The following is a 115,343-nucleotide window of genomic DNA, read 5'->3' on the forward strand; positions in this document are numbered from 1 at the left end:
TGATCGTTTTAAATTTAAAGCGATATATTACTGATCCTTTCACAGTCCTGAATCTATTATTTTTTATTTGGAATATAATGATGATTCAGTCTCTACTTACTCAATTCGGCGAAAGCCATATCCGCGTACAAAGCGCAATTACTGCACTACAGCAAGGGCAAGGCGTACTTGTTGTTGATGATGAAAACCGTGAAAATGAAGGCGACTTTGTATTTTCAGCTGAGCATTTAACGACTTCTCAAATGGCCGAAATGATCCGCGAAGGCAGCGGTATTGTTTGCTTATGCATGGGGGAGGAGCGCATTAAACAGCTCGACTTACCGCAAATGGTAGCTAACAATACGAGTCAAAATAACACCGCTTATACAGTCACTATTGAAGCTAAGCATGGCGTTACAACAGGCGTGTCTGCTGCTGATAGAGTAACTACTATAAAAGCAGCGACAGACGATAACGCCAAACCAAGTGATTTATCGCGCCCAGGGCATGTATTTGGTTTAAAAGCACAAACGGGCGGAGTATTAGTTCGTCGTGGTCATACCGAAGCATCCGTTGATTTAATGCAGCTTGCCGGCTTAAAACCATTTGGCGTAATATGCGAACTAACAAATCCCGATGGTTCAATGGCGCGCTTACCTGAGGTGAGTGATTATGCTAATAAACATAATATGACCGTGGTTTCTATTGAAGATTTAGTGCAATACATTCAGGCTGCGCAGCTTCAAGTAAGTTAAACTGCTTTAAAGCAAAAAACCACTTATTTAAATAAGTGGTTTTTTAATATTGTTATCATTTAAGTTTATAACGTATTACTTATAAAACCTGAATAACTTGCTCTTTTGCCAAGCGAGATTTAGGTAATTTAGCATTATAATCTTCTGCGCTATCGTGATAGCCAAGTACTAATGCTACGTCGCACACGTAACCATCGAGTTCTTTTTCAAAAACTTCGCCAATCAGCTCGGCATCTACGCCTTCCATTGGAGTAGAGTCAATGCCTAAACGTGCAGCTGCATGCATAGTGTTACCCAGTGCAATGTAAGTTTGTGCTTTAGTCCACTCTTCATTATTGCCTTGCTCATCAGTATTCATATCAACAAACGCGTAAGCACCAAAAGCTTGTTCGCGATTTTCTGCTTTAGTACGACCATTTTTAATATCTGCATCAATGATTTGTGCGTAATCATCGCGGGTATATTTAGGGTTGTGAGCAAATAATATTATATGCGAAGCTGTTTTAATGTGTGGCTGGTTAAACGCAAATTTATTAGCAAATGTACTATGCATACGCTCTTTAGCCTCATCTGATTCAATTACGATGAATTTCCAAGGCTGCGAGTTAATAGATGAAGGAGACAGGCGCATAGCTTCGTAAATAACGGCTAAATCGTCTTGAGATACACGTTTCGTTGCATCATAACGTTTTGCTGTGTAGCGCTTTTCTAAGTCATTAATAATAGGGTGAGTCATTAGTTTTTCCATTGAGTAGGTGTTTTACCAGTATTTACTATGTTGAGTCAGTTTTAGTAAAAACAAACCCTTTTAAAAATTTATTACAAAAATAATATCGTGCTTTTAAATCACTCTACTTACTTAATACAATCGATATATCTACGTAACGTAAGGCTTATCAATATAGCTATGTGCGGATAGTAGAGGATTATTACAATATGATAAACAGGTATATGGTTGAATCATTATCAAATATTATTAGGTAATAGTTTCTTTAATAAATATAAATACAGCAAAAGCCACCCCGAAATATTGGCTGGAGACGCCAATTGCATTGGCGCCTTTAATCAATTCAGGTATAAATAAGGCGTGTAATATTTATAGAATTAAAAACCTTCCAACACTATTTTGCCAATAGAGCGACCTTCTTCAAGTTCTGTGTGTGCAATACGCAGGTTAGCCGCATTTATAGTGCCTAAGTTTTTACCAATCGTGGTTTGAATGTAGCCTTGGTCAATCAAATCGGCAACATGATTTAATAACTTACTTTGCTCAATTAAATCTTTGGCATTAAACATTGAGCGGGCAAACATAAATTCCCAATGTAGAGATAAACTCTTCATTTTTAATTTGCTAACATCTAATGACTCAGGATCGTCAATCATTGCAATTTTACCAAATGGTGCAAGTACCTCTGTATACGCTTCAAAGTAAGTATCAGTACTATGCAGGCTTGCTACATGTGTTACCGAGCCAATGTTTAACGCGTCAATTTGAGCAGGTAATGGTTTTGTATGGTCAACGACATAATCTGGGCCTAGTTTTTTAACCCATGCTTGAGAGCTTTCGCGCGATGCAGTGGCAATCACCGTTGCGCCAGTAATCGCTTTAGCAAGTTGAATAAAAATAGAGCCAACGCCGCCTGCGGCACCTGTTACTAAAATAACCTCGTCTGATTTTGTTGTTGTATCAGCAGCTTGTTTTACAATGTTTAAATGCTCAAATAATAATTCGTACGCTGTTATTGCAGTGAGGGGTAATGCAGCCGCTTCAGCATCGGTTAAGCTTTGCGGTTTAAAACCTACAATGCGCTCATCCACTAATTGAAATTCTGCATTACTACCTGGGCGGGTAATATCACCAGCGTAATAAACCGCATCACCGAGTTTAAATGCCGTTACAGCATCGCCGATTGCAACAACTTCACCAACTGCATCCCAACCAATAACTTTTACTTCACCCTCAGCAGGGGGCATAGATGCACGCACTTTGTAATCTGCTGGGTTAACTGCAATTGCTTTAACTTTAATTAATAAGTCGCGACCTGTTGCAACTGGCTGTGGTAATTCAACATCAATTAACGATTCAGGATTAGTAACAGGAAGAGATTTTTTATAACCAATAGCTTTCATAATAAATGTCCTAATTTGTTTACATATAAGGTGCAAGCCATGTTTTAGCTAGCTGATAGATATATAGTAGACCTTGCTTTAATGTAGATAAACCGCATAATCGTTGAATCATTATCAAATATAAATAGATAATATGAACATAGAAGATTTAAAACTTATTTTAAAAGTCGCTGAGTTTAGAAGTATTACGCTAGCAGCTGCTAAGTTAGATATGCGTACAGCCACAGCAAGCGCCGCTATTAAACGCGTGGAGTCAGCGCTTGGTAGCGAGCTGTTTGTTCGTACCACACGTCATTTGAGGTTGTCGGCTGCAGGGGAGCGCTACATACCACAATGTGAACAGGCTTTAGCAGTGCTTGAGCTCGCAAAACAAAACCTTAAAGGTGAACACGACGAAATAGAAGGCGAATTGCGTGTTGCACTTTCATCTGACTTAGGGCGTAACTTGGTGATCCCATGGATTGATGAACTCATGGACACTTATCCAAAGCTAAGTTTAAGAACCCATATAAGTGATAGTAATATCGACTTTTATCGTGACTCAGTTGATATAGCACTTCGTTATGGCTCGCCTAATGATGCTAGCGTTTATGGTTTTAAAATTTGTAACGTACCGCGCTTATTATGTGCAACTCACGAATACCTCTTACAAAACGGGACTCCCGTGCATCCTGATGATTTAGCGTCGCATCAAGGTTTGTTTTATCAGTTGCAGGATATTATAAATAATACGTGGGAATTCAGTGATGGTGAATCAAAATATAAAGTTAAAATGGATGGCAGGCGCGCCTCAAACGATGGCGATTTAGTCAGGCGCTGGTGCGTTGCGGGTAAGGGCTTAGCTGTAAAGTCGGCACTTGATATAGCCGACGATTTACTCAATGACAGGGTAGTTACTGTTATGCCAAATTATCAACATGTTAATGGTGAACTTTGGCTTATTTGCCCAAGTAGGCAGTCAATAACCCCTGCGGTGCGTTTACTACGTGATGCATGCAGAGCAAAATCCCAAGCTATTCTGCAGCAGTTGGTAAATAAAGGAATTATTGATAAAAGCGTATTAAAGGATTAATACGCAATCAGATCAACTTAGCTTTTTATTAAAAAACTCAACGGTACGTTGCCATGCAAGCTCGGCATTGTCTTTATCATAACGACCTGTAGAGTCGTTATGAAATCCATGATTTGCCCCTTTATACATATGCATAGTGTATTCAACATTATTGGCTTTTAAGTCTTGTTCGTACTGTGGCCAAGACGCGTTTACACGTTTATCTAGCTCGCCCAATTGAATCATTAAAGGTGCTTTAATATTTTTACGTAAACTTTCGCTGGCTGGAGTACCGTAAAAAGGCACTCCGGCGCTGATTAAGTTGCTATCTACTGCCGCTAAATAATTAACAATGTAGCCGCCAAAACAAAAACCGACAGCGCCTAACTTACCGTTACTGTTAGCATGCGATTTTAAAAAGTGCGCTGCGGCAACAAAATCGTTTTGAATTTTAGCGCGATCCATGTTTTTTTGCATAGCGCGTCCTTCATCATCATTACCAGGGTAGCCACCCAGTGGAAATAGCGCATCGGGTGCAAATGCAATAAAGCCTACCTTCGCTAAGCGTCTTGCTACATCCTTTACGTATGGGTTTAATCCACGGTTTTCGTGTATCACAAGAACAACAGGAAGCTTACCTTCTATGTTTTTAGGGGTTGCTAAGTAACCTTTGCCTTTACCGTGCCCGTCTGGCGAATCGAATTCTTCGTATGTTGCTTTAATATCATCGTCATTAAACGATACTTGTTCAGCAAGTGCATAGTTAGGTAATAATGCTGATGTAAGTACAGCCATCGAAAAGCCAAGAGCAGCAAGGCCACCGAGTTTTTTCATAAAAGTACGTCGGTCCATTAAACCGTGGGCGTATTCGTCATACCAATCAAAGGCTTCTTGAGGAATGTGATCAGAGGGAGATGTATTCATGGCTGTTCCTTAACTTTATTATGTCTATTTATTATTTAAATACCATAACGTATTAGGGATAAAAAACGAGCAATATTTCTCTCAATTATTAGGGGGGTTAATAAATCCTGCTTGTTAAACAATGGGTAGTAAAGGCAGTATTAGCAAATAGGTGAATATCATTTTTAAGCTAAAAATAAAAAGCTCGGCATAATATGCCGAGCTTTTTTGGTTGGGATATTACTTAATTTAGCTATTTGTAGGCGCTGGTTGGGCATCTACTAGTGATGGCTTACCACGCATTTTACGTACTAATCGTTTAGCATCTTCTAGTGCAACGTACTGGCACGGTATAAGTATCAGTGTGATTACTGTGGCGAATAACACACCAAAAGCAAGTGATACAGCCATTGGGATAACAATTTTAGCTTGTAAACTCGTTTCAAAAATAATTGGCATTACACCAATAAAGGTAGTGATTGAGGTAAGTAATATCGCTCTAAAGCGACGAGCACCGGCTTGCATTACAGCATCCTTAATCGCAACACCTTCAGCGCGTGCTTTATTTACAAAATCAACCATAACGAGGGAATCATTTACGACCACACCCGCTACAGCAATAATGCCAAACATCGATAAGCTACTCATGGTCATGCCTAAAATCATATGCCCAAACATCGCGCCAACTACACCAAACGGAATAACCGACATTATAATAAGTGGCTGCGAGTAAGAGCGAAGCGGAATGGCTAACAAGGCAAATATAATCATCATTGATATACCAAAATCACGAAGCTGCTCTGAAGCGCTATCCATCTCTTCTTGAATGCGCCCAGCTACATCACTTGTAACGCCAGGGTAGCTTTTAAGTAATGTTGGTAAGTATTCATCACGAATTTCTTCTGCAATTGCAAATGGTTCGGCTTGGTCGGTATTTACCGCAGCCCATACGTTTACAGTACGTTTAGAGTTTTCGCGGCGAATACGGTTTACACCGTCAACCAACTTAACTTCGGCTATTTCACTTAGCGGTACTTCAGCGCCTGTAGGCGTAATAATACGCACACTTGCGATGTCACTTATTGAGTTACGTTCGTCTTCTGGATAGCGAATCATGACTTTAATTTCTTCGCCTTCACGCAATATTCGCTGCGCTTCTAAGCCGTAGTAACTAAAGCTAACTTGCGACGCTACATCAGCAAGCGTTAAACCCATGCTGTAAGCGAGTGGTTTTAAATCAAGTTGCACTTCGTCGGTAGCGCTTTGCATTGAATCGTTTACGTCGCCAACGCCTTCCATTGTTTGTAATTTGGCTTTTAATTTACCAGCCACTTCTTTTAGCTCGTCAGCATTTTTGCCTTCAAGTTTAAAGCTAACGTCGCCATCATCTCGACCGCCATTCATTATACTGTCTTGAATGGTCATGGTTTTAATGCCGGGTAAAGCGGGCATTTGCTCGCGCCATAACGCACTTAGGGCAAAGGTGTCGATAGGGCGTAAATCAGGCTCTACCAAAATGGCCATAATATTTGCTTGCGTTCGTCCGCGCAGGCTTACCGATAAATCGCGGATCATCGGTTTACCGTATTGCTCTTGTAGTTGCTGATCGACCTTTAACAACACGCTTTCTATTTTACGTGCGGTTTCAAGCGTTGCTTGCTCAGATGAAGCAAGGTTCATCTCTATATCAATACGCGGAAAGTCGTGCGGTATTTTAGGGTTTGGTACAAACTTAACTAAACCACCTGCAAACATACCTGCGCTTACAATAAGCAAACACATAAAGCCAACAATTACGGTATAGCGGTAGTGAATACAGCGGCTAACAAAAGGAAGGTAGTAGTTGTTCACAAAGCCTTTTAAACCACTATCAATTACCATACGTAAGCGATGTAATAGGTTTTTAGGATTTGGTTTACGCGGATTCATTGCTGCAATATGCGCAGGTAAAATAAGTTTTGATTCAATGAGTGAAAAAATCAAACATAAAATAATCACGCCACCAATTGCCTTAGAAAAAGCAGCACCAGGGCCGGTTGCGAGTGTTTGTGGTAAAAATGCCGCAATAGTTGTTAGTACACCAAAGGTTGCTGGCATCGCAACACGTTTAACACCGCGCACTACGTTATCAAGTGTATGGCCGTATTTTTCTATTTCGGCACTGGCTGACTCGCCCACAACAATGGCGTCATCAACAACAATTCCGAGCACAAGTATAAAGGCAAAAAGAGAGGCTAAATTAATTGTTACGTCTAAAAAGCCAATGGGCATAAACAAAAAGGCACCCAGAAAAGACACCGGTAAACCCATCATTACCCAAAATGCCAAGCGTAACGGTAAAAATAGTGCCAGCACTATCATTACTAACAAGCCACCCCAAATCATGTTATCGACCATCATATCGAGTCGACCTTCAAGGTAGTAAGTTAAATCAACAATAGGAGATAGCTTAACACCTGCAGGTAAAAGTGGCTCTTTAGCCGCCATGTAGCTTTTAAGGACTTTTGCTACATCGGTAATATCTTGATCTTTTGATGCGTTAACTTCAAACGAGAGTGAATTTTTACCATTGTATTTTGAATACTGCAGACCTTCTTCAAAGCCATCATTAATAGTTGCAACATCGCCTAAATAAATTTGTGCGCCATCAGCAAGGGTAATAAGGGGGAGTTTTTCAAACTCAAAACCACGGTAGGCTTGTTTTTCAACACGCATCGAAATATAACCGTTTTCAGAGCGTATTTGCCCCGCCGACATATTGGCCGAAAAGTTTTGCACAGCGCCTGCAATATCTCTAAATGTTAAGCCGTACTCGCGCAGTTTATCAGGGCTGACTTCTATACCAATTTCGTATTCTAAGCCGCCGTTAAAATTAACAAGATTCACGTGAGGCAGTGCTTGTAACTCGTCTTTTATATCGTTGCCAAGCTCTTTTAACTGGTAGTTACTCATGTCGCCATAAAGCGCGAGTATCATTACTTCTTGCTCAAACTTATCGCGGCGAACAACAGGGCGCTCCATTCCCGCAGGAAAGGTGTTTATTGAATCAACTTGTACTTTAATTTCATCAAGTACTTCTTGTGGATTGTATTGTTCTTCTATTTCAATCCACGCTTGTGAAAAACCACGGTTAGAGTAAGTAATTAGGCGTTTAATGCCTTCAATACCTTCGAGGTTTTCCTCAACTTTTATGGTTATGCCTTCTTCAACTTCTTGCGGGGCTGCACCTGGGTAAACCGCTTGTACGCTTATCCAGTTACTTTCAAACTGTGGGAACATTTGTTTGCGAATGGTCATCGCCATTAAAATACCGCCCACTAATATAAATATCATTAGTAGGTTGGCAGCAACGGGATTTCGGGCAAACCATGCTATTAACCCTGTTTCACGAGTGTTCATGATTATTCCTCTTTCAGCGCAAGTTGAGTTACATCAGTTTTATCAGGCGCAATATCTTCAACTTTTACTGCCATACCTTCAGTTGGATACTCAAGCGCTGAGGTAATAATTTGCTCGCCATTTTTTAGCCCTTGGCTGGCTATAATCATGCCGTTTTGTTCGCGTATAATATTGAGAGTTTTAAACGACAATGTTAAATCGTCATTTAAAATGACAATTTTATTATCTTTAACTAAATGGTGCGCAACAATAATTGCGTTATCAAGCGGGCGACCTTCAATGGTAGCGTTAATATATGAACCAAAACGAAGAGGGCGTGTTTTATCGCCATAAGGTGTTGCAAGTTGTGCAACCAAGTAGCTCATACGGCTTGTTTGATCAACCACACCTTCGGTGCGAATTACTTTGGCTTGCCACATTGTTTGCTTACCCGCGTATTCTGCGTTAAATGTAACATTTGAGCCTACGCCGCCATTTTTTAAATATTGCAGTTCTTGGTCGGCAACGGGTAAACGGACCTCTGCAACTGAGGTTGCACTCAATGCACCAAAACTATTACCTGGGTTTACTACTGAACCCAAGCTAATTGTGCGTTCATTAATAATGGCATCGTATGGGGCTTTAATATAAGTACGTTCAAGATTGCGGCTAGCACGTTTAACACTTGCTTGAGCAGAGCGGTAACGCGCTAATTTTTCGGCCAGTTGTGGTTTACGTAAATAAAGTTCTGAGGCAATAGCTTCGCTTGAGTCCGATTTAATACGCTCCCATTCAGCTTTTGCTACATGTGCTTGTGCGCGTTCTATTTCAAGTGCTGAGCTTGCTTGAGCTAAACCTGCTTGCGCTTCAATAAAGTCTGCCTCGTAATCATTTGCATCAATTCGTGCTAAAATATCGCCTTGCTTTACAAACGCGCCTTCAACAAATTGATCTGATACCGAAATAACTTGCCCACTAACTTGTGCTATCAGCTCGGTACGGTCCTTTGGTTTAACAATGCCGTACGATTTAACATCGAGCGTTATAGAATCTAAAAGTATGCTTTGTGTTGCAACTAAAGGGCGTAAATCTTGCTCAGGCTTTTCTTCGGGTGGTTTTTTCATTGCCATAAAGGCGAAAGCTAAAGCAATACCGCCTGCTAAAACAGCAATTGGGAGTATTATTTGTTTTGTAGTAGCCACAAGGCATTCCTTCATAATTGGTGGTGACAGAGCAATAATACGCAATAAAGTGTTTACAAGGCGTTTTAAGATGTAACAAGGCATTACATATGTACATTACAACTCAACATGCGGCTAATTACGTTCCTAAAAAGGAATTAAAGTAAGTGTGTTTTATTCAGAGGATATTATGAAAACCGAATCGATGAGTTGCAGGCTAGGCTGCGGCGCATGTTGTATTGCGCCAAGTATTAGTTCGCCTATTCCAGGTATGCCAAATGGTAAAAAGGCCGGAGAGCGCTGTATTCAGCTGGACGAACGTAATTTATGTAAGTTATTTGGTGATTCAAGCCGACCTAAAGTATGTAGTGATTTTAGCGCCACATTTGATGTGTGCGGGTCAACAAATGCACAAGCTTTAGCACTTATTACAGAACTTGAAGAGCTAACTTAATCCTCGTTTTTAATACACATCTATTTACAATATATTATTAATAAAAATCTTCATAAGGTTAATAAAAGCAGTCGTTAATTTATTTAATGGCGAAATATTAGACATATTTAACTTTGTTGCTAATATAGGAAATTGTAAGATACTTTTTATAAATCTCATTTATAGGTGATTTCGTTCAATCTTAATTTTTAAAAGGAAAGAAAAATGAAAAATTTACTTACAGCATTTACATTAGGTGTGACTTTATTAGGTTGTTCAAACTTACCAATTAAAACCGATATTAAAGAAGACCACTTTAGACTCGAAAACTTTAAAAGAGAGCAGGGAGTAGATCTAGAATATGTCCACTTGATGTGCTTTAACAAAAAACCTACACAATGGGCTGAACCAAAGCAGTATATCAGTGGTGAGCATGATTTATGGGTAAAGGCGAGTGTTTCAAACCCTGATGTTTTAAATAGTCAAAAAGAAGCTTTTGTTAATTTTAACGTTAATTTAGATTCTGATAAAAGCTACATGCTAAATAGAAAAAGGGAAGGGGATAAAATATCAATCTGGATACAAGAAGTTGAAACCGGTACGGTTGTTTCGCCGGTTCTTACAGATGAGCTTAGTCGCCCTTTACAAATTGATAATGAGCTAAGAAAAAGACAATGTCGTTCTGGTTCAATATAAGCTGAGTAATCAAAGCTCTTAATATTTAGTATGCCGTTTATTTTTTGCTAAATATTTATTCAAAGACCTGTTTTAAATAAACAGGTCTTTGAATGTGATAGCTCAATTCTACCAACTATACGTTGCGCTTAACGTATATTGCTCACCTCGCCCTGGTGTACCAGGTATCTCTTCAAACGATTCACCCCATAGGTTATCTGCTGCTAAAGTAATAAATAAGTTTTTTAGCATTGGCGGCGTAATTTTTAACGTTAAATGAGTAAATAAAGCATCGTCGTCACTACCGCGCAGCGCATTTTCGTGCTGTTTGCGCCACTCGTTATCTATTCTAAACTGCAATATATCAGTAGGATTCCAAATTGCGCCGAGTGTTAGGCGGTGATCAGGAAAGTTTAATGCGTAAAAACTAGCATCAATATCTGCCGCACCGTAATTTTCTGATTTATGAAGGTAGGTGTAACTCGCTACAATTTCGGTTGTTTCAAAGTGTTTAGTTGCTAAGAACTCAATGCCCGTCGTATTTATATCTACAGGGTTTGCAAAGCGCGCTGAGCTTGAATCAAAATTAAACGTCCAATCGGTTAAGTTGTCATCTTTGCGATAAAAAATAGCCGAATTAAGTTGCCAAGTTTGCTCATCAACTAATAAACCTAGCTCTAGGCTTTTAGTCGTTTCGCGCTCAAGGGTGTAATTACTTCTAAATAACCCGCCTGAATCACTTCCACCAATCGCGGTATAGCCTGCTACTTGGCTTGCCTCTGCGTACGATAAATAAAACGTGCGCTCAAAACCTTTGCTGTTTTGTGTATTAAGCGTTACATCACCAATAAGTGACAGTTCTGAGTCGTCTCTATTTGTATCGTCAAACGCAGCACCTAAACGAAATGTAAGTTGTTTATTATCCTCAAGCGCCATTTTGTATTCAGGCAATACGCTTAATTTATAATACTTACGAGAGGTAAAGTTGTTTTCAAGCGTGGTAGATTCAATTGAGTCGTCAATAAACTGCGCTGAATAATTTACAGCAAATACATCGCTTTGAGCATGATGCCCCGATAGCGCTAACGACTTAACTTCACTTTTGTGAAACGCTTCAAAAGCGCTTGGATTTTCGCGAGAGTAAATATAATGATCGTCGTGTGTGCGGTAATAAGCCGACACTTCAAAGTTACTATCCTGCGCATAATTTTGCTTATGGTTTAGCATTAATAAGCGGGTTTCTAGCTCTTCTGTTTCGTTAACGCCAAATGGTGTGTACAAATTTGGCCAGCCAAAAAACTTATCTTGTGAGCCAAAAAATAAATCGGTTTGAGAATCAGCGCCAGCTAATTGAACGCGACCCGATGCACGCGTAAAGTCGTGATCGCCGTTATCAATAGTGCCATCGCTTTGTGAGTGAGAAATCTCACCTTCAAAACCAAGCTTCCAATCCTTTGCGCCTTCAAGGGGCATACTTACACCCGCATGTAAGCTTTGTAAGTTAAAATCATTTGTGCCAGTACCTACCGATACACTGCCGCCCGTGCTAATTGGTTTCCAGCCAAACGATACAGTGCCTACAGAGCTATTAGCACCATTAAGCGCATTGTCTGCGCCTGTTAAAATATAAGGGCCGGTAAGCATTTGCGGTGCAATAGGAATTTCAGCAAAGTAATGCCCAGACTGTGGGTCAAGTAAAGTAGCACTACCAACTCTAAAGCCGGTATTTTCAAAAATACCGCCACGTATAGTTACATCGGCTTGCGCTTCAGCCATATTACGTGATTGTAAATCAACACGTGGGTCATACTCTAAATTAGATACTGGAGAGTCAAATGTACCTACAGGTAATGTGTTTGCAGTGGGCGATGCCTCAACCGTTATTTTTTCGATTGCCGGTGATGCTTCAGTTTTATCAGTTACAGCTTCGCCGTAGGCAAAACTGCTCGCGCTGCATAGCAGTGCAGGGAGTATAAAGTGCGGTGACCATTTCATGTTGTGTGTCTCATTTTTTATATGCAATTACGGTAACAATTAAATTCAGAACACACTTTTAAGGCGTGATAAAATAATTCAATTAAACAACTGCGATTTTGGCGCGATTGTACATTAATTCATTAAAAACTGCATTTGATTATCATTTGCAACGTTAATGCATCTAACAAACTTGGTCACATTTATTATGAATATAAAACAGCAAGATACTATTTACTTTGCAGGTGGCTGCCTGTGGGGCGTGCAAGAGTTTTTAAAGCACTTACCTGGTGTAATAAGTACTGAAGCAGGGCGGGCTAATGGAAAAAATGATAACACACAAGGCGAATACGACGGTTATGCTGAGTGTGTAAAAGTAATATTTAGTACAAAAGAGGTTAGCTTAAACGAGCTGTTTGGCTTCTTTTTTGAGATTATTGATCCGTATAGCGTTAACAAACAAGGGGATGACGTAGGCCCTAAATATCGCACTGCCATTTATAGCAAAAGCCAAGATCATTTAAAGGTTGCTAGCAATTATATAAGCCAGCGAAGTGATGCCGATAAAATTGTGGTAGGGGTAGAGCTGCTAACTAACTACGTGCCAAGCGATCCTGAGCATCAAGACCGCTTAACTAATCACCCTGATGATTACTGTCATATACCGCTTGAGTTACTGCATAAGTATAAATCGTAAATTTGAGTAGTGTAAGCGCACAAAGATAAGTAATTAGAAGCTATCGCTTCTCGCGCAAGCAAGCTTAGCGCCTACAGGTAAAGTTTAATCCGGTGTTTGTTTTGTAGACGTGCAGCTTGCTGACGTGACGAGCGCAGCTCGTAATTTAAGGTNTGTAGACGTGCAGCTTGCTGACGTGACGAGCGCAGCTCGTAATTTAAGATGGAATATAGCGCTATAAAGTAATTAGAAGCTATCGCTTCTCGCGTAAGCAAGCTTAGCGCCTACGGGTAAAGTTTGACGCGGTGTTTTTTGTAGACGTGCAGCTTGCTGACGTGACGAGCGCAGCTCGTAATTTAAGGTTGAATATAGCGTTAGGTAAAGGTAAGTGATTAGAAGCTATCGCTTCTCGCGCAAGCAAGCTTAGCGCCTACAGGTAAAGTTTAATCCGGTGTTTGTTTTGTAGACGTGCAGCTTGCTGACGTGACGAGCGCAGCTCGTAATTTAAGGTTGAATATAGCGTTAGGTAAAGGTAAGTGATTAGAAGCTATCGCTTCTCGCGCAAGCAAGCTTAGCGCCTACAGGTAAAGTTTGACGCGGTGTTTTTTGTAGACGTGCAGCTTGCTGACGTGACGGGCGCAGCTCGTAATTACTTTATTTTAAAAGTTCCAAAAATACACACCTACAAAAAAGCTCACATACTGTGAGCTTTTTCAAAACTAACTTATAGCTAATTTTAACTTACTGCTGCTTTTGCGGCGGGAAGTTACTTAAAATTTCGCTCACTGTTTTATTAATTGATGCTTCACGTTGTTCTGGCGATTGATTTTTCTTTAATCGACCTTCTTTTGCGCCGCGCCATACTAGCTGGTTAGATTCACGATCCACAATATCAATAATCAGTGTACCCACTTCGTATTCACGCGCAGTTGTATCGCGTTGAAAACCAGTACCCCAATAACCCCAGTGCGGGCGGTAGTTTATATTGAAGTTGTCTACTTCAAGCTCTTTGTCTACCGATGCATGATAGTTAACAAGTACATCAGCTTGCGCTGCATCAACTAAGCTCATACCTAGTGTTTGGCTCAGCTCTGCGTTAACGGCAGTGCGAACACGCTTTTCCATTAGGCCATTAATTTGATAGTTATTTGTGTCTTTAGTTAGGCTGGCGTTTTCTACCCAAGCAAATGTTTTAAAATTACTAAAGTTAGCTGATTTATCGTAATCCCAATCTGGGGTTTGTGTACAGGCTGTAAGAAGTGCTAGCGCTGCAACAATAAGTATATTTTTCATTACGTTTGCTCCAATAAAATGAATTAATTTAAAATAACACACATAGTTTAAATGTGTATTATTTAAACGTCCTAAATATTAGTCTAATCACTTTGGCTAATGTTCAACTTCAATCCAATCTTTTTCATCTACCCAGTTTTGTGCACCGTCTTTTACCGAGCGAATAGGCACAATGTAGTCACAACTTATTTGTGGCTTAACTGAGGCAAATATAGGCACAAAACCAAAGCTTAGTGCGGTTTCTATGATTGCTTTTTGATTTTGTGGGTCAATGTCGGCCGCTTCATCTATATAAATAGGTATACGGTATAGGTTTTGTTCTTGGTCACTCAATAAGTAGCGAATAAACAACATGCCACACAATAACTTAATAGTAATTCGTGTGCCGTTTGAACCCGCTGAGTCTATTTTTTCAAAGTGCTCTGTTTCACCTGCACGGTTAACCACTTCAAATCGAATATCAAATAAATCGGTAAGTGTTAAACCCGCTTTATCTGAGGCGAGTTTAATTAAGTGATCTTTCGCTTCGTTTACCGCATTTTCGCTGTACGGTTCTTGGCTCAGTAAATCAAGCGTGTCACCTTGCTCAAACTGATGCGACGTGCTGATAATGGTATCTATACTATCAACCAGCATTTTGCGCGGTATTACGTTAATTTTAAACGCTTGCAGATTTGAAATACGGTGCTGGCTTATGCCTTTATTAAAGCTGTTCATTTCGCGGCGAAGTCGGTCTAAATCTTCTCGTAAGCCTTTAATGGTCGCAGCCACTTCGGTAAGCGCAACGCGTGCTTGGCGTTCAACCGCATCGCGTTCGTTATCAATATTATGAAAGGCGCTTATTAGCTTTTGGTACTTAGTATATTCGTCGTTTTCGTTGTCGAATTTAGTTATACCTGCGTTATATACATGCAAATAGGTATTACGTACGTTTATGTCAAAATTACGCAGCTCTTGGCAGTCTTTATTAAAGTGATGAACAAGATCGCTTAAGTTATCAAAGTCGACCGTAATATCAATCATGTACGGGGTCACTTTGCCGCTGTATAAATCAAGCGTGTGGTCAATTCGCTCGCTTTTAACTTGGCGCAGACGCTCAGTTTGGCGATTAATTTGCTCTTGTTTTGATTTAATTAACGAGCGACGATCGGCAATTGAGCCACTATTTTTTTGAATGTCTTGCAGGTAGTCGTCAACTTGTTCGCGCTCAGCTAATAACTGCTCTTTTAGCATGGCTTGCGCTTCAACCGACTGTTGCATTATATCAAACTGCTCTAAGCGTTTTAGGGCGCTCTCTGCGCTCATAAGCTCATCGTATAACGCGTCTTTTTCTTTTTGCTTGTCGGCAACGTTTGCTGCAACATCGCGTTGTTGTTTAAACTCTTTAAGTGAATGCTCAAGTGCACTGAGCTGAGCGGTTAATTGCTCTTTGTTTTCGCCGCTTTGCATTTGCACAGGCGAGAGCTTTTTAAGCTTAATGCTCGCACCTGGCAGCGTTAGTACGCCGCCTTTAACGTTTTCACTTAATAGCGATAAAAATTCCCCAAACGCATCTTCGTCATCAATGGTTATATCGCCATTAGTGGTGGTTGCAAACGAGAGAATATCTGGGTTTAAAATCCGCGATATTTCTTCTACTTCTTTTAACGAGAGGTCTTCGCGCATGCGGGTAAACAAATTAAACTCAAGGTTTTTAAGTTGCAGCTTTAAGCTCTTAATTTGTTTTTGTGTTTCGCTAATCCGGTAGTCAAGCGTATGTAGGCTTTGTCCTTGTGCGCTGGTTATAGAGTGTGAAAGCGACTCGTAATCTTGCTTTAACTGAGTCAGGCTGGTTTTAAGCGTGGCTTTATTTACCAGTTCAAATTCGCTTTTAAGCGCATCGTAATCTAAAAACCACTGCTCAATTTGAGTTTGTCTGCGCTCTATATCACGCGATTGCTGTACGTATAGGCTTTGCTTTTGCTCAAACTCGTGTTTTTCGTGCTCTATATCTTCAAGCGCTATACCCAGCTCATTAAGTTGCGATTCTTGATAGGTATCAAAATCAATCAGTGCTTGGTCAATTTTAGGCGCATACGCGGCTAATTTACCTTTAAGCACGGTTTGGTTTTCAAGCATTGATTCAAGCGCGGCTATTGGCTCTTGCATTGACTCAAGGGCTTTTAATTCGCGTTTTGAGCGATTTACTTTATCAAACGAGCGACGCCATACTTCATAAAAATCGACCTTAGAGTTCGACATATGGCGTTCAAACACGCGTAGCATAAAGCGTTTTACGTCGCTTGCGCCTAATTTGTGTAAATTAAGAATACGTCTAAATATTTCTTTATAAATAGAGGAGTCTTGCACATTATTGAGCGGGATCATTTTTAAGTTAATGTCGCCGTCAAAAGGCGTTGCGCCGCCAGTAAGTAGTGCGTTTAGCTCTTGTGCTTTAAGCTCAATAGGGTTGTAGTTAAGCGATTTTAAATGGTTGAACAGCTTGGTAAATTTAATAATAGTTTTACCTTGCGTGTACTGCTCTAAATCAAGCTTTCCTTGGTAACAAAAGTACTGATGCGCGTAACCGGCAATTTTACCAAGTCCCGCAACGCCTATTACTACCGAGCCATGAGGCAAGTTAGCTTCTAGTAAAATGTACGACTGATCGGATGAAAAATAAAACTTACGGGTTTCATCTAAATCGTGTCCGTCCCATTCTGTTAAGCGTAAATCGTTAATAAGCGGGAACTGCAGGGCGTTAATAACCGAGCTTTTACCGGTGTTATTGGGCGCGCAAATAGAGCTACTTTTATCAAGCGGGATCACACATTTTGCATAGCCTGCGGTGTTAAGTAGGGCGAGTTTACTTAGTCCGTATAGATTTTTCATTCCTCGTCCTCTGTAATGTAGGTTTCTTCGTTTACTTCCATCAATGCATCTATGTAGCGGTGAATTGGCGCTTGTAGCATAAAGCCGCCTTCTACTTCACGGGCTAAACCTAAGCGCACCATGCGCAGGTAAACGTCTTTGCGCAGGTCCGATCCCGAAAATATCTCAAGCTGATCAAACAAATGTTTGTTAATTTGCACCAGCGTTTGCATAAGCTCTAAGTCGTTTACGTCGTCAAACAATGCGCGCATTGGGTCTTTACCCGTATTGGCGTAGTGCTCAATTAAAATGTAAATGGTGAGTGCGATAGCGCGAGATATTTTGCCCATATTGGGTGTGCTTTCGTCGCTACCAAAGTAATAAAAGCCACGGCTGTCGCGTTTTAAATCGTTACCTAAAGCGGTAAATAGGGCGGTGTAGTCTTCTATGTGTTGGTCAAGCTCTTGCCACATTACGTTGTCTTGCTCGCAAATGTGATAACCCGCTACTAATTTTTTATTAATGGCTTGTAGGTGGGTTAGCTCGTCTAAGTTTATGTGTGTCATGGTTTATTTACCTGCCTTTGAATCTGGCTGAGGCTCTGAATTAAATGGATATAAATAAAAGTGCTGACCGGCAATTTTTACGCGGGCTTTTTCATCGCTTTGAATTATTTTAATATCGCTGTCGCTGACTAATTTTTGATACAAAAATAGCATTTCGTCGGCATCGAGATTTGGGTAGCTTTCGTCTAAAAATTGCAGCAAGGGCTGCGGCTTTTTGCGTTTTTTATTAAAGCGCTTAGCAAAGCTGATTTTAACATCGTTGTAGTCAGGAATATTAGGCGTAACAAATGCAGGCACGTCTTGTTGATCTGGCAATTGGTATTCTTCGTGTTCAAATTCAACCAAGCTTGCCATGTAAGCCACAATATGGCGCTGCTGACCAAGCGAATATCGCTGCGCGTCGCTCACAAAATGTGGCTGTACAGCACTTAGCATGTTGTCTACGCCATTTTTGCGCACAAGCCCAAGTACTTTGGCTGCTTGGCGAGTAATTAAGTTATTACGGCGTAACTCTTCGCGCAGCGGCATAAGCATGTCGGCACTTTTACGTAAGCTTTCTCTACCCACTAAATGCATTTCGAGTATACGGGTACGTAATTGCTCCAGCATGCGTTTGTCGGTATACGCTTTACCTGAGCGCTCAATGTGCAGTATTTGCTTACTTACTTGCTCTTCAATGAGGGTAAAACACGCATGAAATTCACCACGAATATCAACCATTTCAAGCATTGGCTCTATGTATTCGTCAAACGCTTCTATTACCGCTTTATAACGCTTTTGCAGCGATTGCACCGCATTATTAGATTTAGCTTGTTCAACAATATTTAAAATAGCGTTTTCGTTGTGCGTATAGAGCTTCATTATTTTACGCACCCGATCATCCATAATACGGCTGTAGCGGCGTAAGTCGTCAAAGTCTTCTATTTCGCCAGCGTTATCTAGGCGATTTCCTAAACGTGCCAGGTCGTCGACTAATACGCTAATTTCTTGCGCTAAGCCTAAATGCTCTTCTTGCAGTAAAAACGTAGCAAAGTCGGCAATGGCACGATTTATTTCAAGCTGTGAGGATTTAGCCAGTGGAATTAAAATATCTTGGTTTAACAAACGATTTGTTTCTTTATAAATGCGTTCGTTTGACCACGTAGGCTGCTTTTGCTTAATCGTGTTTTGTACGTCTTTTAGGCTAAAGTCAGCCATTTTAAAACGTTTAAATAATAGCTCTAATACACCCCAATGTTCGGTTATGGTGTTTAGCAGCTTTTTAGCTGGGATCATAAGAGGTTACAACATCCTAGTATTTTATTATTGAGTTCTTTTAGAAGACTCATTATTACGTATTTTTAATTAACCTTGTCTGTATATAGTATTCGTTTTTAAGACCATTTAATAATAGTTTTTGCATAGAGGCAGTGCTAAAATTCGCGCCGAAAATAGGCACATGAAATGGAATGTTATTTGTGTGTTCTTTAAAACTATATCAAAGGTTGTTTAACTACCATGGTTTCCTCGATTATTCTAACCCTGATAGCGATTGCATTTTTACTGATCGTTATAGAAGATATAATCCATGTCAATAAAGCTAAAACCACGCTGTTTTTTGGTACGCTTTGCTGGATTCTTCTTTTTATATACCCTCTACACGGGCAAAGCCCCGATACGATTCAACACCTTTTAAATGAAAATATTTTAGAAATTGCCTCTCTATGGCTATTTTTAATGGCTGCAATGACCTTTGTAGCGTATTTAAATTCAAAGGGGTTTATAGAAAATATTGTTCACCGTGTTATGCCAAAAAGTATTAGCGAAAAAAAGCTCATGTTTTTGGTGGGTGGTTTTGCATTTTTGTTTTCGTCGATTTCAGACAACGTAACAGCGACGCTTATATCGCTCGCGGTTGTTATGTCGTTAAAACTTGAACCTAAAAAGCTCATTAAATACGCCACGCTTATTGTGTTTGGTGTTAACTCAGGTGGGGTCTCGCTAATAACCGGTGACGTAACCACACTGATGATATTTTTAGATGGCAAAGTAACCATTGCTCATTTATTACTACTTATAGCGCCAGCACTTGCAAGCGTTATGCTGCTAGCCGCGTTACTGTCTATCGGTATGAAAGGGCGTGTTGAGTTTGCTGGTGCAGGTAAAACCCGCATTGAAAAAACCGACATTACCATTGCTGTTATATTCTTATCTACCGTAGTGAGCACACTTATGCTGAGTGTAGTTTACAGCGTACCGCCTTTATTAACTTTCTTGTTTGGTTTATCAGTGATGTTTTTAGTAGCGCAATTTTTAATGCGCAAAAAAGACATAAACAAAGACATAATCGATTTTGTTCGCGATATAGAATACGACACATTATTGTTTTTTGTAGGTGTACTTTTACTTGTAGGCGCGCTTAAAGAAATTGGTATGTTGAGTAAATTTACCGACCTATACACGGTAATGGCACCTGAGTACGCAAACTACTTAATGGGCATATTATCAGCAGGGGTCGATAACGTACCGCTTACTGCTGCTTTATTAAAAGCCGATATAGTAATGAGCCAACAACACTGGTTGTCGTTTACGTATGCAACGGGCGTGGGCGGTTCAATGCTTATTATTGGTTCGGCTGCGGGCATTATTGCCATGAGCAAAGTTAAAGCGCTTACCTTTATGAGCTACTTGCGTTTATCGCTGCATTTATTAATTTGTTACACCGTAGGATATGCGGGCTCGTATTACATGGGCAGTTTTATTTAACTCATAGATTATTAAATGCTTGACAGCTAGACGTCTAAACGATAACTTTCAAAGCCCCGCTACTTAGTGGGGTTTTGTTTTATTAGCTACTGGTTAATAAAGCATTCAGAAGAGGTGCGATACTTAGGTACTTAATGTTAGGCGACGAAAGCCGATGATCATTAAGGAGGGAAGTACTCGCCGAGGAAAATAATGGTACGTCGTCATTGTTTTTCGGTTTATGGGGCTGAATCCTCAAAACTGTCACCAATATAGGTGGAGAGCTTCTGGCAGTGGACTTATCTTCAAGCATTCCTTTGCCAAGTTCTTCTTGTTTTATTGCGATTTGGATATCGCGAAAGGAGACTAAATGACTACCCAATCAGCGCCACAAACAGTACCTCAAACAGAGTTAAGCGCAAAATCAGATTACATCGTTGCCAAGTTTGGCGGAACAAGTGTTGCAAACTTTGAAGCAATGAGTCGCTGTAGCGAAATTATTGTTGCAGATAAAAGCGTACGTATTGTTGCCGTGAGCGCCAGTGCCGGCGTAACTAACCACTTAGTTGCACTGTGCAAACCAAGTATTACCTCAAGTGAGCGCCAAGAACACATAAACGGCGTGCTTGCTATTCAACAAACTATTTTAGATGAGTTATCGCTAGATGCCGATTTAGCGGTTGGCTTTAACGAAACCCTAAAAGCATTTCAAACATTGGCTCAAGAGTCACTAACAACCGATCAGCAACACGACGAGCTACTTAGCTTTGGTGAGCGTTTGTCGTCTTATTTATTTGCTCAGGTGCTGCGTTTACAAGGTTTAAACGCCGATCGCTTTGATGTGCGTAAAGTGCTTAAAACCGATAGCCAATTTGGTAAAGCAACGCCTAATGTTGCAGCCACAGCGCAAGCTGCTAAAGAGCATTTAATCCCGTTATTAGACGCTCAAGTAATTGTAACTCAGGGATTTATTGGCAGTGACGAATACGGTCAAACAACAACGCTTGGACGTGGTGGTTCTGACTACAGTGCTGCATTATTAGCTGAAGCAATTAACGCTAAAAGCGTGCATATTTGGACCGACGTAGTGGGCATTTTTAGCACCGACCCGCGTTTGTGTGCAAAAGCGACGCCTATTGCACGCTTAAGTTTTGACGAAGCCGCTGAAATGGCAACCTTTGGCGCAAAAGTATTGCACCCAGCGACTATTTTACCAGCGAGCCGTAGCCACATTAATGTGTTTGTTGGCTCTAGCCGCGAGCCTGAGCGTGGCGGTACATGGATTGAGCGCGAAAAATCGCAGCAACCAGGTATACGCGCAGTAACGCAACGTAAAAACCAAATTTTGCTTACGCTTAAAAGCCCAGAAATGCTCCTAGCAAGCGGCTTTTTAGCACGCGTATTTACACTATTAAGTGAATACAATATATCGGTAGATTTGGTAACCACATCAGAAATCAGCGTAGCTATAACCCTTGATAACGCGCAAAACGCATCGCGCCCAGAGCTTGATCAAGAATGCCTAGATAAGCTTGCAGAGTTTTGCCATGTTTCGGTAGAAAACAACCTAACATTGGTGGCACTTATTGGCTCTGAGATTCAATTACGCCAACACGAAATGAACTTAATGAGTGTACTAAAAGACTTTAACATTCGATTAATTTGTCACGGTGCTAGTAAGCATAACCTGTGCTTTTTAGTAGAGCAAACTGAGTCAGATAACGTAGTACAGTCTATTCATAGCCGTTTATTAGAAAATGATTTTGCTGCATAAGTAACTGTTATTCAGGAAAATCACCTAGTAAAATCAGTTAATAAAGTTACTTAACAAAATTAATTAATAAAGTCATTTAATAAAAAGCATCGCCAGTCGGTGCTTTTTTTATGCACCACACTCACATCAAAACAAACATTGCGGTCACTGCTATCAGCTACAGTAATGCTATTACTGCAAGCACTCAGCTTTGCACTATGTAATTCGTCAAACACATTGGGGCTAAGTAATTTTGCAATAGGGCGGCTGGTGGCTTTAGCAAGTGACTCTTTTAATGTCCAAATTCTAAAAAATGTATCTGCTTGGGCTTGGGTATTAGTAGGCTCAGTGATAAGTGTAATTTCATCATTATGGTAAAAATGCTTAGCGAGCTTTTCAAACGGGCGCTTTAGGCTTACTTTTTCAATATCAAACCCAAACTCACTTTTATCAAGATTTAGCGCAACGCCAACCAAACCATGCGAGTGCGAAATACAGGTATTAATAACATCACCACTCACATGTATTTGCAGTTTTGAGCTTGCTTCGTCAAATTCTGTACTCATTTTATTAAGGGGTACGTGCGTATGTTGCGGCTGCGTTACTTTAATAAGATGTTTTAACAATAACCGCGTAGCTAAATACTCTTGCTTAGCTTGTGGGCTTTTACGGCGGTTTATAATGGTTAACTCAAATGGGCTTAAGCAGTCGGGCAAATTAAAGTCACTAAGCTCAAGTGTTTTAGCATTAAATAATAAAATACTGTTACTCGCTAAAGACAAATTTATCAATTGAGTTGAAGTAATACTCAAGGCGTTTTTAAAATAGTGTTCAGTCATAAAAGCCCTAAAGCAAAAGAAGTCGCTGATATTGTGAGCGGTTAACGCCACTAATAAAGGCTGGGTACAATTTTATTACTCAGCTGGCATGAAATATGGTTTAATTCACAATAATCAAAATAATAACAGATTTGTAGATGTATGGCACAAGTGCGTGATGGGTTTCAAAGCCGACTTGGTTTTGTTTTAGCCGCTGCTGGCGCAGCAGTGGGTTTGGGTAATATTTGGGGTTTTCCTACGCAAGCGGCCAACCATGGTGGCGGTGCATTTTTACTGGTTTACTTTATTGTTATATTTTTACTTGCGCTTCCTGCGCTGTATACCGAACTTTATTTAGGTCACAAAGCACAAGCTAACCCGGTAAAAGCATTGGGCGATGCATGGCAAAACACTAACCGTAAAGTAGGTGCAGCAGCAGGTTATATAGGCCTTGCGGGCGCAGTTGTTATGCTAAGTTTTTACTCAATAGTGGCAGGGTGGATGCTCTCCTACGCTATTGAACCCATAACGACCTTTTTAGGTTTCACAGGCGCAAGCGAATTTTTACATAGCGACTCAGTGCTTCGTAATTTTGTATTTACGCCGCTTATGCTTATTTTAACTGCCAGTATTATTTTAAAAGGTGTTAAATCGGGAATCGAAACCTGGTCGCGCCGTTTAATGCCACTGTTACTTGTATTGCTTGTTGGTTTAATTGCCTACATTGCAACACTCGATGGCGCAAGTGAAGGCTTTGCCGCGTATTTAATTCCTGATTTTAGCCAAATACTCGATCCTAATTTAATTATTGCCGCAATGGGGCAAGCGTTCTTTTCGCTCTCGTTAGGTGTAGGCTGTATGATGATTTACGGATCGTACTTACAACCTGGTGCGAGCTTGCCAAAGCTTACCGCAAGTGTTGCCTTACTCGATACCAGTGTCGCGTTTTTAGCTGGCTTACTTATTATACCCGCGATTTATGTAGCGCAGCACAACGGTGTTGAGGTATTTAGTGGTGGTAAACTGATTGGCGAAGGGCAACTTATTTTTGCTATTTTACCTGAACTATTTAGCACCATGGGCGAAATTGGCTTATTAGTTGGTTTATTGTTTTTTGTATTAATGTCTATCGCATCGGTTACGTCAACTATATCGACCACCGAAATTCCGGTGGCGTTTTTAGTCGAAAATCATAAAGTTAGCCGCACCAAAGCAACATGGGCAGTAAGCGCTGTTGTACTTGTGTGTGCAAGCGCCATTATATTAAATTTTGATTGGTTATTTGGCTTAGTCATTATGCTATTTACCCAATACCAATTACCGCTTATGGGTTTGTTTTACTTTATTACAGTAGGGTGGATGTGGCAGCGTGGTAATAAATTACACCAAGCAACAACAGGCGTACATTACTGGTTTGCTCAGTATATTCGTTTTGTTTGCCCAATATTAATGACCTTGGTATTTGCAAACGTCGCGTTTGGTTAAGCTCTATTTAAAGTGAATTTTTAAACAAAAAAAGCGAATAGGGCTCACCTTATTCGCTTTTTTTGTGCCTGTTATTTAGGTATAGCTTAGGTCTTTATAAAACCTCATTAGTTAGAGGCCTACCTTCATTTACTTCAAGCGCGTTAAATACGGTTGTGTTTGCTATTTCGGTAAGTGCTTCTTGCGTAAAAAATCCCTGATGCCCCGTTACTAATACGTTTTTAAAGCTCACTAAGCGCGAGAATATATCGTCTTGATTTATTTCGTCGCTGTGGTTTTTAAAAAATAGCTCCGACTCTTGCTCGTAAACGTCGAGCCCCAAGTACCCTAATTTTTTAGTTTTAAGCGCATTAATGCACGCTTTGCTGTTAAGCAGTGCGCCTCGTGAGGTGTTAATAAGCATAACGCCGGTTTTCATTTTACTAAACGCCTCGTCATTTATTAAATGATGAGTTTGCTCCGTTAAAGGGCAATGCAAAGAAATCACATCGCTTTGGCTAAGTAAGGTGTCTATATCGGTAATTGTATAATTGCCAGGTTGTGCGTAGGGGTCGCACACTAATACTTTAGCGCCAAAGCCATTTAAAATGTTGCACAGCGCAAGGCCAATTTTACCGCAACCTACAATACCCACGGTTTTATTGTGCAAGTTAAAACCAAGTAGCCCGTTTAAATCAAAGTTACCTTCGCGTACGCGGTTGTATGCTTTATGAGTTTTACGGCTAAGCGTTAGCATAAGTGCAATACAGTGTTCAGCTACGGCTTCAGGGCTGTAAGCAGGGACGCGTAATACTTTAATTTTGTGTGCTTTTGCTGCAGGTAAATCAACGTTATTAAATCCTGCACAACGCAGCAAAATAGTATTTATGCCTTGGCGAGCTAGTTGTTCAATAACCGTGGCGTTTACGGTGTCGTTAACAAATACGCATATGGCATCAAACCCGTTTGCTAAAATAGCCGTTTGTTCGCTCAGGGCTTGTTCAAAATACGTTATTTTTATATCACGGTTACCGCGTGTACTTTGTTCAAAAAAAGGCAGTTCGTACTTTTGAGTACTAAAAAAAGCAATGTTCATGGTAATAGCCTCGATGCTTAAGTATTTGTAGGGTAGTTAACCTTTAATACAATAAACTACTTTATAAACCTGTGCTTTAGTAACACGCATTTTATTGATTTAAATTAAGCCTTAAGCGGAGCCTTACTTGAGGTAAACAAAGGTATTTTAGACGGTACCTTTTTACCACCTCTGGCAGCGCTTAACTTTGCGGCTTGCAGTAAGTTACTTTCTATTACTTGTTTAAGTGTTTCGGGCTTAGTACGCGGTGCATAGCGTGCAACAAGTTGCCCTTGCGAGTTAATTAAAAACTTAGTGAAATTCCACTTAATTGCACGATTTTGCGAAATACCCCGCGTATGCGACTTTAAATAATTAAACAACGGATGTGTTTCTGGCCCATTTACCATTACCTTGCCAAATATCTCAAATGAGACATTAAATTGCTCTTGGTAAAAGTCTTTAATGGCTAAATTATCAAGCGGCTCATTTTGGCCAAACTGGTTGCACGGAAACGCAAGTACAGTAAAACCATTGCTTTTGTATTGCTGATAGAGCTTTTCGAGCGCGTTTAATTGCACCGAAAAATTACACTTACTCGCTGTATTAACAATAAGAACGGTTTTGCCCTGTAATTGGCTAAGAGAAAAAGTTTCGCTGTTAAAAAGTGGTGCATTAAATTGATAAATACTATCCATAGGTTACCTACTTACCTTTCCCGCTAAGGAAATTTTATAAAGACTTTCATTCGCTTTTTTATCGACCGGTTGACATAATCGAGGTCTAGTTTCTAAGTTATCAGTTTAATAGGTCATTTTTATGTCAATGAAAGTCGCATTTATAGGTTTAGGCGTAATGGGTTACCCAATGGCGGGGCATTTAGCAAAAGAAGGGCACAGCGTATGCGTTTTTAACCGCACTCAAGCTAAAGCACAAGCGTGGACTGCAGAACATTCAGGAAGCTTTGCACCAACCCCACGCGAAGCTGCCAACAATGCCGACATCGTATTTATGTGTGTTGGTAACGATGACGATTTACGCTCAGTAGTGTATGGCGACGACGGCGTGTTAGCGGGCATGTTGCCGCACACTATTTTGGTTGATCACACCACAACCTCTGCCGAAGTAGCACGCGAAGTGGCTGCAAAAGCGGCTCTGCAAAATATCGACTTTATAGATGCGCCTGTATCGGGCGGACAAGCTGGCGCCGAAAACGGCGTATTAACGGTTATGGCGGGTGGCAGTGAAGCCGTATTTGCTAAAGTGCAGCCAGTTATGGCGGCATTTAGTCGTTTTAGCCAATTACTAGGCGGCGTTGGCTCGGGACAACTTTGTAAAATGGTTAATCAAATTTGTATTGCTGGCGCAGTGCAAGGTTTAGCCGAAGGCTTACATTTTGCCAAACAAGCAGGGCTTGATGGTGAAAAAGTTATAGAAACCATTTCTAAAGGTGCAGCCGGTTCGTGGCAAATGGAAAATCGCTACAAAACAATGTGGGCGGGGGAATACGAGTTTGGTTTTGCCGTAGATTGGATGCGTAAAGATTTAGGCATTGCACTCGATGAAGCTAAAAACAACGGCGCTACTTTACCAATGACCGCAACGGTCGATCAATACTACGCCGACGTACAAGCACTTGGCGGTGGCAGATACGACACCTCAAGCTTACTAGCACGCATTGAAGCGCTGCATAAAAAGTAACGTTTACGTTGAGTATGTCGATGTAGACGCGAAGCTTGCTGGCGTGACGGGCAAAGCCCGTAAAGTAATTTATTCACAAAGAGGTTATGAGGCGCTGCGCTTTTAGAGGAAGTAATAGATCTAAAAAACTATTGTTTTTATGTTTCTCATTTACTCCTCATTCGCTTCTCTTTGTGAAATAAATTTTGCTTTCTTTGTAGTGATACAGATATTAATAAACAAAAACGCGACGCTTTATTGCTAAAGCGTCGCGTTTTTAATGCGTTATACAAACAAAATTACATGCTTTGAGCGTAGTTATATAGCGCCTTTAAAATTGTAAGATTTTTTTCGCTGTCGTCATGCTCATGCGCTAGGTTCTCAAGGGTGATCATAAAATCTTGCGCGTTAATCGATGGTTGATCTTCCCCGTGCATTAACTTGTTTTGGCAATACTGGCGCCATTGGTCAAGCTCTTGCTGGTTTAGCGTTTCAGGCCAGTTACGGGCGCGGTATCTAAACAACAAGGTATTAAACTTTTTATCTTCAAAGTCTAATTTCAACCCTGCTAATTCATCTGGTTTTGCATCACGAATAATCGCAAACTTAGCTTTATCAGCATGGCTTGTAAACCCATCGTAAAGTAAGTAGTCAACGTTAGTGGTTGCGCTGTAATCGCCTTGCTCGTTAAACACCTCCGTTACTTTATCGCGAAGGTCGGTATTGGCTTTTAAAATAGCTAAGTTAGCTAAGCACTGCTCGCGATCAATCCCAAGGCGGGCGGCGTTTTCAGGCAATAATGTTTTAGCTGGGGCTAAAATAGGGCACTTGTTTAAATGCACTAGTTTTAAGCCAACAGGTAAATCGTCTTCGGCTAAATCTACACGTTTGGTGTATAAACGTTTGCGTAACTCTTCTACGTTTAAATCAATGAGTACTTGCGGGTTTTGAGTTAAATCAAAACAAATAACCGCATTTTTATTTACCGGATGAAAGCTCATTGGTGCAACCCAGCTTGTGCAGCCTTGTGTTGCAGGTATGCGCGACGTGGTATGCACCAGCGGCGTCATGTTAAATACATCAACCAATTCAGCGAGTGCTTTTTTGCCACGCAAACCAAAAAAGAAGTTATACAGCTTTGGCTGTTTTTCTTTTATTAGTTTAGCCAGTGCAATAGTGGCGGTTACATCGCTTAGCGCATCGTGCGCAGCGGCGTGTTCAATACCATTAGCTACCGTTAAATGTTCTAGCTTAAAGCTTGGGCTGCCGTCTTCTTTTAACGGCCATTCAATGCCTTCAGGGCGCAGCGCGTAACAAGCGCGTACTAAATCAATAATATCCCAGCGACTATTATTATTTTTGTATTCGCGCTCGTATGGGTCGTAAAAATTACGGTAAAAGCTATAACGACTCACTTCGTCATCAAACCGAATACTGTTATAACCGGCAACACAGGTATTTGGCACGCTAAATTCGGCATGAATTTTTGCTATAAACTCAGCTTCAACTAAGCCTTTTTTCATCGCTACTTGTGGCGTAATACCCGTAATTAAACACGCCTCAGGGTGAGGTAAGTAATCCGCTTGCGGCTTACAATATTCAATAAGCGGCTCGCCAATAATATTTAAATCAAGATCGGTACGAATACCCGCAAATTGGCTCGGCTTATCCTTTTGAGGGCTCGCCCCCCAAGTCTCGTAGTCGTGCCAATAGATTGTTGCTTGATTTCCTTGATAACTTTCATTATTCATTCTATGTCTTAGCCCTTTATATTTACGGGTTATTAGCGCTACTCAGTTTATTTTTGTATTTTCGAGTTTCTTGTAATTGGCGCGTTGTGTGTATAGTTTCGTGTATAAATTTTTTGCTAACTGTGTATAAAAAATTAAATGGCGATAAGGGATGCCAAATTAAGAAAGCTGCTAGGTAAAAATCAAACACCTTGTGTATTATCGCATAGAGATAGTTTAAGTGTAAGGGTATCAGCTAAGGGGACTATCACTTGGCAATACCGCTTTTGTTACATGGTTCACCAAGCGTTACCGTGTATCGTGAATTGCGCAGTATACCGAAGGGCAAAGCAATAAGTGACAAAACCATAGAACCTATTCGTCACGCTGCAGACACCGCCAATTGGAAAGACTACGCCGAAGTAGGTCGCCGCATAAAAGGCATTGTTACCAATGTAAGTATCGAATCAAAGCTTCACCGGATGATTAACAATGTTTATAACGTTACAACCGAAACGAGTCTTAAAACTCGCCTAGTAGAATGTACAAGGCAACCCAAAGGCACAGCCGAAAACTCAATACTAAGGATAACACCAACGTCGGCGCAGCCGACGTATCTTGGACTAGTGGTAATAACTGTACGCCCATAGCCGCAGGGTCTAGGGCTGAGTTGTTACTCGATATGATATGCACCTCAAAAAATGACGTTGATGAAGTAATAAAGGATCTAAATAGCGGAAAAAGGATCGCCCGAAACTGCCAAATTTATCAAATACGAGACGGCCAACTTCAAGTTTTAAATATTGATGAGCAAATAAAGCATGATCAGCGCTTAGCTATTGAGTCATTGGCTAAAACATATTCACAAAAAGCAGGTAGCTGGCACATAACTGAAGCCCATTGGTAACAAGCCCGCGAGTATGTAGAGCTTGCTTATAAATACGCGCAGCTTGACGGGCGCAACACACCAAATAACACCCATATACAAAACGATCTAGTCACTATTTGCGATTGGGACCTAGTTACTTTAGTAAAACAAGGCAGCGCATCAGCAATCAGCGATAACGATTGGTGGGCACTGGATTTAATAGTATGAAAAAAATAATTACCATCCCTTTACTTTTTATTAATACTTTGCCAACATCAATACCTTAAATGGAAACTAAATTAAGGAATAAAATGAGAGCTCTAATATTTTTAATGGTATCACTTCTATCTTTTTCTAGTTATGGAGGGATAGTTAAGGAAAATACATATGGAACATTATCGAGTGATAGTAACAGCGAAATACTTAAATTTAATAGTGCAGCAGGAAGTATAGAAATAAAAATTGATACAGAGGGTCAAAAGCTAACATACCCAGACGGTAGCTATATTTTTATCAAACCAAAACAGAGCAGTGTGACACGCTTTAGTGCAATGACTGGCCGATCAGAGACTGCTTTGTTGAAAGATTTGTATAGCTCTGTATGGCAAGTTACTAATCAAGTAAAAAATATTGGAGTTTATTTTGAAAACTTTAATAACACTCCTGATATGCCATTGACTCCTGGAGTATGTTTTGATGGTCAAATTCAAGTACCTTGTGGCTTGGGAATGAATCAGAGTAGTAAATTTGATATTTCAGAACTTTTAAATAATGTGCAAACTAACTCTTCATCTTCAGCATGTAGTTATGAAAGAGCTCGCTATACTAACACACCATATAACGGCCATAGCTCATTGTTCAGATGTAGTTTAGGCTCGGGTGTGATTCTTGTTAGCACAGGTATAGGTACTATCGCTTCGTGCATTATAGATCCATCAAAACTCATTTGTGCAGCTGCTGCTAGTGCGTATGTAGGATCAATAGTTTTATATGAAGATAATAAGTTAGCTTGTAATGCTAGTTATGTTGACTCTCGTAGAGCTTTAGAAGCATGTGAAGAGGCTAACCCAGATGCTGGCGGTAGTACTGGCGGCGGCAGTGGCAGCGGTGGCAGCGGTGGCACAGGCGGCGGCAGCGGCGGCAGCGGCGGTTTTTGTACAAGTACAACAGTGTATTCTGTCTGCACATCGGGAGGATGTAATAGTTGGACTGAGATGGCAGTTGTAGGCTGTTAATTAACCTAATTATTTAGGCTCCTTTAATTAGGGGCCTTTTCTATATATGATGAAAGGTTACTGATATCATGACTTTCAGCAAAGCTACTTACCTTGTGCTAAATATCAAATCTATAAAGGTTTTTTTTCTTTTTTTACTTCTATGTATAAGTCCATTTAGCAAATCCTACTTTATTACTTTCACTATATATTTAATGATAACTTTGTTTATCTGCATAGACTTTGAAAGTTTCATTCAAGATAAAAATATACACTTTAATCTTAAGAAAAACATTTTACATCACAAATTAGTTTATACAGTATTATTTACATGTGTGCTTATTATATATCTTGGCATATATCTTGATGTCGAAGAGTTTACTGCAGCTATATATTTCATACCTTTACTATTAGCGCTAGAGTTTCGTCTTTCGTTAAATAAAAATGAAATAAATAAATTTTTAAAATTAAATTTTTTTCATGAAATGCCTAATATAAAAAAATTGTATGCTTAGTTTATTTTGCTTTTATGCCAATAGGTATTTTATTATCTAATAACATTAATAGTTTAGTTATACATTGTATGATTTCATGTGTACTACTATTAATGTTTTTAGATTGTTACGATATTTACTCTGAAAAATTTAAATAAATACGTGACTTATTTCCTCCGTACTAAATCCCAATTAACTCTAATTGTTCTCCACGTGGTAGGTTTTTAATAAGTGACGCTGCTAATTGCGCAGTGGTTTTACACGGTGGATTTAAGAAGTGATCAAACGATTGGGTAATACGGAACGTAGCCCCGCATTCTTTTGTGTTAGTACATGAGCAATATAAATTAACAACATGGGTGCTTAGCTTTTCGCGTGATGTAATTGTTGCTTTAGCTTCGCAATTTGGGCAAGTAACTCGCGCCATAATATTCACCAATCGTTAATAAAATAAACTGTAATTATATAAAGTGTTGATAAGCTTTCCAAAAAGAGTTTTACTATTTAATAAGTAAACATTCAATGTAATAAAAATTAGATAAATGGAGTTAGTATGAGTATCAGTTATGGTTGGGAGAAGCTGTATTTAGCAATTGATTGTCTTACGAGCGAGGGAGATCAGATTAGCAGATTGGTTGATGCTGTTTCATTTAACTTAGCACAAATAACATCAGAAAATGATTTACCTGAAGCTTTAAAGCAACGGTTTGATGATTTAATGGAATCATTTAGAACAGTTCAGCCTTTAGAGGATGAAGGTCTGTTCAGGGCAACAATAAATTCGTTTACAGGAATGGAAAGAAAAGCTGCTATTGAGGAAATAATAAGCCTGTACTCAGAAATATGTAAACATAAAGAATTAGATTGAGTTTAACTTCAAGGCGCAAATTCTTGCGCCTTTTATCTTTAAGCACTTGGCTCTAAATCAAAATTTAGCTGTAACTTACTGCCAATTTCTGAATCCCTTGCTACTTCATCACTCATTAACTTAATTGGCGGTTTAGTTTCGTTTTTAAAATACATGGCATCGTATTTAGTCGAGATGCGAACGCCTGCGATTAAGTATAGCTGAGAACTAAAAAGCCGAAAAATTCACTCCTCCTCGCCTTCCTAGCAAGAAACGTGTCAAATTGACAACCCTAGTGACACGCCATTAATCGTCAGCTAGCCCAGTAAAAGGATCTGTCGTAGGTTTTAAAAAGATCGAACTGTCAAAAAGTGACAATGTTTGACTTGAAGTGACAGCAAAAAGATAAAATTGCTGGTGATTTACCTAATATTTAAATGTCCTTAATTTATTATCAGTTAAGTGATAAACAAATTATGAAATATTTACATAAAGGTTCACAAAGCCAAGAGCGGTTAGATGCACTTTTATCGTTTGGTAAAAGTACCAGTGGAGATATAAAAGCGGCACTCAGTGATTAGTTGGTTCGTGACATTATCAAAACCAATGCAGCAACACTTAATTTTTTACCAGCACCAAATTTAACAAGAGCGCTTAAGCGCGTTGAAGTTGTGGCTGGAAAAATTGAGAAGATTAAAGAGCTAGGTTGGTAAACAATAACATTTGAGGTGAGTAGGTAATTTGGCTGAACACTATTGCCTAGATATTCTCGTTAATTTGATGTAATTTGCTATCGACTATTTAAATAAAATCATAAGGAACTTGATTATGCATACTCCAATTCAATTTTATGTCACTTTACCATTTGACCTTTTTCGACTTGGCCGTAAAACAAAAGCTAAGTTTGACTATATCCGAACTACACCACCAAGAGAGGAAGAACAAACTTGGGATGTAAGAGTTTACAAAAAGAATGATATTGACTTTGTTGACAGTAAATCGGGTGGCTTATCACTATTTAATTACAGAAACCCTAAATTCGGTACGCTGTGGTGGAAGTTACCAGCTAAGTCTAAAATGCCGCAAGGCCTACATGTTTCACTAGATGATGGGGGATCGCTAGGTAAAAACCATTTTACTATTCGCCCTCTATACGATATGCCTGTGACTCTGTACTTAGATAAATTAAATCAGTTAGACTCAATGGCTATCCCTTGTTTTATCGGTATACCAAATAAAGATGTAGGATAATTATGTTTTCACAATTAGAGCTTAGATTAATTAAAAGTACTCTTAAAAGCAGGGTTGAAAAAGAAACAGTAGAGCTTAAACAGCTTGATGAAGATAGCGATGAATATATGGAAAAGGCTAATGATTTAATGGTGCTTGATACATTAATTTCTAAAATTGATAAATCGCAAAATTAAAGCTTGAGGCGCTAGCTCCTAACTAGCGCTTTACTTCCTTTCCCGACCCCCAAAAAGCTCTAAACAATCGCATTAATCCAAGTGTTGAAACCGCAATACCCAGAATCACAAATTCAAAGTACCAGGGCGCGCCTTTATAGCACATTGCTTGCCAACCTTTGTGCATATACGGTTGCATAGCGGGGATAAAGTGACACACAAACAACCCCAAGAAGAATAAAGTAATCACTTCATCCATAATGGCTTTGTCGCGTTTTTTTTAAAACCAGCAAGTCGTAATCGGCGTCGTTTTGCTCGGCTTGCATACAGCGCCTTGCTTTGGCTTCAAACTGGGAAATTTTAAAGCTGTTTTCAGCGCGTGCTACATCAGCGGCCATTTCTGCCGCTATGCGTTTACGCTCAACATAGCTGCCGGTTGAATCGGCTATTGGGTCAGCAATAAATGAAACCAGTGTTTTTAACCATCCTATTATTTAATCCCTCGTATAAATTTAAGAAAGCTTTTAGAGTCTTTGCTAAACGCTTGGTGCCTTAACAGCTGGTTTGGTGGATAAATGAGGTTGTAGTCAAAGGCTTTAAGTCTAAAGTTGTAAGTCAAGTAGTTAAGTCACTGAAACGAAATCGATAAGTTTAAGTTTCGTTGGTTGTTTTTATAAATATCAATTGTCGTAAATTAGTAATTTGGCATTAGACTAAAGTCTATAGGTTAGATTTATTCACTTATTAGGTTTGTTTTAATCGTTTGTCGGTTTTGTGTTAATTCTCTAAAGTTCAGTTGTCGGCAACAAGCACGGCTTAACCAACAGGACTACGACCATGAAACTTACTCTTATCAAAACTATCGCTCTTAGCTCACTACTTACATGTTCAGCTGCTGCAATGGCTGAGCAAAGTGATTACAAATTAATGGTTATTGAAACTGCAACAGCGCCACAGCCACTTGAGCAATCATTTAATAGCTGTGCACTGAATGTTAAGTCAAAAAATTACGCTGAGGCTGAAGCAATTTGTACTAAAGCAATTGCGCTTTTAAAAGACGCAGATGGCCCTAAATTTAAAGTACGCCAACTTACATCGTTTGCATTAAGTAACCGTGGTGTTGCACGTTTAAAAGCGAACAACGACACTGCTGGCCTTGCTGATTTATACGAAGCAAACCAAATGTCTACAAGTACAATGGTATCGCACAACTTAACTCGCGCTAAAGAAGAGCTTTCTTTATAAAGTGCTTACCAAAAGCATGTTATAAAATAGCGAGAGTAAAAAAGCCCATGTTAGGTTAATTCCTAACATGGGCTTTTTTGTTTTATTTAATGCGTAAGTTAATACCTTAAATACGTTAATAGAGTAGGGTGTGTATTTATAATTAATATTTTGGGTATGCTTGTTTAGGCTACGCGAATATAATGCGAGATAACCGTATAAAAAATAATACCCCTTCTGCTTTGCTTATTTTGAGCAAGGCATCATTAAATAAATATTGAGATTTAAACCATGGCACCAGGAACCAGCCTAAGCGTACTTGAAATAAGTGCGATATTTTTATCAATTACCGCGTTACTCACCTATGTAAACCATCGCTTTATTGGCTTGCCAACAACCATTGGCGTTATGGTTATTTCGATGCTTTTATCTATCGGCGCTATATTTTTGGGCTTTTTAGGGTTTGATGATCTTATAGATTACGAAGTGAGCTTGCTCGATCAGTTAGATTTTACTGAAGTTTTGCTTGATGGCATGCTCTCTATGCTGCTGTTTGCTGGGGCGCTGCACGTAAATGTTAGCGATTTAAGGCGCTATAAATTGCCAATCGGTATTTTGGCCTGTGTTGGTACGTTGCTATCTACGGTTATTATTGCTGGCGCGCTTTATTTAGTACTTCCATTGCTTGGTTTTGATTTAGCGTTTATTTGGTGTTTACTGTTTGGCGCATTAATTTCGCCAACCGATCCGATTGCGGTAATGGGAATTTTACAATCTGCGGGTGCGCCTAAAAGTATTGAAACCGTGATTGCGGGTGAATCGTTGTTTAACGATGGTATAGGCGTGGTTATTTTTGTGCTTTTATTGGGTGTTTTATCAAGTGGTGATATTCCTACAACTTATTATGTAGCGCACACGCTGGCGGTAGAAGCCGGTGGCGGTATTGTTTTTGGTTTGGTATTAGGTGGTATTTTATATTACTTACTTAAAAGTATTGATAGTTACCAAGAAGAAGTACTCCTTACTTTAGCGGGCGTTATTGGTGGTTATGCACTTGCAAGCCATTGGCATTTGTCGGGCCCACTTGCAATGGTAATGATGGGGTTAATGGTGGGTAATCATGGTCGCAGTATGGCTATGAGCGACAAAACACGTCATTACGTTGATTTGTTTTGGGAGCTAATTGACGAAATTTTAAATGCCATTTTATTTGTACTCATAGGGCTTGAAGTCGTCATGATTGCATTTTCGAGTAATTTATTTATTGCTGGTGGCTTAACTATTTTTATAGCGTTAATGGCACGTTTAATTGTTGTGGGTATAACAACCACTACATTTAATAAGCAATTAGAGTTGCCATCTGGCGCATGGAAAGTTTTAACCTGGGGTGGCTTGCGTGGTGGTATTTCGGTTGCTCTGGTATTGCAATTACCTGATGGGAACGAGCGCGATATTTTGTTGGCTCTGACTTATGCGGTTGTGGTGTTTTCTATTTTAATTCAGGGTTTGAGTATTGGTAAAGTAGCCAAAACTATCCGTTAAATATAAATTGGTTAGACTAAACCTGTTAAATGTAATTTTTAAAAAAGCGTGTGAAATAGCTGTATTTCACACGCTTTTTATTTTTTTATAAAACAAAAGGGGAGTTAAAACGTAAAGCTGAGCTGCACACCGCTGTAAATATGTTCTTGTGCTTCCCAGTAGTCGCCATCTATTTGGCGTGCTCGGGTAAATACTTCTATTTTAAATGGCTTAAAGTGATAACCCGCACCTATACCTGCGTAACCGTCAATGTCGTTGTTCGATTTTTCTATTTGGTAGGTGTTATCGCCTCTATCGTTTTTAAAGGCGAGTTCGAACAGATCTAAGCCAAGCTCGGCGTATATAAAAAAGTCATTGAAATAACCAAGTTTCATTCCGTTGTCCCACGTTATAAATTCTTCTTGCTCGCCTTGTTTATTATCGATTACTGCCGCGCCAATTGCGCTTGTAAAAACAACACCAAAGTTACTGTAATTTTGCTTAACCATCATTTCTACACCCGCAGATGTAATGCTGCTATCGCCATTAAATTCTGATTTTATAAACATACCGGTGTTAGGCATGTTGTTACCGAGCAAAAGCCTTGCGTTTGCATTTTGGCTAAATGATAAAAGCGTGCTTAATAAAATAAAAAGAGAAAGTGTGTGTTTCAAAAAAGTTAACCCGTTAATGATGAGAAGTTAGTAGAGCTACAATTATAAATACATAACTTAGTATTGCATGTAATTAAATGTATAAATTTGTTTGAATGTTACTCAGCTATGCTTAAGGAAGTTGCTCAAAATAAAATCGACTAAATAAAAGCATAAATAATTATATACATTTTAAAACGTAAAGTAGCGATTTTAGGCACGTACGATGATGCGTAAGCTATTTGAATATATAGAAAAAGTTTAAACGTATTAGACTAAGGTCTATAGGTTAATTTTCTTCACTTATTAGGTTTGTTTTAATCGTTTGTCGGGCTTGTGTTAATTCTCTAAAGTTCAGTTGTCGGCAACAAGCACGGCTTAACTAATCAGGAATATGACCATGAAAACACTTATCAAAACTATCGCTCTTAGCTCACTATTAACATGTTCAGCTGCTGCAGTAGCTGATGCAAGTGATTACAAATTAATGGTTATTGAAACTGCAACAGCGCCACAGCCACTTGAGCAATCATTTAATAGCTGCGCACTGAATGTTAAGTCAAAAAATTATGCGCAAGCGGAAGAAATTTGTACTAAAGCAATCGCACTTTTAAAAGACGCAGATGGCCCTAAATTTAAAGTACGTCAACTTACGTCATTCGCATTAAGCAACCGTGGTGTTGCACGTTTAAAAGCCCATAACGACACTGCTGCACTTGCTGATTTATACGAAGCATCAAAATTGTCTAACAGCACGATGGTATCGCACAACTTAACTCGCGCTAAAGAAGAATTATCGTTATAAAAAACCTTTATAACGTGTTTTATAAAGTGCTTACTAAAGCATAATATAAAATAGCGAGAGTAAAAAAGCCGATGTTGGGTTAAACCCCAACATCGGCTTTTTCGTGCTTATTAACTTTGTATTGTGTTATACCAATCCGCAATAATACTTAATCATTTTGCGGGGCTAAACGTGTCGCTACCTGCGTTAAAAAATTCTCATTTAGAACAACCAAATAGCGAATTTTTTGCCTAGCTATCAACACGTTTTTTCATCCTCAAAATAGATCACTTAATTAAGCGAATTGGTATTATTAAAAAATAATAAAACTGTATTCTGTTATTTATTGTTTAGTGATTTTGTAGTTTTTAACTGATTGTAATTAATAAGTATTTTTACAAGTGTTAGACTAAAGTCTATAGGTTAGGTTTATTCACTTATTAGGTTTGTTTTTATCGTTTGTGGTAATTGAGCTAACACTCTAAAGTTAAGTTGTCGGCAACAAGTACGACTTAACTAATTAGGAATATAATCATGAAATTTACACTCTTAAAAACCATCGCTCTTGGCTCATTATTAACTTGCTCAGCTGCTGCAATGGCTAAACAAGGTGACTATAAATTAATGGTTATTGAAGACTCTGTAACTGCAGCACCCGCATTTGAAAAATCATTTAATAGCTGTGCTTTAAATGTTGAATCAAGAAACTACGAAGAAGCAGAAGCTATTTGTACACAAGCAATTGCATTACTTAAGCAAAGCCATGGTCCGCGTTTAAAAGTACGTGAACTTACATCGTTTGCATTAAGTAACCGTGGTGTAGCGCGTATTAAGGCTCAAAAAGACACTGCTGGTATTTCTGATTTATATGAAGCGGTTCAAATTTCTAAAAACTCACTTGTAACGCATAACTTAACTCGCGCTAAAAAAGAGTTATCTTTATAAGAATGCTTGCATAAAGCGCTTATAATTTAGCGAGAGTATAAAAGCCCATATTAGGTAGCACCTAATATGGGCTTTTTTTGTATGTTTGAATAACCGTAGTTACCTATTAAATACACTTTTTTAATAAAGCAGCTTTACTGAATAATAGTGCTTTTAAGAGTGATTTTTAGAGCCTTACGTTACTAATTTATATTGGTAAGTACTTGTTACCTAAAGCATAGGCCTATAAATATAGAAACATAGGTAAAAATATTATTTTTTGACGTGACTAAACTATCCAGTAAAGCGGAATTGTTTTATTTAAGTGGTTGTTTTTAATTGATAATAAAACCTAATACCTTTGACTTTAGTCTGTTTTTATTTAAAAATCGAAATGATATATATTTTATAGTATTAACGAGATGTGAATGCTAATCACTGTTTTGTGATAAATAGCTAGATATTACCTTTGTTTTAATTTTTAGTCCCACCTCCATATTACTAATAATTAAACACGGAATAGAGTAGTTATTAACTTGCGCAATAAAAATAAAAAGCGCAAATAAAGGGATTTAAAAATGCAATTCAAACTAAAAAAAATAGCTGCCTTGTTATTCGGGGTGGGTATTAGCCTTTCTGTATTTGCCGAAGATATAGAACTATACGTAAACCATAATGTTGAAACCGACGAAAACCCTCGCGTGCTTATTGTGTTTGATACATCAGGAAGTATGAAGACTAAGCTGCCTAATGGGGGCCCTAAAAAAATCGATGCTGGTATAAGCGCGATGACCCAATTAGTAAATGATAACAGCTCGATTGATTTTGGTTTAATGCGTTTTAATGGCAATGATGGTGGTTATGTTATGGCTGGCCTAGGCTCCTCACATGATAAAATATTGGATCAAATAAAAAAGCTGCCTGCTAGCGGGAATACACCTATCACTGAGACCTTATGGGAAGCTTACCTATATATGACGGGGCAGACGGTTTGGTATGGGCAAAATACGGACAAACGAGATACTACGATTGAGAGAGAGCAAAGTGGTAGTGATATACCTCGTTATGTTTCTCCATTTCAACAGGCTGTTGGTGCAGATGAGCGTTGTGATAACTCAATTAGCTTAATATTAATGACTGATGGTGATCCGACACAAGATATTACCCGAAATGATGATATAAGAGCTTTATACAAATCTACTTTTGGTTCATATCCTAGTACTACAAGTAATAGCTATTTGGCTGCTTTAGCTCAAATAATACATGGTACAAGAGATGTTGAGGTGGACTTGTACGACACCACGCCAGAGGTTGCTGATACTGGGCGAGTTTTTACTATCGGTTTTGGTAGTGGCATGAGTACAAATGGTAAAAAGTTATTAGAAAAAACCGCTTTATTGGGAGGAGGCGAGTACTTACATGCAGATACATCAACTGAACTTTCTGAAGCACTTAATAATACAATATCGAAAATACGCGAAGTTAACGATAGTTTTTCATCTCCTACGGTAGCAAGTAACAATGTTGACCAAACTCGTAGCCGAGAGTCAATTTATTTTGCGATGTTTTACCCAGAAACAGGCGCACGCTGGAACGGGAATTTAAAAAAGCTTAAAGTGTCTGGTGCAAATATTGTAGATTCAACTGATAAAATAGCTTTAGATAATAATGGGTTGATTGATGAAAAAGCACGAACATTTTGGCTGCCAACTAATAAGCCTGCAGACGGTAATTTAGTGGCTCAGGGGGGCGTAAATTTACTTTTATCAACCCTAGACCCTGATAGCCGTAAAATTTACATAGATAAAACGGGCAGTATTATTGATTTTACTTTTGATAAAGTACAAACCATTTTAAATTTAGCGACAAGTACCGTTACCGATCTTGCCCCTGATTTGATTCCTAATATTGGGTTAACTTTAGAGGAAGATGATATTAGCTGGGCACGAGGGGCTGATGTTGATAATGAAGATGGAGATGATTCATCAGTCGATCAGCGAATCAATATTTTTGGCGACCCTTTGCATTCAAAACCGGTATCTATAGATTACGGCGATGGAAGTATTCATATACTTGTTGGTACCAATGCCGGCTTTTTACATATGTTTGAAGACAAAGGCGATACTGTTGAAGAAAGGTGGGCTTTTACACCTGCAGCCTTATTAAAAAACATTCCGGCTTTGCGGAGTAATCTCGCAAATACAAAAGTGTATGGTATGGATGGCCCTATAAGTGTGTTCTTTAATAATAAAAGTTTAAACACTGATGGTTTAAATGATGGCGTTGTTAAAGCAAGTGAGGGCGATGAAGTTTGGGCATTTACAGGCATGCGCCGAGGCGGTAAAAATTACTACGGCCTGGATATAAGTGACCCAGATAAACCTAAAAAATTATGGAATAAGCCAATTGTTGGTGGTTCTGAAGAATTTAAATATTTAGCACAAACATGGTCTAAGCCCCAAATTGCGTATATTAAAGCGTTTGGTGAGGATCCATTGCTGATATTTGGCGCAGGCTACGATACAAACAAAGATAATGCGATTAGAACAACAGATGAAACCGGGCTAGGTATTTACATTGTTAATGCTAAAACTGGCGAAAAGGTATGGGCGCTCACTCCAGATGAACATGGTTTTACCGGTGAGCACAGTATTGCAGCGGATGTAACTACGCTTGACTCAGATTACGATGGGTATATTGACCGAATTTATGCAACCGATACTGGCGGTAATATTTGGCGTGTAGATATTCCCACCGATGATGAAGATGAGATTACTCACTTTAAACTTGCGGAGCTTGGCAGTACATTAGCGTCACAAGACAGACGTTTTTTTTATAAACCGTTAGTTGCTAGAACGCTGTTTAGTAAAGTTACTAAGACCAATTATGATGGTGAAATGATCACGACTCGTTTAGACACCCCGTACGACGCAATTGTGATAGGCAGCGGAAACCGCTCAAACCCACTTGCTACTAATGAGCAAGATCAGCTTTATATGATCCGTGATGAAAACACCTTAACAAAAATATTTACTGAATTTCCAGATCCAATAGTGCCAGATGATTTAATGAAAATGAATGAAGACCCATTTGGTAACGCACTTGATGACGTTGATAAGTTTGTTAACCTTGAAGTTAAGTTAGCTGAATTTAAAGGGTGGCGATATGAATTAGGGACAGGTGAGAAGTCCCTTGCTGCAGCTACAGTCGTTGGTGGGGTTGCTTACTTTACTTCCTTTACGCCCGCATCTTCCTCATCAACTCAAAACCAATGCTCGTTAACAGGTGGCGGTGGGTCGCTTTATGTCTTTCATTTGCATTACGGAACGAAGGTTTATGACGATGTGAAATTTGCAACAAGTAATGATGTACCAGATACACCACAACTATTTTTTGGAGAAGGACCTTCGTGTGAAGATAGTGATGCCAATGGTAAGTGCGATTGGGATGATGAAACGGATGTAACGCAAATTAGTCAGTTTTATTTAATAGGCCCTGGGATTGAGGGTTCTGATAAGCCAATAAAAGCTATTGAAATACTTGGACCAAATTTAAATATTGAAGATGGAAAAGTTAAGCTAGTAAATGGCGCTGAACCAATTGGTTTTGGCTTCAAAACTCAACAAACGTATATTTATAAACGCGAAGAAAACGATAGTCAGGCAAATTAAAAATACGATACTATAAGCTTTAGCCACCTTATTTAGGTGGCTTTTTGCTTTTAGAAGCTAATCAAAAATGCAGATGGTTTGCTTATATAATTGTTTTATAGTCATCGCAGCGCTCTAAACCAACCCATGTGTAATATACATTCGTTTACAAAACTCGGTCATCACTTGAGCCCTTTACTCTAGGCACTTGCAGTCCATATTAGACAATAATAACTGGTATTAGTTATATTTAATTAACAAATGTAAAAGCTAAACTTAACATGGCGTGTCACTATATAGGTACAGGGCATGTTAACTTGTTGCCATCCCCCCATAAAAATTCAATAAATTTCTGTTGTTTAAATCTATTTATTTAATTTATAACAATATGATTTTTAATAATAATTAAAGTGCAAAAAAGGAAGTCTTTGTATGTTTTTTAAAAAAAGTCAGTTAGCTATTTCATTAGCGTTTACGCTAGGCCTTGTTGGATGTGGCGGCGGTGGCGATGATAAAGTGGTCGTTGTAGAGCCAGTTGTAGCTAAGCCTGATCCTATAAAAGTAGATCCCGTAGAAGTTAACACTACCTCTCTTACTGGAAAGGTTATTGATGGCTATGTATCTGGTGCAATAGTATGGCTAGATATTGATGGCGATGGTACTTTTGACGAGCAAATAGAACCTTCTGTAGTCTCTGAAGAATCGGGTAATTATAGTTTTAATTTTACAGAAGAGCAGGCGCTGTGTGTGCCGTATTCAACTATGTATGTTGATGTACCGGTTGGTGCAATTGACGAGGACTTAGGAGAGGTAACACAAGCGTATCAAATGTCATTTCCGCCCTCAATTGAGGCTTTAACTGATGAAGACATTCGAAATATATCACCTTTAACAACCGTTATTTGGGAGCAATTGAGCCTTCAATTACAAAAAGTTGGTAGCAATAATTTAAGTTGTGATGCACTCAAAGAAAATACTGAGTTACTTGCAAGTCTTCAGAGCGAAATAACAAATGTTATGCAAAACTTGGTAGCGCATTATAATTTGTCGACTGAACAAATGTACTCAGATTTTATTGCCAATAGTGACAGTGATGCTTACGACAGAGCACAGGCGATTGTTAAAGGACTAAAAGCTGCCTATAAATTCAAGCAAGAGCTAGATGCTCAGTTTCCTGATGCAGAAGAAGTAAGAGCAGTTATTTATCAAGACACAGCAAAAGATGCAGAGTATGGGTTTGAAAATGCATGGTACCGCGACAAAGTTATATTTGCAGGCGCTGAGCTTATTTATGAGCAAGTAAAGCTTCATAATACAGACGAACTCGACACAATTGACGTTATTTTGTCTCGATTGGATTCAGCAGATACGCCTTGGGGTGAAGAGTTGTTAAATGGAAAACTAACAGTTAGAGACGATGTTTACATTAACGCCGATCGTACTTACCGATGCTCTAGCATTGAGAACGTTAGTTTTGAGCAAAGCAATGTGCTTTATGGCGTTGATAATACAAGCCCATCGGTTAACTTTCCTACAGCAGATGAATGCGTTAGTGCTAATTTAGATACACCGTTCGAGCGAGGTTTTAGCATTAGCTATACTGAGTCAGGATCGTTTTACCAAACTGACTTTGCCTTTAGAGAGGAAAATGCCGACTTTCAGACATTATTTAATTGGGTAAATGTTAAAGACAAAGCTGTAGATTTAGAAACTCAAGATTTAGTTACTGTACTCGCTGCTATGCCCTATAAGTTTGATGACGAAACATCTATTGATGCTAGCTTTTGGCGTAAATACAAAACCACAGATAACGTACGTATTACGAAAACAATTGAAGGGCAATGGTTTAGAGATACCCGCCAAGAAGATGGAACAATGCTGCATGAGTGCGGTGAAAATGGTGTTGATTGGGTGCAATGCGAATAATTTAAAAAGCACTTTAATAAATATTAGTTTAATGCCTTTCAGTTATTAACTGGCAGGCATTTTTTTGTTCAAAAAAGCTTACTTTTACGTGCGGTTTTTATTATATACCTGCTGAACTTTATTTTTAATCTGTTTTTTACTCGGGTTTACTGTAAAATTACTGGGTTAACATTTGTTAAGCAGTGCTTACAATTGTTATTGCTCGTTAAGTATTTAAACTAATTTAAGTAGAGCTTATGATTTTTTATATTATTGGGTTAAGTTTACTGGTTATTATTTTATGCGTTGCACTTTATGTAATTTACAGCAATGTACATAAAAGTCGGGTAAGAAAATCCAAGGAATACAACGTACTGTTTGATAAAGACACGATAGTGGATGATTTAATCACTCAACTAACAGAAAAAAATCAAACACAAGAAAACCAAGATAAAACAGCAAAAGGTAAAGAAGAAATCCTAGCAACATTTGTTGAGTTACATCGCTCTGGTAGCTTTTGCGCACATTTGAGTGAACAGGAAATTATTTACTTTGTTAAAAAGAAATTAAACATGGAGAGTAGTAAAAATGGATAGCGAAAAAGCAGTCCCAGCAGTAAAAAGTGGCTCATTTATGAGTCGATTTGGTCGTCGTAATGTAATTGTTGTTTCATCAATTGTTGTTGTATTAGCGGTAATTGCAACGCTGACATCGCAAGTTGTTTCATGGAATGAAGCTGATGAGCGTTTAGTCCATCAATCGGCTTTTACAGGTAACTTAACCGTAATAAATCAAGCCGGCCCTTATTTAAAAGCGTTTGGTACTACATCGGCTTATAAAAAAGTAATTTCGATTAATTTTACGGGTGACGCAGGCGCAACAGCAAGCGCAATTGTACCGCTAATACCCATTCGATTTTTAGATACTACAACGGGTGGCGCACGCGGTGTTTCTCGTTTTAGATTGCCAGGCAATGTACCAGCAGCTGAATCGGGTGCTTTACGTGGTTTACTTAAAATACACGAAGAGTTTGGCTCACAAGAAACGCTAATATCTAATTTATTAATGCGTGCTACCACTGAAAATGTAAAAGCATCGGCGCGTATGATGTCGGTAGAGCAACATTACTCTGGTGGTAATGGTCAATTAAGCCAAGATTTTGCAGATCAATTAACCAACGGTATTTTTGTTACTGAACAAATTATTAGTACCGGTGAGCGCGATAAATCTGACGATTTAGGTAATTTAAGTAAACAGCAGCGCGTCACTATTAATATTAAAATGGACGATGAAGGTAATACACTGCGTAATGCACCTATTTTAGGCGCTTATGGTATTACAGTAGTTGATGCCAGCATTATTGATATTGACTACGAAAGCAAAGTAAACGCTCGCCTTGAGGCGCAAAAGCAAGCAGCTGCAGATGAAGCGCTAGCGCGTCAAAATCTTAAAAAAGCTGAGCAACAAGCACGAACTGAAGTGGCTTTAGGTGAACAAGCAATTGCTAAGCAACGTGCTGAATCAGAAAAGCTAAAAATTAAAGAGCAAATTGATGCTGAGCGAATTAAGGCAAATGCCATTATTTCTGCACAGCAACGTGTTGCTGTAAAAGCGGAACTTGCAAAAGAGCAAGAAGAGATTTTAAAACAACAACGCCTAGAAGCATTAGGTATGGACGTTTTAGCTGAGGCTCGTTTAAGAGCTAAGTCTGCTGCACTTGATCCAAAGTATGTATTTGATGAAACGCTAAAAGCAGAAGTTAAAATTCAAACTGCTTTATTTACAAGTTTAGGCAATAGCCGTTTAGTGCCTGAAATTGTAATAGGCGGGAGTCAAGGCGAGCAAAGTAATGGCTCTGAATTTATGCGCTTATTAGCCGCTGATGCAGCATTAAGTCTTAAAAAACGTTTAGAAAAAGATAAAAAATAAACAATAGTTAAGTATTGTACAAACAATAAAAACGTTGGCGGATTCGCATTGGCCAACGTTTTTTATTGCGTAAATTTTGTTATTGTATGGTGCGGCTTAGCTTGTGAAAACAAGCTTTTTAAATTATGAAATAAAAGAGTGAGCAGTACTTATGGACTCCAGCAGTAATCAGTTTATTTTAGATTTAGGGCAAGAGCATATTACCATCCAGCGGCGTTATGAAGCGCTGGGGGCATTAAACGATTTTTTAATTGCCGTGTGGTTTTTAATTGGTAGTTTTTTCTTTTTAAATGACTCACTAATAGAAAGTGGCACATGGTTGTTTATAGCGGGCAGTGCTCAATTACTTATAAAGCCTGTTTTAAAGTTGATCAGCTTAGTACATGTTAGTCGGGTATTTCATTCAAATAAAACTCCATAAATAAAACCATAAATACGACTCATGATGAGTTCAGTTACTATGGCTAATAATTTACCAGTATAAGTTATTTAAATATCAAGGATAGAGCAGTGAAAGTACTTAAGTGGATTGCAATTGGAATAGCTACTTTATTAATTATAGGCTTACTAATTCCCGAAAAAATAATGATTCCGGTACAAGGTGCTACACCTAAAGATTGGAACCATAATACATTTTGGTATGAGCCTTGGGGCAGATCGGGTGTGCACAAAGGAATTGATATTTTTGGCATAAAGAACACTCCTGTAGTTGCCTCAACAAACGGGATTGTTATATTTGCAGGTGAATTAACTCGTGGTGGTAAAGTGGTTGCGGTGCTTGGGCCTAAATGGCGTATACATTATTTTGAACATTTAAATGACTACTCGGTAAGTGCAGGTGATGTTGTAAGCATAAACAGTCAAATTGGGTTACTAGGCGATACCGGAAATGCCGCAGGGAAGCAGCCTCATGTACATTATTCTATTTTATCGTTAGTGCCCATGCCATGGCTTTATACAACACAAAGCCAAGGCTGGAAAAAGATGTTTTTTTTGAGTCCACACGACAAATTAAAAACTAATTAGCCTGCAACTGGGGTTTTACCCGCGCGAATATTTTTAATGCTTTTAATAAACATATAAATACAGGTAGTGATTAAACAGCCTGCTAAATAAAACACAATACCGTTTGATGCATCAGATAAATTGGCAGCAAGCATAGGGCCAAATACCGACCCAATACTGTAACTTAAAAGCATTACCTCAGTTGCTGAGACTATTTTTGCTATTGGCAATGAGTCGCACGCAAGTGTTATAGCAATCGGGTAAAGTGCAAAGCTGCACGCGCCTAGTATTAAGTAGCTCACTATTAATCCTGCTAAAGTGTTTGCTTGTAATATACCCACAGCACCGGCTGCGCCTACTAAACAAAACATACCCATCAGTAAGCTTTTTTCAAGCCGAGTAGATAAGTAACTCACAAGCGGCTGCACGACCATGCCGCCTAAAATAATAACCGCCATAAGTGTACCAGTGTACTGAGCTTGATCAGTCTGCGCTGAAATATAAACAGGCATTAAGCCGTAAATAGGGCCCAGTAATAAGCCTGATGCTAAGCATCCGAGCATAGCTGGGTGGCTTAGTGATTTTATTTCTTTTAGTGGTAGTTTTTCAAGATGTTGTTTTTCTGGCTGACCTTTAGTTATTAATAAAGGCGCTAAAATAGCTAAAAATAATAATGAGGCTACAAATAAATAAGGCGTTGAACCTGCAGTGCCAAGCGGCCCTATAGCAAGTTGACCAACCGCGCTGCCCCCATAAAGTGAGGTCATGTATAAGCCCAAACGTTTTGCACGCGACTTTGCGGTATTGGTCATTAATAACCAAGACTCAACAACTACAAATACACCGGCAACAGCAACACCTGCTACAAATCGTGCAATTAACCAGTTAACGGTATTTGGCAGTGCAAGTTGTGCAAGCACGCTGACTATTAATAAGCTTAAAAATAATATAAATGCGAAGCGATGACCAATTTTTACCACAATGCGCTCTATTGTGGTTGCGCCAATAAGTAAGCCAAAGTAAAAAATGCTCGCAAGCCAAGGCGCTAGGTTTTCATCGAGTTTGAATGCGGGTAACGACAGTGGAATAAGGCTCATTAAAAAGCCGGATGCGATAGCAAAAAATGACAGCCCTATAACAGGCGCTAAAGGGTTGTTAGAGGTGCTTGTGGCGGCTAATTCGGCCATGTGTGTTTATCGACTCGTTGAGATAAATAACCACTGTTTTAAAGTTTGAGAGGTTACTTTAATAATAAAATTTGCGCGAATTTAGAGCCAAATTAAAAATAAGTAAAGTGATATTTTATTAAACAATATAAATATATTTTAAAACGATCGTTTTGGTAAATTATCGGATCGAGTATGCTTTTTATTGTAGTGTTTTTATGTAGATATTGTTTTATATTTGTGAGTATTTACGGCGGTTAAACCCTATGTAAAATAGGGTTCAACAGTTTTTAAGGTGATAAAATTAACACTTATTTGTTTATTGCATTGCTAGTGCAAGGTGGTGATATAAACCAATACCAACAATCACATTAAACGGGAAAGTTACACCGAGAGAGCTCAGCATAGCAAGACCAATATCGGCTTTAGGAATTGCCGCTTTTATTGCAGCGGGTGCGGCTATGTAAGAGGCGCTGGCTACTAAACTTCCCAATATAACTACCGAGCCTAATTCTAAATTTAAAAGTGTGCCTACTGCTGTGCCAATCGTACCTAAAAATAGCGGGGTGACAATAGCAAATACCGCGAGCTTCCAATGTTCCCAGGGGACAGGGCGCAAAGTTTGCGCGGCTACTAAACCCATTTCTAGTAAAAACAATGCCAGAACGACTTTAAAGCTACTGGTTAAAAGGCTCGTTACTTGGCTGCCTTGAACCGTGCCGTACATCATACCTATGACGACACCACCGATAAGCAAAATGACACTTTTGTTCGTAAGAGTTTCGTGCCAAAGCGCTTTTAACGATGGTTCACTTTTTTGGCTGTTTTGTTTATCAAGTTTTCGGTAAAGCAATAAACCAACAATGATTGCAGGGAGTTCTAACATCACTAAATACAGGGTTACTTCTGCACCCACTACCAATTTAGCCGATTCGGCATAGGCAAGCGCTACAGCAAATGTCCCCGCACTTACTGAACCATAATGCGCGGCAATGCTGGCACTATTAGCAACAGAGAGTTTAATCACGTATTTTAAAATAGGGTAAAGCATCAATGGTATAAGTGCGCCAAGTAGCATTACCGATCCCATTTCGGGCAGTAGTTGCCAGCTTAAGTTGCCATGGAGCACCATACCGCCTTTTAAGCCTATGGTTAACATGAGCAATAAGCTTAATGTGTCGTAGGTGGCTTTTGGAATAGCCAAGTCAGAGCGTAAAATACCCGCCACTAATCCTAAAATAAAAAACATAACAACAATATCTGGCACTGGCTTTCCTTACTAGCTGGTAAATTAAGTGGCGCTATTGTAGATAAAACTTTGTATAGTAAATAATAAAATAAATACGAGTTAGCTATAGATAGTTATCTATAGGTTATGTATTAAGTAACTATTACTAGATAAGAGGCTATGAGGTAGGTATGGATTTACGACATATATCGTTTAGGTTGCTTGAAGTATTTATGAGCGTAGTTAAAACGGGTTCAATAAGCGAAACCGCAAGGCGCTTACACCTAACGCAGCCAACGGTATCGCTACAAATAAAGCGATTACAAGAAGCGGTAGGTGAGCCGTTATTACTTATGCAACAGCAAAAGCTACACGTAACCGATGCTGGGCTTGAGCTATTTAAAACCTGCCAGCAGGTATTTGGACACTTTGAAGACTACCAAGATTATTTAACCGAGCTTAACGGTGGGGCACGCGGTCGTTGTAAAATTGCGATGGTTAATACGGCGCAATATATTTTACCGAAATTGCTTGGCCCCTATAGTAATTTACATCCCCACGTTGAACTTCCGCTTGAGATTGGCAACAGGGCAGAGGTGCTTGATAGGTTTGAGCGAGGAGAGGACGATATTTATGTATTTAGCCACCCGCCGTCGCTTGAGAGCGCACAAGCTGCGCGCTTTTTGCATAACCCACTAGAATTTATAGTGCCGTTAAACCACCCGCTAGCTCACGTAAAAGCCGTTAAATTAACTGATTTAATGCAGTATCGCTTTTTACTCCGAGAAAATGGCTCAGCGACCCGTATGTTATTTGAAAGCGAGTTACAAAGCCGAGGATTAGTGCTGAGCGATAGCGTACAAATGGCGAGTAATGAAGCAATACGCGTTGCAGTTGCATCGGGGATGGGCATTGCGGTTTTATCACGCCATGTACTTGCAACAGACGATACAAGTTTTAAAATTTTAAACGTAACCGATACCCATTTAGCTAGTCATTGGTATTTTGTAATGCGAACAGATAGGCACATATCGCATGCTGCACGTAACTTTTTAAAGTTTGCGCAGCAGCACGTAGAGCAATATTTAGATACGCAGTGGGTGCGTAATGAGTTACATAACTTACACTTAGATTAATCTTAAATTTTATTAATTAATATCGGGTGTTGAGTCTCTTAAAATAAGCTTTGGCTGAAACACGTGCTTTACTGTTATGCCGCTTTTTTTATAAATGTCTTTAAGTACTAAGTTAGCCGCAGCTCGGCCCATTTCGGGAACTGGGTTATCTATTGTAGTAAGCGTTGGGTAGAGGTAATTGGTAAAAATTACGTTATCGAACCCAATAATGGCTAAATCTTTTGGTAGGTTAAAACCGTGTTCGCGGGCGTATTTCATAGCACCCGATGCCATTTCGTCATTGGCACATACAAGAGCGGTTATTTGCGCTTTATTTTGAATAAAATGCCTTAATCCATCGCTGCCACCAGTTTCTTTAAAGTCACCTACATAATATAAGTTTTCGTCAAAGGTGATGTTGTATTCTGCTAGTGCTTGTTTGTGACCTTTTAAACGATTTGACGCATCTTCTTTAAACTGCGGGCCTGCTATGTACGCAATGTTTTTATGACCTTTGTTGATCATGGCTTTAGTGGCTAAGTAGCCGCCCATTACGTTGTCGAGGCTAATGCAGTTTTCTTCAATTTCTTTAACGTAGCGGCTCATTAAGTAAATAGGGGTTTTGCCTTTACTTAACTCAATTAGATACTCGTTTGATACCGCTTCTACGTGGGCAATAATAGCGTCGCAATTACGGCCTATTAAAAATTCAAAGCCGCTTTTTTCTTTTTTCTCGTCACTGTGCCCTGGGGTAATAATAACGTGTTTACCCGCAATACGAAGATGTTCTTCAATGGCTGACATCATTTGACCAAAAAACGGACCATCCAACTCCGAAACTAAAATACCGACGCTGTTTGTAGTGCTAGATGCCAAAGAGCGTGCAATAGAACTTGGCTGATAGCCTAGCTCTTTCATTGCTTCTAATACCTTTTTTTTAGTTTTTTTGCTTACGTAGTCGTTGTCGTTAAGTACCCTTGAAACAGTTGATAAAGACACACCTGCCATTTCTGATACTTGATAAATTGTCGCCATTGATGTCCTAGCTTATATGTATTTTTACTCGCGCTTTATAAAAATATAAAGCGCGAAGGGTCATTAAAAGTTAATTTACACATTACTGCGTCTAATTGCTAAGTCTTCTGTTATTTTTTGCGTCATTGCTGAGGTAAGCGGATAAATAAGCATCAATGCGGCGCCTAAAAAAGCAAATGCGGCAGGTATCCAACTCATAAGTAACTGCATACCAGGTAGAGCTTGCGTAATTGTTAGCTCATCCATGCCGTTATAGCCATAGCCTGCAAGTACCACTAAGACTAATGCACCGGCAAAACCACCCCCGGTTTTTTGCACAAATGTACCCGCTGAATAAATTAAGCCTGTAGCGCGGCGTTTGTTTTTCCACTCGGAGTAATCGGCTGAATCGCCAAGCATACTAAAAAATAAGGTGGGCATCATTGCGGCAAAAAATTCAGCGGCGCAACCAAAGGTAAATACTGCAACTAGGTTATCGCTAGGTACCCAGTAAAATGCAGTAGTGAGTAACCCGCTTAGCATTAATGATGCAATAAAGAGGTTTCGTTTACCCATTATTTCGGCCAGTTTACCTGTGGCAAGTGCGCCTAATATAGATACAATCAATAAGGCAATAAAGTATTGCCCAGCCATGAGTTCATTAGCTACGTGGTATTTAAAGTAATATGCAATTACGCCGTATTTTATGCCATTAAACATCATGGTTAAAAAACCAATACCGAGTAATACCAGCCAGGGTTTGTTGGTCAGAAGATCAACCATGTCGCGCTGTGATCCCGTTAAGCTTTGCTTATCTTTATTGAGTAATTTTTTAATAACGAATGTCATTGCAGCCATAACAAGGGCAAAAAATACGCCGCTGTATAAATCGCGGTAATAAAAAAACAAGGTAGTAGCAAGCAAAGGTAGGATTATAAATGGCAAGCTTTTGGTTAAATCAAATAACTCTGATTTTAAATTCCCTTCATTTGAGGCGTGCGGTGTTACACGCTCTTTAGTGGTCGCAAACGTTATAATCATTAAAATAATAAGTAAGCTGGCAAATAAGTACATAGTAAGCTGATAGCCTTTAGCGTTGTCGCCGCCACCAAAAAATGCCACTAGCTCAGGTAAAAAACCCATAACCAATAAACCACCAGTAAACGCACCTGCAAACCTAAAACCAGAGAGCTTTGTGCGCTCTGTATCGTCTGGTGTCATAACGCCCATAAGTGCCGAATAGGGCACGTTACTTACGGTGTAGGCAAGCGTTAAACCTATGTAGGTTACGTAGGCATAAATAAGTTTGTTGGTGGTGCTAAAGTCGGGTGTAGTAAAACACAACACCATAAACAAGCCCAAAAATGGTGCCGAGTAGAGTATCCATGGGCGAAATTTACCAAAGCGCGACTGCGTTCTGTCGGCAATCATACCCATAATAATATCGGTTACGCCATCAGATAGCCTTACCACTAAAAACAACATGGCAGCGGCAGCCGCCGATATGCCAAATGTATCGGTGTAAAACACCGCTAAATAAGCAAGCGCGCCGCGCCACACTAAGTTAGCGCCGGCATCGCCCATGGCGTAACCGACTTTTTCGTATAAAGGGAGTTTGTTCACAGTGTGTGTTCTTATTGTTATAAGCCGATAATTTATCGGCTTGTTATGAGTTTAGTGTACGCTTTACCGCTGGCTTTAACAGTTCGTTTTTGTGTGTTGTAGTCTACGTGTACTATACCAAAACGTTTTAAATATCCTTCAGCCCATTCAAAGTTATCCATTAGGCTCCAAGCAAAGTAGCCATCTACTTTTACGCCTTGCTCAGCTGCATTATGTAGGGCATTTAAATGCTCGTGGTAATATTCAATACGGTCGTTATCGTTCACTGCGCCGTCTTTAAATTCGTCAGCCATGGCTGCACCGTTTTCGGTAATGTAAATAGGTGGTAGGGTGTATTTTTCGTTTAACGATACAAGTAACTCTGTCAGTGCTTTAGGATAAATTTCCCAGCCTATATCGGTCATTGGCGCTTTATGTGGCAGCTCATGGTAAAAGTCGGTTTCGCTTGCTTGATAATGCATGCGGGTATAAAAGTTAACCCCTAGGTAATCTAGTGGTTGAGCAATTATTTCCATGTCGCCATCCAAAATGTCAGGGCGGTGGGCTTTAGGTAACTGATTAATAATATCAGGGTACTTACCTTGCATTACAGGCTGCATGTACCATTGGTTTATGTAGTCATCAGCAAATGCAGTCGCTTTTAAATCTTCTTCGCATTGGGTAACTGAGTAACAAGGCGTAAAGTTAAGTACAATACCGTTTAGTGTATTTGGGCTGTTTTTAGCAAGTACTTGCATAGCCAATCCGTGACCTAGCAATAAGTGGTGCGCAGCTTTACGACCAAACTCGCGACCTACAATACCCGGCGCATGTACGCCTATTTCGTAACCTAAGTAAGAGCTACAAAACGGCTCGTTTAAGGTGGCGTAAGAGTGCACACGATCACCAAATGCTTTTGTAATTAAATCTGTGTAATGCGCAAATTCGTAAGCGGTGTTACGGTTTAGCCAACCGCCTTCGTCTTCAATATGTTGTGGTAAATCCCAGTGGTACAGCGTTACAAAAGCTTTAATGTTACGGCGTTTTAATTCATCTAAAATGTCGGTATAAAACTTAACGCCTGTCGGGTTTAGGTGGCCATTTTTAGTCATTACGCGCGGCCATGAAATAGAAAGTCTGTAAGCGTCTACACCTAATGACTCAATTAAGTTTATATCGTCTTTCCAGCGAGTGTAGTGCTCGCAGGCTACATCGCCATTTGAATTATCGACTATTTTGCCTTCTTTACTGCAAAAGGTATCCCAAATACATGGCAAGCGATCGGTTGCGCCGCCTTCAATTTGAAATGAGGCCGTAGCTACACCATAGGTAAAATTTTTGGCTAAAAGGGGTGAGCCACTAGGTAAAGATAATTGTTTCATTAAGAGAAAACCTCTGCTTCTTTTTTTGGTAAAGGTTGCTTTGTATATAGCGTGTATTAAATTCAATATTGGAAGCGCTTCCATATTTAATTTGATTAATCACTAAGGATGGTATTTAATAACTTTAAGGAAGCGCTTCCATATTTAGGTTAGTGGCTATTGTTAAGTAGGTCAATAGTTAAATTTAAATAACAAATAGGTGCTGCACAAAACACACTGACACAACACAGGGCTATAAAAATGAAAAAAAGCTTAAACACTAATAGGTTACGAATGCTTCCTATTTTAATAGGCGGATTATGCGTTTTAAGTGCGTGTAATAAACAAGAAGCTAACGTTGATAATAACGAAAGCGCGGTGGCCAAAAAGGCTGAACATGAGCAAGGTGATTTATCACTTTGGCCAACGCTTAAAAGCAAAGTAGTGAAAACGCCTGAAATTGAAAATACGATTGAACAATATTTAAAAACAATGACGCTTGAGCAAAAAGTAGCGCAGATGATCCAACCTGAAATCCGCGATATAACCGCTGCAGACATGCGCAAATATGGCTTTGGTTCGTATTTAAATGGCGGTGGCTCGTTCCCGAATGCTAATAAACATGCAACGCCAGCCGATTGGATAACACTTGCTGAAAGTATGTATCAAGCATCGGTTGATGACTCAATTGATGGCAGTAAAATTCCAACTATGTGGGGCACTGATGCGGTACATGGTCATAATAATGTGATTGGTGCGACGTTATTTCCGCACAATATTGGTTTAGGTGCAGCTAATAACCCCGCATTAATTGAGCAAATTGCAGCAGCTACGGCAATAGAGGTAATGGCAACAGGCATAGATTGGGTGTTTGCACCGACTGTTGCGGTTGTGCGCGATGACCGATGGGGCCGAACGTACGAAGGCTACTCAGAAGACCCTGCAATTGTACGTGAATATTCAGCCGCAATTGTAAACGGATTGCAAGGCAGAGCCGATGAAGACTTTTTAAGTGATAAACGCGTAATTAGTACCGTTAAGCACTTTTTAGGCGATGGCGGCACGGTAGATGGTGACGATCAAGGCGATAACATTGATAGCGAAGAGGTGTTATATAACATTCATGCGCAAGGTTATATAGGTGGCTTAACCGCAGGTAGTCAGTCGGTTATGGCATCGTTTAATAGCTGGAATGGTAAAAAAAATCACGGCAATAAATACCTACTTACCGATGTACTAAAAACAAAAATGGGTTTTGATGGTTTTGTTGTAGGCGATTGGAACGGACACGGACAAGTTGCAGGCTGTACAAATGAAAGTTGCCCGCAGGCTGTTAATGCGGGGCTTGATATTTTTATGGTGCCAACGGGTGCATGGAAACCACTTTATGAAAATACAATTAAACAAGTAAAAGCGGGCACAATAACAATGGCGCGAATAGATGACGCCGTAGCACGTATTTTACGCGTTAAATTACGCGCGGGTTTATTTGATAAACCAAGCCCTGCAAATCGAAAATACTCAGGTAAGTTAGAGCTAATAGGCGCACCTGCACATCGCGATATTGCCCGCCAAGCCGTACAAGAGTCGTTAGTACTGCTTAAAAACAACAATCATTTATTACCGCTTAACCCATCAAGCAATATACTGATTGCAGGCGATGCGGCCGATAACATAGGCAAGCAATCGGGCGGTTGGAGTATTACGTGGCAGGGAACTAATAATCAAAATGCAGATTTCCCTGGAGCAACGTCTATTTATGCGGGGCTAAAAACGCAAATAGAGGCTGCTGGCGGTAACGCTATTTTAAGCCCAACGGGTGAGTTTAATACCAAACCCGATGTAGCCATTGTTGTATTTGGTGAAGAACCATACGCAGAGGGACATGGCGATAAAGACAACCTTGAGTTTGAACGTAACAATAAACGCTCTCTTAAAATATTAAAAACATTAAAGCAGCAAGGTATTGCGGTGGTATCGGTGTTTATATCGGGCAGACCAATGTGGGTTAACAGCGAGCTAAACGCGTCAGATGCATTTGTAGCAGCATGGCTTCCTGGCACTGAAGGACAAGGCATTGCAGATGTTTTACTAGCGGATGCAAGAGGGCAGGTACAATACGACTTTAAAGGTAAGTTGTCGTTCTCGTGGCCTAAATCGCCACTTCAAACCGCAGTAAATAAGGGCGATGCTGATTACTCGCCATTATTACCCTATGGCTTTGGCTTAACGTATAAAGATGAAAGTACGCTTAGCAATAATCTAAATGAAGACTCAGGTGTTGATATTAGTAACCTTGCGCCGCTATCTATATTTAATGGCAGCTTTAAAACGCCGTGGCGTTTGTTTTTAAATTCAAACAGCGAGCAGCACCAAGTAGCAAGTAACAGTGTAAAGCTCGGCGGCATTACTTATCGCACTGAAGACAAAGCGATTCAAGAAGATGCGATGCAATTTAATTTTGATGGCACTGCAGCCAGCTACATCGAAATTAATAGTAACTTTACCGAAGACAAAGTGGCCTACATTGAAGCAAATTCGGCCCTTAGCTTTAGCTATAAAGTAAACCAAATACCTAGCTCACAGACATACCTTGCAATGAAATGCGAACAAGGCTGTGGTGGCGAGCTTAATATTACCAATGTTCTTAAAAATGCTGATTTAAATACATGGCAAACCATGAGTATAGATTTAACGTGTTTTACTAAAAAGGGCGTTGATTTTGCCAGAGTAACCAGCCCTTTTATTATTAAAACAGCAGGAGAGCTTAGCGTTTCAGTTGCAGATATTAGCTTTGAACCACAAAGCGCTAAAACAGCAAAAATAAAGTGTGAGTAGTAGGGTGTTGATAAGTTAAGTTTATTGTGTGTTGTCTCAAAGCCCTTAGTAATAAGGGCTTTTTTTATAAAAAATATTTATGCTGGGCAATACTGCTTTAAAAACTCATGATGAGGCGGTAATTGGCTTACGCGTTGCTCTATTTGTTGCTCAATACCGTGTAAAAAACGGGTGAGTTCTTCATCACTCATCATGCTGGCTATTAAGTGATGTTGATTAGGCTCAATGCCTTGACCAAGCATAACTTGTACCCACGAGTCGACTCTAAAAATGTCGCCATCGTCTAAAAATACCCGGCCGGTTTGTTTAAACAAATCAATTTTATGTTGAAGTGTTTTTGGCACCTCCATGGCGCTACAATGCTGCCAAAACTCACTGTCATCGCGATTAGTTACTTTATAGTGCAGCACAATAAAGTCGCGAATATTTTCAATTTCGCTTTTAAGCTGTTTGTTGTATTCGTCAATTGCGTGATTGGTAATGCCATTAAACGGAAATAAACGCATAAAGCGGATAATACCCGACATAATTAAGTGAATGCTGGTGGACTCAAGTGGCTCTACAAAACCGCTAGCAAGGCCAAGCGCTAGGCAGTTTTTGTTCCAACCTTTTAAGCGACGCCCTGTTTTAAATTTAATAATACGGGGCTCTGTAAGCGGCTCACCTTCAATGTTATTTAATAATAGCGCTTTGGCTTGTTCGTCATCCATATATTGGCTGCAATAAACTAATCCGTTGCCGACACGGTTTTGCAGCGGTATACGCCATTGCCAGCCGCTTTTATGGGCAATAGATCGGGTAAGTGGTAATACGGTCTCGCTGGTTGATTTTGTTTGCACCGCAATGGCGCTGTTACACGGTAGTAAATGCGACCAGTCTTCGTAGCCAGTATGCAGTGCTTGCTCTATTAATAAGCCTCTAAAGCCAGTGCAATCAATAAAAAAGTCGCCGTTAATGTGCTCGCCATTATTTAAAGTTAATGACTCTATATGGCCTGTTTTAGTGTTTTTTACTACTTTTTGTATTTTACCTTCAATGCGTTTTACACCTAATGGCTCTGAAAATTCACGTAAAAACTGCGCGTAACGCGTGGCATCCATATGGTAGGCATAGTTAATGGGGTTTTGCTGGTTAAACGCAAATTTACCGGCTTTAGCCGCTTGCAGCTCGTAGCAGTAATCGCCAAATGGGTTGTTTATTCCAAGTGCTTTACCTTGCAGCCAAAAGTGATGAAATTCACCCGCCCAACATTCTTTGCCCGTTGCGCCAAATGAGTGAATATAATGCGTGTTTTCATCGCCCCAGTTTTCAAAGCTAATACCTAATTTAAAACTAGCTTGAGTGGCTTTCATAAATGCTTGCTCGTTTATACCCAGCAATTTATGAAATGTACGAATAGGCGGAATTGTTGCTTCGCCAACGCCCACAGTGCCAATATCGTCAGATTCAACAAGGGTTATGTTTATATTGCTGCCAACTAATTTAGCAAGTGCTGCTGCAGCCATCCAACCTGCAGTGCCGCCCCCAGCAATTACTACGTTTTTAACAGCGTTTGTTTTAGTCATTATGTGGCTGCCCATTATTTGATAAAAGATGATTTAAAAGCGCGCGATTACTTGGCAGTCCATTTAAGTACTGCGCTATTTTTTCGCGGTTTTGCTGATAATAGTAATCCCCAGCACGTGGGTCGTTAAATGCATTTTGTGCAGATACTGTTTGTGTATTAAAGCCCATGCCATATAAAACGTATTGGTAACTGCTTGATGAAAACACTTCTTCGTTTTCAATAAAATCAAAGCGGCTAGGGGGTTGAAATTGCCAAAGTTTAAGTAAGTTTTGCAGGCGCTCGGGCGCGGTATTTAAATTACTAATATCTTGCCAATAAGGAGTGTCGTTGCGCTCGCTTAGCACATAATGAAGCTTTAAAAATTCAATAACGCGCTGCCAACGCGTGCTAAAACGATCATTAAAACGCGTTTCAAGCTGGCTCATATGAGTACGATTTTGCGGTAGTTGCTCGCTTATCATGCTAATTGAAAGCTCAACCATAGCAAGTGCTGACGCTTCAAGTGGCTCTAAAAAGCCAGCTGACATACCTACGGCAACACAGTTTTTAATCCAAAATTTTTGCCTGTAACCAGGGCTGAATTTTAATACGCGGTAGTTAAGTTGCTCAGCTTGTTGCTCACTGGTAGTTTTAGCTATGTAGCTTTTTAGAGTATTTGTGGCGCTTTCATCACTTTGATATTTACTACTAAATACATAACCTGTACCACGGCGTGTTGGCAGGGCTATATCCCAAATCCAACCGTTACTTTGCGCTGTAGATAGCGTAGCAGAGGCTATTGGTTGATTGATGTGTGCATTAGGTATTTGCGCAGCGACAGCGCTGTTATTAAATAAAATATGATCTTGCGCTATAAACTCACTATTAAAATGCTCACCAATTAAACGAGCACGAGAGCCTGAGCAATCTATAAATAAATCACCTGTTATATCGCCATTATTATTTGTTTTTAATGAAGTAATATAGCCATGTTCGTCGTTAATAACCTCGGTTACATCGTCAATAATATGTGTAACGTTTAGATTTTTAACACAGTGATTTTTTAAAAACTCAGCAAATTTACCCGCATCTAAATGATAGCCATAGTTGGTGACTGCTGCGTATTCGGGTGTTTGTAATTGCTTTGGTGCAAGTGCTGCTTGGCATACAAAGCTTTGCATATTAACAACGTCGGCAAATTTTTGATTAGGTGCAATACGTTGCCAGCTGGCGTGTAAATTAGTGTGCTCGTAGCCTTGTGGATTCATAAAAGGGTGGTAGTAGTTTTCTCCCTCGCTGAGGTTGCGCCAATTTATAAATTTAGAACCTTGCTTAAATGATGCGTCGCACTGGGTTATAAAATCACTTTCTTTAATGCCAATGCGCTGTAGCGTGTTGCGCATTGACGGCCACGTACCTTCGCCCACACCCAATATAGGCACGTTTGCCGACTCCACTAACGTTACACTTAGGTGCGGGTGTTCGGTAGCTAATAAGCCTGCGCTTAGCCAGCCGGCAGTACCTCCTCCTAAAACGACTATTTTTGTTACTGGTTTGGTCATGAGTTAACACCCTAAAATTGATAACAATTAAACTAGCATTAATACTGTTTTAAATACAAAAAAGCCGCTAGTAAAAACTAACGGCTTTACTTTGTATTACCTTTAGAAGTTGTAACGCATACCAATATTGTAACGTGCACCTAGCTGTTGTAGGTTCCACAATTGAACTGACGTACGGCCATGTTCGCGGCTGTTTTGTTCAGTAATATTAAGGCCTTCAACAAAAAACGAGAGTTGTTCGCTGTAGTTGTACGCAACATTAAAGTCGATTTGATAATATTCTTCAGTAAAGCCTGGCTCATTTACGTATCGAGCTGCGCTATTTAAAAACTTATCACGCCAGTTGTAAGCAATACGTGCTTGAAAATCGTCGTTTTCGTACATTGCAATAAAGTTAGCTGTATCGCTTAAACCCACTAGTGCAAATTGTGTAGTAGTAGGGTCAGCGTTTACATCAAAGTCTATGTCGCCATTAACAGTGGTGTAGTTTGCTTGCACCCCAAAACCGCTTTCACCAAAAAAGTGCTGAAAGGCAATTTCGAAACCATCAATTGTGGCATTTTTATTGTTGGTAGGTACTTGCGCTGTAAATTCTAGTAATGGGTCATCGCTGTTAGCAATTACATCGTAGGCAGCTTCAAACTCTTCGTAGGTCATAGAGTCAAAATCAACATTGTTTTCTGTTGCGGCAACCATTTGAAATAAGTTTGAATCGGTTATTGCAAGTCCGCGAGATTCTAGCTCAGCAATGGCAGCTTGAGCGCGAGGGCCCGCTGTTGCATCGCGTAATCCGTAGTAGTTTTGTGTCATTGGTGTTAAACCAATAAAGTTTTCGATGTCTTTAGTGTAATAACCTACCGACACATAACTTGTTTCTGCAAAGTACCACTCAGCCGATACATCAATATTATCTGATTCAAGCGGCACTAAACCAGGGTTACCCGTTGACGCTGTAGCCGGCGAAGAGCCCGCTAAAAGAGTAGGGGCACCTGGTACACCAACAGTCGCTGCTGAACTTAAGTTGTCGTAAGTTGGGCGAGCAATTGTTGTGCTATAAGAAAAACGCGCTTTTACGTTTTCAATTACTTCTATGTCAAAGTCAAAGCTTGGTAAAAAGTGATCGTAGCTAGATTTAAGCGTGAAATCTTCTTTATCTGAGCCAAAACGAACGTTAAAGTCGTTATTACCTTCCCATGCTACTGCGTTAGGTAAGTCGATATTAGCCGTTGAGGTAATGTCGGTAGACTCTTGGCGTGCGCCAATAACAATGTTGTATGGCATATCGCCAATGTAACCGTTGTAAGTAAATTGCACAAACGCAGCGGTTATATCTTCTTCAATGGTGCGATTAGTTGCAAATGCGCCATCGGCTGCAAAGTTAAAGCCGTACTCTTCACCTGCCCAGTAACCAATTTGCGATGCGCTGCCGGTATAACCTTGGTTGAACGAACCCGATGTATCGTAGTCGTCAAACTCAGCTAAAAAGTTTGTAGGATTTAGGTAGCCATCAGGTAGTTCGCCAGGGTTTTCTATACCCCAGTTACCCATTGTATTACGTGTAAGTGATTGCAGTGAATGGCTTTCCATAGAGCGAGACTCTATACCAAAGTCAATTGCGCCGTTTTCAATTTCGTATTTACCATGGATTCTAAATTCTGTGATTTCAGACTCTTGGCGAGCAAAGTTAGAATCTAAAATAGACGTACCCACATCAGAGGCATCTAACGTGTTATTACAATTTAGGTTGTCTCGGCGGCAATCATCAAAATCGATACTCATTGATGGAAGCTCACGGCTAAAATCAACTTCTTGTGCGTTAACTACGTTTGCGCCCAAGCCTGCGTTTACCCAGCTGCCGTAAGGTGCATCTGGTTTGCTAGTGGCTTTTGAATTGTGCGCATCAAACATAAAGCTCAATTCTGAATTGAAATAGTATTCAACGTTTAAACCAATAGAGTCGTTTTGGTTAACTTGGTTCAGCTCTTGAAACGCTAAACCTAAATCGCGTGTTTGCTGATCGCGACGTTCTTCTCGGTAGTAAATAGGGGTTTTTACCGTGTTATCGTCAAATGTTAGCGCGCTTTTGTAGTTATCCATCCATATTGATTGCTCAGCACGGGCTTCGAACAAATCTTGTTTAGAATACGTGTAATCAAGTGTGGCTGTTAAATCGTCAATAGGGCTGTACTGCAGCGTTAATTGTGCGTTTGTACGAGTACGTTCTCTGTCGGCAATGGTGTAGCGCAAATCTGATGGCATTGAATAAAGCTGGCCAACAGCGGGTGCATTAGTTAAAACAATATCGTCTGCTGCTTGTGGAATTGTGCCGTCAAAAGCAGATGTATTCCATTGATTTACAAACGCACCTGTTGATGAGCTATCGCGCTGTTGCATGCTTGCAGTTAACGAGGCACCAAATTTAGCTTCACTGTCGGTCCAGCTAATTAAGCCCGAAAGCTCTGGTGTTATGTCATCACCAACACGGTTTGTTGAGTCGTGTAATGCTTTTACACCTACGCTTGAAATAAAGCCTGGATTGTCGAGTGGGCGAGCCGTATTAATATTAATTGTTGCGCCAATACCACCTGATGCAATACTTGCTTTACCTGTTTTATATACTTCAACCGATTTAACGCTATCAGACGCTAAGTTTGCAAAGTCAAAAGCACGAGAGCTTGGTGTACCACCGCCTGAAGGCAATGAAGCTGCCGGCATAGTTCGACCGTTTAGGGTTACCATATTGTAGTCGGGACCAAAACCACGAACAGTTACTTTAGAGCCTTCACCATTTGAACGATCAATCGACACACCCGTAATACGCTGTAGCGACTCGGCTAAGTTGGTATCGGGGAATTTACCAATATCTTCAGCTGATATAGCATCTACAACACCTGCGGCGTCGCGTTTTAATCGAGTTGACTCTTTAATACTGCTTTTAAAACCAGTAACTTGAATTACTTCAACGTCTGTATTTGCTTCTTGTGCATATACAGGCAAAGAGATTGATGCACCTAAAATCAGAGATAGGCTGGTCGCTATCTTTGTTTTTCTTACAATATGGTTGGACATTCGGTTTCCCTCGCGCTTTTATCATTATTATTAACAGCTTGTATGGGGCTGTTATTGTGTAGTTATAAACATTGTCAAATGTGTGGAAGCGCTTCCAGAAAGATCTGTTTAACCAGAATTTGTGGAAGCGCTTCCAGAAATGCTAGTTTATATTTTGAATAGGGTCAACTGTTGTTTTAATAAAATGAGACTAAATTGTTTTTAAAATGTATGTTTTTTGGATTTAATTTTATTTAAATTATAAATTACAGTTGGTTATAAAAAACCGTTTGCAATAGTGCTTTAACAACATTTTATTATAAGAAAACCAATTATTGATTAATTTAGTTATTTACACACTTTTATAAGGTGTTTAAATCAGGCTTTTAATACTAGCTAAAATTAATAAATCGGCCGTGGGTCACTCAAAAAAAATAGGTACATTTGCTAACTTAGCGAAAATGCCGATGTAGTGATTATGTACAACGCTATTGATGCAAATGCATCAAGCGGCGGTTCTATCTCAGTTTATGTATCGGTCATTAAAAACCAGTAGTTGTTTAAAAAATCGTTAATTAAATCACTAAAAAGTAACGTAGTTTTTGCAGAAGATGGTTTAAAAATAAACTTATAAAGTATTGCGCATAAGGTGTTGCGAGTCGCTAGTTTTATCGCTATTTTAAAGGCTCTCTCATAGATGGATTTTATTATGCGCATTAAATTTTTAGCGAGCTTTTATTCTTTCTTCTTGTTTGCATTGTTTGGTTGTGACGATCAAAGTATGGCAATTCAAGGTAGTCCTCAGCTAAATAATAATGCAAGTAACTTACCCACTAATAACAAAGTAAACACACCTCCTGTAGTTCAAAAAAACGAACCCGCTTTAGTCGTCGGTATGCTAGCTACGCACTGTAAAAGTAATGAAGCAGCCTACATTAACGCAAAAATGCATAAAGTTGTGCGCAACCCAGATGAAAATACAGCTTACAAGTTAGAGCCTACCGAGAAGGTACTTTCTGTTTGTGTTGCAAAAGATGACTCATCGCTTAGTTATCGATTTGGTCGAATTAATGACATAGGGCTTGAAAAAGAAGCTTCACCAGATACACCATTTGGTAGTTACTACAGGCAAATAGGGCGTATTGGCCAGAGTATTTTATTTTTTAGTAACGGCGAATATCATTATTATATTATTAACTCAGGCGGCATGGGTAGCGGTGTAACCGTTAATGTTTATAAAAACGATACATTAATTTCTGAACTGTTTTCGGGTAATGATCCTTACGATGATTTTGTTATAGCAACCGATTTAAATTTCCCTAAAAAATTGGTTATCGAAAAACAGCCATTTAATAAGCAAATGCAGTAAATAATGACTCCACAGCAGCAAAACGTAATAGAGCAAGGGCATTGGTTTAAAAACCGTAGCGCTTATTTAAAAAGCTTTTTATTAACGCAGGGCAAAACGCTCTCGCTTAAAGCTCAGCAGTCATTATTTTTGCGAGGTGATAAGCACGATGGAATTTATGCCTTACTTAGCGGAGTGGTGCGTATTAGTGGCGTAAGTAACGAAGGCAAAGAAGCCGTATTGAGCTTTATTGATTCATCACTGTGGTTTGGCGAAGTTACCTTGTTTGATGGTGGCCTGCGCACTCACGATGTATACGCACAAACAGACGTAGTGCTTTTTTACGTGCCCCAACGCGCGCTTGAACAGCTATTAAACGAACAGCCACAATATTGGCAAGAGTTTGGTTTATTGTTGGCACAAAAGTTACGCCTAATGTTTACCATAATGGAAGATCACGCATTACTAAGCGCTGAGCAAAAAGTATGCAATCGACTTTTAATGCTTAGCGAACATACAGAGCACTTAACACCGCTTGTTTTATCTCAGCAGCAACTTGCTGATATGACCTACCTAACGCGCCAAACTATTAATCAAATACTGCAACAGCTTGTTAGCTTACAAGCTATTAGTTTGGGGTATCAACGCATAACTGTTTTAGATAAACAAAAGTTACAGACCCGTGCTACACAAGCTTAAATAGAGGCTGCTTTATTTAGTTGGAACCAAAATTGCTACATAACATGTAATGCAACAATGGATTTGAGCTAATGACTACAATAACCTTTAAAAATCAATATAGTAATTATAACTCTCCGACAGTAAATAAAGCGGCAGGTTCAAGCGAAGTTGCGGCAACTAATACCCTCTCTAATGAAAAACCAAATGGTGTTAAAGGCATAAGCTCAACGCCTAAAGATCAAACGTTTTTAGAAAGCGCCCAAGAAGCGCTGGTTTATCAGCGCTTAGGTGTAAACAAAAACAAAATAGACGAACTAAAAGCGACAATAGAAGAGCTCATTAAAGAACAGCAAAGTGAGGGCGCAGACCCTACCGCAATTGCTCATAAAATAGAGGAACTTCAAAAAATGCTCGAGCAAGAGTATCAAAAAGGGCGCGAGCGAACGGATATGAAAGGTGAGCATGAGCCGGGTAAAATAATTTCTGCATTTGTTTAATTTACAAAATGTCGGATACCTGACATTGTTGTTGTGTCTACTTTTGCTAAAGTAAGTTTTATAGATAAAAATAAGGCAAAACAATGAAAACACTTCAACAGCAGCTTGGTAAATATGGTTTATATCATCGCTCTAAACGTAATGTACTAACGCATTTTTTTGGTATTCCGCTCATTGTATTTGCAGCGTTGTGTTTACTAGCGCGCATTCAAATACCCCTTGGTAGTATAGTAATTGATGGCGCACAACTTTTTGTATTAGCGTCGGTTGTTTATTATTTTATGCTGAGCTTTTCGCTTGGCTTTATTATGGCCGTGATATTCACCTTACTCCTTGTTGCTGCTCAGCCCATTGCGGCAATGGCGTTTTGGCCTTGGTTGAGTATTGGCGTAGGTGTGTTTGTATTTGGTTGGGTATTACAGTTTATTGGGCACTATTACGAAGGTAAAAAACCGGCGTTTGTAGATGACCTAATTGGCTTAATTATTGGCCCTTTGTACGTAACTGTTGAACTACTATTTTTAATGGGTTTTTACAAAACATTAGAAGATGAAGTAAACGCAATAGCTGGCCCTACAAAGGCTTAACTAATAAAAATTAATTACGGGTGCTTATGCAATATAATAATAAAACCGTGTGGATCACCGGGGCATCGTCAGGTATTGGTAAAGAGCTTGCTATACAATTTACCGAGCTTGGAGCCCGTGTTATTTTATCGGCGCGCAATATTGATAAACTAAACGATTTAAAAGCAACACTTAAAGGCGAAGGGCACTTAGTTGTGCCGCTTGATTTAGCCCAGCCAGAACACGTACTGAGCACAATAACAGCAAAAATGAACGAGCTTCCTGCAATAGATATTTTAATTAATAACGGCGGTGTATCGCAGCGTAGCTTATTTTTAGAAAACGACTTTAACGTGTACCGCCAATTAATGGAGGTTAATTACTTTGGCTTAATTGCACTGACTAAAGCGGTATTGCCTTCTATGGTCGCAAGGCGCAGTGGCTCAATTGTGTCTATTAGTAGTGTGGCGGGTAAAGTAGGTTCAAAATTTAGAACAGGTTATTCGGGTTCTAAATATGCGGTTGTTGGTTTTATGGATTGCCTACGTGCAGAAGTAGCACAACATAATATTCATTGCTTAACAATTTGCCCAGGCTCTATTAAAACAGCAATTGCGCATAACTCATTAAATGAGCAAGGCATAGCGCAAAATAAACCAGAAGAGTCGATAGAAAATGGCATGGATGTAAGCGTAGCGGCTAAAAAAATGATTAACGCCATTAGTAACATTATTAAACCAGACAGCCACTCCAAATAAATAAAGTCAATCTAGGCTAGATTCACTTTTTAGGTTAAGAATTTATCTTTTACTACTCGGTTACTTACTTTTCATCCATAAAATAACTCATTATCACGCTTAAACCTAAATTAAGCGCATGAAAATAACTGCATAATGCAGTTGTGATTTATTACTGAATAGTTTTACTGAGTAGTTTAAATTTTATGCCAGTAGTTTTTCGCAGTTACTGATATTCGCTCGCCGCTTTCGCTTTAAGTTTTCACAATAACTTGCTTGTGAGGCTGGCCTGCCTACTGCGCCATGAAATACGCGCGTAAATTGGGTTGTAAGCTTTAACCAGTTTTCGGGGGAAATATGAACTCTTTCGAGTAAGGGTAAGTGTGTACTTTCAATATAACCACGTTTACCCTCTCGTATACAGCGCCCTGTTAATTCAACAAGTTCAAGGTACGATTTAAGCTCAAACGGGAGTCCTTTTGGCATTATCTGACGTGGCATGCCTGCAAAGCGCAGTAGTTGTTTTGGTTGTTTGCCTTCTTTTGCATATGTTAGTCGCTGTTTAACGCTGGTGTGGTCTGATTCCTCAGGCGTGTTAGCCATTTTAGCTCTAATTGGGTTTAAATCGACATACGCCATACAAGCGGCAAGTGCTGCTTCATCTAGTAATGCTTGTGATGTGAATCTGCCTTCCCAGAATCTACCTGTGCAGTTATCTTCTTTATTTGCTCTGCGCGCAATATCTTCATTTAACAACCGCATAAACCAGCTAATACTTGATAGGCGTTCTCGATATTCCTTTACTGTTTGATTAAAAAAGATAAGCTCAGCTTTACTTAGCTTTTCACCCTGTATGTATTTTTGCGTAAGTACAGTGCCTTTACAGAGTTTATGCCAGCGGATAATAATCGCTTTATCATTTAATCGATTCACTTTTTTATCATCAATATACAGCACTAAATGAGTGTGGTTACTCATAACGGCATAAGCACATACATCAATACAAAATACCTTAGCTAACTCAAGCAATTTATCTTCAACCCAGCCTCTGCGGTGCTCGTAAGATTGACCTGTAAAGTGGTCTTCACCACATAAAAATGCACGGCGCACGCAACGCGAAATACAGTGATAATATTTTGTATCAACCAAACTTACTTGACGCTTTCTTGCAATTGCCATGTGACACCCTGCTTGTTTTTTGCACTAAATAAAGGCTAGCCTCTAACTTCGAAAAGTGCAAAATTTAGGATGGGTGTCTTGTTAATTCTGGTGGTTTATTTCAAAGGCGTAAAATGCCGTAAATTTGATCAATTTAGAAAAGGATTCTAAATGAAGTATTTATGGCTGAGCCTGTTTTTTATTGTATTAATTTGGTCTGGTATTAACCCAAAAGATCAATTTACATGGCTGCTTGAAGTTATCCCCGCAATTATTGGTTTAGTGCTGCTAGCAAGTACCTATAGCCACTTTAAACTTACTCCTATTTTATATACATTTATTTTAGCGCATTGCATTGTGCTGATGATTGGCGGGCATTACACCTACGCCGAAGTCCCTTTTTTCGACAACCTATTTGGTAGTGAGCGTAATAACTACGACAAAGTAGGGCACTTTTTTCAAGGGTTTGTACCTGCACTACTAGCACGCGAAATTTTACTGCGCAAAAAAGTAGTAAATGGTCGAGGCTGGTTAATCGCTTTTGTTATTTCGGTATGTTTAGCATTTAGCGCGTTTTACGAATTAATAGAATGGTGGGTTGCAGTATTAAGCGGCGAAAACGCAGACGCGTTTTTAGGCACGCAAGGTTACGTGTGGGATACCCAATCAGATATGGGACTGGCGTTATTTGGGGCTATTTGCTCGCTGTTAGTGCTTTCAAAGGTACACGACAAACAGCTTAAAAACGTTAAAGATTATTTATAGACTATAGGAACGTTAAAGACTTTCTATAAGAATGTTTATAAAAACATTGATAAAAAAGACTATTAACTTATGACCGCAAACATTAGTAACTACTCAATAAGCACAGACAAAAGCAAACTTAACTTTAACGTTATTTATAACTTTATTGCTAATAGCTATTGGGCCAAAGGCATTCCTAAAAGCGTAATGCAATCAGCAATTGATAACTCAATGTGCTTTGGTGTTTACAGCGCTCATAACGAACAAGTTGGATTTGCCCGAGTAGTGACCGATAAAGCAACCTTTGCCTATTTAGCCGATGTATTTATTGCCCCGCACTTGCAAGGTAATGGGCTGAGTAAGTTACTCATTAAAACGATAGTAGAGCACCCTGAGCTACAAGGGCTCAGGCGCTTTTTATTAGCGACTTCTGATGCACACGGGCTTTATGCACAATACGGGTTTAAACCGATAGATAACTCAGGGCTGCTAATGCAAATAAACCCTGAAAATATATATGGTAAAAATAATCGTGAGGGGAAAACAAATTCCGTCTAATGTTCTTGTTAGGCCATTTCTACTCGGGTAATATTTTCTTTTCTTTATATTTTTCATTTAAACAATGTTCGGCCAACTGATGATACATGTCTTTTAACTGGCTCTCATAGTTAACTGAATCTAAGCCAAGCGTATTAAAACCAATACAAGAAGAAAGAATAGTAAAACTGGCGAGCTTGAATGGATGAAAGTTAAGCGGTAGTTCATATGACTTATATAAATTTTGACTTCCATGAACTAGGTCTGACCTTAACTCATAAATTCGCTTTGCTTCTAATTTCCAAATATCAATTTCACCATGAAAAATAGCAATAGAACACGATACCCTACTGCAAAACCTTTTTGTTAGCTCAGCATCTTTTTTTTCGGTAGATAATGTAACCAATCTCTCCATTGCAGTTACAAGCTTTACTACTTGGGAATATTCATTATTATCTCTAGATGCATCACCAAACCAGCAAAAGGCATCAATTAGCCGATCCGAAATGCAGTTTTTATTACTAGGAGAGATTGCACATTCAGCAAGTTTTTTAATAACCTCGCCCAATCCAGAGTTTAAATCTTCATCTAAAGCACCCCAAAATTCTTCTAAATTCTCACGAAATGAAATTGAACCACAGACATAGTATTCTTCATTCGAGCACTCAATATAGTGACTTGTATTACTCTCAATAGGGTTCTTTTTTAGAACCATCTGCTTTGTATTTACCTGATAAGAAGCAGCAAAGACTTTGATAACACCGTAGATAAAATCAGCTACATTCTGTGCTCGACTTTTGCTTATTTCATTTGAACATTTCGGAATATCAATACATAGCAAACTGTTGTAATCAGATTGTTCATCCGTTTTTATAAATCTTTCTAGCTTTTCTTCATCTTTGATTTTGGGGTATATATTTTCTTTGTTGGTGATCCTAACATTTCCAATTTGTATGTCCTTCTCAGGAGCAACACCTTCAGCATGAATTGGAAAGAAATAACTGACCTCACGCATTTTCTTTTTAGCTCGCTTATATGCCCTTGACAAAAGTGATGAACACCCAGATAAATCAAATTCCTTTTTTTCTTTTATATGTATATACATTGAGTCTTTAATATCATTAATATATTCACTCGACGTTAATTCATAAGCCAAATTATTTTGCTTTATTTGTCTAGAAGTAATTTCTTGTAATTTTTTCTGCGCCATAGACGACAAGTGTAATTGGAAGTTTTTTTGGCTTTTATCTCTCTCATAAATATCTTTAGGCACATTAATCGTTGCAAACATAGAGTCATATTTACTGTCAAAATCGTTTGCATATAAATCATATGATTCATTAAGTAGCTTGCTTAATCGGACTGCTTCACTGATAACAATCTGGAAGTCTTCAACATCTTTTTTAGTTGCGGCCATAGATAGCTTCTCGATTTAAAATGTGAGGCGAGTAATTAACTGGCCTAACGAGCCTGTAGATTAACTCGTTTTTAAATTTGTTTTTATTGATAAACAAACCATAGCTGAGTTCCTATTTTGGTTCAATTGATTACTGTATTTTTACGCAGAATATAGAAGTGTTTGATATTGTTTTAATTGGCGTTTTGGAAGGGATTACGGGTGTTTGAGTGGCTTTTATTTAGAGTAAGAGGGCTTACCCTTCTTAATGCATCGTGTTTTTAAGCTTTTCTATATTATGAACGAGGCAATACAATTGCCGCACCGTGAAGTAAGGCATTCACTTTCATCTGACCTCGTAAGGTCAATGTATTCATCCCGTTATTCACCGTAATATACCGCGTTTTATTTAAAGGAAAGCCGGTTCATACAGCAGAGTCGTTTGCCATTCTTCAATAAACAGCTATCGTCGACCGATTGAGCTGTCTATTTTTACTTTCATTTTGTCTACATAGCTCAGCTTTTTTGCGTGATTCGTTATTTATAACAATGCACTCTTTATACTGTTTTTGTTGGCTTTTTTCGTAATAATTAGGATGGGTATCATCCTAATTATTTGTGGTATCACCAGTAAAGGCCCTTGTAAAAAGCTCAAAAAAAAGAAATTAACATTGCGCTAGACAATGACTATTTAGCTTCACAAGGTTTAGTGTCATTGAGAGATATTTGGATCGGTATTCATTATGGGAGATGAACCGCCCATTGCGGACCCGCATGATGGGTGGTGTGGGGGCTGGAGGTTAGAGACCTCCGGCTACCCGGTTAGGCTTTAATCCTTACCATTAAACCAACTCCCGCAAACGAACAAAAGGCTTGCCTGTTTCAGCGGCTCGACGAACTTTTTTAGATAAGACTTCTTTTAACGATAACTTCTTTTGTAACATTTCACAAATATCTAAGCCGTCCATACACACTAAACTTTTTCCCTTTCCGAAGGCTATAAGCCCTTCTTCAGAAAAGCCACAGTCACTTACAAATAACCCACGAGCCCATGAAGCTTTATCTTCTACTTTTGCGTTGAATGAACGCAAATCAGAAGCATCCACTGGCTTACTAGTCCATTTTGCTTCTAGCAGGTAAGTCTCGCCTGACATATCAAAACTTCCGTCAATTTGTTCACCAACAACCCTAAATGATGAACGACCATCCATCCCATTGGCATCAAATAGTTCTTTTAAAAAACTCTCAAACGCAAAGCCTCTAGGATGAGGTGCTAATGCACTAACAGCCATTAATTTATTTAGAAGATTCATTGCAATCTCATCACTCAAATTTTCAAATCCACGAGGAGTAGATTGTTGCCTAATATCTTCAGGCGGTTTACCGCCTAATTTATTTATTAATAAAAAGAACTCTGCTTTAGCTTCTGCCATAGTTTCATCCTTTCCCGAACGGCGACGCAGGGCTTCTCGATATTCCCATAAAGCTAATAATACTTTAATTACATCGGTAGTATTTGCTTGTCGTAAGTAAAACCGTAACCTCTTTGCTTTACTTGTACCATCAACATCAAAACATGGATCATCTATATTAATTCCAAGCTCTTCATTAAAGAATTCAGAAAATGTTCGATTAGAAAAATCTAAAACATATCCTCCACCCATCTCGAATATTTCATCAAGTAACTTAATATCAATTGATTTTAGATTCTTCTGTTTTCTCATATGAACTCTTCGTAAATGATTAGGATAATACCGCGTAAGCCTAAAGCTTTATCGAGGACACTTTCCTCTTTTTATGAGCAAAGTATGTCCTCTTAATTATTTTTTAATATTAATAACAAATCCTATAACACATTGCGAGTATTAAACTTTAAGTCGGGCTGTTCTTTTAATAATATGCAAAAAAGAGGAAAACGTCCTCATTTTTTGACTTAGGAGGAAAAACGCCAGGGCGGTACATAAATGGAGCAATTAAATATTTAAAATGAAAACCAAATCCGATTTTAAATCATTTAATAGTCACTAAAAAACGGTGGCGATAACGTAAGTAACCGCTTTAAGTACACTTGTTTGTGTAAGCATATTACAAAAGGGGGTTTAGGGATGGTGGAAGCTGTAAAAAGGAGGTTATAAATTATTTACTAAACGCGTCTTCCTGCTTTTAAAATAGGGCAGACACGCTTAAGTATACTTATACCAGTCGACTTAAATATTTAGCCTTTCTAGCGTGCTAAATAAAGCGTTAACGGCGTTATAAACTTCTCATGTAGAACAACTACATGTCGAAATTTATGCCTTGTTATCACTCTATTTATCCGTCGCTATAAATGTCTAATAACTTAACACGATTGGTATTATTTGGCTTTTTTTGCCTCAAGTACTTCTATTTCACTCCAGATTTTTTCGGCTTCGGCACTTAACATGGCAAAGCTTTTAATGTCGCCTTTTCTTTGTGCCTGCATGCCTTGCTCTAGTTTTACGTCGTATTCTTTACGCAGTTTTTTTACGGGATCAGGCTTTAAAAATGAAAACATTAGTATTCTCTTAATTTATTAAATTATATGTAGTTAGTGTACGCATTAATGGGCTTAATAGTTCTTTGTTTGGTGAAAATCTTTACTTTACGCTTTAAAAGCGCAAAGTAAACACGGTGTAATTATTAACGTACTGTGTGCTAGTGCTAGTGTTTACGTTTCTGGCTCTAGGCGTTTAATACCTTGTCCATCAATACCTAAATAAATAAAACCATCACTGCCTTGGGCTAAGCTGCGTACTCTGCCAATGCCATCGAGTATTTTATATTGCTTAACAACCTTACCCTTTGATAGCTCTAGTGCGCTAATGAATGCAAATTTCATGGAGGCTAGTAATAGCTTACCTTTAAGCTTTGGGTATTTATCACTCGTTACATACAACATATCGGAAGGGGCAATTGAAGGGGTCCAATGTAATACGGGCGATTGCATGCCGTCTTTTTCTTTAAGGTCTGTAAACTTGGTACCGCTGTAGTTAACGCCATAACTTACTAAAGGCCATCCGTAGTTAGCGCCTTTTTTTATAATATTAAGTTCATCGCCGCCGCGTGGTCCGTGCTCGTGAGACCATAAAATATTATTTTGATTATCAAACCACATGCCTTGTGGATTACGGTGCCCATAAGACCATGCCGCATGTTTTGCATCTTTTTGTTTAACAAACGGATTATCGCTTGGGATACGGCCATCATCATGTAAGCGATAAATTTTACCGCCATCACGGGTGAGATCTTGCGGGTTTATGTCGCGCGAGCCGCGATCGCCTATTGAAAAATAAACATAACCTTCATCATCAAACACAATACGGCTGCCGTAGTGCTGGCCTTTGGTACTATTATGCTCGCCTTTGTATAGCAATTGCTGATCAGACAACTGCGTATGATCGCTACTTAGCTTGGCGCGGATTAAGGCGGTGTTACTTCCGCTTCCTTTGCCCTCACTACTTGAGTAACTAAAGTACAGCCATTGGTTTTGCTTGCTATCGGTGTGTAGTGCTAAATCAAGCAATCCACCTTGGCCATTAGCTTCAATGTTGGGCAGCCCTGAAACCTTAGCTAACGTAGTTGTATTTTTAGGTAATAAAAATAACGTTCCACTGCGCTCAGATATTAGCAAATCACCATTAGCTAAAGGCTCAATAGCCCAAGGTATAACCACACCTTCTGCCGCTGTTACTGCGTTAACGTTAAGCGGTAAAGTATCGAGCTGTTTATAGTTTTTTACGTAATCGCTTTTTGCATTTGCGGGTGCGTTAATAGCAAATATAGCAACAGCCAAGCCTGCACTTATTAGTTTAGGGAGTGTGTTATGTGACATTAAATTTATCATTATGGCTTCCAAAATTAATCCAATCTTACATAACCTTAACATGGCATAAATAAATTTGTTAAGCGTTGAGTTGGTTGAGTTGAATGAAAAACACACACTTATATTTTTATACGATGACCTTTTAACAGAAAATTGTTTAGTAATTAGCGCTAATAAAAAATTGAATAATTACTCTATTGGGGTTGAAAACTAAAAATTTCAGCGTACACTTGTGCGCTGAAGTTTGGGCGTACACGTGTAAGTTCAAACGTTAAGTATTTTACGACCCAAGAGATTAATAGTGATGATAATTAAAGTATTAAACCAATTTTCAAAATGGTTTTTACACCATCAAAGTTTTGCAGGCTACATAGAGCCAATAATGCAGGTGTTTAAACCTGCGTGGCGTGCAGGGCAGTTTAGAGCGCAAGTAGTTAATACGACGGTGCTTGATGGCGGCTTTTTAAGTGTGCAACTTAAGCCAAGCAAACATTGGCAGGCGCATACGTCAGGACAGCATATAAGTTTAACGCTTGAAATTAATGGGCGATTATTAACACGCGTGTTTACCGTGGCTTCAAGCGCTCAGCAATTTAAAAATACAGGTTTAGTGCGCTTACTAATCAAAACAAATACGCAAGGGCGCTTTACTGGCTTACTCAGCAGCGCATTAAAAGCGGGTTTGTGGTGCAATATTTCTGCGCCAAGTGGCGACTTTGTATTTAAAAACACACATACACCAGCCACTTTTATTGCCGGTGGCTCGGGTATAACACCTATGCTAGCTATGCTTGATGATTACTTAAACCAAACTACGCAAAAAGTCTCGTTGGTGTATTACGCAAAAGCCACTGAGCATCAATGTGTTGATGAACTGAGTGAGTTAGCAGCGCGTTTTGAGCATTTTTCGTTTTTATTATTAACGCGTGAGCAATCAAGCGATATAACCAGCAATATTAAGCCGTGGGAAAATCCAGACATTTACTGCTGCGGTCCGGCAGCATTTATGCAAACGGTGAGTGATTTTGCTAAAACGCATAAGCTAAATTATTACCAAGAAGCATTTGGTTTAGCGCTACCAAGCTTAAACGACGATAGCCAATTTAACGTAAAAATTAACGCCAGTGCCCATGTTGTATCGGGCAACGATGTTTTATTGACCCAGTTTGAAGAAAAAAAGCTACCCGTTAAACGCGGTTGCGGTATTGGTATTTGCCATCAATGCCAATGTATTAAAAAGTCAGGCGTGGTACGTAATTTAAAAACTGGTGAATTGAGTGACAACGGCGAGCAATTAATACAACTTTGCGTAAGCCAACCTGTTAGTGATTTGGAGTTACAATTATGAAAAACATTAACTATGACATGCTCGCAAGTGAGTTAGATGCTATTAAAATGAACACCCTTGGCAAAGTTGGCCAACAAGATGCTGACTATATTCGCTCTGTTGTGCGCAAACAGCGAGTGTGTGAATGGAGCGGGCGAATTTTGCTAATGCTTGGTTTTATCCAGCCATTATTGTGGGTTGCAGGTGTATTGCTATTAGCACTTGCTAAAATTTTAGACAATATGGAAATTGGCCACAATGTAATGCATGGTCAATACGATTGGATGAACGACAAGCAACTTAACTCACAGCATTATGAATGGGACATAGCGTGCGACGGGCAAAGTTGGCACCGCGTTCATAACTTTGAACACCATACGTATACTAATATTATTGGTAAAGACCGTGATTTTGGCTATGGCTTGTTGCGTTTAAGCGATGATTTTAAGTGGCGTTTTAAAAATGTATGGCAGTTTTTTACGTATATTAATTTAAGTGTGTTATTTCAGTGGGGCGTGTCGTATCACGAGTTGGCTGCAGAGCGTGTTTTTATTGGTAAAAAGAAAGAAAACCGCGAAGGGCTTGTATCACACTCTACATTAAAGCAGCGCTTTTTTAGTAAAGGCGCTCGCCAGTTAATTAAAGATTATGCGATATTTCCGTTACTTGCAGGGCCTTTATTTTTATGGGTATTGGCGGGGAATTTAGTAGCTAACTTAATCCGTAATTTATGGACGTCGACCATAATATTTTGTGGTCACTTTACTGAAGAAACGCAAACTTTTAAACAAGAAGACTGCGTAAACGAAACCCAAGGGCAGTGGTATTACCGCCAAGTACTGGGTTCGTCTAATATTAAAGGGCCGCATTGGTTTCATGTTTTAACAGGGCATTTGAGCTGTCAAATAGAGCATCATTTATTTCCTGATATGCCGTCTTCGCGCTATCAAGAAGTTGCGCCACAAGTACAAGCTGTTTTGAAAAAACACGGTATTGATTATCATACAGGTGGTTTTTTTAGACAGTATACGTCGGTGTTAAAACGTATTATTAAATATTCGTTTAAATAAACATGTTTTAATTAACGAATGAAAAAATCGGTCTGTGTAACTACACTGACCGATTTTTTTGTTTATTGCACTCAATACGGTTGATTAGTAAACAGCACTTGCAAAAAATTCTCATAGTTAATTAAAAAAGCCTTACTTTAGCTATGGTTAAATAGCGTGTGATTGTCATACAATGGAGGGAAATAGACCACACAAGAGAGATTAAAATGGCCGCATTTGGTACCGTGTTTATGCCTCAGATGATTCAAGCTCGTTTTTCTGATAATAAATGGAGCGAAAGCTCAATTGTCCCTTCCGATAAACTTGAACTTCATGCTGGTGCGCACGTTCTTCATTATTCAAGTACATGTTTTGAAGGCTTAAAAGCCTTTCGCCATGAAGATGGTTCTGTTTATCTTTTTAGAATGGATGCAAACATTGCACGCATGCAACAAAGCTCAGCGCTATTAAGCTTACCGAGTTTTGACAGTGATATGCTAAAAACGATGATTATCGATATTATGCGTGAATACGCAGATGAAACGCCATTACCACCAGGCTCTATGTATATTCGCCCAACGCACATTGGTACTGAGGCGGCAATTGGTAAAGCGGCTGCGCCGTCAATGAGCTCGCTTTTATACACGTTACTATCGCCAGTAGGTGATTACTTTGCCGGTGGCGCAACTGCACTGCGCGTACTGCTTGAAGAAGATGGTATGCGCTGCGCTCCGCACATGGGTATGGTAAAAAGTGGTGGTAACTACGCCAGTGCTTTGGCGCCTATTAGTGCTGCACGTATAAAGTATCAAGCTGATCAAATTTTATTTTGCCCAGGTGGCGACGTACAAGAAACCGGTGCTGCTAACTTTATACTTATAGATGGCAACGAAATTATTACTAAAGCGCTTGATAGCACGTTTTTACATGGTGTAACGCGTAATAGTATTTTAACCATTGCAAAAGATTTAGGTATGACGGTAAGCGAGCGTAACTTTAGCGTTACTGAGCTATTAGAGCGTGCTGCTAAACCAGGTACTGAAGCGGCGCTTTCGGGCACTGCAGCTGTACTAACTGCTGTGGGTACGTTTATTCATAACGATAAAGAATACAAAGTAGGTACTGGCGAACCAGGCCCAACGACTGCGCGCCTTCGCCAAGCATTGAACGATATTCAATGGGGTAAAAGTGAAGACAAGCACGGCTGGTTAACTAAAATCTAATTATAGATTTAATAGCAACTCGCATTAAAAAGCCACCTAATCGGTGGCTTTTTTGTGTTTGGTTACTTTAAGCTGTGCTTATTAGAACTTCATTTCTATTTTACCGTACACGTAGCGTCCGTTAAATCCATACGGCGAGAAGCTAGAGTAAGCAAATAAACGTGAGAAGGTGGTTACATCGTCAACATTTTCACGGGTTGCATCTGGGTAAACATCAAAAATGTTATTAGCACCTAAGCTCAGCGATACGTTTTCACTAAGCGAGTAGGCGACATCTAAGTCGGTTATCCATTTAGGCTTAAGCACTTCGTTACGTTCTGGGTTATCTGAAGGGTCTTGAGTTTCTCCGTAACGCGTTGTTCTAAGAGTGGTACGAATATCATCGTTAGTCCACGTTGCGCTTAAGTTGTACTTATTACGCGGTGTGCTTACTTCAAAACGACGCAGCTCAGTGCCTGAGAACAAGTTGTCTTGATCAAACCCTGCACCTTGAAGCTCTGCTGGTGGGTCAATTATATCGGTAACTTCATTTTTGCCGTAGTTGTAACCTAGGTTAAAGGCTAAATCGCCATAACCATCAGTTGCTACATTATAAGAAGCTACAACATCAACACCGCGCGTTTTACTGTCAATTGCATTTAGGAAGAAACGACCTTGGTTAGCGCCTGTGCCTTGAAGTAAATCGGCAATAGCAGCACCCGATAAGTTGTTTGATAGCACAATGCGGTCATCAATTAATATTTGGTAGTAATCAACCGATAAGCTGAAATTAAAGTCGGTAGACCATGTAAAACCAACGCCGTAGTTTGTTGCTTCCTCAGCATCAAGACCCGGTGAGCCCAGTGCTTTTGCTACATCGCTGCTTGGTGCAAAGGTACCTGTTTCGGTTGGTTCGCCATCAACAAATACAGTGGCTACTGAGGTAAAGTATTGTTGCTGCAATGAAGGTGCTCTAAAACCAGTAGATACTGAGGCGCGTAGTGCTAAGTCTTCAGTTAATGAATAACGAGTCGCAATTTTACCGTTAAGTGTATCGCCAAAGTCCGAGTAATCTTCATAACGGGCGGCAACCGCTAAATTCCAATCGTCGGTTAGGTAGGTTTCAAGGTCTATATATAAGCTCACGTTGTGGCGGCTGTTATCGCCCTCTGATTCGGGTGTAAACCCCGGGAATACTTGTGCCCCCGCTGCGCCAAATGGGCCATCAACTGGGTCGGTTACTGCGCCTCCTGGGCCAAATGTGCCTTGTGCATATGAAGCTTCTTCGCCTGCATCTATTTGGTATCCTTCGCGGCGATACTCAGCACCTACAGCTACGTTTACAGAGCTTTCTAAAAAGCTGACGTCTACCTCGCGGCTAAAATCAACGTTTAAAGTAAGTTGATCGTAGGTAAGTGTTCCTGCATCAAAGCTTGTTTGGCTAGTAGGGCCATATGAGGTATTTAAGCTATTTATAACACCAAACTCAAATGCATCTTGACCATATACGGCCGATACATCGTAATTCCATTCACTTACAAAACCTTTAGCGCCAAGTGCCAGTGAAAAGTCATCTATATCTGAGGTAATAACAGGTAAAAAGCCATCAGGGTATACTTCTTCTATATTACGGCTATCGCTTGCACGGCGATAAAACCCGCCGCCTTCGCCTTCACGTTTGCTGTAAGAGCCAAACGAATATAAGTCGACTTCGTTTGTTAACTGGTAACCTGCGTTATAAAACATTGAAAAGTCTTCTACATCGCCATTACCAAAGTTATGGTTATATCGATTTACGGTAAGTTCACGTGGGTCAAGCGCGCCATCTACTGATCCGTCATCTATGCGTGCGTAGCTTTCACGGTTATCGTAGTCTGAGCGGTTAGTTGAATGGCGGTCGCGGTATTCTGTTGAGATGTTTAAAAAGCCATTATCGCCAAGCTCAAAACCCATATTACCTTGCAGCGTTAATGTTTGACCATCGGTTAAGGAGCGATCGCCCCCTTCGGTAAATGCTAAATTACCATCACTGCCTTCAGATACTGATTTTAGCTGTGGTACACCGTCCATTTCGGTTACGTTAGCACCATATATAGCCGCAACTGAACCACCGCTGCTGGCACTTTTAAGTACAATATTAATAACACCAGCTATAGCGTCAGAGCCATATTGCGCTGCTGCACCATCGCGTAATACTTCAATACGGGCAATAGCATTTGCAGGTATCGCATTTAAGTCAACCGATGATGAGCCACGACCCGTTGAGCCATTTAAGTTAAGTAATGCGTTGCTGTGGCGGCGTTTACCATTAACAAGCACTAAAGTGTGATCGGGTGCTAAGCCACGAAGCTGAGCGGGGCGTACATGGTCGCTGCCATCAGTAAGTGATGCTTGTGGGAAGTTAAAGCTGGGTAATAAACTGCTAAGTAGGGCATTCGTTTCAGTAAAGCCTGAGTTTTTAAGTGCATCTGCACCAATTATATCGATGGGTACTGCGCTGTCTTCTACTGTACGGCCTAATCGGCGAGAGCCAATTACGCTTATTTGTTCGATGTTTTCTTCTGCTTTAGTGTCTTGCTCTGCAGCATTTACGCAGAGCGAACCAAGTAGTGCAGCAGACGCGCTCATTGCGAGTAATATTTGTGGTACCGATTGCTGTAATTTAAATAACGGTTTTCTATTCATGCTGTATTTCCCCATACCCATTGAATTATTTTAGTTTTGTACAAAAAGCTCAAACCTCTTTGTTACCTTGAACATATACTTAATTAACAAAGTCAGTCAATTGAATAACATTCAATTAATTTAAGGGTTTTTATAATTACATTTGGTTGTTTTTTATAATGATCATTGTTTTAGTTATATAGCGAAGGTAATTGCTAAGTAATTGATGGATAATGAATTATATTAAAAAATTAAATTTAACGTTTAATTAACTGGTAAGACGAGATTGATGGGTTAAATTAATTATGGGTAGGGAACCATTTTTATTGGGCTGGCAATAAACAGCTGTTGAGCTATGAATATTTTTAAAAATGTAAAATACAAATAAACCTATTAAATGTTAACTAAATTAACATTTAATAGGTGTACTATAAATTATGTACTACTTATTAGAACCTATACTTTAAAGCATGAAGCAATTTTTTTTTATAAGTAATTGGTATAAAAAAGAATGCTAAAAATAGTGTTAAAATTTAATTTTTCCAACAAGCATATCTTTAAACATTACCCAATCTCCCCACAAACTGTAAAAAGGGTGTTTAAAAGTAGCTGGGCGGTTTTTTTCAAAAAAGAAATGCCCAACCCACGCAAACCCATATCCAATAACAGGTAATAGCCACAATAAACTGTAGTGTTGTTTTAATAATGCTATTGCGATTACAGCAAGAACAAGGGTGCTTCCTATAAAATGTAAGCGGCGGCAAGTAACATTGCGATGCTCTTTTAAATAATAAGGGTAGAAGGCTTTAAAGCTTTTAAACGTGGGGTTTGTACTTTGCATAGTATGCTCTTTTATTGTTTTTTATTTTAATGAGGGTCGTGCTATTAAAGCGTAAGTTTACATTTGTTTACAGCGATAAATGGCGCTTAACGCATCTAAATAGACAAAAGGGCTAAAAGTTAATAACTTAGGCGCACTATTAATAAATAAGAATGGAACTCAGGATGTTTAAACACACTCTAGCATGTGCTGTAATTGTAGCGCTTAGCGGCTGTTCAGAGCCAACTAATACGGTAACTCAAGAAGAAGTAAAAGCACCAATGAAGCAAGTTAACGCAGTTATATACCCAGAAACAAAAAAAGGCGATATCGTAGATACCTACTTTGAAGAAGCGGTTAGCGACCCATATCGTTGGCTTGAAGATGATATGAGCGACGAAACTGCCGATTGGGTTAAAACGCAAAACAATTTAACGTTTTCTTATTTAGAACAAATTCCTTATCGCGATAAGTTAAAGCAGCGCCTTGAAAAACTAATGAATTACGAAAAAATAGGCGCTCCTTTTACTGAAGGCGATTACACCTATTTTTATAAAAACGATGGCCTGCAAAATCAATATGTTTTGTACCGCAGTAAAGATGGCGGCGACGTTGAAGTATTTTTAGATCCAAACAAGTTTAGTGACGATGGTACGACGTCTATGTCGGGTTTATCGTTTTCAAAAGATGGGTCATTACTCGCATATCAAATATCTGAAGGTGGCAGCGATTGGCGTAAAATTATAGTTATTGATGCACATACTAAAGAGCAAGTTGAAGAAGCGCTTGTTGACGTTAAATTTAGTGGCATTGATTGGTTAGGCAACGAAGGTTTTTATTATTCAAGTTACGAAAAACCTAAAGGCAGTGAGCTTTCGGCTAAAACAGATCAGCATAAAGCGTATTACCATAAGCTAGGTACTGTACAGTCTGCTGATAGTGTTGTATTTGGTGAAACTGATGAGCAAAAACATCGCTATGTAGGCGCTGATGTAACCCATGACGGCCGCTACTTACTTATTTCAGCTAGTACGTCTACGTCAGGCAATAAACTGTTTATAAAAGACTTAACAAAAGAGAACAGTGAGTTTGTAACGGTTGTGGGAAATACTGATTCAGATACATCAGTTATTGATAACGAAGGCAGCAAGCTGTTTTTAGTTACTAACCTTAATGCACCAAACAAAAAAGTAGTGACGGTTGATGCAAGCAACCCAAGCCCTGAAAATTGGGTTGATTTAATTCCTGAAACCAAAAACGTACTAAATCTTACAAAAGGTGGCGATACCTTTTTTGCCAACTACATGGTTGACGCGATTTCGCAGGTAAAACAATACAACAAAAAAGGTGAGCTAATTCGCGAAATTACATTACCAGGCGTGGGTACTGCACGTGGTTTTGGCGGTAAAAAAGATCAAACAACGCTTTATTATTCGTTCACTAACTACAAAACACCAGGTACTACTTATACGTTTGATGTAACTACGGGTGAATCGGGTGTTTATCGTAAGTCGGCTATTGATTTTAATAGTGATGATTACACGTCTGAGCAAGTGTTTTACACCTCAAAAGACGGTACTAAAATACCGATGGTAATTACCTATAAAACAGGCATTAAGCTTGATGGTTCAAACCCTACTATTTTATACGGTTACGGTGGTTTTAATATTAGTTTAACGCCAAGCTTTAGCCCCGTTAATGCAGTATGGCTTGAGCAAGGTGGTGTGTACGCCGTTGCTAATATTCGCGGTGGTGGTGAGTACGGTAAAGACTGGCACAATGCCGGCACTAAATTGCAAAAGCAAAATGTGTTTGACGACTTTATTGCCGCAGCTGAGTATTTAAAAGATAAAAAGTACACGTCTAAAAAGCGTTTAGCACTTCGCGGTGGATCTAACGGTGGTTTGTTAGTTGGCGCAGTAATGACACAGCGCCCAGACTTATTTCAGGTGGCTCTACCTGCTGTAGGCGTACTTGATATGCTGCGCTACCATACATTTACTGCCGGCGCTGGTTGGGCATACGACTACGGTACCAGTGAGCAAAGCAAAGAAATGTTTGAATACATTAAAGGTTATTCACCACTTCATAATGTAAAAGCAGGTGTTGAGTATCCAGCCACTATGATTACAACTGGCGACCATGATGACCGCGTTGTCCCTTCGCATTCGTTTAAGTTTGCTGCTGAGCTTCAAGCAAAGCAAACAGGTAATAATCCAACGCTTATTCGCATAGAAACAAATGCGGGGCATGGTGCAGGTACACCAACGAGTAAAACAATTGAGCAGTATGCTGATATATTTGGTTTTACACTATATAACATGGGCGTAGAGTCGTTATAAAAGCGCTTTAACAAAATAGCTAACTTTAATAGCTGAGCAAAAAGGCCGAGTAAATTTAATTTACTCGGCCTTTTTAATGTTTGTTAGTAGTTAGCAGTTAGCTATTGCATAGGTGAAAACAATCGTTGATACGTTTTATAAGCGTACTCGTCGGTCATTCCGCTTAAGTAATCGCAAATTATACGCATACCTTGGTTTTGTTTTTCGGCTTCTATGTATTGTGCTTGTGTTGTTTCGGGTAATAAACGCAGCGGATCGCTAGCAAACGCGGTAAATAACTCTATTAGTAAGTTTTGACCTTTAAACTCTATTTGCTGCATTTCGGGGTCGCGTATTAAACGTTGAAACACAAAATGCTTAAGTATTTGCAATACACTGTCGTATTGGGCATCTAATTTAGCGGTGTACTTTAAAATAGGGCATTCAAAGTTATCGTTTTGAATATCTAAATGTATATGAATAATAAAGGTATTAACCAGCTCACCTATGGCGTCTTTTCGCTCGTAGTCATTTTTTGAAAACAAGCGCTGGGTCAGCGATTCAACCATGGTGTTTAACCAGTCAAAGTTTAGTGCTTTTAAATTAGGTAGAGCATGAGTTTGCCAATCGTCTAATGTAAGTACATGGGTTGCAATGGCATCTTCTAAGTCGTGTACGGCGTATGCTATATCGTCGGCATGTTCCATTATTGCGCTATCGAGCGATTTATACGTTGTTTTAGCGCGGTACTTATCAATAGCGGCATGGTTACCCAGCAACGTTTTATCGTTTTGACTCAGTGGTTCTACTATCCAATTGAATATGGCTGCATCGTCGTTGTACAACCCTTTGGCAGGTCGCCAATCATCTGCTTTTATAAATGCACGACCGGTTGTATCGTCGGGAATGGTATGCCAAAGCGTATTAATAAACGCGGGGTATTTTATAAAACCTAATAAAGTACGACGAGTTAGGTTCATACCGTGCCCGTTACTGTAGGGCTCAAGTTTTGCAACTATGCGCAGTGTTTGTGCGTTACCTTCAAAACCACCGTGATCGCGCATCATGTAATTTAGCGCTATTTCACCACCATGACCAAAAGGCGGATGGCCAATATCGTGCGCTAAACACAGTGTTTCGAGCAGTCCGGTTGATGGAAAGTGCGTAAAGTCGCTATGTTGCGCTTTTAAATGACGCAATATGCCGGTACCAATTTGCGATACTTCTAAAGAGTGGGTAAGGCGAGTGCGGTAAAAGTCGTTTAGGCCAATGCCCATAATTTGGGTTTTAGCTTGCAAACGCCTAAATGCAGCTGCATGAATAATACGCGAACGATCGACCTGCCACGGCGAGCGGTTATCGTTAGGACGATGTTTATATTGCTCTATTATTCGGCTTTGCCATTGTTTATCCATACTGCTTACTCACACATAGTTAATATTATTAAACTTTGCCCAGTATACCCATGGACTTATAAATTGCGAATGAACAAATACACTACATAGGCTCTGTTTTATCTAAAATTCAAATACACTGCTGAAAATTCAACCGTAAAAGGTCATCAAACCCCAGTTATTCGCGTTTATAAAGTGGCTTAGGTATAATGCGCCTTCGTATGCTTGTGTATAAACCATGCATAACTAAGTTTAATAGAGAGAATAGATGTTAAAAACGATTTTTAAGCTTTTACTAACTGTATTTTTTGTTTGGGCGCTTGCATACCCGTTTATACAAAGTGACGATGTTGAACTAGACGAGCAAACGTCAGAACAACCAAAAAAAGTGAAGAAAAAAGAAAAACCATTACATAATGTAAAACTGCCAAAATTTTCAGAATTTAGTGATGTTAAAGAAAAAAAACATGCATTTTTTAGCTTTATTCGTCCGCACGTTGAAGCCGAAAATAAAAAAATATTACAGCAACGCGCTAAGCTCGAAATAGCACGCATGATGTTACAAAACGAATTACCTTTAGAAAAAAAGCAAAACAAAGATATTGCTAAAATTTTAAAGTCGTATGACTTACCAACCACGGTTGATACGCTAATACTTACGCAAGCATTGCGCCGTGTTGATGTAATTCCTAAAGAATTAGCGCTTATGCAAGCTGCAAACGAATCTGCATGGGGCACTTCGCGTTTTGCACGTATTGGCCTTAACTTTTTTGGTCAGTGGTGTTACACAAAAGGTTGTGGCATGGTGCCAAAACGCCGTAATACCGGGGCTGCGCACGAAGTTGCTGCGTTTAAATCGGTAAGAGCTGCTATAAACTCTTACTTTAAAAACATAAATACGCATCCTGCTTATAAAGATTTGCGCGCAATACGTGAAAACTTACGTCTTGAGCAAAAACCAATTTTAGCGACTGAACTTACACATGGTTTAATGTCTTACTCTGAGCGCGGTGAAGCGTATATAGAAGAGTTAAACACGATGATTAGCCAAAATAGAGCCTACTTTGATGAATAAATACATTTTTAATTGTACCAACGCTATTGTGTTAGTGCTGCTGAGCATTAGTGCGTTTAATGTAAATGCGAGAGAATTTGTGATGTCGTATGACGGTTTTTACGACCGCTTAAAAATTGTTAACAAAGGCGATTTTCAATATGCGCGAGTTAACTTTTACATTAGTGATATTGGTACTAATGAAACATGTGCAATTAAAAGCGGTACTATTTTAACCGAAAGAAACGAGTATCCACTTAACTTTACCGATAAAGCACAATTACTATTGCCGTTCGATAAGCAGCTTGATACCGATAAAGCGGTTATTGTAGTAGAGCCGCTCAATCCTGTACACGATTGCCAATTAAAGCTACAAATAGAAGCAAACGAACTTGAAGGTTTAGCATTTTCAAAGCAGTCGTTATATACCATTAACGAAGAACTTGATGAGCTATTAACTGATTTGTCGGGCTTTTTTGTAAGTAAATTAATGTGGTTTTTATTACCCGAACAAAAGGGCGTAGCAGTTACATTTAAAAGCCCAATGCAATTTGATGATAAGAGCATAACGTGTGAAAAGTCAGTGTGTTATTTTGCAGTTGAAGATAGCTGGGAAGATGATAGCGCAGTGCTTGGAGATATATCGAACGTTATTAAAGTAACGCCTTGGATTGTTAAGTAGCTCACATACAAAAAGCGGCATTTAGCCGCTTTTTTTGTACCAAAATCAGTACTCGTTTTTAGTCTTTGGTTTTTATTTAATAAGTGGCGCTGATGAATCGCGCTGCATTAAAGTAGGTTCAAAAAAGCGATTTATAACGAGGTTTTTATTTTGATATACGTCTTTAAGCACTAATTTAGCTGCCATTTCGCCCATTTTCCCGACCGGATTATCTATGGTCGTGAGTGTAGGGTATAGGTAGTTTGCAAAAATAACGTTATCAAATCCAACAATCGATAAATCAATTGGTAAGTTATAACCGTGCTCTCGTGCATACTTCATGGCACCGGAGGCCATTTCGTCATTGGCGCATACCAGTGCAGTAAAGCTAAGTTTTTCATCAATAAAATGTTTTAAGCCTTTACTACCGCCAGTTTCGTTAAAGTCGCCAATATAATAAAGCGTAGGATCAAATTTAACACCAGCCTCTGTAAGCGCTTGTTTGTGACCTTCAAGTCTATTAAATGCATCGGCTTTAAACTGCGGGCCTGCAATATACGCTATTTGTGTATGGCCTTGATTTAATATCGATTTAGTGGCTAGGTAACCACCTAATTGATTATCTAGGCTGATACAGTTGTCTTTTAGTTGCTCTACGTAACGGCTCATTAAATAAACGGGTGTAGAGCCTTGGCTTAATTTTATTAGGTAGTCGTCTGAGACGGCTTCTACGTGCAAAATAATGGCATCGCAGCGTCTGCTAATTAAAAACTCAATGCCTTCTTGTTCTTTGTCTTCTTCACTGTGTCCGGTGGTAATAATAACGTGTTTACCCGCAGCACGAAGCTCTGATTCAATACCTGCCATCATTTGGGCAAAGAAAGGACCATGTAACTCAGACACTAAAATACCGACACTGTTAGTACAGTTAGAGGCTAAAGATTGCGCTATTGAATTAGGCTTGTAGCCAAGCTGCGCCATAGCATCAAGCACTTTTTGTTTAGTTTTATCGCTTACACGGGTATTTTTGTTCATCACGCGAGAAACGGTGGCTAACGATACGCCCGCAAGCTCTGAGACTTGATAAATTGTTGCCATGTTATTTGTTCACTCGCTTATCCTTAACTACTTCGGCTAAATAATACCTTAGAGTATATATCTTAACTAGCTGTTAGTTTAGATTGAATATTTTCAACAACCTGATTAGTCAGTGTATATTTTTTCATTATGTAGGCAACAAATAATGAGCCAAAAGCAGGTAGTACAGTGAATGACAGTAAAATACCGTGTTGGGTATCAAGAGTTTGTACTGCATCGGCCTGATAACTGTAAAAAGATAACAACCAGCCTGCAATTGCGCCGCCTACAGCCACGCCCATTTTAATAAAAAATATAACGCCTGAATAAACCAAACCCGTAATGCGTACACCTGTTTTTTCATGCCCGTAATCTATGGTGTCGGCCATTTTTGCCCACAACAATGGGGTTGCCATATCTAAAAAGAATTTCCATAAAATAAAGGCCGCAAATGCCAATACTAAAGAGTCTTTACTAATAAAGTAACTAAAACCACAAATAGCGGCGGCAATAACTTGTAAGCTTATATAGGCCTTTATTTTACAAAAGCGCTTTGCAAGTGGTTGAGCTAAAGCGCAACCTACCATACTGGCTGCAACACCTAGCGTCATAAATAAGGTGATTAAATCGTCTCGACCTAAATAGTATTTTACGTAGTAAACAGCAAGCGTAAGCCTTAATACTTGCCCGGTAAGTAAAAAAAATGCAGCTAAGCAAAGTGTTCGCCACTGATCGTTTTTAATTAAGGCTTTAACACTTTTGGCAAAAGGAATGTTTTGCTCTTTTGGCTGTTGTATACGCTCTTTTGTGCCTAAAAAACAAAGTAAAAACAGTACAAAACCTAAAATGCTCATTGCAGTCATTGTGTATTGATAGCCCTTGGCAGCATCGCCTTGTCCAAAATACTCAACCATTGGCATAGTACAACCCGCTACTATTACGCCGCCTAACATACCAAATACAAACCGGTAAGACTGAATAGTAACGCGCTCTTTTACGTCTGCAGTAAGTACGCCGCCCAATGCACAATAAGGGATATTAATAGCGGTGTAGACAACCATAAGAAGTGTGTAAGTAGTAAAGGCATAAATTATTTTATCGGTGCCTTCTAAATCGGGCGTAGTGAACGCTAAAATACTTATAATAGCAAAAGGAAGTGCAAGCCAAAGTAAGTAGGGGCGAAAGTGCCCCCAGCGCGTATGTGTTTTATCAGCAAGGTTACCCATTAATGGATCGGTTACGGCATCAAAAATACGCACTGCTAAAAACATAGTACCAACAACGGCAGGCGATAAACCTACTACATCTGTGTAGTACAGCATTAAAAACATCATAACTGTTTGAAAAATAATATTACTGGCGGTGTCGCCTAAGCCATACGCTATTTTTTCTTTTACACTGACCATGATTGTTTATCCCGCTTTGTGCTTATTATTATCTATTTGAGATAAGTGCTTTATAGGCTAAGCCACTATTTTTAATAGTACGTTGCTGCGTTTTATAATCAACATAAACAATACCAAAGCGCTTTAAGTAGCCTTCTGCCCACTCAAAGTTGTCCATTAAGCTCCAAGCAAAGTAGCCACGTATAACAACACCCTGTTCAACTGCATTGTGAACTGCGTTTAAATGAGTATTATAATAACTTAAACGGTCTAAGTCGTTAACTTCGCCATTATTATATGTGTCGGGCATTGCTGCGCCATTTTCGGTTATATAAATAGGCGGTAGGGTGTATGTCTTATTAAGCGATACAAGCAAATCGGTAAACGATTGCGGGTAAACCTCCCACCCCATATCTGTCAACGGACCCGTAGGTGCAATGGGTTCATAAATATCAGTAGGGTGCGCTTTATAAACTTGGCGGGTATAAAAGTTAATGCCTAAGTAATCAATTGGCTGAGAAATTAATTCCATATCACCTGGGTGTATGTCTGGTAAGTGATCCTCAGGTAGTTGGCTAATTATATCAGGGTATTTACCGTCCATTATTGGTTTCATGTACCACTGATTTAAATAGTCATCAGCGTATTTGGCACTGTCTATGTCTTGTTGAGTATCTGTAAGTGGGTAGGCGGGTGTAAAGTTAAGCACAATGCCGTTTTGAGTATCAGGCGATGTTTTATTTAGCACGTTCATAGCGAGACCATGAGCGAGTAATAAGTGATGAGCTGCTTTTTTACCATACTGCTTGCCTACTAGACCTGGGGCATGTATGCCAATCTCGTAACCTAAAAACGCGCTGCAAAAGGGTTCGTTTAATGTAGCGTAAGAATACACTCGTGTTCCAAATGCGTTAGTAATTAGTTCTACGTACTGCTCAAATGCATAAGCTGTTTTTCTGTTAAGCCAGCCGCCTTCATCTTCAAGATGTTGCGGTAAATCCCAGTGATACAAAGTAACAAAGGCTTTTATTTTTTTTCGTTTTAGCTCATCTAAAATATCAGTATAAAACTTAACGCCTACAGGATTTAACTTTCCGTCTTGAGTCATAACGCGAGGCCATGAAATAGAAAGCCTGTAAGCATCAACACCTAGAGACTCTATTAAATCTATGTCTTGTTGCCAATTGTTGTAATGATCGCAGGCAATATGACCATGTGAATTGTCAGCAATTTTACCTGCAGTACTACAAAAGGTATCCCAAATACACGGTAAGCGATGCTCATACCCGCCCTCTATCTGAAATGATGCTGTTGCTACACCATAAACAAAGTCTTTTGTTAATAGAGGTGAATTAAATGGTAATGATATTTTTGTCATTGGTTACAAACCTTTTTGAGAACTTAATTGCACGCTTAGCGCCTATTTTTACTGACTTTCAGCGGGTACAAAACATTATTAAAAATAAAAGTTGTTGAAATATGTAACATGTTCGTATTTAATTAGCCGTGAAAGCGCTTACATTTTTAGATTAATGTTAATTAATCTTCAGGTCAACTCTTTAATACTGCGCCTTAGCGGGGTTTGTATTAATTACTTACTGAAGATCAATTTATAATAATAAATTGCGGAGAGCACATGGCTAGTTCAGCACCACTGACATCACACACACAGTCGCAAAACCACCAAGATAAAAACTATGGTTTTGCACTTACATCTTTAACTTCACTGTTTTTTATGTGGGGTTTTATTACCTGCTTAAATGATATTTTGATTCCGCATTTAAAAGCGGTTTTCGATTTAACTTATGTTCAAGCAATGCTTGTGCAGTTTTGCTTTTTTGGCGCTTACTTTTTAATGTCACTCCCTAGTGGATACATTGTTAAAAAGCTTGGTTATAAAAAAGGAATCGTGGTTGGGCTTTTAATTGCGGCAGTAGGGTGTATCTTATTTTACCCAGCAGCGTCTTTACATAGTTATCCTGTATTTTTATTTGCTTTATTTGTACTTGCCAGTGGCATAACGTTATTACAAGTATCTGCAAATCCTTATGTAAGTTTGTTGGGTTCAGCAAAAACTGCGTCGTCTCGTTTAACACTAACCCAAGCTTTTAACGCGTTAGGTACTACGGTTGCGCCATCATTTGGTGCTCTGTTAATTCTGGACTCAGCGTCAGAAGCCTTTTTAACACCTGCACAAAATGCAGAATCAGTTCAACTTCCTTACCTCCTTTTAGCTGCAATGCTTATTTTACTAGCCGGTATTTTTGCATGGCTTAAATTACCAGACATTATGAGCGAGCAAAAAGCAGAAGCCGAAAAATCAGAGGCAATTGAAGGCAGTGCTTGGCAGTATCGCCATCTTGTATTAGGTGCTGTGGGTATATTTATGTATGTAGGCGCCGAAGTGGCAATTGGTAGCTTTTTAGTAAGCTTTTTAGCACAAGAAAATATAGCAGGGCTAAAAGAGCATGCTGCAGCTCATTACATCACTTATTATTTTGGTGGTGCTATGGTTGGGCGTTTTATTGGTGCTGCTGTAATGCAAAAATTACCTGCTGGTAAAGTACTTTGCTTTAACGCAACCATGGCTATTATTTTAGTCGTTATTGCCATGAGCACGTCGGGTCAATTAGCAATGTGGTCAATACTATTGGTTGGTTTATTCAATTCTATTATGTTCCCCACTATTTTTAGTTTAGCGTTAAATGGACTTGGCAAACATACAGCTCAAGGCTCTGGTATTTTGTGTTTGGCGATTGTGGGTGGTGCAATAGTGCCACTTTTACAAGGTGCACTTGCTGATACTGTGGGTGTTCAACTTTCGTATGTTTTACCTATTTTATGTTACATATTTATCGTGTTCTATGGTTTAAGCGGTAGCAAACCAGTTCAAGCGCAGGAGACTCTATAATGAAAACCCCTTTTACACTTAATAAAATAGCCTTAGCAACATTAATTGCATCAGTAGGTACTTTATCGGCTTGTTCAAACGACGCAGTGACATCGGTTGAAACTAATGAAACGTTATCTAAAACAGCGCAAATTTGGCCAAAACTTAATATTGCCGTTAAAAAAGATGCCGATATTGAAGCTAAAATAGTTAACTATTTAAAAGCCATGACACTTGAGCAAAAGGTTGCTCAAATGATTCAGCCAGAAATTCGTGATATTACCGTTGAAGACATGCGTAAATATGGCTTCGGTTCATATCTTAATGGTGGTGGCGCATTCCCTAATGGCGACAAACATGCAACACCTATGGACTGGGTAGCCTTAGCAGAGAGCTTTTATCAAGCTTCTGTCGACGACTCAGTTGATGGCAGTAGTATCCCAACTATGTGGGGCACCGATGCAGTACATGGCCATAATAATGTAATTGGTGCGACGTTATTTCCGCACAACATTGGTTTAGGCGCGGCGAATAATCCTGATTTAATCGAGCAAATAGCATCGATTACTGCAGTAGAGGTAATGGCTACGGGTATTGATTGGGTATTTGCACCCACTGTAGCAGTAGTACGAGACGACCGATGGGGCAGAACGTACGAAGGCTACTCAGAAGATCCAAAGATTGTTCACGATTACTCAGCAGCCATAGTAAATGGCTTACAAGGTAAAGCCGATGACGATTTTTTAAGTGACAAGCGAGTAATTAGTACCGTTAAGCACTTTATTGGCGACGGTGGCACGGTTGATGGTGATGATCAGGGTAATAATATCGACAGTGAACAATCATTATTTGATATTCACGCACAAGGCTATGTAGGCGGTTTATCAGCAGGTAGCCAATCGGTTATGGCTTCTTTTAATAGCTGGAATGGCGTTAAAAATCACGGCAATAAATATCTACTTACTGATGTATTAAAAACACGAATGGGTTTTGATGGATTTGTAGTAGGCGATTGGAACGGTCACGGTCAAATTGAAGGCTGTACTAACGAAAGTTGTGCGCAAGCCGTTAATGCTGGCCTTGATATTTTCATGGTGCCAACAGGTGCCTGGAAGCCTCTTTATAACAATACAATTGCGCAAGTTAAGTCAGGCGAAATTAGTATGTCGCGTATTGATGACGCAGTGAGCAGAATATTACGCGTAAAACTTCGCGCTGGTTTATTTGATAAACCAAGCCCGGCTAAGCGTCTTTACTCTGGAAAAACAGAGCTAATTGGTGCCCAAGAGCACCGCGAAGTAGCACGTCAAGCTGTGCGCGAATCACTTGTGTTACTCAAAAATAAAAATAACCTATTGCCTATTGCAGCTAATCAACGCGTACTTGTTGCAGGTGATGGTGCCGATAATATAGGTAAACAGTCGGGTGGTTGGAGTATTACGTGGCAAGGTACCAATAACAAAAATGCAGATTTCCCTGGAGCAACGTCAATTTACAAAGGGCTTGAAGATCAAATATCTGCAGCAGGTGGAAGTGTTACTTTAAGCGCTGATGGTACGTTTGAGCAACGTCCTGATGTTGCCATTGTTGTATTTGGTGAAGAACCTTACGCAGAAGGGCACGGCGATAAAGATAACCTTGAGTTTGAGCGCGGAAATAAAAAGTCATTAGCACTTTTAAACTCACTAAAAGAGCAAGGTATCCCTGTTGTATCGGTGTTTATATCAGGTCGACCTATGTGGGTTAACAGCGAACTTAACGCATCTGACGCGTTTGTAGCTGCATGGTTGCCAGGTACAGAAGGCGCAGGTATTGCTGATGTTTTATTAAAAGCGGCAGACGGCACCATTCAAAATAACTTTAAAGGTAAATTATCGTTTTCTTGGCCTAAATCAGCGGTACAAACTGCGGTAAATAAAGGTGATGAAAATTACGACCCATTACTCCCTTATGGTTTTGGCTTATCGTACGGCGATAAAAACGTGTTAACTGACGACCTTGATGAAGACTCTAAACTTGATAACTCTGGGCTTACGAGTATGGATATACTTGTTGGTGCACCTGTAGCACCATGGCGCTTATTGTTAAAATCGGGCGATGAGCTTTTAGATGTATCGAGTAGTACCCATGAATTTGGTGCAATTAAATACCGTACTGAGGACAAAACAGTACAAGAAGACGCGCGCCAATTTAACTTCAGCGGTACAGAAAAAGCCAGTGCTGAAATAGTAACAAGCTTTGCAGAAGATACCATTGCCTATGTTGAAGCCGATAGTGTGATTAGCTTTGATATTAAATTAAACGAAGCACTAACGAGCGATATAGCACTTGCTATGACTTGCTCGGGTGAATGTGGTGCAAGCATTGATTTAGCAAACGTAGTGGATAAAACCATTGAGAATAAATGGCAGTCAGTATCAATCGATTTAGGTTGTTTTGCTGATAAGGGTGTTAATTTTGCAAACCTAACAAGCCCATTTAGTTTACGCAGCAATGGTAAAGCGTCAATTTCTGTGGCTAATATTCAGTTTGTGCCAAATAAAACAGGCGAAGCTACACTGTCTTGTAAGTAGTTTATTAACTCTATTGTGTGTATACCAAAGCCCTTCGAATGAAGGGCTTTTTTTATGTAGAGGTAACCTGCATAAACACTTGAGCTAATTGATATAACTTAATAGGAACTGGTAGCTATAAATACAAAGGGTTACCGCGTTTTTATAAGAGGGGCCTTTTTTATAATAGCTTGTAAAATAATTAGCACTGCATTAAGAGGTTTTTTTCGTCAAAGCTAACTACTTTATCTCTGCCGGTTTCTTTAGCAAGATAAAGGCGTTTATCAGCCAACGACAGTAAGTCTTTTACACTCATTTTACCATTTACAGAGTGACTCACTCCCGCGCTCACAGATAGTTTTATATGCGCGTTTTGATAATAAAACGGATGCTTAGAAATATTTTCACGTAAGTGCTCTGCATATTCTTTAGCTGCTCGTAGGGAATAGTCTGGTAGTAATATTGCAAATTCTTCACCGCCTATTCTGGCGCAAATACCCTCATCAATAAATTGCTCTTTTATGTGCTGCGCAATCCATTTAATTGCTTGATCGCCCGTGTCGTGGCCGTACTTATCGTTTACATGCTTAAAAAAGTCGATATCTAGAATAATTATAGATACATTTATATCATTGTTATTAGGTTGTTTAAGGACTGCTTTAGCGTTATTAAAGAAACCTCTGCGATTAAATAACTGTGTAAGAGAGTCGGTATTGGCAAGGTTCGATAGCGTATATTCACTATTGGAAAATAACAAAAATGGCAGTATAAGAGCACTCAGTGTGGCTAATAGTAAATGACTAATAAGCACAATTTGCAAAGGGGTTGCTACATCTTGAATACTCGAACTAAGTACCGGTATTGATAGAAATATAGCATTTAAAAACATAACTCCACTGTGCACTAAAAAGCAGGTAATTAACGCCTTTTTCTGGGCTTTAGCAACAAAGCTCATGCTTTTGATTAAATACGCTGTGTAAATAAATAATCCGGCAATTACTAAACTCGTTAGCATTTTTGCTGCACCGAAAGGATAAATTGCCAATAACAATAAGCTAGAAAAACCAAATATGCAGTAAAGAGGCATTAAGCTAATATTTTTTACGTTTTTGTATTTATATAGTCCAACAATAATTAAAAGTGGGCTAGTAATCATTGAAACACTAGCTAAATAGTGGGTTATTAAAGGAAAGTCTATGAATAAGCGCAAACATGCCAGTATTTCGGCTAATGCAAATGTGGCACAGGCTAAACCAAATAATAAAAAAGATGTTTGTTTTTTATATTTATAAATTGAGAGAAAAAATAAGCTTATGAGTAAGTTAAGAATAAAAGAGAGGAAGATCACAGTAGGCAAATGAAACATGATTTATTCTCTTTATTATAAAATGATGAAATATATATTTAACTAACTGTTGTAATTATTATGTATTAATAAGAAAAGGTCAATTCAGTTAAAAGGATTGCTTCTTCAATTTTCATATTTTACCTCAAGAATTATTAACGCCCGCTAAACCAAACTCTCTAAAGCCGATTTAATATCAGGATGATGAAAACGATAATTATGAACGAGTGCTTTTTTAGGGACTACAAATTGCCCCGTTGTTAGTAAGTCTGACATTTCACCCATTAATAGTTTAAGTGCTGCAGTAGGCATAGGAATAAATGCAGGTCGAGAGAGCGCTTCGCCTAAGCTTTTACTAAATTGAGCATTGCTTACAGGGTTTGGTGCTGTTGCGTTAACAGGGCCAGATATTTCTGGATGCTTAATAATAAAAAGTATTAGCTGAATCATATCGTCGATGTGTATCCACGACATTCCTTGCTCGCCATTACCAATTGGGCCGCCTAAACACAATTTAAAGGCAGGGAGCATTTTACTTAATGCTCCACCTTTTTTAGCTAAAACAATACCCGTGCGTAAAAGGCACACTCTGGTGTGTTCTGATTGCGCGAGTAGCGCTGCGTTTTCCCAGTCTTTACAAAGCTGGTGGCTAAATTCATCATGTGGGTTTTCAAAAGTTTCATCAATAGGGTTACTATTTTGTCGACCATAAAACCCAACGGCGCTTCCAGATATATAAGTATGCGGGGCAGTGCTACAAGCTTTAATAGCTTCACTAATTTGTTGTGTAACACCAATACGGCTGTCGCGTATTATTTGCTTTTGTTTGTCGCTCCAGCGTTTATTTACAATAGGTTCGCCAGCTAGATTAATAACAATATCAACAGTGTTAAAATCTACTGCATTGACATTGCTTACGGCTTTAACTTTATGGCCCAATAATACGTTTGCTTTAGTCGGGTTTCGGCTAAGCACAGTAACAGTATTATGATGAAGTAAAAAAGGGCATAAGTGCTTACCAATTAATCCCGTCGCGCCAGTAACAAATATATGCATTATTAATCCTTACAATAAAATAGTAGCAAGTGATTAAAAAACATACTCGCTAGCAAACAGCTTTGCAAATTTATACGTAAAACAGGCTTTTATGATCACTTCGTAATTATTTCATTTAATTACCTTTTGCCTTACACTAAAGCCATATCATTAATAAAAGGATTAATAAATTGGCAAGTTTAACTGGAGTAAATAAAAGCTTAATAGTTTTTGCTTCCTTAGTGGTCGTACTCGCGGGGATAAAAGCGGCAAGTGTAATTATTATTCCGTTTATTTTGGCGGCGTTTATTGCCATTATTTGTAATCCGCTTATCAAGTTTTTTGCGCGCTACCGAATTCCTAAAGGGATTGCTGTTATGTTGGTAGTGCTTATTATAGTTGGCTTAGGTGTAAGCCTTGGCGGGCTTGTAGGGCAATCAATAAACGATTTTTCGCAGCAACTTCCTGAGTATAAAACACAACTCAAAGAAGAATTTGTATGGCTTGTAGATTTAGCATCTCAATACAACATACTGATTAATAAAGAACAGTTAATCAATATGTTCGACCCAGGTAAAATGGTTGATGTAGCCACTAATATGCTCACCGGTTTAGGTGGCGTAATGGCAAACATGTTTTTAATTATTTTAACCGTTGTTTTTATGTTGTTTGAAGGGCCAATGCTGAGCAAAAAAATACACATGGCACTTGAAGATCCCGATAGCAAAATGAAGCAAATTGACCGCTTTTTAGAGTCTATTAATTCATATCTGGCAATTAAAACACTAGTAAGTTTAGGTACGGGTATTATTGCTGCGTTTTACTTATGGATTTTAGACGTTGACTACTTTGTGCTGTGGGGGGTATTGGCATTTATGTTCAATTACATTCCTAATATTGGGTCAATTATTGCGGCTGTACCGGCTGTATTACTTGCGCTTATTACTCAAGGTCCGTTAATTGCGGGATTGGTTGCTGCAGGTTATTTAACAATAAATACGGTGATGGGCAATATTGTAGAGCCTAAGTTTTTGGGCAAAGGGCTGGGTCTTTCAACGCTAGTGGTATTTTTATCATTAATATTTTGGGGCTGGTTATTAGGTACTGTGGGTATGCTTTTATCTGTGCCCTTAACTATGATTGTAAAAATAGGCTTAGAAGCCAGTGCTGAAGGTAAGTGGGTTGCCACTCTACTAGGCAGTGGCGAAGACGTTGCTAAAAATAACTAACATCTATAACTATCAAGGGCTGTAAAATTAAAGCCCTTGATGGTTAAGTTATCAGTAAATACAGGGCTATTAATTAACAAACAATTTAATAGCGTCATCCACCGCGTTTATTGCGCCTTCTAAATATCCTGCTTCTTGTTTTGCAAACTCACTCGCTACAAAATGAATGTTCAAGTTATTTAATTGCCCATCTAAGCCTGAAAAATCAAATTCTGGGTGCTGCGAAGGCTGAGTTTGATCGTCTCTATTAGCTACAAACTTATCGTCTGCCCAGTCTTTAATAAAATACCCCGTTGCCTTTTCAGCATCTTTACCATAAAAGTAGCTAAGCTGCTGGGCACAGGCTTGAATTAATTGCTCTTTAGTTACTTGGTTTCGTGATAAGTAGGGCACACCTATAAAGCCAAATAATGCGGCGTAATTGCCATCTTCAGCACTGGCATCGTGAATTTCGACCATTGGGCCTACGCGACTAAAGCATTGCCCTGATAAGTTTTTATCACGCCAAAATGCATGTTCAAAAGTAGCTATAAATTTGGCTTGTCCTGCCATCCATGTAGGTACACTACTAAGGCGGTTTATGAGCGTTGGAGTAGCCCATAGTTCAGGTGTTAAGTGTGTTGTAACCATACGAGCAGGAATAGCTGAAATTAGTTTTTCAGTAGTAAAGTGCTTTATATTACCTAAGTGATTAACTGTAATTTGCCAGTTATTATCACCTTTTTTAAGCTCAGTGACATTGTGTTCTAATAACACTGAATCAGGATTAAGTTGCTCGTATAAGGCAGTTATTAGGGTATTCATGCCGTGCTTAAGCCTAAATAACTGCATATCTCCAGCACCTGCAATTTGTTGAGGCTGCTTGGAGTTAGGTGCTTGATATAACACATCACCTTTGTTGTATTGCTCAAATATACTTAAGTGGAGTGACTTTACTAAAGCTTGGATTTTTGGTTGGTGAGGAAATATCCACGTAGGACCCAAATCAAAACTAACATCGTTATTTATTGGTGATTGCGCAGCAAAAATTCGGCCGCCTAATTGCGATTTAGCTTCCAGTAATAAGTACTCAATATTAAGCAGTTGTAATTTATACGCACTGTATAAGCCGGCCAGTCCGCCACCTATAATTATTACTGGTTTAGTCATTTGTTTACCTATTAGCTATTTAGCAATCTACTAGTAGATAGTTTGTTTTGATATGAATAAATTGTCAAGTAGGCTAAAGGGAACGAGTAGATAAACGTAACTAGTTTAGTGTGCTTAAGTTACGTTAAAATGGGTGTTTTAGTGATTCTGTAAATTGATTTATAAGCTCAATTTCACAGAGTTTATAGCTAATGGCCGCTGTTGTCGCATTAGGAAGTTTTATTAAGTAACGCCATTGGCAGGCGCTCTCAAGGTACTTTTCGTTATTTTTAATGCTGCGCATAAATAACGGCAATACTTGCGTATTGCCTGTGCTTTCTTGTGATTTAGTTAGCTCATATTTGCGCTTTTGTATCCAACTGCCTTGTGCTTGCTTTGCTTTATCGATCTGGCTATCTAGGCATTGAATATACCGCTTAGCTTCATCGGTTGTTGCTTTAGCGGCTAAAGTACATGCTTCATCTGCAAAGCTGTACTGGCTTGTAGTTAATAGCACAATGGCAGTTAGTTTTAATAAATAGTTACTTTTTGTCATTGTAATTAAACTCTAAGATAAATTGAGCGCCGGCTAAGTTATCAGCATCGGTAATGGTAAGCGTCCCGTTATACGACTTAACTAAATCAGATACAATCGCCATGCCTACGCCGTGTCCACTTTCGTATGTATCGAGGCGAGTACCACGTGTAAGTAAAGATTCACGTTTATCCTCTGGCACACCAGGGCCATCATCGCTAATTCCAATACACAGAGTTTTACTTTGGATTACTTGTATTTCTACTTGCGAGCGACACGCTTTACAGGCGTTATCAATTAAGTTACCGAGTAATTCCATTAAATCTGTTTGGTCACCTAAAAAGTAATCTTTTTCGGTTACGGTGCAGGTAAAAATAATATCTTTATCACGGTATACTTTTGCCATAGCACTGAGTATTGAATCAAGTACTGGCTTAATAGGTGTTTGCTTTTTCCACGTGTCTGATGCACCGGTTGCAGCACGCTTTAATTGGTGCTCGATCATCACATTAATTCGGTCGAGTTGTTCTTGTGCATCGGCATCGTTTGCCAATGGACTTGATTTTAGTACTGCAAGCGGTGTTTTAAGTGCATGAGCAAGGTCGCTTAATGAGGCTCTGTAGCGCTCTTTTTGGCGCTGTTGCGACTCAAGTAGTAAGTTTAGGTCTGCTTTTATTGTTTGCAGCTCTACAGGGTAGAGGCCTTTAATTTCTTGAATATCACCCGATTCAATCGCTTTTATTTCTTTATCGAGTCGTTGGAGTGGGCGAGCGCTCCAAATGAAACCAATAGCCATTAGGCCTGCAATTGCAATCCCCATGATAAACATCCAATCTACAAGGGTTTGCTTAAAGCCATCCATTATACGAAGTAGAGCGTCGTTACGTTTGACTAATATAAAGCGAGCTTGTTCTGATTGATCTATGTTGTTTAAAATTACAGTCAGGCTAAGTTGCCAGTACGCGGTATTATTATACTCCACACGCCTGAAGTCGGCGGCACCTGCTTTGGTTTCTATTTGTTGAGGTACATAGTTTAAATTTACAGCCGATTCTGAGTTCCAAACAGGGTCATCATCGCGGTAAATCATTGCGTAGGTATCTGAATTTAATCTGTTTAACTCAGGCGCTAAAATAGTGCTGGGCATAATAATACCATGCTCAGTAAAGTCGACTTCAGATATTAGCGAGTAGAGCTGCGCCTCGAGGGTTTTTTCTGTCGCATCAACAAGCGAAGCGTAATACGCTTTGCCAATTGAATAAAATAAGATAGGGAGTGCGACTAATAAAACAAAGACAAGGATAAATCCTTGCCTTATTTTTAACGATATTTGCGGTATTACCACTGGCTTTTAAGCCTGTAACCACGCCCACGTAGTGTTTCTACTGGGTTTAGTACGCCTTCAGGGTCAAGCTTTTTACGCAAACGTAGTACAAATACTTCAATTACGTTTGAATCAAGGTCGAAGTCTTGGTCGTAAATATGCTCAGTAAGTTCTGATTTAGAAATTACTTTTTGCGGATTTACCATTAAGTATTCAAGTACTTTATATTCGTAAGCTGTAAGGCTAAGCTCTTTATCATCAACCCATACCTGTTGTGAACGTGTATGAATTTTAATTGGACCCGCAGTCATTTCTGGATTTGCTTTACCAGCACTGCGACGAATTAATGCATTACAACGTGCAATAAGTTCTTCAACATGAAATGGTTTAGTAAGGTAGTCATCTGCACCTGCATCTAAACCTTCTACTTTATCCTGCCAGCGATCGCGCGCTGTTAAGATTAAAATAGGGATAGTAATGCCTTGTGCTCGTGCTTTATTGATTAGCTCAATACCGTCTATTTTAGGTAAACCTAAATCAACTACGGCCATATCAAGCGGGTATTCTGTAATGTGGAAAAGACCTGCTTCACCATCGTGACATAAATCCACGCTGTAACGTTCTTTTTCTAAAGCATTACGTAGGTTATCTGCTAAATGTAAATCGTCTTCAATAACTAAAATTCGCATTTGTTAATCCTTTTTCACTTCGCCGGTTTTTTTATTTATATGTAAATCAACGACGTGGCCGTCAGATTTGAGTATTCGTACGGTATAAAAATCTGTTTTTTCGGTAATTTTTAAGGTCTTACCGCCTATTGTTTTCTTTGCAAGTATTACGGCTTTCTTTTTGTCCACCTCAGCATGAGATGCTTGGGTGGCCGTCGCTGCTTGAGCAAAGTTAGCTAAGCTAACACAAGCAATAAAACCGAGGCTTAATAATACGCGCATAATGGAAAACTCCTAGACCAGACCCACTTAGTTTAATTAACTAAGTTACTAAAATTCAAGTAAAAACGCTAAATTCGCTTTTATCTCAGTAATTTTAATTAAAATCTTGTGAACAAACCCTGAATTACAGTGCAACACACGCTCTTAGGGTTTAATACACTTTTAAGCAGGGAACACTTTTTTGAAAGGTTTAACAATTGTATTTTCATAGATGCCAGCGGCAACGTAAGGGTCAGCTGCTGCCCACTCTCGAGCTGCTTCTATTGACTCAAACTCAGCAACAACTAATGAACCGGTAAAACCTGCTTCTTGAGGATCTTCACTATCGACTGCCGGAAACGGACCCGCAGTTAATAAACGGTTTTGTGAATCAAGCTCACTAAGGCGTGCTAAATGTGCAGGGCGTGCTGCTTTTCTAAGCTCTAAGCTGTTTTCAACGTCTGTTGAGTGAATCATGTACAACATAAGGAATCTCATAAAAATTGTTAAATTTGATTAACGCAATACTACCACAGCGTTGAAAATTGGTGAATTAAAAGCGTATTTACACAGGTTTACACTTCGATTTTATTTTTAAGCTGTAATTGCTTGAAAATCTCTGTGTAACACTGGTAGAGTCGCTGAAATATACAAAATAATAAAAAGGTTTTATGCATGAGCGAAAATAGAGAACGATTTAGTTCCCGTCTCGGATTCATAATGGCAGCGGCAGGTTCGGCTGTTGGTATTGGCAATTTAGTTGGTTTTCCGGTTTCTGCTACCAAAAATGGTGGTGGCGCATTCTTATTAATTTACGCTTTATTTGTCGTATTTATTTGTTTACCAGTCATGATGGCTGAAATGGCAATGGGTCGTAATGCTCAAAAAGATCCACTTGGTTCGTACAAGCTATTATCTAATAACGATAAAAAATGGAAGCTAGCAGGTTTTTTAGCGGTGCTTACACCATTTATGATTGCTGTGTTTTATATGGTAATTACGGTTTGGATTTTTGGTTACTTAACGCAAACAGGCCTCGGTAATTTAGATTTACTTGCAGATCCTGGCCACTTTGGTGTTTTTATTAATAGTTACACTGTGTTTGGCTATATGGCCGTTGTGGTTATTATTGTTAACTTAATTTTGTTAGGGGGTGTTAAACAAGGCATAGAAAAAGCCGCTAAATTTTTAATGCCAGCCTTACTTTTCATGCTACTTGCTTTAGTTACTTATGTATTAACGCTTGATAACGCAATGGCCGGTGTTAAATACTACATTATTCCTGATTTTTCTAAGATGAGTGCAAGTGTACTTAATGGCGCATTAAGCCAAGCGTTTTTCTCGCTATCGCTGGGTATGGGTATATTAATGACTTACGCGTCGTACATTTCTAAAAAGGATGACATTGTAAGTAGCGCTAAAATGGTCGCTATTACAGACTCACTCGTTGCGTTTGTAGCGGGCCTAATGGTGTTGCCCGCTATATTTAGCTTTGATCCAAACACAGACCCATCAGCACTTTCTGACTCGTCTGTATCAATGATTTTTGTATACCTACCTAAAATATTATTAGCACTGCAAAATGATATTGGTTATGTAGGTGCGTCTATTGTTGCGTTCTCATTCTTTTTATTAGTATTTTTTGCAGCGATTACTTCACTTGTTTCAATAGTAGAAGTACCGACAGCAACACTAAGTGACCGTAAAGGTATTAGCCGTAAAAAAGCATTGGGCATCCTTACACTTTCAACCGGTGTACTTACTATTTTATGTACAATGTCGTTTGGTATGATTGACAGCCTTACTTCGTTCACCAGTTATGGCGGCGTTAATAAGAGCTTTTTTGATATTATTGTTGATGTATTTTACGACACAATTTTACCGCTTAATGGCTTAATGGTGTGTTTGTTTGTAATGTACCGCTGGAAAAAAGCACGCTTAACACAAGAGCTAAGCTTAGGTTCGCCTAATTATGCGGGAAGCTTGATGGAAAAGTACGTTAACTTTTCACTTTCAACGTTTATTCCTGTCATTCTAGCTGTGATATTTATAAATACAGTGGCGACTAAGTTTTTTGATTTAAAAATATTTGGTTTTTAAATAGACCTCTTTAAAAGCTTATTGAATAATAAAATGCCGCTCAGTTAAGCTTAGCGGCATTTTTTATAGGCGTTTTTTTACAGGTATCTGGTCTAACTATTATACCAACCTGCATAAATCTTTGATCAATTTAACGAATTAAATTGCACTATAACGTCGTTAAAAATTTTTTATTTAGAACAACTAGATACAAAGATTTTTGCCTAGTTCTAGCGTAATTTTCTTAACGTTAAATAGACCCCATATATAAGCAGATTGGTATTAAAGATATTTAAAATGAATAAAATTATTATTGGGTTTGCTTTTGCTATTTCATCATTTGGCGCATTTGCACAAAGCGCTGATGGTTGGCCAGAAGGCGGTGCAATGCACACCGGCAATACTTATAATTTAGAGGGCAATAGATACAAAACTAAAATCAGTAAAATGATGGATGAAATTTACCCGCAACTAACTGATGATTACCAAGTAGATGCAGTTAAAGCACAAATAAAAGCATGGGAGCAGTATATAGATGCTACATGTAACGTTGTTGGCATAGCAACGGGGGCCGGTGGCTCTTGGCCCTCAACATATAGTGTTAAATGCGAAAGAAGCCTAAGTTATGATAGATACTTTGCGACTAAAAATGCGCTAAAGTGTGTTAATAGATTGAGCAAAGAAGAGTTTGTAGGACACAGCGAAAAGTTAAATTGTTTAATTCAAACATTAAATATAAAAATATTTTAAGACCTACATAGCGCTACAGCTAAATTATACAGTTAGCTGTAGCATTTTAGGCTTTATAGCAACTCAATACTTACTGTTGCGCCTTTTTCGATATTGCCGCTTTGTGCTGGCACTACAATTAAGCAGTTAGCTTTACTAAGCGACGAAAGTACACCCGAGCCCTGTTTATTAAACGGGGCAACCAACAAGTCACCTTGCTCGTTAATTGTTGCTGTACCGCGCTGAAAATCAGCTCTGCCAGGGCGCTTTTTAATAACGGATGTAGTAACAGCGTTAAAACGCATTTTAGGGTTTACTTCACCAAGACCCGACAGCTTTTGCAGTGCCGGCTCTACTAACTGATTAAACGTAACTGCAGCCGACACAGGGTTACCTGGCAAGCCAAAAAAGTAACTGTTACTTAGTTTACCAAAGGCAAAAGGTTTGCCTGGTTTCATGGCTATTTTCCAAAAGTGAATTTCGCCAATTTCGTTGAGCACTTCTTTAGTAAAGTCGGCTTCACCAACCGATACACCGCCTGAGCTTATTACGGCATCGGCAAGTTCGTTCGCTTTTAAAAATGCATTAGTGATGAGTTCTTTGTCATCAGGAATAATTCCTAAATCAATCACGTCTATATTTTTTTGTTGCAGCGCACTAATAATAACAGCGCGGTTGCTTTCAAAAATAGCGCCTTGCTTAAGCGGCTGACCAGGTTCTATTAGCTCATCGCCGGTAGAAAGCACGGCTATTTTTAAGGTTCTTACCACGTCTATATTGGCAATTCCCAAAGATGCAAGTAACCCCACATCAACGGCTTTTAATTTATCGCCTGCTTTTAAAATAACGTCGTCTATAGCAATATCTTCGCCAGCAAAACGCACGTTTTCATTTAGCTCAGGTTGCGCAGTAAACGTAATTTTATCGCCATCAACCGAGGCGTTTTCTTGCATTACAACGCCGTTAGCGCCAGGTGCAATGGCAGCGCCGGTCATTATTCTTACGCATTGACCAGGGGTAAGTGTTCCTTCAAAAACTTGACCTGCAAACACACTACCTACTTGTGTGTAGGTTAAGCTTTTATCTGAAATACACAGCGCATAGCCATCCATTGCAGAGTTGTTATGAGCTGGTACGTTTATAGTTGATTTAACATCGCTTGCTAAAACGCGATCAACGCTTTGCATTATAGTGATGGTTTCAACGTCTTTAACTGGCGTTATTGAGCCAAGTATATTTTGTATTGCAGTTTCAATTGGCAATAAACCGGGTGCATTGCAAACATCGTTCATATATATTGCTTACTTAAATCATTTTATTTTGAAACAATACTTATAATGTCAAAGCTTTACAATACATGGTTGGGTTATTTTTTGCTTATCGCATGCATGCTTTCGTGCGGCGTAAACGCAAAAGAAACGCTGCAAGTAGCCGTAGCGAGTAATTTTAAAACTGTATTGCAAACCCTACTAAAAAAATCCCCATTACCTAATGTTGACGTGAAAATATCAGCCGCTTCTAGCGGTGTTTTATATTCGCAAATAGTGCATGGCGCACCATTTGATGTGTTTTTATCGGCCGACGATTTTCGACCGCAATCGCTTATTAAAGAAGGCTATGCTGAGCAAAGCAGTTTAATCACTTACGCGTTAGGCGAACTTGCTTTGTGGCAACCCAAAGCTGAAAAAGTAAACGATAAAGTAGCCATTGCTAATCCGCGCTTTTCACCATACGGGCGTGCCTCAGAGCACTACGCGAATAACCATTTTAAAAAGCCAGTAAACTATGTATACGGTAATAATATTACGCATGCGTTTCAGTTTGTGCAAAGTGGTAATGTAGGAGTAGGGCTAGTGGCTGTTTCATCACTAAAGGCGGCTTACAGTAACACGCAAGATCAAAAATATTTAGATTACACCGTGCTGCCTACCAATCAATATCCCGATATAATTCAACAAGGCGTTATTATTAGCTCGACTAAAAAGCGTGCTAGCGCTAAGCAACTTATGCAATTTTTAATGACGCAGGCTACGCAGCAGCAGTTAATTGAATTAGGTTACAGAATAAAGGACAACAATGCTTCAAAGTGATTTAACCGCGCTGTGGTTAACTATAAAACTTGCCTTTATAACCGCAGTACTCCTTCTTGTTTTTTGTATTCCACTGGCTTACAAGCTCGCTGGCTATAATGGTAAATTTAAACCATTTTTAGAGGCATTAATTGCAATGCCTTTAGTGCTGCCGCCTACGTTATTAGGGTTTTACTTACTTGTTTTATTTTCGCCTGATCACGCTTTTGGGCAGTTTTGGTTTTGGCTAACGGGTACACAGCTTGCGTTTAGTTTTCAGGGGGTGGTTATTGGCTCGCTTTTTTATTCGCTGCCTTTTGTAATGCAGCCGCTTGTGGCTGGGTTTAAGCATATTAATCAAACCTATAACGAAGCTGCCATTGCGCTTGGATTAAGCCCGTTTAAACGCTTTGTACATTTAATTATTCCGCTTTTAAAACCCAGTATTGGTAGCGCATTTGCTTTAGGCTTTGCGCACACATTGGGTGAGTTTGGTTTGGTATTAATGATTGGCGGTAATATTCAGGGGCAAACACAGGTGGTGTCTATTGCGCTTTACGACCATGTTGAATCGTTAAATTATACGGCGGCGCATCAGCTTTCACTTATTTTACTGGCTATTTCGTTTGCCTGTTTAGTGCTGTTATTTAAGTTTAATAAAAGCATTGTAGGGGTTAAGCAATAACATGATTAAGTTAAGCCTTTTTAAAGCACTCAATAATTTTGATTTAGATATAAACCTTAAGCTTGAGTCGTTTAATGTATTGGGTGTTTACGGGCCTTCTGGCTCGGGTAAGTCAACATTACTGCGTTGTATTAGCGGTTTAGAGCCTGCAAAAAGTGTTTATGTAAACAATCAGCCAGTGCATGAGCTGCCAAGCGATAAACGCGGTATTACGCTTCAGTTACAATCGTGCCCGTTGTTTCCTCATTTAGATGTGGCAGGTAATTTAGCGTTTACACAAAAACACTGCGGGAATAAGCAAACCAGCTTAACGCTTCAATACGTTGTTAAAACACTTGAATTACAAGACTTACTAAACCGTGATGTACAAAGCTTATCGGGTGGCGAACGCCAACGTGTAGTATTTGCGCGCACTTTGCTTGCCGGTCAAAAATTTATAATGCTTGATGAGCCTTTTAGTGCGCTTGATTGGTCATTGCGTTTTAAAACGCTCACTAAACTTAGCGAGTTTGCAGTTAAGTTTAATATTAAATTTATAATAGTAAGTCACTCATTAAAAGAGCTGCTATTTTGCTGCGATACCCTTATTCAGCTTGATAAAGGTAAGGTGATAAACCAAGGTGCAAGTGCACACGTTGCAAAAGCTATTTATGCAAACGACAGGCAAACACCGCTGAGCTTAATTAATTACAATGTGGTTAAATTTGATGAAGACTATGGGCTATATCAACTACAATTACAGCAAAGTGAGCAGCCGCTTTTTGTGCTTCCTGCACTTGTAGATAGCAGTAATAAGCTAATTATAGAAAGTGAGCAAATGTCGTTTAGTGCGTTAAAGCCTGAGCAAACAACGCATAGCAATGTTTTAAGGTCGGTATTAACTCAGGCTGAGCTTATTAATAATAAATGGCAGTTAACGCTTAATGTAGATGGGCAAACATTGTATTGCTTGGCATCAAGACGAGTGTGGGACAAAAACGACTTTAAAGTGGGTGATGTGCTTTATACAACAATCAGTAATCTAGAATAACTAAATGCTGCACACCGCACATTGACTGTTTTTAGCTATTTTAAAACGATTAAACTCCATGCTTAAACCATCCACCAGCAATAAATGTTTGTCTAAGCCACTTGGCAAACCAGCAAGCATTTTTAGCGCTTCAGTAGCCTGAATACTGCCTATTAGCCCCACAATTGGGGAAAGTACGCCGGATTCAGAGCAGCTTTGTGTTTGTTCACTAAAAAATTGTGATAAACAGCCATAACAATGGCTGTTTTCATCCATAGTAAAACACGCGACTTGTCCTTCCATACGTATTGCAGAGCCTGACACTAGCGGAACTTTAGCTTTAAAACAGGCGCTATTAAGTGCATTGCGCGTTGCGAGGTTATCTGAGCAATCAATTACTATATCAATGTTATTAAATAGCTGTTCTGTGGAGGTACTTGCATCAAAAAATGCCTCAATAGTGTTTATGTCTATTTCACTATTAAGCGCGTTAAGCTGTTTTTTAGCAGCACTGCATTTTGAACTACCAATATCACTTTCTTTATACAGTATTTGCCTTTGCAGGTTGGTCACGTCTATTTCATCGTTATCAACTAAGGTAAGCGTCCCAACGCCAGATGCCGCTAAGTATTGACCTACCGCACACCCAAGCCCACCCACACCAATAATTAAAGCATGCGATTGCCATAGCTGCTCTTGTCCGTCTATATCAAGCTGCGGCAGCATAATGTGCCTAGAATAGCGCAGTTGCTGCTGGTAAGTTAGCGGTGTTTTTTGCATTTTCAAACTTCTCATACTTTTTTTGAACAATACCAAGTTGTTAAATCCAAGAGCAAGTAGTAACGCTTTTTATTTGCACTCTAACAACCCAGAGCCCTTCACTCATATAGTGCAACTATAACGTATAAAAACAACTGTTGCATGTAACTATATGAAATTTATGGTTTTTAATTAGTGGCTCAGTAATTGCTATATCGGGTTAACTTAAATTTAACAAACATTGGGCTGCTACTCATATAAAAGGGTGGGGCATTAATAAAACAATAATACGTTTACGAGGAAAATAAACATGCAACCGAGTTCTGGGTTTAACCTAATATCGTTTAGCGGAAAAATGAAAGTATTGCATCTAAGTTGGATGGTCTTTTTTGTGTCATTTTTTGTATGGTTTAACCATGCTCCTTTATTAGGTGCCATAGCGGGTTCACTTGGGATCACCATGGCACAAGTTAAAACATTACTAATTTTAAATGTAGCGTTAACTATTCCAGCGCGTGTTGTGGTGGGTATGCTAACCGATAAATTTGGTCCCCGTATTGTTTATGCGGCACTACTTATTAGCTGTAGTATTCCATGTTTTATGTTTGCTATGGCAACTACATTTGAGCAAGCCGCAATAGCGCGCTTTGCTTTAGGCTTTATTGGTGCTGGCTTTGTTGTGGGCATTCGTATGGTGAGTGAATGGTTTCCTGCTAATGAGTTGGGTATAGCGGAAGGTATTTATGGCGGTTGGGGTAATTTTGGATCAGCAGCAGCGGCTATGTTATTACCGATTATTGCACTTATGTTTGGTGGCGAAGATGGTTGGCGTTATGCAGTAGGTTTAACCGGTGTATTAAGCGTTATATTTGGTATTATTTGGTACCTAAATGTAACCGATACACCAAAAGGCGGTACATACTTTAAACCTAAAAAAGTAGGCGCAATGGAAGTAACCAGTAAAGGCGACTTTGTATTACTGCTTATTATGAAAATTCCTATGTACGGCGCATTAGCATTACTTACTTGGAAGCTTTCGCCAACTGGTGCTAACCTAATTTCGGCTAATTTTGTACTTGCCGTGTATGCTTTTTTAGTTCTGCTTTATATTTACGAAGTGTATAAAACCTTTGACGTAAATGGTCATATTTTTAAAGAGCCTGTACCCGAGTCGCATCGTTATGAGTTTAAACAAGTGGCTGTTTTAAATATTTTATATTTTACAACTTTTGGTTCTGAGCTTGCGGTTGTTTCTATGTTGCCGCTGTTTTTTATGGATGTATTTGCGCTTGATATGGTGTATGCGGGTATTTTAGCCTCTGCTTATGCATTTATGAACTTAGCATCTCGCCCTGGTGGCGGTTGGATTTCAGATAAATTAGGTCGTCGTATAACACTTATTGTACTTACGATGGGTCTTGCTGTTGGTTATTTTGTAATGGGCTTGGTTGATGCATCGTGGCCTTTATGGCTTGCTGTTGTAGCTGCTATGGCATGTTCGTTCTTTGTGCAAGCCGGTGAAGGCGCCGTATTTGCGGCAGTACCGCTAATTAAGCGTCGTTTAACAGGGCAAATAGCTGGTATGACAGGGGCTTACGGTAATGTAGGTGCGGTAGTTTACTTAACGGCATTGTCACTTGTTGATTATCAAACTTTCTTTTTCATTATTGCGGGTAGTGCATTACTTGGCTTAGGCGCACTGTTTTTTATGAAAGAACCAGATGGACATATTACCGAAGTAAATGAAGACGGCACCGTTGAACTTATTTCAGTGACTTAAGGCATTATTGACTATGTTTGATGAAACACTCCACGCTAAAGCACTCAAAAATGAACTCAACGTTTCATTTGGCGGGCACAGCGCTAAAGGGTTAAAAGCAGAAAACCAAGATGCGTTTGCTGCTCTTAATACTAAAGCGCAAGAAAAAGAGTCTAAAGGCGTCATTGCCTGCTTAGCCGATGGATGTTCATCAGCAAAAAATGCTAAACAAGCGTCTCAACTTTCGGTTACTCATTTTATAAATGAGTATTTAAATACCCCTGAAAGTTGGGCTGTTAAAAAGTCAGTGTCGAAGGTGCTAGCAAGTTTAAATCAGTGGCTTTATTCGCAATCGGTTAATTACAATCACTTAGGTCAGCGCCAAGCCGATTGGATGACCACGTTTACAGCACTTATTTTAAAGTCGGCAACGGGTTATATATTTCACTTAGGTGATACGCGTATTACCCGCCTACGTGGGACTAAAATAGAGGCGATAACACGGGATCACAAAGTAAACGATACGCTAACACGTGCGCTTGGCGCACAACTTCATCAAGAAATAGATGTTTACGAAGTTGACCTAAAAGCAGACGATATTTATATATTAACCTGCGATGGCGTACACGACGTGCTCCCAAGTAGTGATATAGCTAAATTAATTAATGAGCACACTAATTTAGAAAATGCAGCTAAAGCAATTACCGAACTTGCATTAGCGCGAGGCAGTGACGACAACGTAAGTTGCTTACTGGTAAAAGTAGAAAATATTGCCGAGCAAAAGTTAGATGAGCTTTATCATTCGCTAACACGACGAAAAATTCCACCTGCGCTTAATGTTGGACAAAAAATTGATGACTACACGGTTATTCGTAAATTACATGCCAGTAGTCGCTCGCACATTTATTTAGTGCAACAAGCGCCCGATATACCGCCAGTGGTTTTAAAAGCACCTTCGGTTAATTTTGAAGACGATGTGCACTACCTTCAAGGCTTTATAAGAGAAGGCTGGGTAGGGCAACGCATAAACCATTTAAACGTGATGAAAGTGCTAAGTACGCAATCGCAGAGTCGTTTTTTGTATCATATTTGTGAGTACATGGACGGGCAAACACTCAGTGATTGGAAGCACGACGTCCCGCACCCAGAAATAACCCAAGTACGCAGTATTATTGAACAAATAGTACATGCACTAAGGGCGTTTCAGCGACTCGATATGGTGCATCGCGATTTAAAACTTGATAACGTAATGATAGATGCGCACGGTAAAGTAACGCTCATTGATTACGGCACCGTAAGTGTTGCGGCTATGGACGAGTCGGTTAAACAAATTGCGGATGATTGCCCGCAAGGCACTGCCGACTATACGGCACCCGAAACACTTATTACTATGCACGCCGATTTTAAAAGTGATTTGTTTTCACTTGGCGTGATTGCATATGAGTTATTGTGCTCAAAATTGCCTTATAAACCACTGCCACTTAACCACGTAGCGCCAAAAGATTACAGCCATTGGCATTACACAAGTATTCGTAAATACAGAGCCGATATTCCGTTTTGGTTAGATCAAGCCCTTATGAAGGCGCTTGCCCCTAAACCAGAGCTCAGATACCAAGCTTTTTCTGAGTTTATAAACGATATCAACAAACCTAATCCTTATTTAGAAAGTACCGCTAATAAAAGTTCAATAATGAAACGCGATCCAGTTATGGTGTGGAAATGTATTTCGCTGTGTTTATTTATTGCTTTGGTATGTGTATTAATAATTAAAACGTAGAGAACCAAAATGCTTAACTATAAGAACAACTTACCTATTATTTTTATACTGGGTTGCTTCACTGCGCCTTCAATAAGCTTTGCCGCGCAAACTGATCTTGATTTTAGACTGCGTTTTGAAAGCGTTGATCAAGATAATGCTTTAAAAGATGCAAGTGGCTTGACACTTAGAACCCGCTTAACGCATCAAACAGACGAGGTGAATGGTTTTTCAGCCCTTATTGAAGTAGAAGATACTCGCAGCCTATTAGGCGTAGACGATTACAATAATACGGTGGGGAAAAACACTAATTACTCTGTTATTGCAGACCCAGAAAACACTGAGATAGACCAAGGTTTTGTTAAATATGTACGCGATGGTTTATCGCTAAAAGTAGGGCGCCAAGTAATAGCCCTTGATGGGCAGCGATTTGTTGGGCACGTAGGTTGGCGCCAAGACAGGCAAACCTTTGATGCAGCAACCGTTAATTACGCATTTAATAACATAGATTTACAATACAGTTATTTAAATAAGCGTAACCGCATATTTGCTGACGATAAAGACATTGAGTCGTCCGATCATCTAATTAATGCAAGCTTTAAAACAGACTACGGTAAAGTGGTTTTATACAGTTACTTATTAAGTGACGATGCACTACAAGACGACAGTTTAGACACTTATGGCGTTTCTTTTAACGGTAATAAAACTCTAAACGACATAAAATTTTATTATAAAGCGGAATATGCAACGCAGTCTGCCTCAACAAGCGTGAACGATTTTGATGCAGACTATTATGCACTTGAAGGCGCTGTGGATTTAAATGGGTTGGGTATAAAAACAGTAACATTAAAAGTCGGCATAGAGTCACTTGGCTCAGACAATGGCGAGTACGGGTTTGCAACACCACTTGCCACGTTACATAAATTTAATGGTTGGGCAGATACGTTTTTAAATACACCCGCACAAGGCTTGGACGACACTTACATAAGCTTAAATGGTAAAGCGTTTGACGGAAAATGGCTGGTGGCTTATCACAGTTTTGATGCTAATGAGCAATCAAATGGGGTTGACGATTTA

General features: G+C 39.3%; 96 protein-coding genes, 2 pseudogenes and 1 riboswitch (1 of these 99 cut by a window edge). Of the genes and pseudogenes, 51 read left to right on the forward strand and 47 right to left on the reverse strand.

Annotation, left to right across the window (positions count from 1 at the left end):
• Nucleotides 1-80: 80 nt before the first annotated feature.
• A complete protein-coding gene (ribB, locus tag I6E82_RS07890; protein WP_165722558.1) occupies nucleotides 81-734 on the forward strand; it encodes a 3,4-dihydroxy-2-butanone-4-phosphate synthase in 654 nt (217 codons plus the stop codon).
• Nucleotides 735-813: 79 nt separating this feature from the next.
• Here the strand turns inward: ribB and I6E82_RS07895 are convergent, their stop codons facing one another.
• The gene (locus tag I6E82_RS07895) at nucleotides 814-1,470 is read right to left on the reverse strand and encodes a nitroreductase family protein (RefSeq protein ID WP_024592671.1); all 657 of its coding nucleotides are present in this window, start codon (nucleotides 1,468-1,470) and stop codon (nucleotides 814-816) included.
• A gap of 368 nt (nucleotides 1,471-1,838) precedes the next feature.
• Nucleotides 1,839-2,864: a zinc-binding alcohol dehydrogenase family protein gene (locus I6E82_RS07900; protein WP_197117421.1), complete on the reverse strand. Its 1,026-nt coding sequence runs from the start codon at nucleotides 2,862-2,864 to the stop codon at nucleotides 1,839-1,841.
• Nucleotides 2,865-2,997: 133 nt separating this feature from the next.
• Between I6E82_RS07900 and I6E82_RS07905 the strand changes: the two genes are divergently transcribed.
• Entirely contained in the window at nucleotides 2,998-3,936 is a 939-nt protein-coding gene (locus tag I6E82_RS07905; RefSeq protein ID WP_197117423.1) for a LysR family transcriptional regulator, read from the forward strand.
• 12 nt (nucleotides 3,937-3,948) lie between these two features.
• Here the strand turns inward: I6E82_RS07905 and I6E82_RS07910 are convergent, their stop codons facing one another.
• From I6E82_RS07910 to I6E82_RS07920, 3 genes are all read right to left on the reverse strand, one after another.
• Nucleotides 3,949-4,839, reverse strand: coding sequence for a dienelactone hydrolase family protein (locus I6E82_RS07910; protein ID WP_197117425.1), 891 nt, complete (start codon nucleotides 4,837-4,839; stop codon nucleotides 3,949-3,951).
• 228 nt (nucleotides 4,840-5,067) lie between these two features.
• Nucleotides 5,068-8,217 (reverse strand): efflux RND transporter permease subunit, encoded by a 3,150-nt coding sequence (locus I6E82_RS07915; protein WP_197117427.1) that lies wholly within the window; start codon nucleotides 8,215-8,217, stop codon nucleotides 5,068-5,070.
• A 2-nt stretch (nucleotides 8,218-8,219) separates the two neighbouring features.
• Nucleotides 8,220-9,398, reverse strand: a complete 1,179-nt coding sequence (locus tag I6E82_RS07920; RefSeq protein WP_165722539.1) for an efflux RND transporter periplasmic adaptor subunit — start codon at nucleotides 9,396-9,398, stop codon at nucleotides 8,220-8,222.
• A gap of 169 nt (nucleotides 9,399-9,567) precedes the next feature.
• Between I6E82_RS07920 and I6E82_RS07925 the strand changes: the two genes are divergently transcribed.
• The gene (locus I6E82_RS07925; protein ID WP_024612699.1) at nucleotides 9,568-9,831 is read left to right on the forward strand and encodes a YkgJ family cysteine cluster protein; all 264 of its coding nucleotides are present in this window, start codon (nucleotides 9,568-9,570) and stop codon (nucleotides 9,829-9,831) included.
• 204 nt (nucleotides 9,832-10,035) lie between these two features.
• Entirely contained in the window at nucleotides 10,036-10,506 is a 471-nt protein-coding gene (locus I6E82_RS07930) for a hypothetical protein (protein WP_024607554.1), read from the forward strand.
• 108 nt (nucleotides 10,507-10,614) lie between these two features.
• Here I6E82_RS07930 and I6E82_RS07935 read toward each other — a convergent pair whose 3' ends face one another.
• The gene (locus tag I6E82_RS07935) at nucleotides 10,615-12,480 is read right to left on the reverse strand and encodes a TonB-dependent receptor plug domain-containing protein (RefSeq protein ID WP_197117429.1); all 1,866 of its coding nucleotides are present in this window, start codon (nucleotides 12,478-12,480) and stop codon (nucleotides 10,615-10,617) included.
• A 187-nt stretch (nucleotides 12,481-12,667) separates the two neighbouring features.
• On the opposite strand from I6E82_RS07935, the gene I6E82_RS07940 reads away from it, so the two are divergent.
• Nucleotides 12,668-13,156, forward strand: coding sequence for a peptide-methionine (S)-S-oxide reductase (locus I6E82_RS07940; protein WP_024607556.1), 489 nt, complete (start codon nucleotides 12,668-12,670; stop codon nucleotides 13,154-13,156).
• A gap of 720 nt (nucleotides 13,157-13,876) precedes the next feature.
• On the opposite strand, the gene I6E82_RS07945 is transcribed toward I6E82_RS07940, so the two are convergent.
• The 4 genes from I6E82_RS07945 to I6E82_RS07960 all read right to left on the reverse strand — a co-directional run bounded on the left by I6E82_RS07945 (nucleotide 13,877) and on the right by I6E82_RS07960 (nucleotide 19,119).
• Nucleotides 13,877-14,428 carry a DUF4136 domain-containing protein gene (locus tag I6E82_RS07945; protein ID WP_008134542.1) on the reverse strand — a complete coding sequence of 184 codons (552 nt, stop codon included), beginning with the start codon at nucleotides 14,426-14,428 and terminating at the stop codon, nucleotides 13,877-13,879.
• Between the two features lie 96 nt (nucleotides 14,429-14,524).
• A complete protein-coding gene (locus tag I6E82_RS07950; RefSeq protein ID WP_197117431.1) occupies nucleotides 14,525-17,299 on the reverse strand; it encodes an ATPase in 2,775 nt (924 codons plus the stop codon).
• Nucleotides 17,296-17,844, reverse strand: coding sequence for a condensin complex protein MksE (locus I6E82_RS07955; RefSeq protein WP_010553432.1), 549 nt, complete (start codon nucleotides 17,842-17,844; stop codon nucleotides 17,296-17,298). Before I6E82_RS07955 ends, I6E82_RS07950 begins: the two co-directional genes overlap by 4 nt.
• Nucleotides 17,845-17,847: 3 nt before the next feature.
• Complete coding sequence (locus tag I6E82_RS07960) at nucleotides 17,848-19,119, reverse strand: hypothetical protein (RefSeq protein WP_197117433.1); 1,272 nt, start codon at nucleotides 19,117-19,119, stop codon at nucleotides 17,848-17,850.
• A 222-nt stretch (nucleotides 19,120-19,341) separates the two neighbouring features.
• Between I6E82_RS07960 and nhaD the strand changes: the two genes are divergently transcribed.
• Nucleotides 19,342-20,589, forward strand: a complete 1,248-nt coding sequence (gene nhaD / locus I6E82_RS07965; RefSeq protein WP_007375803.1) for a sodium:proton antiporter NhaD — start codon at nucleotides 19,342-19,344, stop codon at nucleotides 20,587-20,589.
• A gap of 101 nt (nucleotides 20,590-20,690) precedes the next feature.
• Nucleotides 20,691-20,863, forward strand: a riboswitch (Lysine riboswitch).
• Between the two features lie 75 nt (nucleotides 20,864-20,938).
• A complete protein-coding gene (lysC, locus tag I6E82_RS07970; RefSeq protein ID WP_197117435.1) occupies nucleotides 20,939-22,342 on the forward strand; it encodes a lysine-sensitive aspartokinase 3 in 1,404 nt (467 codons plus the stop codon).
• Nucleotides 22,343-22,401: 59 nt separating this feature from the next.
• On the opposite strand, the gene I6E82_RS07975 is transcribed toward lysC, so the two are convergent.
• The gene (locus I6E82_RS07975; protein ID WP_197117437.1) at nucleotides 22,402-23,160 is read right to left on the reverse strand and encodes a 4'-phosphopantetheinyl transferase family protein; all 759 of its coding nucleotides are present in this window, start codon (nucleotides 23,158-23,160) and stop codon (nucleotides 22,402-22,404) included.
• 141 nt (nucleotides 23,161-23,301) lie between these two features.
• On the opposite strand from I6E82_RS07975, the gene I6E82_RS07980 reads away from it, so the two are divergent.
• Nucleotides 23,302-24,624 (forward strand): sodium-dependent transporter, encoded by a 1,323-nt coding sequence (locus tag I6E82_RS07980; protein WP_197117439.1) that lies wholly within the window; start codon nucleotides 23,302-23,304, stop codon nucleotides 24,622-24,624.
• 94 nt (nucleotides 24,625-24,718) lie between these two features.
• Here I6E82_RS07980 and I6E82_RS07985 read toward each other — a convergent pair whose 3' ends face one another.
• Both I6E82_RS07985 and I6E82_RS07990 read right to left on the reverse strand, forming a co-directional pair.
• Complete coding sequence (locus I6E82_RS07985) at nucleotides 24,719-25,699, reverse strand: 2-hydroxyacid dehydrogenase (protein WP_197117441.1); 981 nt, start codon at nucleotides 25,697-25,699, stop codon at nucleotides 24,719-24,721.
• 104 nt (nucleotides 25,700-25,803) lie between these two features.
• Nucleotides 25,804-26,376 carry a glutathione peroxidase gene (locus tag I6E82_RS07990; RefSeq protein ID WP_165722548.1) on the reverse strand — a complete coding sequence of 191 codons (573 nt, stop codon included), beginning with the start codon at nucleotides 26,374-26,376 and terminating at the stop codon, nucleotides 25,804-25,806.
• Between the two features lie 121 nt (nucleotides 26,377-26,497).
• Here I6E82_RS07990 and I6E82_RS07995 point away from each other — a divergent pair, with 121 nt between their 5' ends.
• Nucleotides 26,498-27,379 (forward strand): NAD(P)-dependent oxidoreductase, encoded by an 882-nt coding sequence (locus I6E82_RS07995; RefSeq protein WP_165722549.1) that lies wholly within the window; start codon nucleotides 26,498-26,500, stop codon nucleotides 27,377-27,379.
• 278 nt (nucleotides 27,380-27,657) lie between these two features.
• Here I6E82_RS07995 and sbcB read toward each other — a convergent pair whose 3' ends face one another.
• Nucleotides 27,658-29,109 carry an exodeoxyribonuclease I gene (sbcB, locus tag I6E82_RS08000; protein ID WP_197111456.1) on the reverse strand — a complete coding sequence of 484 codons (1,452 nt, stop codon included), beginning with the start codon at nucleotides 29,107-29,109 and terminating at the stop codon, nucleotides 27,658-27,660.
• 251 nt (nucleotides 29,110-29,360) lie between these two features.
• On the opposite strand from sbcB, the gene I6E82_RS19830 reads away from it, so the two are divergent.
• The 3 genes from I6E82_RS19830 (at nucleotide 29,361) to I6E82_RS08010 (ending at nucleotide 31,191) form a co-directional block, all read left to right on the forward strand.
• Nucleotides 29,361-29,738, forward strand: coding sequence for a hypothetical protein (locus I6E82_RS19830; protein WP_231616903.1), 378 nt, complete (start codon nucleotides 29,361-29,363; stop codon nucleotides 29,736-29,738).
• Between the two features lie 32 nt (nucleotides 29,739-29,770).
• A complete protein-coding gene (locus I6E82_RS19835; RefSeq protein ID WP_231616904.1) occupies nucleotides 29,771-29,995 on the forward strand; it encodes a hypothetical protein in 225 nt (74 codons plus the stop codon).
• 272 nt (nucleotides 29,996-30,267) lie between these two features.
• Nucleotides 30,268-31,191, forward strand: coding sequence for a hypothetical protein (locus I6E82_RS08010; protein ID WP_197117443.1), 924 nt, complete (start codon nucleotides 30,268-30,270; stop codon nucleotides 31,189-31,191).
• Nucleotides 31,192-31,845: 654 nt separating this feature from the next.
• Here the strand turns inward: I6E82_RS08010 and I6E82_RS08015 are convergent.
• Nucleotides 31,846-32,091 carry an ogr/Delta-like zinc finger family protein gene (locus tag I6E82_RS08015; RefSeq protein ID WP_197111452.1) on the reverse strand — a complete coding sequence of 82 codons (246 nt, stop codon included), beginning with the start codon at nucleotides 32,089-32,091 and terminating at the stop codon, nucleotides 31,846-31,848.
• 126 nt (nucleotides 32,092-32,217) lie between these two features.
• On the opposite strand from I6E82_RS08015, the gene I6E82_RS08020 reads away from it, so the two are divergent.
• The 3 genes from I6E82_RS08020 (at nucleotide 32,218) to I6E82_RS08035 (ending at nucleotide 33,938) form a co-directional block, all read left to right on the forward strand.
• Nucleotides 32,218-32,532, forward strand: a complete 315-nt coding sequence (locus tag I6E82_RS08020) for a hypothetical protein (protein ID WP_197111450.1) — start codon at nucleotides 32,218-32,220, stop codon at nucleotides 32,530-32,532.
• 807 nt (nucleotides 32,533-33,339) lie between these two features.
• On the forward strand, nucleotides 33,340-33,762 hold the full coding sequence (locus I6E82_RS08030; RefSeq protein ID WP_149614061.1) for a hypothetical protein: 423 nt from the start codon (nucleotides 33,340-33,342) through the stop codon (nucleotides 33,760-33,762).
• Between the two features lie 2 nt (nucleotides 33,763-33,764).
• The gene (locus tag I6E82_RS08035; protein WP_008135644.1) at nucleotides 33,765-33,938 is read left to right on the forward strand and encodes a hypothetical protein; all 174 of its coding nucleotides are present in this window, start codon (nucleotides 33,765-33,767) and stop codon (nucleotides 33,936-33,938) included.
• 230 nt (nucleotides 33,939-34,168) lie between these two features.
• Here the strand turns inward: I6E82_RS08035 and I6E82_RS19840 are convergent, their stop codons facing one another.
• Complete coding sequence (locus I6E82_RS19840) at nucleotides 34,169-34,315, reverse strand: hypothetical protein (protein ID WP_231616905.1); 147 nt, start codon at nucleotides 34,313-34,315, stop codon at nucleotides 34,169-34,171.
• 439 nt (nucleotides 34,316-34,754) lie between these two features.
• Between I6E82_RS19840 and I6E82_RS08045 the strand changes: the two genes are divergently transcribed.
• Nucleotides 34,755-35,162, forward strand: coding sequence for a hypothetical protein (locus tag I6E82_RS08045; RefSeq protein WP_101162764.1), 408 nt, complete (start codon nucleotides 34,755-34,757; stop codon nucleotides 35,160-35,162).
• A 270-nt stretch (nucleotides 35,163-35,432) separates the two neighbouring features.
• Nucleotides 35,433-36,683: a cation:proton antiporter gene (locus I6E82_RS08050; protein WP_007583286.1), complete on the forward strand. Its 1,251-nt coding sequence runs from the start codon at nucleotides 35,433-35,435 to the stop codon at nucleotides 36,681-36,683.
• A gap of 104 nt (nucleotides 36,684-36,787) precedes the next feature.
• Here I6E82_RS08050 and I6E82_RS08055 read toward each other — a convergent pair whose 3' ends face one another.
• A complete protein-coding gene (locus I6E82_RS08055; protein ID WP_197111445.1) occupies nucleotides 36,788-37,336 on the reverse strand; it encodes a hypothetical protein in 549 nt (182 codons plus the stop codon).
• Between the two features lie 379 nt (nucleotides 37,337-37,715).
• Here I6E82_RS08055 and I6E82_RS08060 point away from each other — a divergent pair, with 379 nt between their 5' ends.
• The 8 genes from I6E82_RS08060 (at nucleotide 37,716) to I6E82_RS08095 (ending at nucleotide 47,533) form a co-directional block, all read left to right on the forward strand.
• The gene (locus I6E82_RS08060) at nucleotides 37,716-38,120 is read left to right on the forward strand and encodes a hypothetical protein (RefSeq protein ID WP_024600636.1); all 405 of its coding nucleotides are present in this window, start codon (nucleotides 37,716-37,718) and stop codon (nucleotides 38,118-38,120) included.
• Nucleotides 38,121-38,633: 513 nt separating this feature from the next.
• Nucleotides 38,634-39,044: a hypothetical protein gene (locus I6E82_RS08065; protein WP_024600637.1), complete on the forward strand. Its 411-nt coding sequence runs from the start codon at nucleotides 38,634-38,636 to the stop codon at nucleotides 39,042-39,044.
• Between the two features lie 557 nt (nucleotides 39,045-39,601).
• The gene (locus tag I6E82_RS08070) at nucleotides 39,602-42,694 is read left to right on the forward strand and encodes a pilus assembly protein (protein ID WP_197117445.1); all 3,093 of its coding nucleotides are present in this window, start codon (nucleotides 39,602-39,604) and stop codon (nucleotides 42,692-42,694) included.
• A 411-nt stretch (nucleotides 42,695-43,105) separates the two neighbouring features.
• Entirely contained in the window at nucleotides 43,106-44,599 is a 1,494-nt protein-coding gene (locus I6E82_RS08075; protein ID WP_197117447.1) for a hypothetical protein, read from the forward strand.
• A 236-nt stretch (nucleotides 44,600-44,835) separates the two neighbouring features.
• The gene (locus tag I6E82_RS08080) at nucleotides 44,836-45,174 is read left to right on the forward strand and encodes a hypothetical protein (RefSeq protein WP_024600640.1); all 339 of its coding nucleotides are present in this window, start codon (nucleotides 44,836-44,838) and stop codon (nucleotides 45,172-45,174) included.
• Nucleotides 45,167-46,507: an SPFH domain-containing protein gene (locus I6E82_RS08085; RefSeq protein ID WP_076925962.1), complete on the forward strand. Its 1,341-nt coding sequence runs from the start codon at nucleotides 45,167-45,169 to the stop codon at nucleotides 46,505-46,507. The genes I6E82_RS08080 and I6E82_RS08085 overlap by 8 nt, the downstream gene beginning before the upstream one ends.
• A gap of 151 nt (nucleotides 46,508-46,658) precedes the next feature.
• On the forward strand, nucleotides 46,659-46,928 hold the full coding sequence (locus tag I6E82_RS08090) for a YrhK family protein (protein ID WP_197117449.1): 270 nt from the start codon (nucleotides 46,659-46,661) through the stop codon (nucleotides 46,926-46,928).
• An 89-nt stretch (nucleotides 46,929-47,017) separates the two neighbouring features.
• On the forward strand, nucleotides 47,018-47,533 hold the full coding sequence (locus I6E82_RS08095; protein WP_197117450.1) for a M23 family metallopeptidase: 516 nt from the start codon (nucleotides 47,018-47,020) through the stop codon (nucleotides 47,531-47,533).
• Here the strand turns inward: I6E82_RS08095 and I6E82_RS08100 are convergent.
• Nucleotides 47,530-48,699, reverse strand: coding sequence for an MFS transporter (locus I6E82_RS08100; protein WP_197117451.1), 1,170 nt, complete (start codon nucleotides 48,697-48,699; stop codon nucleotides 47,530-47,532). The two genes, I6E82_RS08095 and I6E82_RS08100, sit on opposite strands and share 4 nt — an antisense overlap.
• 298 nt (nucleotides 48,700-48,997) lie before the next feature.
• The gene (locus I6E82_RS08105; RefSeq protein WP_197117452.1) at nucleotides 48,998-49,945 is read right to left on the reverse strand and encodes a sodium-dependent bicarbonate transport family permease; all 948 of its coding nucleotides are present in this window, start codon (nucleotides 49,943-49,945) and stop codon (nucleotides 48,998-49,000) included.
• A 152-nt stretch (nucleotides 49,946-50,097) separates the two neighbouring features.
• Between I6E82_RS08105 and I6E82_RS08110 the strand changes: the two genes are divergently transcribed.
• Complete coding sequence (locus tag I6E82_RS08110) at nucleotides 50,098-51,042, forward strand: LysR family transcriptional regulator (RefSeq protein ID WP_197117453.1); 945 nt, start codon at nucleotides 50,098-50,100, stop codon at nucleotides 51,040-51,042.
• A 12-nt stretch (nucleotides 51,043-51,054) separates the two neighbouring features.
• Here I6E82_RS08110 and I6E82_RS08115 read toward each other — a convergent pair whose 3' ends face one another.
• From I6E82_RS08115 to I6E82_RS08125, 3 genes are all read right to left on the reverse strand, one after another.
• The gene (locus tag I6E82_RS08115) at nucleotides 51,055-52,056 is read right to left on the reverse strand and encodes a LacI family DNA-binding transcriptional regulator (RefSeq protein ID WP_024594396.1); all 1,002 of its coding nucleotides are present in this window, start codon (nucleotides 52,054-52,056) and stop codon (nucleotides 51,055-51,057) included.
• Between the two features lie 75 nt (nucleotides 52,057-52,131).
• A complete protein-coding gene (locus I6E82_RS08120; RefSeq protein ID WP_197111431.1) occupies nucleotides 52,132-53,658 on the reverse strand; it encodes an MFS transporter in 1,527 nt (508 codons plus the stop codon).
• A 32-nt stretch (nucleotides 53,659-53,690) separates the two neighbouring features.
• Nucleotides 53,691-55,019, reverse strand: coding sequence for a GH1 family beta-glucosidase (locus I6E82_RS08125; protein ID WP_197117454.1), 1,329 nt, complete (start codon nucleotides 55,017-55,019; stop codon nucleotides 53,691-53,693).
• A 240-nt stretch (nucleotides 55,020-55,259) separates the two neighbouring features.
• Here I6E82_RS08125 and I6E82_RS08130 point away from each other — a divergent pair, with 240 nt between their 5' ends.
• Nucleotides 55,260-57,836, forward strand: a complete 2,577-nt coding sequence (locus I6E82_RS08130; RefSeq protein ID WP_197117455.1) for a glycoside hydrolase family 3 protein — start codon at nucleotides 55,260-55,262, stop codon at nucleotides 57,834-57,836.
• A gap of 77 nt (nucleotides 57,837-57,913) precedes the next feature.
• On the opposite strand, the gene I6E82_RS08135 is transcribed toward I6E82_RS08130, so the two are convergent.
• The 3 genes from I6E82_RS08135 to I6E82_RS08145 all read right to left on the reverse strand — a co-directional run bounded on the left by I6E82_RS08135 (nucleotide 57,914) and on the right by I6E82_RS08145 (nucleotide 64,013).
• Nucleotides 57,914-59,401, reverse strand: a complete 1,488-nt coding sequence (locus I6E82_RS08135; protein ID WP_197117456.1) for a tryptophan halogenase family protein — start codon at nucleotides 59,399-59,401, stop codon at nucleotides 57,914-57,916.
• A complete protein-coding gene (locus I6E82_RS08140; RefSeq protein WP_197117457.1) occupies nucleotides 59,394-60,944 on the reverse strand; it encodes a tryptophan halogenase family protein in 1,551 nt (516 codons plus the stop codon). Before I6E82_RS08140 ends, I6E82_RS08135 begins: the two co-directional genes overlap by 8 nt.
• Before the next feature lie 102 nt (nucleotides 60,945-61,046).
• A complete protein-coding gene (locus tag I6E82_RS08145) occupies nucleotides 61,047-64,013 on the reverse strand; it encodes a TonB-dependent receptor (protein WP_197117458.1) in 2,967 nt (988 codons plus the stop codon).
• A gap of 676 nt (nucleotides 64,014-64,689) precedes the next feature.
• On the opposite strand from I6E82_RS08145, the gene I6E82_RS08150 reads away from it, so the two are divergent.
• The 5 genes and pseudogenes from I6E82_RS08150 to I6E82_RS08170 all read left to right on the forward strand — a co-directional run.
• Nucleotides 64,690-65,361 carry a hypothetical protein gene (locus tag I6E82_RS08150; protein WP_197117460.1) on the forward strand — a complete coding sequence of 224 codons (672 nt, stop codon included), beginning with the start codon at nucleotides 64,690-64,692 and terminating at the stop codon, nucleotides 65,359-65,361.
• Nucleotides 65,362-65,364: 3 nt separating this feature from the next.
• The gene (locus I6E82_RS08155) at nucleotides 65,365-66,039 is read left to right on the forward strand and encodes a Crp/Fnr family transcriptional regulator (RefSeq protein WP_197117462.1); all 675 of its coding nucleotides are present in this window, start codon (nucleotides 65,365-65,367) and stop codon (nucleotides 66,037-66,039) included.
• Nucleotides 66,040-66,110: 71 nt separating this feature from the next.
• On the forward strand, nucleotides 66,111-66,518 hold the full coding sequence (locus I6E82_RS08160; protein WP_197117465.1) for a hypothetical protein: 408 nt from the start codon (nucleotides 66,111-66,113) through the stop codon (nucleotides 66,516-66,518).
• Between the two features lie 83 nt (nucleotides 66,519-66,601).
• Complete coding sequence (locus tag I6E82_RS08165) at nucleotides 66,602-67,105, forward strand: Mpo1 family 2-hydroxy fatty acid dioxygenase (RefSeq protein ID WP_197117467.1); 504 nt, start codon at nucleotides 66,602-66,604, stop codon at nucleotides 67,103-67,105.
• 26 nt (nucleotides 67,106-67,131) lie between these two features.
• Nucleotides 67,132-67,812, forward strand: a pseudogene (locus I6E82_RS08170) (SDR family NAD(P)-dependent oxidoreductase); the annotation flags it as partial.
• 213 nt (nucleotides 67,813-68,025) lie between these two features.
• On the opposite strand, the gene I6E82_RS08175 reads toward I6E82_RS08170, so the two are convergent.
• Nucleotides 68,026-69,000 carry a transposase gene (locus tag I6E82_RS08175; protein ID WP_197117469.1) on the reverse strand — a complete coding sequence of 325 codons (975 nt, stop codon included), beginning with the start codon at nucleotides 68,998-69,000 and terminating at the stop codon, nucleotides 68,026-68,028.
• A gap of 150 nt (nucleotides 69,001-69,150) precedes the next feature.
• On the opposite strand from I6E82_RS08175, the gene I6E82_RS08180 reads away from it, so the two are divergent.
• Both I6E82_RS08180 and I6E82_RS08185 read left to right on the forward strand, forming a co-directional pair.
• Nucleotides 69,151-69,744: a DUF2238 domain-containing protein gene (locus I6E82_RS08180; protein ID WP_197117471.1), complete on the forward strand. Its 594-nt coding sequence runs from the start codon at nucleotides 69,151-69,153 to the stop codon at nucleotides 69,742-69,744.
• Nucleotides 69,745-69,813: 69 nt separating this feature from the next.
• Entirely contained in the window at nucleotides 69,814-70,281 is a 468-nt protein-coding gene (locus I6E82_RS08185; RefSeq protein ID WP_197117472.1) for a GNAT family N-acetyltransferase, read from the forward strand.
• A 19-nt stretch (nucleotides 70,282-70,300) separates the two neighbouring features.
• Here I6E82_RS08185 and I6E82_RS08190 read toward each other — a convergent pair whose 3' ends face one another.
• The 5 genes and pseudogenes from I6E82_RS08190 to I6E82_RS08205 all read right to left on the reverse strand — a co-directional run bounded on the left by I6E82_RS08190 (nucleotide 70,301) and on the right by I6E82_RS08205 (nucleotide 75,521).
• On the reverse strand, nucleotides 70,301-71,677 hold the full coding sequence (locus tag I6E82_RS08190) for a HEPN domain-containing protein (protein WP_197117473.1): 1,377 nt from the start codon (nucleotides 71,675-71,677) through the stop codon (nucleotides 70,301-70,303).
• 244 nt (nucleotides 71,678-71,921) lie between these two features.
• Nucleotides 71,922-72,201, reverse strand: a pseudogene (locus tag I6E82_RS19965) (hypothetical protein); the annotation flags it as partial.
• A 297-nt stretch (nucleotides 72,202-72,498) separates the two neighbouring features.
• Nucleotides 72,499-73,380: a restriction endonuclease gene (locus I6E82_RS08195; RefSeq protein WP_197117474.1), complete on the reverse strand. Its 882-nt coding sequence runs from the start codon at nucleotides 73,378-73,380 to the stop codon at nucleotides 72,499-72,501.
• A gap of 632 nt (nucleotides 73,381-74,012) precedes the next feature.
• A complete protein-coding gene (locus I6E82_RS08200; RefSeq protein WP_165721860.1) occupies nucleotides 74,013-74,192 on the reverse strand; it encodes a DUF6435 family protein in 180 nt (59 codons plus the stop codon).
• A gap of 153 nt (nucleotides 74,193-74,345) precedes the next feature.
• Nucleotides 74,346-75,521 carry a PQQ-dependent sugar dehydrogenase gene (locus I6E82_RS08205; protein ID WP_197117475.1) on the reverse strand — a complete coding sequence of 392 codons (1,176 nt, stop codon included), beginning with the start codon at nucleotides 75,519-75,521 and terminating at the stop codon, nucleotides 74,346-74,348.
• Between the two features lie 283 nt (nucleotides 75,522-75,804).
• Here I6E82_RS08205 and I6E82_RS08210 point away from each other — a divergent pair, with 283 nt between their 5' ends.
• From I6E82_RS08210 to I6E82_RS08220, 3 genes are all read left to right on the forward strand, one after another.
• Entirely contained in the window at nucleotides 75,805-76,848 is a 1,044-nt protein-coding gene (locus I6E82_RS08210; protein WP_197117726.1) for a flavin reductase family protein, read from the forward strand.
• Nucleotides 76,845-77,897: a fatty acid desaturase family protein gene (locus I6E82_RS08215; protein ID WP_197117476.1), complete on the forward strand. Its 1,053-nt coding sequence runs from the start codon at nucleotides 76,845-76,847 to the stop codon at nucleotides 77,895-77,897. Before I6E82_RS08210 ends, I6E82_RS08215 begins: the two co-directional genes overlap by 4 nt.
• Before the next feature lie 200 nt (nucleotides 77,898-78,097).
• On the forward strand, nucleotides 78,098-79,099 hold the full coding sequence (locus tag I6E82_RS08220) for a branched-chain amino acid aminotransferase (RefSeq protein WP_272941825.1): 1,002 nt from the start codon (nucleotides 78,098-78,100) through the stop codon (nucleotides 79,097-79,099).
• Nucleotides 79,100-79,180: 81 nt separating this feature from the next.
• On the opposite strand, the gene I6E82_RS08225 is transcribed toward I6E82_RS08220, so the two are convergent.
• Both I6E82_RS08225 and I6E82_RS08230 read right to left on the reverse strand, forming a co-directional pair.
• Nucleotides 79,181-81,763, reverse strand: coding sequence for a TonB-dependent receptor plug domain-containing protein (locus I6E82_RS08225; RefSeq protein ID WP_197117477.1), 2,583 nt, complete (start codon nucleotides 81,761-81,763; stop codon nucleotides 79,181-79,183).
• A 505-nt stretch (nucleotides 81,764-82,268) separates the two neighbouring features.
• Entirely contained in the window at nucleotides 82,269-82,583 is a 315-nt protein-coding gene (locus tag I6E82_RS08230) for a DUF962 domain-containing protein (protein WP_002959779.1), read from the reverse strand.
• 164 nt (nucleotides 82,584-82,747) lie between these two features.
• Here I6E82_RS08230 and I6E82_RS08235 point away from each other — a divergent pair, with 164 nt between their 5' ends.
• The gene (locus I6E82_RS08235; protein WP_197117478.1) at nucleotides 82,748-84,904 is read left to right on the forward strand and encodes a prolyl oligopeptidase family serine peptidase; all 2,157 of its coding nucleotides are present in this window, start codon (nucleotides 82,748-82,750) and stop codon (nucleotides 84,902-84,904) included.
• A 101-nt stretch (nucleotides 84,905-85,005) separates the two neighbouring features.
• Here the strand turns inward: I6E82_RS08235 and I6E82_RS08240 are convergent, their stop codons facing one another.
• Nucleotides 85,006-86,298 carry an anti-phage deoxyguanosine triphosphatase gene (locus I6E82_RS08240; protein WP_197117480.1) on the reverse strand — a complete coding sequence of 431 codons (1,293 nt, stop codon included), beginning with the start codon at nucleotides 86,296-86,298 and terminating at the stop codon, nucleotides 85,006-85,008.
• Between the two features lie 247 nt (nucleotides 86,299-86,545).
• Here I6E82_RS08240 and I6E82_RS08245 point away from each other — a divergent pair, with 247 nt between their 5' ends.
• Together I6E82_RS08245 and I6E82_RS08250 are read left to right on the forward strand one after the other, a co-directional pair.
• A complete protein-coding gene (locus tag I6E82_RS08245; protein ID WP_165727731.1) occupies nucleotides 86,546-87,352 on the forward strand; it encodes a glucosaminidase domain-containing protein in 807 nt (268 codons plus the stop codon).
• Nucleotides 87,345-88,013 (forward strand): DUF2987 domain-containing protein, encoded by a 669-nt coding sequence (locus I6E82_RS08250; RefSeq protein ID WP_101162854.1) that lies wholly within the window; start codon nucleotides 87,345-87,347, stop codon nucleotides 88,011-88,013. The genes I6E82_RS08245 and I6E82_RS08250 overlap by 8 nt, the downstream gene beginning before the upstream one ends.
• Nucleotides 88,014-88,085: 72 nt before the next feature.
• Here I6E82_RS08250 and I6E82_RS08255 read toward each other — a convergent pair whose 3' ends face one another.
• The 3 genes from I6E82_RS08255 to I6E82_RS08265 form a co-directional block, all read right to left on the reverse strand.
• Nucleotides 88,086-89,090 (reverse strand): LacI family DNA-binding transcriptional regulator, encoded by a 1,005-nt coding sequence (locus I6E82_RS08255; RefSeq protein WP_010552528.1) that lies wholly within the window; start codon nucleotides 89,088-89,090, stop codon nucleotides 88,086-88,088.
• A 62-nt stretch (nucleotides 89,091-89,152) separates the two neighbouring features.
• Nucleotides 89,153-90,475, reverse strand: coding sequence for a glycoside-pentoside-hexuronide (GPH):cation symporter (locus tag I6E82_RS08260; RefSeq protein WP_165734906.1), 1,323 nt, complete (start codon nucleotides 90,473-90,475; stop codon nucleotides 89,153-89,155).
• A gap of 28 nt (nucleotides 90,476-90,503) precedes the next feature.
• Complete coding sequence (locus I6E82_RS08265) at nucleotides 90,504-91,832, reverse strand: GH1 family beta-glucosidase (RefSeq protein ID WP_197117482.1); 1,329 nt, start codon at nucleotides 91,830-91,832, stop codon at nucleotides 90,504-90,506.
• 258 nt (nucleotides 91,833-92,090) lie between these two features.
• On the opposite strand from I6E82_RS08265, the gene I6E82_RS08270 reads away from it, so the two are divergent.
• On the forward strand, nucleotides 92,091-93,365 hold the full coding sequence (locus I6E82_RS08270) for a sugar MFS transporter (protein ID WP_197117484.1): 1,275 nt from the start codon (nucleotides 92,091-92,093) through the stop codon (nucleotides 93,363-93,365).
• Nucleotides 93,365-95,917 carry a glycoside hydrolase family 3 protein gene (locus I6E82_RS08275; RefSeq protein ID WP_121955199.1) on the forward strand — a complete coding sequence of 851 codons (2,553 nt, stop codon included), beginning with the start codon at nucleotides 93,365-93,367 and terminating at the stop codon, nucleotides 95,915-95,917. The genes I6E82_RS08270 and I6E82_RS08275 overlap by 1 nt, the downstream gene beginning before the upstream one ends.
• 181 nt (nucleotides 95,918-96,098) lie before the next feature.
• Here the strand turns inward: I6E82_RS08275 and I6E82_RS08280 are convergent, their stop codons facing one another.
• Complete coding sequence (locus I6E82_RS08280; protein WP_197111396.1) at nucleotides 96,099-97,052, reverse strand: GGDEF domain-containing protein; 954 nt, start codon at nucleotides 97,050-97,052, stop codon at nucleotides 96,099-96,101.
• 354 nt (nucleotides 97,053-97,406) lie between these two features.
• The gene (locus I6E82_RS08285) at nucleotides 97,407-98,297 is read right to left on the reverse strand and encodes a TIGR01777 family oxidoreductase (protein ID WP_197117486.1); all 891 of its coding nucleotides are present in this window, start codon (nucleotides 98,295-98,297) and stop codon (nucleotides 97,407-97,409) included.
• Nucleotides 98,298-98,467: 170 nt separating this feature from the next.
• Here I6E82_RS08285 and I6E82_RS08290 point away from each other — a divergent pair, with 170 nt between their 5' ends.
• Nucleotides 98,468-99,505: an AI-2E family transporter gene (locus tag I6E82_RS08290; protein WP_007585280.1), complete on the forward strand. Its 1,038-nt coding sequence runs from the start codon at nucleotides 98,468-98,470 to the stop codon at nucleotides 99,503-99,505.
• Nucleotides 99,506-99,574: 69 nt separating this feature from the next.
• On the opposite strand, the gene I6E82_RS08295 is transcribed toward I6E82_RS08290, so the two are convergent.
• The 6 genes from I6E82_RS08295 to I6E82_RS08320 form a co-directional block, all read right to left on the reverse strand.
• The gene (locus I6E82_RS08295) at nucleotides 99,575-100,654 is read right to left on the reverse strand and encodes a flavin monoamine oxidase family protein (protein ID WP_197111394.1); all 1,080 of its coding nucleotides are present in this window, start codon (nucleotides 100,652-100,654) and stop codon (nucleotides 99,575-99,577) included.
• 124 nt (nucleotides 100,655-100,778) lie between these two features.
• Nucleotides 100,779-101,189: a hypothetical protein gene (locus I6E82_RS08300; RefSeq protein WP_007585278.1), complete on the reverse strand. Its 411-nt coding sequence runs from the start codon at nucleotides 101,187-101,189 to the stop codon at nucleotides 100,779-100,781.
• Nucleotides 101,176-102,513 carry an ATP-binding protein gene (locus I6E82_RS08305; protein WP_010552535.1) on the reverse strand — a complete coding sequence of 446 codons (1,338 nt, stop codon included), beginning with the start codon at nucleotides 102,511-102,513 and terminating at the stop codon, nucleotides 101,176-101,178. Before I6E82_RS08305 ends, I6E82_RS08300 begins: the two co-directional genes overlap by 14 nt.
• Complete coding sequence (locus tag I6E82_RS08310; RefSeq protein ID WP_007375447.1) at nucleotides 102,507-103,181, reverse strand: response regulator transcription factor; 675 nt, start codon at nucleotides 103,179-103,181, stop codon at nucleotides 102,507-102,509. Before I6E82_RS08310 ends, I6E82_RS08305 begins: the two co-directional genes overlap by 7 nt.
• Nucleotides 103,182-103,184: 3 nt before the next feature.
• Nucleotides 103,185-103,442: a PepSY domain-containing protein gene (locus I6E82_RS08315; protein ID WP_002959808.1), complete on the reverse strand. Its 258-nt coding sequence runs from the start codon at nucleotides 103,440-103,442 to the stop codon at nucleotides 103,185-103,187.
• 162 nt (nucleotides 103,443-103,604) lie between these two features.
• The gene (locus I6E82_RS08320; protein ID WP_010552536.1) at nucleotides 103,605-103,907 is read right to left on the reverse strand and encodes a YciI family protein; all 303 of its coding nucleotides are present in this window, start codon (nucleotides 103,905-103,907) and stop codon (nucleotides 103,605-103,607) included.
• Nucleotides 103,908-104,096: 189 nt separating this feature from the next.
• On the opposite strand from I6E82_RS08320, the gene I6E82_RS08325 reads away from it, so the two are divergent.
• Together I6E82_RS08325 and I6E82_RS08330 are read left to right on the forward strand one after the other, a co-directional pair.
• Nucleotides 104,097-105,521 (forward strand): sodium-dependent transporter, encoded by a 1,425-nt coding sequence (locus tag I6E82_RS08325; protein ID WP_010552537.1) that lies wholly within the window; start codon nucleotides 104,097-104,099, stop codon nucleotides 105,519-105,521.
• A 276-nt stretch (nucleotides 105,522-105,797) separates the two neighbouring features.
• Nucleotides 105,798-106,250, forward strand: a complete 453-nt coding sequence (locus tag I6E82_RS08330; RefSeq protein WP_165721845.1) for a DUF1311 domain-containing protein — start codon at nucleotides 105,798-105,800, stop codon at nucleotides 106,248-106,250.
• 53 nt (nucleotides 106,251-106,303) lie between these two features.
• Here I6E82_RS08330 and moeA read toward each other — a convergent pair whose 3' ends face one another.
• Nucleotides 106,304-107,521, reverse strand: a complete 1,218-nt coding sequence (gene moeA, locus I6E82_RS08335; protein ID WP_197117488.1) for a molybdopterin molybdotransferase MoeA — start codon at nucleotides 107,519-107,521, stop codon at nucleotides 106,304-106,306.
• Between the two features lie 45 nt (nucleotides 107,522-107,566).
• Here moeA and modA point away from each other — a divergent pair, with 45 nt between their 5' ends.
• Genes modA through I6E82_RS08350 form a run of 3 tightly spaced genes read left to right on the forward strand, consistent with a single transcriptional unit; the run spans nucleotide 107,567 to nucleotide 110,013 of the window.
• On the forward strand, nucleotides 107,567-108,319 hold the full coding sequence (modA, locus tag I6E82_RS08340) for a molybdate ABC transporter substrate-binding protein (protein ID WP_197117490.1): 753 nt from the start codon (nucleotides 107,567-107,569) through the stop codon (nucleotides 108,317-108,319).
• Nucleotides 108,306-108,983: a molybdate ABC transporter permease subunit gene (gene modB, locus I6E82_RS08345; protein ID WP_002959821.1), complete on the forward strand. Its 678-nt coding sequence runs from the start codon at nucleotides 108,306-108,308 to the stop codon at nucleotides 108,981-108,983. Before modA ends, modB begins: the two co-directional genes overlap by 14 nt.
• 1 nt (nucleotide 108,984) lies before the next feature.
• Nucleotides 108,985-110,013, forward strand: coding sequence for an ATP-binding cassette domain-containing protein (locus I6E82_RS08350; protein WP_197117492.1), 1,029 nt, complete (start codon nucleotides 108,985-108,987; stop codon nucleotides 110,011-110,013).
• Here I6E82_RS08350 and moeB read toward each other — a convergent pair whose 3' ends face one another.
• Nucleotides 110,014-110,772 (reverse strand): molybdopterin-synthase adenylyltransferase MoeB, encoded by a 759-nt coding sequence (gene moeB / locus I6E82_RS08355; RefSeq protein WP_197117494.1) that lies wholly within the window; start codon nucleotides 110,770-110,772, stop codon nucleotides 110,014-110,016. It lies immediately after the preceding gene.
• 289 nt (nucleotides 110,773-111,061) lie between these two features.
• Between moeB and I6E82_RS08360 the strand changes: the two genes are divergently transcribed.
• The 3 genes in view from I6E82_RS08360 to I6E82_RS08370 are tightly spaced (at most 13 nt apart) and all read left to right on the forward strand, a layout consistent with a single transcriptional unit that may run on beyond the window.
• Entirely contained in the window at nucleotides 111,062-112,531 is a 1,470-nt protein-coding gene (locus tag I6E82_RS08360; protein WP_165727755.1) for a NarK family nitrate/nitrite MFS transporter, read from the forward strand.
• Nucleotides 112,532-112,544: 13 nt separating this feature from the next.
• Nucleotides 112,545-114,287 carry a bifunctional protein-serine/threonine kinase/phosphatase gene (locus tag I6E82_RS08365; protein ID WP_197117496.1) on the forward strand — a complete coding sequence of 581 codons (1,743 nt, stop codon included), beginning with the start codon at nucleotides 112,545-112,547 and terminating at the stop codon, nucleotides 114,285-114,287.
• Between the two features lie 9 nt (nucleotides 114,288-114,296).
• A protein-coding gene (locus tag I6E82_RS08370) for an alginate export family protein (protein ID WP_197117498.1) crosses the window boundary here: on the forward strand, nucleotides 114,297-115,343 show its 5' portion. The gene runs 147 nt beyond the window's last position; the window shows 1,047 of its 1,194 coding nt (coding positions 1-1,047); the start codon lies at nucleotides 114,297-114,299; its stop codon lies beyond the right edge, outside the window.

This window comes from Pseudoalteromonas sp. NZS11 (genome assembly GCF_015864765.1).
GTDB lineage: Bacteria > Pseudomonadota > Gammaproteobacteria > Enterobacterales > Alteromonadaceae > Pseudoalteromonas > Pseudoalteromonas arctica.

Coding starts and splice junctions, on each gene's coding strand:
- ribB (WP_165722558.1), top strand. CDS start 81: ATGATTCAGTCTCTACTTACTCAATTCGGCGAAAGCCATATCCGCGTA.
- I6E82_RS07895 (WP_024592671.1), bottom strand. CDS start 1,470: ATGACTCACCCTATTATTAATGACTTAGAAAAGCGCTACACAGCAAAA.
- I6E82_RS07900 (WP_197117421.1), bottom strand. CDS start 2,864: ATGAAAGCTATTGGTTATAAAAAATCTCTTCCTGTTACTAATCCTGAA.
- I6E82_RS07905 (WP_197117423.1), top strand. CDS start 2,998: ATGAACATAGAAGATTTAAAACTTATTTTAAAAGTCGCTGAGTTTAGA.
- I6E82_RS07910 (WP_197117425.1), bottom strand. CDS start 4,839: ATGAATACATCTCCCTCTGATCACATTCCTCAAGAAGCCTTTGATTGG.
- I6E82_RS07915 (WP_197117427.1), bottom strand. CDS start 8,217: ATGAACACTCGTGAAACAGGGTTAATAGCATGGTTTGCCCGAAATCCC.
- I6E82_RS07925 (WP_024612699.1), top strand. CDS start 9,568: ATGAAAACCGAATCGATGAGTTGCAGGCTAGGCTGCGGCGCATGTTGT.
- I6E82_RS07930 (WP_024607554.1), top strand. CDS start 10,036: ATGAAAAATTTACTTACAGCATTTACATTAGGTGTGACTTTATTAGGT.
- I6E82_RS07935 (WP_197117429.1), bottom strand. CDS start 12,480: ATGAAATGGTCACCGCACTTTATACTCCCTGCACTGCTATGCAGCGCG.
- I6E82_RS07940 (WP_024607556.1), top strand. CDS start 12,668: ATGAATATAAAACAGCAAGATACTATTTACTTTGCAGGTGGCTGCCTG.
- I6E82_RS07945 (WP_008134542.1), bottom strand. CDS start 14,428: ATGAAAAATATACTTATTGTTGCAGCGCTAGCACTTCTTACAGCCTGT.
- I6E82_RS07950 (WP_197117431.1), bottom strand. CDS start 17,299: ATGAAAAATCTATACGGACTAAGTAAACTCGCCCTACTTAACACCGCA.
- I6E82_RS07955 (WP_010553432.1), bottom strand. CDS start 17,844: ATGACACACATAAACTTAGACGAGCTAACCCACCTACAAGCCATTAAT.
- I6E82_RS07960 (WP_197117433.1), bottom strand. CDS start 19,119: ATGATCCCAGCTAAAAAGCTGCTAAACACCATAACCGAACATTGGGGT.
- nhaD (WP_007375803.1), top strand. CDS start 19,342: ATGGTTTCCTCGATTATTCTAACCCTGATAGCGATTGCATTTTTACTG.
- lysC (WP_197117435.1), top strand. CDS start 20,939: ATGACTACCCAATCAGCGCCACAAACAGTACCTCAAACAGAGTTAAGC.
- I6E82_RS07975 (WP_197117437.1), bottom strand. CDS start 23,160: ATGACTGAACACTATTTTAAAAACGCCTTGAGTATTACTTCAACTCAA.
- I6E82_RS07980 (WP_197117439.1), top strand. CDS start 23,302: ATGGCACAAGTGCGTGATGGGTTTCAAAGCCGACTTGGTTTTGTTTTA.
- I6E82_RS07985 (WP_197117441.1), bottom strand. CDS start 25,699: ATGAACATTGCTTTTTTTAGTACTCAAAAGTACGAACTGCCTTTTTTT.
- I6E82_RS07990 (WP_165722548.1), bottom strand. CDS start 26,376: ATGGATAGTATTTATCAATTTAATGCACCACTTTTTAACAGCGAAACT.
- I6E82_RS07995 (WP_165722549.1), top strand. CDS start 26,498: ATGTCAATGAAAGTCGCATTTATAGGTTTAGGCGTAATGGGTTACCCA.
- sbcB (WP_197111456.1), bottom strand. CDS start 29,109: ATGAATAATGAAAGTTATCAAGGAAATCAAGCAACAATCTATTGGCAC.
- I6E82_RS19835 (WP_231616904.1), top strand. CDS start 29,771: ATGATATGCACCTCAAAAAATGACGTTGATGAAGTAATAAAGGATCTA.
- I6E82_RS08010 (WP_197117443.1), top strand. CDS start 30,268: ATGAGAGCTCTAATATTTTTAATGGTATCACTTCTATCTTTTTCTAGT.
- I6E82_RS08015 (WP_197111452.1), bottom strand. CDS start 32,091: ATGGCGCGAGTTACTTGCCCAAATTGCGAAGCTAAAGCAACAATTACA.
- I6E82_RS08020 (WP_197111450.1), top strand. CDS start 32,218: ATGAGTATCAGTTATGGTTGGGAGAAGCTGTATTTAGCAATTGATTGT.
- I6E82_RS08030 (WP_149614061.1), top strand. CDS start 33,340: ATGCATACTCCAATTCAATTTTATGTCACTTTACCATTTGACCTTTTT.
- I6E82_RS08035 (WP_008135644.1), top strand. CDS start 33,765: ATGTTTTCACAATTAGAGCTTAGATTAATTAAAAGTACTCTTAAAAGC.
- I6E82_RS19840 (WP_231616905.1), bottom strand. CDS start 34,315: ATGGCCGCTGATGTAGCACGCGCTGAAAACAGCTTTAAAATTTCCCAG.
- I6E82_RS08045 (WP_101162764.1), top strand. CDS start 34,755: ATGAAACTTACTCTTATCAAAACTATCGCTCTTAGCTCACTACTTACA.
- I6E82_RS08050 (WP_007583286.1), top strand. CDS start 35,433: ATGGCACCAGGAACCAGCCTAAGCGTACTTGAAATAAGTGCGATATTT.
- I6E82_RS08060 (WP_024600636.1), top strand. CDS start 37,716: ATGAAAACACTTATCAAAACTATCGCTCTTAGCTCACTATTAACATGT.
- I6E82_RS08065 (WP_024600637.1), top strand. CDS start 38,634: ATGAAATTTACACTCTTAAAAACCATCGCTCTTGGCTCATTATTAACT.
- I6E82_RS08070 (WP_197117445.1), top strand. CDS start 39,602: ATGCAATTCAAACTAAAAAAAATAGCTGCCTTGTTATTCGGGGTGGGT.
- I6E82_RS08075 (WP_197117447.1), top strand. CDS start 43,106: ATGTTTTTTAAAAAAAGTCAGTTAGCTATTTCATTAGCGTTTACGCTA.
- I6E82_RS08080 (WP_024600640.1), top strand. CDS start 44,836: ATGATTTTTTATATTATTGGGTTAAGTTTACTGGTTATTATTTTATGC.
- I6E82_RS08085 (WP_076925962.1), top strand. CDS start 45,167: ATGGATAGCGAAAAAGCAGTCCCAGCAGTAAAAAGTGGCTCATTTATG.
- I6E82_RS08090 (WP_197117449.1), top strand. CDS start 46,659: ATGGACTCCAGCAGTAATCAGTTTATTTTAGATTTAGGGCAAGAGCAT.
- I6E82_RS08100 (WP_197117451.1), bottom strand. CDS start 48,699: ATGGCCGAATTAGCCGCCACAAGCACCTCTAACAACCCTTTAGCGCCT.
- I6E82_RS08110 (WP_197117453.1), top strand. CDS start 50,098: ATGGATTTACGACATATATCGTTTAGGTTGCTTGAAGTATTTATGAGC.
- I6E82_RS08115 (WP_024594396.1), bottom strand. CDS start 52,056: ATGGCGACAATTTATCAAGTATCAGAAATGGCAGGTGTGTCTTTATCA.
- I6E82_RS08125 (WP_197117454.1), bottom strand. CDS start 55,019: ATGAAACAATTATCTTTACCTAGTGGCTCACCCCTTTTAGCCAAAAAT.
- I6E82_RS08130 (WP_197117455.1), top strand. CDS start 55,260: ATGAAAAAAAGCTTAAACACTAATAGGTTACGAATGCTTCCTATTTTA.
- I6E82_RS08135 (WP_197117456.1), bottom strand. CDS start 59,401: ATGACTAAAACAAACGCTGTTAAAAACGTAGTAATTGCTGGGGGCGGC.
- I6E82_RS08140 (WP_197117457.1), bottom strand. CDS start 60,944: ATGACCAAACCAGTAACAAAAATAGTCGTTTTAGGAGGAGGTACTGCC.
- I6E82_RS08145 (WP_197117458.1), bottom strand. CDS start 64,013: ATGTCCAACCATATTGTAAGAAAAACAAAGATAGCGACCAGCCTATCT.
- I6E82_RS08150 (WP_197117460.1), top strand. CDS start 64,690: ATGGATTTTATTATGCGCATTAAATTTTTAGCGAGCTTTTATTCTTTC.
- I6E82_RS08155 (WP_197117462.1), top strand. CDS start 65,365: ATGACTCCACAGCAGCAAAACGTAATAGAGCAAGGGCATTGGTTTAAA.
- I6E82_RS08160 (WP_197117465.1), top strand. CDS start 66,111: ATGACTACAATAACCTTTAAAAATCAATATAGTAATTATAACTCTCCG.
- I6E82_RS08165 (WP_197117467.1), top strand. CDS start 66,602: ATGAAAACACTTCAACAGCAGCTTGGTAAATATGGTTTATATCATCGC.
- I6E82_RS08175 (WP_197117469.1), bottom strand. CDS start 69,000: ATGGCAATTGCAAGAAAGCGTCAAGTAAGTTTGGTTGATACAAAATAT.
- I6E82_RS08180 (WP_197117471.1), top strand. CDS start 69,151: ATGAAGTATTTATGGCTGAGCCTGTTTTTTATTGTATTAATTTGGTCT.
- I6E82_RS08185 (WP_197117472.1), top strand. CDS start 69,814: ATGACCGCAAACATTAGTAACTACTCAATAAGCACAGACAAAAGCAAA.
- I6E82_RS08190 (WP_197117473.1), bottom strand. CDS start 71,677: ATGGCCGCAACTAAAAAAGATGTTGAAGACTTCCAGATTGTTATCAGT.
- I6E82_RS08195 (WP_197117474.1), bottom strand. CDS start 73,380: ATGAGAAAACAGAAGAATCTAAAATCAATTGATATTAAGTTACTTGAT.
- I6E82_RS08200 (WP_165721860.1), bottom strand. CDS start 74,192: ATGTTTTCATTTTTAAAGCCTGATCCCGTAAAAAAACTGCGTAAAGAA.
- I6E82_RS08205 (WP_197117475.1), bottom strand. CDS start 75,521: ATGATAAATTTAATGTCACATAACACACTCCCTAAACTAATAAGTGCA.
- I6E82_RS08210 (WP_197117726.1), top strand. CDS start 75,805: ATGATAATTAAAGTATTAAACCAATTTTCAAAATGGTTTTTACACCAT.
- I6E82_RS08215 (WP_197117476.1), top strand. CDS start 76,845: ATGAAAAACATTAACTATGACATGCTCGCAAGTGAGTTAGATGCTATT.
- I6E82_RS08225 (WP_197117477.1), bottom strand. CDS start 81,763: ATGAATAGAAAACCGTTATTTAAATTACAGCAATCGGTACCACAAATA.
- I6E82_RS08230 (WP_002959779.1), bottom strand. CDS start 82,583: ATGCAAAGTACAAACCCCACGTTTAAAAGCTTTAAAGCCTTCTACCCT.
- I6E82_RS08235 (WP_197117478.1), top strand. CDS start 82,748: ATGTTTAAACACACTCTAGCATGTGCTGTAATTGTAGCGCTTAGCGGC.
- I6E82_RS08240 (WP_197117480.1), bottom strand. CDS start 86,298: ATGGATAAACAATGGCAAAGCCGAATAATAGAGCAATATAAACATCGT.
- I6E82_RS08245 (WP_165727731.1), top strand. CDS start 86,546: ATGTTAAAAACGATTTTTAAGCTTTTACTAACTGTATTTTTTGTTTGG.
- I6E82_RS08250 (WP_101162854.1), top strand. CDS start 87,345: ATGAATAAATACATTTTTAATTGTACCAACGCTATTGTGTTAGTGCTG.
- I6E82_RS08255 (WP_010552528.1), bottom strand. CDS start 89,090: ATGGCAACAATTTATCAAGTCTCAGAGCTTGCGGGCGTATCGTTAGCC.
- I6E82_RS08260 (WP_165734906.1), bottom strand. CDS start 90,475: ATGGTCAGTGTAAAAGAAAAAATAGCGTATGGCTTAGGCGACACCGCC.
- I6E82_RS08265 (WP_197117482.1), bottom strand. CDS start 91,832: ATGACAAAAATATCATTACCATTTAATTCACCTCTATTAACAAAAGAC.
- I6E82_RS08270 (WP_197117484.1), top strand. CDS start 92,091: ATGGCTAGTTCAGCACCACTGACATCACACACACAGTCGCAAAACCAC.
- I6E82_RS08275 (WP_121955199.1), top strand. CDS start 93,365: ATGAAAACCCCTTTTACACTTAATAAAATAGCCTTAGCAACATTAATT.
- I6E82_RS08280 (WP_197111396.1), bottom strand. CDS start 97,052: ATGATTACTAGCCCACTTTTAATTATTGTTGGACTATATAAATACAAA.
- I6E82_RS08285 (WP_197117486.1), bottom strand. CDS start 98,297: ATGCATATATTTGTTACTGGCGCGACGGGATTAATTGGTAAGCACTTA.
- I6E82_RS08295 (WP_197111394.1), bottom strand. CDS start 100,654: ATGACTAAACCAGTAATAATTATAGGTGGCGGACTGGCCGGCTTATAC.
- I6E82_RS08300 (WP_007585278.1), bottom strand. CDS start 101,189: ATGACAAAAAGTAACTATTTATTAAAACTAACTGCCATTGTGCTATTA.
- I6E82_RS08310 (WP_007375447.1), bottom strand. CDS start 103,181: ATGCGAATTTTAGTTATTGAAGACGATTTACATTTAGCAGATAACCTA.
- I6E82_RS08315 (WP_002959808.1), bottom strand. CDS start 103,442: ATGCGCGTATTATTAAGCCTCGGTTTTATTGCTTGTGTTAGCTTAGCT.
- I6E82_RS08320 (WP_010552536.1), bottom strand. CDS start 103,907: ATGTTGTACATGATTCACTCAACAGACGTTGAAAACAGCTTAGAGCTT.
- I6E82_RS08325 (WP_010552537.1), top strand. CDS start 104,097: ATGAGCGAAAATAGAGAACGATTTAGTTCCCGTCTCGGATTCATAATG.
- I6E82_RS08330 (WP_165721845.1), top strand. CDS start 105,798: ATGAATAAAATTATTATTGGGTTTGCTTTTGCTATTTCATCATTTGGC.
- moeA (WP_197117488.1), bottom strand. CDS start 107,521: ATGAACGATGTTTGCAATGCACCCGGTTTATTGCCAATTGAAACTGCA.
- modA (WP_197117490.1), top strand. CDS start 107,567: ATGTCAAAGCTTTACAATACATGGTTGGGTTATTTTTTGCTTATCGCA.
- modB (WP_002959821.1), top strand. CDS start 108,306: ATGCTTCAAAGTGATTTAACCGCGCTGTGGTTAACTATAAAACTTGCC.
- I6E82_RS08350 (WP_197117492.1), top strand. CDS start 108,985: ATGATTAAGTTAAGCCTTTTTAAAGCACTCAATAATTTTGATTTAGAT.
- moeB (WP_197117494.1), bottom strand. CDS start 110,772: ATGCAAAAAACACCGCTAACTTACCAGCAGCAACTGCGCTATTCTAGG.
- I6E82_RS08360 (WP_165727755.1), top strand. CDS start 111,062: ATGCAACCGAGTTCTGGGTTTAACCTAATATCGTTTAGCGGAAAAATG.
- I6E82_RS08365 (WP_197117496.1), top strand. CDS start 112,545: ATGTTTGATGAAACACTCCACGCTAAAGCACTCAAAAATGAACTCAAC.